This is a genomic window from Staphylococcus sp. HMSC068G11 (assembly GCF_001815825.1).
Classification (GTDB): Bacteria; Bacillota; Bacilli; order Staphylococcales; family Staphylococcaceae; genus Staphylococcus; species Staphylococcus epidermidis.
Map to the genome: position 1 here is coordinate 1 of NZ_KV822075.1, position 107,935 is coordinate 107,935.

Annotated in this window: 96 protein-coding genes, 3 pseudogenes and 1 riboswitch; of the genes and pseudogenes, 36 read left to right on the forward strand and 63 right to left on the reverse strand. The window is 31.6% G+C overall.

The window, feature by feature from the left end; translation table 11 throughout:
• Window positions 1–479: 479 nt before the first annotated feature.
• Both nhaC and HMPREF3058_RS05010 read right to left on the reverse strand, forming a co-directional pair.
• Window positions 480–1,877, reverse strand: a complete 1,398-nt coding sequence (gene nhaC / locus HMPREF3058_RS05005) for a Na+/H+ antiporter NhaC (protein ID WP_002447286.1) — start codon at window positions 1,875–1,877, stop codon at window positions 480–482.
• A gap of 64 nt (window positions 1,878–1,941) precedes the next feature.
• The gene (locus HMPREF3058_RS05010; protein WP_002476249.1) at window positions 1,942–3,012 is read right to left on the reverse strand and encodes an NAD/NADP-dependent octopine/nopaline dehydrogenase family protein; all 1,071 of its coding nucleotides are present in this window, start codon (window positions 3,010–3,012) and stop codon (window positions 1,942–1,944) included.
• A gap of 380 nt (window positions 3,013–3,392) precedes the next feature.
• Between HMPREF3058_RS05010 and HMPREF3058_RS05015 the strand changes: the two are divergent.
• The 5 genes and pseudogenes from HMPREF3058_RS05015 (at window position 3,393) to HMPREF3058_RS05035 (ending at window position 6,504) form a co-directional block, all read left to right on the forward strand.
• Window positions 3,393–3,874: pseudogene (locus HMPREF3058_RS05015) on the forward strand (DUF4870 domain-containing protein).
• A 323-nt stretch (window positions 3,875–4,197) separates the two neighbouring features.
• Window positions 4,198–4,671 carry a CHAP domain-containing protein gene (locus HMPREF3058_RS05020; protein ID WP_002447283.1) on the forward strand — a complete coding sequence of 158 codons (474 nt, stop codon included), beginning with the start codon at window positions 4,198–4,200 and terminating at the stop codon, window positions 4,669–4,671.
• 152 nt (window positions 4,672–4,823) lie between these two features.
• Window positions 4,824–5,150 (forward strand): DMT family transporter, encoded by a 327-nt coding sequence (locus tag HMPREF3058_RS05025; RefSeq protein ID WP_001830041.1) that lies wholly within the window; start codon window positions 4,824–4,826, stop codon window positions 5,148–5,150.
• Between the two features lie 5 nt (window positions 5,151–5,155).
• Window positions 5,156–5,473 (forward strand): DMT family transporter, encoded by a 318-nt coding sequence (locus HMPREF3058_RS05030; RefSeq protein WP_002447282.1) that lies wholly within the window; start codon window positions 5,156–5,158, stop codon window positions 5,471–5,473.
• Between the two features lie 77 nt (window positions 5,474–5,550).
• Window positions 5,551–6,504 carry a 2-hydroxyacid dehydrogenase family protein gene (locus HMPREF3058_RS05035; protein ID WP_002491012.1) on the forward strand — a complete coding sequence of 318 codons (954 nt, stop codon included), beginning with the start codon at window positions 5,551–5,553 and terminating at the stop codon, window positions 6,502–6,504.
• 140 nt (window positions 6,505–6,644) lie between these two features.
• On the opposite strand, the gene HMPREF3058_RS05040 is transcribed toward HMPREF3058_RS05035, so the two are convergent.
• The 7 genes from HMPREF3058_RS05040 to HMPREF3058_RS05070 all read right to left on the reverse strand — a co-directional run bounded on the left by HMPREF3058_RS05040 (window position 6,645) and on the right by HMPREF3058_RS05070 (window position 15,206).
• Window positions 6,645–7,769, reverse strand: coding sequence for an FAD-dependent monooxygenase (locus HMPREF3058_RS05040; RefSeq protein ID WP_002491110.1), 1,125 nt, complete (start codon window positions 7,767–7,769; stop codon window positions 6,645–6,647).
• A 379-nt stretch (window positions 7,770–8,148) separates the two neighbouring features.
• Entirely contained in the window at window positions 8,149–8,925 is a 777-nt protein-coding gene (locus HMPREF3058_RS05045; protein ID WP_002457979.1) for an N-acetylglucosaminidase, read from the reverse strand.
• A 21-nt stretch (window positions 8,926–8,946) separates the two neighbouring features.
• The gene (locus HMPREF3058_RS05050) at window positions 8,947–9,222 is read right to left on the reverse strand and encodes a hypothetical protein (protein WP_002447277.1); all 276 of its coding nucleotides are present in this window, start codon (window positions 9,220–9,222) and stop codon (window positions 8,947–8,949) included.
• A gap of 125 nt (window positions 9,223–9,347) precedes the next feature.
• The gene (locus HMPREF3058_RS05055) at window positions 9,348–9,818 is read right to left on the reverse strand and encodes a helical membrane plugin domain-containing protein (RefSeq protein ID WP_002491020.1); all 471 of its coding nucleotides are present in this window, start codon (window positions 9,816–9,818) and stop codon (window positions 9,348–9,350) included.
• A gap of 2 nt (window positions 9,819–9,820) precedes the next feature.
• The gene (gene fdhF / locus HMPREF3058_RS05060; protein WP_002491040.1) at window positions 9,821–12,772 is read right to left on the reverse strand and encodes a formate dehydrogenase subunit alpha; all 2,952 of its coding nucleotides are present in this window, start codon (window positions 12,770–12,772) and stop codon (window positions 9,821–9,823) included.
• Between the two features lie 479 nt (window positions 12,773–13,251).
• On the reverse strand, window positions 13,252–14,202 hold the full coding sequence (locus HMPREF3058_RS05065; protein WP_070731183.1) for an LCP family glycopolymer transferase: 951 nt from the start codon (window positions 14,200–14,202) through the stop codon (window positions 13,252–13,254).
• 188 nt (window positions 14,203–14,390) lie between these two features.
• Window positions 14,391–15,206, reverse strand: coding sequence for an inositol monophosphatase family protein (locus tag HMPREF3058_RS05070; protein WP_002491052.1), 816 nt, complete (start codon window positions 15,204–15,206; stop codon window positions 14,391–14,393).
• 426 nt (window positions 15,207–15,632) lie between these two features.
• Between HMPREF3058_RS05070 and HMPREF3058_RS05075 the strand changes: the two genes are divergently transcribed.
• A complete protein-coding gene (locus HMPREF3058_RS05075; protein WP_002491121.1) occupies window positions 15,633–16,322 on the forward strand; it encodes a helix-turn-helix transcriptional regulator in 690 nt (229 codons plus the stop codon).
• 181 nt (window positions 16,323–16,503) lie between these two features.
• Here the strand turns inward: HMPREF3058_RS05075 and HMPREF3058_RS05080 are convergent, their stop codons facing one another.
• Entirely contained in the window at window positions 16,504–17,250 is a 747-nt protein-coding gene (locus tag HMPREF3058_RS05080) for a CPBP family intramembrane glutamic endopeptidase (protein ID WP_002457985.1), read from the reverse strand.
• 51 nt (window positions 17,251–17,301) lie between these two features.
• Here HMPREF3058_RS05080 and HMPREF3058_RS05085 point away from each other — a divergent pair, with 51 nt between their 5' ends.
• From HMPREF3058_RS05085 to HMPREF3058_RS05105, 5 genes are all read left to right on the forward strand, one after another.
• Window positions 17,302–17,637 (forward strand): hypothetical protein, encoded by a 336-nt coding sequence (locus tag HMPREF3058_RS05085; protein ID WP_002457986.1) that lies wholly within the window; start codon window positions 17,302–17,304, stop codon window positions 17,635–17,637.
• A gap of 179 nt (window positions 17,638–17,816) precedes the next feature.
• On the forward strand, window positions 17,817–18,869 hold the full coding sequence (locus tag HMPREF3058_RS05090) for a MupG family TIM beta-alpha barrel fold protein (RefSeq protein WP_002491078.1): 1,053 nt from the start codon (window positions 17,817–17,819) through the stop codon (window positions 18,867–18,869).
• Complete coding sequence (gene murQ / locus HMPREF3058_RS05095; RefSeq protein WP_002447268.1) at window positions 18,866–19,753, forward strand: N-acetylmuramic acid 6-phosphate etherase; 888 nt, start codon at window positions 18,866–18,868, stop codon at window positions 19,751–19,753. The genes HMPREF3058_RS05090 and murQ overlap by 4 nt, the downstream gene beginning before the upstream one ends.
• Before the next feature lie 12 nt (window positions 19,754–19,765).
• On the forward strand, window positions 19,766–21,190 hold the full coding sequence (locus HMPREF3058_RS05100; protein WP_002487139.1) for a PTS transporter subunit EIIC: 1,425 nt from the start codon (window positions 19,766–19,768) through the stop codon (window positions 21,188–21,190).
• Between the two features lie 13 nt (window positions 21,191–21,203).
• Complete coding sequence (locus HMPREF3058_RS05105; protein ID WP_002447266.1) at window positions 21,204–22,076, forward strand: MurR/RpiR family transcriptional regulator; 873 nt, start codon at window positions 21,204–21,206, stop codon at window positions 22,074–22,076.
• 122 nt (window positions 22,077–22,198) lie between these two features.
• On the opposite strand, the gene HMPREF3058_RS05110 is transcribed toward HMPREF3058_RS05105, so the two are convergent.
• Entirely contained in the window at window positions 22,199–23,575 is a 1,377-nt protein-coding gene (locus HMPREF3058_RS05110) for an amino acid permease (protein WP_002491017.1), read from the reverse strand.
• A gap of 398 nt (window positions 23,576–23,973) precedes the next feature.
• Here HMPREF3058_RS05110 and HMPREF3058_RS05115 point away from each other — a divergent pair, with 398 nt between their 5' ends.
• Window positions 23,974–24,330 carry a hypothetical protein gene (locus HMPREF3058_RS05115; protein WP_002447264.1) on the forward strand — a complete coding sequence of 119 codons (357 nt, stop codon included), beginning with the start codon at window positions 23,974–23,976 and terminating at the stop codon, window positions 24,328–24,330.
• Window positions 24,327–24,512: a hypothetical protein gene (locus tag HMPREF3058_RS05120; RefSeq protein ID WP_002447263.1), complete on the forward strand. Its 186-nt coding sequence runs from the start codon at window positions 24,327–24,329 to the stop codon at window positions 24,510–24,512. Before HMPREF3058_RS05115 ends, HMPREF3058_RS05120 begins: the two co-directional genes overlap by 4 nt.
• 315 nt (window positions 24,513–24,827) lie before the next feature.
• Here HMPREF3058_RS05120 and HMPREF3058_RS05125 read toward each other — a convergent pair whose 3' ends face one another.
• Both HMPREF3058_RS05125 and HMPREF3058_RS05130 read right to left on the reverse strand, forming a co-directional pair.
• On the reverse strand, window positions 24,828–25,016 hold the full coding sequence (locus HMPREF3058_RS05125) for a hypothetical protein (protein WP_002447262.1): 189 nt from the start codon (window positions 25,014–25,016) through the stop codon (window positions 24,828–24,830).
• A 17-nt stretch (window positions 25,017–25,033) separates the two neighbouring features.
• Window positions 25,034–25,669 (reverse strand): HAD-IA family hydrolase, encoded by a 636-nt coding sequence (locus HMPREF3058_RS05130; RefSeq protein WP_002491093.1) that lies wholly within the window; start codon window positions 25,667–25,669, stop codon window positions 25,034–25,036.
• A gap of 301 nt (window positions 25,670–25,970) precedes the next feature.
• Here HMPREF3058_RS05130 and HMPREF3058_RS05135 point away from each other — a divergent pair, with 301 nt between their 5' ends.
• Entirely contained in the window at window positions 25,971–26,501 is a 531-nt protein-coding gene (locus HMPREF3058_RS05135) for a hypothetical protein (RefSeq protein WP_002457258.1), read from the forward strand.
• Window positions 26,502–26,605: 104 nt separating this feature from the next.
• On the opposite strand, the gene HMPREF3058_RS05140 is transcribed toward HMPREF3058_RS05135, so the two are convergent.
• Window positions 26,606–28,195, reverse strand: coding sequence for an alpha-glucoside-specific PTS transporter subunit IIBC (locus tag HMPREF3058_RS05140; protein WP_002487152.1), 1,590 nt, complete (start codon window positions 28,193–28,195; stop codon window positions 26,606–26,608).
• 197 nt (window positions 28,196–28,392) lie between these two features.
• Between HMPREF3058_RS05140 and HMPREF3058_RS05145 the strand changes: the two genes are divergently transcribed.
• On the forward strand, window positions 28,393–29,154 hold the full coding sequence (locus tag HMPREF3058_RS05145) for a MurR/RpiR family transcriptional regulator (RefSeq protein ID WP_002438434.1): 762 nt from the start codon (window positions 28,393–28,395) through the stop codon (window positions 29,152–29,154).
• A gap of 144 nt (window positions 29,155–29,298) precedes the next feature.
• Here HMPREF3058_RS05145 and HMPREF3058_RS05150 read toward each other — a convergent pair whose 3' ends face one another.
• The 7 genes from HMPREF3058_RS05150 to hutG all read right to left on the reverse strand — a co-directional run bounded on the left by HMPREF3058_RS05150 (window position 29,299) and on the right by hutG (window position 36,731).
• Window positions 29,299–29,811, reverse strand: a complete 513-nt coding sequence (locus HMPREF3058_RS05150) for an SRPBCC family protein (RefSeq protein WP_002457260.1) — start codon at window positions 29,809–29,811, stop codon at window positions 29,299–29,301.
• A gap of 296 nt (window positions 29,812–30,107) precedes the next feature.
• Window positions 30,108–31,409: a Na+/H+ antiporter NhaC family protein gene (locus HMPREF3058_RS05155; RefSeq protein ID WP_001831611.1), complete on the reverse strand. Its 1,302-nt coding sequence runs from the start codon at window positions 31,407–31,409 to the stop codon at window positions 30,108–30,110.
• A 133-nt stretch (window positions 31,410–31,542) separates the two neighbouring features.
• A riboswitch (SAM riboswitch) is annotated at window positions 31,543–31,639 on the reverse strand.
• A 75-nt stretch (window positions 31,640–31,714) separates the two neighbouring features.
• Complete coding sequence (locus HMPREF3058_RS05160) at window positions 31,715–32,302, reverse strand: hypothetical protein (protein WP_002491096.1); 588 nt, start codon at window positions 32,300–32,302, stop codon at window positions 31,715–31,717.
• A 43-nt stretch (window positions 32,303–32,345) separates the two neighbouring features.
• The gene (locus tag HMPREF3058_RS05165) at window positions 32,346–32,957 is read right to left on the reverse strand and encodes a flavin reductase family protein (protein ID WP_002491023.1); all 612 of its coding nucleotides are present in this window, start codon (window positions 32,955–32,957) and stop codon (window positions 32,346–32,348) included.
• Between the two features lie 281 nt (window positions 32,958–33,238).
• Complete coding sequence (locus HMPREF3058_RS05170; RefSeq protein WP_002447253.1) at window positions 33,239–34,120, reverse strand: SDR family oxidoreductase; 882 nt, start codon at window positions 34,118–34,120, stop codon at window positions 33,239–33,241.
• 85 nt (window positions 34,121–34,205) lie between these two features.
• Window positions 34,206–35,324 carry an amidohydrolase gene (locus HMPREF3058_RS05175; protein WP_002490809.1) on the reverse strand — a complete coding sequence of 373 codons (1,119 nt, stop codon included), beginning with the start codon at window positions 35,322–35,324 and terminating at the stop codon, window positions 34,206–34,208.
• A gap of 471 nt (window positions 35,325–35,795) precedes the next feature.
• Complete coding sequence (gene hutG, locus HMPREF3058_RS05180) at window positions 35,796–36,731, reverse strand: formimidoylglutamase (protein ID WP_002490789.1); 936 nt, start codon at window positions 36,729–36,731, stop codon at window positions 35,796–35,798.
• 247 nt (window positions 36,732–36,978) lie between these two features.
• Here hutG and HMPREF3058_RS05185 point away from each other — a divergent pair, with 247 nt between their 5' ends.
• A complete protein-coding gene (locus HMPREF3058_RS05185; RefSeq protein ID WP_002502161.1) occupies window positions 36,979–38,127 on the forward strand; it encodes a peptidoglycan release complex CPBP-like subunit SdpC in 1,149 nt (382 codons plus the stop codon).
• A 385-nt stretch (window positions 38,128–38,512) separates the two neighbouring features.
• On the opposite strand, the gene HMPREF3058_RS12285 is transcribed toward HMPREF3058_RS05185, so the two are convergent.
• Window positions 38,513–38,692 (reverse strand): hypothetical protein, encoded by a 180-nt coding sequence (locus HMPREF3058_RS12285; RefSeq protein ID WP_002457268.1) that lies wholly within the window; start codon window positions 38,690–38,692, stop codon window positions 38,513–38,515.
• A 397-nt stretch (window positions 38,693–39,089) separates the two neighbouring features.
• Entirely contained in the window at window positions 39,090–39,782 is a 693-nt protein-coding gene (locus tag HMPREF3058_RS05195; protein ID WP_002487148.1) for a ribose 5-phosphate isomerase A, read from the reverse strand.
• Window positions 39,783–39,947: 165 nt separating this feature from the next.
• On the opposite strand from HMPREF3058_RS05195, the gene HMPREF3058_RS05200 reads away from it, so the two are divergent.
• Window positions 39,948–40,628, forward strand: coding sequence for an MOSC domain-containing protein (locus HMPREF3058_RS05200; protein WP_002491114.1), 681 nt, complete (start codon window positions 39,948–39,950; stop codon window positions 40,626–40,628).
• Window positions 40,629–40,705: 77 nt separating this feature from the next.
• Here HMPREF3058_RS05200 and HMPREF3058_RS05205 read toward each other — a convergent pair whose 3' ends face one another.
• Entirely contained in the window at window positions 40,706–41,716 is a 1,011-nt protein-coding gene (locus HMPREF3058_RS05205; protein WP_002491047.1) for an aldose epimerase family protein, read from the reverse strand.
• Window positions 41,717–42,306: 590 nt separating this feature from the next.
• Here HMPREF3058_RS05205 and HMPREF3058_RS05210 point away from each other — a divergent pair.
• The gene (locus HMPREF3058_RS05210) at window positions 42,307–43,917 is read left to right on the forward strand and encodes a ribulokinase (RefSeq protein ID WP_002491043.1); all 1,611 of its coding nucleotides are present in this window, start codon (window positions 42,307–42,309) and stop codon (window positions 43,915–43,917) included.
• Window positions 43,918–44,407: 490 nt separating this feature from the next.
• On the opposite strand, the pseudogene HMPREF3058_RS05215 reads toward HMPREF3058_RS05210, so the two are convergent.
• Window positions 44,408–44,979: pseudogene (locus tag HMPREF3058_RS05215) on the reverse strand (DUF805 domain-containing protein).
• A 206-nt stretch (window positions 44,980–45,185) separates the two neighbouring features.
• Here HMPREF3058_RS05215 and HMPREF3058_RS05220 point away from each other — a divergent pair.
• On the forward strand, window positions 45,186–45,794 hold the full coding sequence (locus HMPREF3058_RS05220; protein ID WP_002457274.1) for a DNA-3-methyladenine glycosylase: 609 nt from the start codon (window positions 45,186–45,188) through the stop codon (window positions 45,792–45,794).
• Window positions 45,795–45,948: 154 nt separating this feature from the next.
• On the opposite strand, the gene HMPREF3058_RS05225 is transcribed toward HMPREF3058_RS05220, so the two are convergent.
• Genes HMPREF3058_RS05225 through HMPREF3058_RS05235 form a run of 3 tightly spaced genes read right to left on the reverse strand, consistent with a single transcriptional unit; the run spans window position 45,949 to window position 47,626 of the window.
• On the reverse strand, window positions 45,949–46,752 hold the full coding sequence (locus HMPREF3058_RS05225) for a DUF4097 family beta strand repeat-containing protein (RefSeq protein ID WP_002491101.1): 804 nt from the start codon (window positions 46,750–46,752) through the stop codon (window positions 45,949–45,951).
• Entirely contained in the window at window positions 46,749–47,309 is a 561-nt protein-coding gene (locus tag HMPREF3058_RS05230; RefSeq protein ID WP_002491130.1) for a DUF1700 domain-containing protein, read from the reverse strand. The genes HMPREF3058_RS05225 and HMPREF3058_RS05230 overlap by 4 nt, the downstream gene beginning before the upstream one ends.
• Window positions 47,306–47,626: a PadR family transcriptional regulator gene (locus HMPREF3058_RS05235; protein ID WP_002447239.1), complete on the reverse strand. Its 321-nt coding sequence runs from the start codon at window positions 47,624–47,626 to the stop codon at window positions 47,306–47,308. Before HMPREF3058_RS05235 ends, HMPREF3058_RS05230 begins: the two co-directional genes overlap by 4 nt.
• Before the next feature lie 318 nt (window positions 47,627–47,944).
• Here HMPREF3058_RS05235 and gltS point away from each other — a divergent pair, with 318 nt between their 5' ends.
• Window positions 47,945–49,153, forward strand: a complete 1,209-nt coding sequence (gene gltS, locus HMPREF3058_RS05240; RefSeq protein WP_002447238.1) for a sodium/glutamate symporter — start codon at window positions 47,945–47,947, stop codon at window positions 49,151–49,153.
• Window positions 49,154–49,308: 155 nt separating this feature from the next.
• On the opposite strand, the gene fni is transcribed toward gltS, so the two are convergent.
• Together fni and corA are read right to left on the reverse strand one after the other, a co-directional pair.
• Window positions 49,309–50,358: a type 2 isopentenyl-diphosphate Delta-isomerase gene (fni, locus tag HMPREF3058_RS05245; RefSeq protein ID WP_002499312.1), complete on the reverse strand. Its 1,050-nt coding sequence runs from the start codon at window positions 50,356–50,358 to the stop codon at window positions 49,309–49,311.
• 43 nt (window positions 50,359–50,401) lie between these two features.
• Complete coding sequence (corA, locus tag HMPREF3058_RS05250) at window positions 50,402–51,349, reverse strand: magnesium/cobalt transporter CorA (protein WP_002491097.1); 948 nt, start codon at window positions 51,347–51,349, stop codon at window positions 50,402–50,404.
• Window positions 51,350–51,455: 106 nt separating this feature from the next.
• Here corA and HMPREF3058_RS05255 point away from each other — a divergent pair, with 106 nt between their 5' ends.
• Both HMPREF3058_RS05255 and HMPREF3058_RS05260 read left to right on the forward strand, forming a co-directional pair.
• A complete protein-coding gene (locus HMPREF3058_RS05255; protein WP_002487582.1) occupies window positions 51,456–51,932 on the forward strand; it encodes a thioesterase family protein in 477 nt (158 codons plus the stop codon).
• A 2-nt stretch (window positions 51,933–51,934) separates the two neighbouring features.
• A complete protein-coding gene (locus HMPREF3058_RS05260; RefSeq protein WP_002491122.1) occupies window positions 51,935–52,321 on the forward strand; it encodes a hypothetical protein in 387 nt (128 codons plus the stop codon).
• 138 nt (window positions 52,322–52,459) lie between these two features.
• Here HMPREF3058_RS05260 and HMPREF3058_RS05265 read toward each other — a convergent pair whose 3' ends face one another.
• Window positions 52,460–53,359 (reverse strand): alpha/beta hydrolase, encoded by a 900-nt coding sequence (locus HMPREF3058_RS05265; RefSeq protein WP_002487584.1) that lies wholly within the window; start codon window positions 53,357–53,359, stop codon window positions 52,460–52,462.
• A 216-nt stretch (window positions 53,360–53,575) separates the two neighbouring features.
• Between HMPREF3058_RS05265 and HMPREF3058_RS05270 the strand changes: the two genes are divergently transcribed.
• Complete coding sequence (locus HMPREF3058_RS05270; protein ID WP_002491021.1) at window positions 53,576–54,208, forward strand: hypothetical protein; 633 nt, start codon at window positions 53,576–53,578, stop codon at window positions 54,206–54,208.
• Window positions 54,209–54,387: 179 nt separating this feature from the next.
• Here the strand turns inward: HMPREF3058_RS05270 and HMPREF3058_RS05275 are convergent, their stop codons facing one another.
• Together HMPREF3058_RS05275 and HMPREF3058_RS05280 are read right to left on the reverse strand one after the other, a co-directional pair.
• Entirely contained in the window at window positions 54,388–56,364 is a 1,977-nt protein-coding gene (locus HMPREF3058_RS05275) for a DHA2 family efflux MFS transporter permease subunit (protein WP_002491048.1), read from the reverse strand.
• Between the two features lie 12 nt (window positions 56,365–56,376).
• The gene (locus HMPREF3058_RS05280; RefSeq protein WP_002491062.1) at window positions 56,377–57,024 is read right to left on the reverse strand and encodes an HlyD family secretion protein; all 648 of its coding nucleotides are present in this window, start codon (window positions 57,022–57,024) and stop codon (window positions 56,377–56,379) included.
• A gap of 140 nt (window positions 57,025–57,164) precedes the next feature.
• Between HMPREF3058_RS05280 and HMPREF3058_RS05285 the strand changes: the two genes are divergently transcribed.
• Window positions 57,165–57,716 (forward strand): TetR/AcrR family transcriptional regulator, encoded by a 552-nt coding sequence (locus HMPREF3058_RS05285; RefSeq protein WP_002491090.1) that lies wholly within the window; start codon window positions 57,165–57,167, stop codon window positions 57,714–57,716.
• Between the two features lie 36 nt (window positions 57,717–57,752).
• Here HMPREF3058_RS05285 and HMPREF3058_RS05290 read toward each other — a convergent pair whose 3' ends face one another.
• The 3 genes from HMPREF3058_RS05290 to HMPREF3058_RS05300 form a co-directional block, all read right to left on the reverse strand.
• Complete coding sequence (locus HMPREF3058_RS05290) at window positions 57,753–58,964, reverse strand: putative multidrug effflux MFS transporter TcaB (RefSeq protein WP_032604292.1); 1,212 nt, start codon at window positions 58,962–58,964, stop codon at window positions 57,753–57,755.
• A gap of 56 nt (window positions 58,965–59,020) precedes the next feature.
• A complete protein-coding gene (locus HMPREF3058_RS05295) occupies window positions 59,021–60,409 on the reverse strand; it encodes a glycopeptide resistance protein TcaA (protein ID WP_002491081.1) in 1,389 nt (462 codons plus the stop codon).
• 279 nt (window positions 60,410–60,688) lie between these two features.
• The gene (locus HMPREF3058_RS05300) at window positions 60,689–61,144 is read right to left on the reverse strand and encodes a MarR family transcriptional regulator TcaR (protein ID WP_070731186.1); all 456 of its coding nucleotides are present in this window, start codon (window positions 61,142–61,144) and stop codon (window positions 60,689–60,691) included.
• 187 nt (window positions 61,145–61,331) lie between these two features.
• Here HMPREF3058_RS05300 and HMPREF3058_RS05305 point away from each other — a divergent pair, with 187 nt between their 5' ends.
• Window positions 61,332–62,288, forward strand: a complete 957-nt coding sequence (locus HMPREF3058_RS05305) for a YdcF family protein (protein ID WP_002502164.1) — start codon at window positions 61,332–61,334, stop codon at window positions 62,286–62,288.
• A 212-nt stretch (window positions 62,289–62,500) separates the two neighbouring features.
• Here HMPREF3058_RS05305 and HMPREF3058_RS05310 read toward each other — a convergent pair whose 3' ends face one another.
• Window positions 62,501–63,169 (reverse strand): ABC transporter ATP-binding protein, encoded by a 669-nt coding sequence (locus HMPREF3058_RS05310; RefSeq protein WP_002491013.1) that lies wholly within the window; start codon window positions 63,167–63,169, stop codon window positions 62,501–62,503.
• Window positions 63,169–64,221 carry an ABC transporter permease gene (locus tag HMPREF3058_RS05315; protein ID WP_002491094.1) on the reverse strand — a complete coding sequence of 351 codons (1,053 nt, stop codon included), beginning with the start codon at window positions 64,219–64,221 and terminating at the stop codon, window positions 63,169–63,171. Before HMPREF3058_RS05315 ends, HMPREF3058_RS05310 begins: the two co-directional genes overlap by 1 nt.
• 131 nt (window positions 64,222–64,352) lie before the next feature.
• On the opposite strand from HMPREF3058_RS05315, the gene HMPREF3058_RS05320 reads away from it, so the two are divergent.
• Window positions 64,353–65,027: a response regulator transcription factor gene (locus HMPREF3058_RS05320; protein WP_002447223.1), complete on the forward strand. Its 675-nt coding sequence runs from the start codon at window positions 64,353–64,355 to the stop codon at window positions 65,025–65,027.
• Window positions 65,020–66,375 (forward strand): HAMP domain-containing sensor histidine kinase, encoded by a 1,356-nt coding sequence (locus tag HMPREF3058_RS05325; RefSeq protein ID WP_002502165.1) that lies wholly within the window; start codon window positions 65,020–65,022, stop codon window positions 66,373–66,375. Before HMPREF3058_RS05320 ends, HMPREF3058_RS05325 begins: the two co-directional genes overlap by 8 nt.
• Before the next feature lie 88 nt (window positions 66,376–66,463).
• On the opposite strand, the gene mqo is transcribed toward HMPREF3058_RS05325, so the two are convergent.
• Window positions 66,464–67,942 (reverse strand): malate dehydrogenase (quinone), encoded by a 1,479-nt coding sequence (gene mqo / locus HMPREF3058_RS05330; RefSeq protein WP_002491123.1) that lies wholly within the window; start codon window positions 67,940–67,942, stop codon window positions 66,464–66,466.
• 331 nt (window positions 67,943–68,273) lie between these two features.
• On the opposite strand from mqo, the gene HMPREF3058_RS05335 reads away from it, so the two are divergent.
• Window positions 68,274–69,419: a glycosyltransferase family 4 protein gene (locus HMPREF3058_RS05335; protein ID WP_002499314.1), complete on the forward strand. Its 1,146-nt coding sequence runs from the start codon at window positions 68,274–68,276 to the stop codon at window positions 69,417–69,419.
• A 204-nt stretch (window positions 69,420–69,623) separates the two neighbouring features.
• On the opposite strand, the gene HMPREF3058_RS05340 is transcribed toward HMPREF3058_RS05335, so the two are convergent.
• On the reverse strand, window positions 69,624–71,225 hold the full coding sequence (locus tag HMPREF3058_RS05340; protein ID WP_002491044.1) for an L-lactate permease: 1,602 nt from the start codon (window positions 71,223–71,225) through the stop codon (window positions 69,624–69,626).
• 349 nt (window positions 71,226–71,574) lie between these two features.
• On the opposite strand from HMPREF3058_RS05340, the gene HMPREF3058_RS05345 reads away from it, so the two are divergent.
• Window positions 71,575–73,254 (forward strand): CDP-glycerol glycerophosphotransferase family protein, encoded by a 1,680-nt coding sequence (locus tag HMPREF3058_RS05345; protein WP_002499315.1) that lies wholly within the window; start codon window positions 71,575–71,577, stop codon window positions 73,252–73,254.
• A 131-nt stretch (window positions 73,255–73,385) separates the two neighbouring features.
• Here HMPREF3058_RS05345 and HMPREF3058_RS05350 read toward each other — a convergent pair whose 3' ends face one another.
• The 3 genes from HMPREF3058_RS05350 to HMPREF3058_RS05360 all read right to left on the reverse strand — a co-directional run bounded on the left by HMPREF3058_RS05350 (window position 73,386) and on the right by HMPREF3058_RS05360 (window position 77,138).
• Window positions 73,386–74,033 (reverse strand): hypothetical protein, encoded by a 648-nt coding sequence (locus HMPREF3058_RS05350; RefSeq protein ID WP_002491067.1) that lies wholly within the window; start codon window positions 74,031–74,033, stop codon window positions 73,386–73,388.
• 128 nt (window positions 74,034–74,161) lie between these two features.
• Window positions 74,162–76,327 (reverse strand): bifunctional glycosyltransferase/CDP-glycerol:glycerophosphate glycerophosphotransferase, encoded by a 2,166-nt coding sequence (locus HMPREF3058_RS11755; protein WP_002491024.1) that lies wholly within the window; start codon window positions 76,325–76,327, stop codon window positions 74,162–74,164.
• 280 nt (window positions 76,328–76,607) lie between these two features.
• On the reverse strand, window positions 76,608–77,138 hold the full coding sequence (locus tag HMPREF3058_RS05360; protein ID WP_002491108.1) for a GNAT family N-acetyltransferase: 531 nt from the start codon (window positions 77,136–77,138) through the stop codon (window positions 76,608–76,610).
• A gap of 242 nt (window positions 77,139–77,380) precedes the next feature.
• Here HMPREF3058_RS05360 and HMPREF3058_RS05365 point away from each other — a divergent pair, with 242 nt between their 5' ends.
• A complete protein-coding gene (locus HMPREF3058_RS05365) occupies window positions 77,381–78,373 on the forward strand; it encodes an NADPH:quinone oxidoreductase family protein (RefSeq protein ID WP_002491051.1) in 993 nt (330 codons plus the stop codon).
• Between the two features lie 63 nt (window positions 78,374–78,436).
• On the opposite strand, the gene HMPREF3058_RS05370 is transcribed toward HMPREF3058_RS05365, so the two are convergent.
• The 4 genes from HMPREF3058_RS05370 to HMPREF3058_RS05385 all read right to left on the reverse strand — a co-directional run bounded on the left by HMPREF3058_RS05370 (window position 78,437) and on the right by HMPREF3058_RS05385 (window position 81,391).
• A complete protein-coding gene (locus tag HMPREF3058_RS05370; RefSeq protein ID WP_002457295.1) occupies window positions 78,437–78,838 on the reverse strand; it encodes a GNAT family N-acetyltransferase in 402 nt (133 codons plus the stop codon).
• 68 nt (window positions 78,839–78,906) lie between these two features.
• Window positions 78,907–79,323 carry a DUF2871 domain-containing protein gene (locus tag HMPREF3058_RS05375; RefSeq protein WP_002457296.1) on the reverse strand — a complete coding sequence of 139 codons (417 nt, stop codon included), beginning with the start codon at window positions 79,321–79,323 and terminating at the stop codon, window positions 78,907–78,909.
• A gap of 224 nt (window positions 79,324–79,547) precedes the next feature.
• A complete protein-coding gene (locus HMPREF3058_RS05380; protein ID WP_002491120.1) occupies window positions 79,548–80,135 on the reverse strand; it encodes a YcnI family protein in 588 nt (195 codons plus the stop codon).
• Window positions 80,136–80,146: 11 nt separating this feature from the next.
• Window positions 80,147–81,391 carry a copper resistance CopC/CopD family protein gene (locus tag HMPREF3058_RS05385; RefSeq protein WP_002491084.1) on the reverse strand — a complete coding sequence of 415 codons (1,245 nt, stop codon included), beginning with the start codon at window positions 81,389–81,391 and terminating at the stop codon, window positions 80,147–80,149.
• A gap of 612 nt (window positions 81,392–82,003) precedes the next feature.
• On the opposite strand from HMPREF3058_RS05385, the gene HMPREF3058_RS05390 reads away from it, so the two are divergent.
• Window positions 82,004–82,951 carry a magnesium transporter CorA family protein gene (locus HMPREF3058_RS05390; protein ID WP_002438349.1) on the forward strand — a complete coding sequence of 316 codons (948 nt, stop codon included), beginning with the start codon at window positions 82,004–82,006 and terminating at the stop codon, window positions 82,949–82,951.
• Between the two features lie 89 nt (window positions 82,952–83,040).
• On the opposite strand, the gene HMPREF3058_RS05395 is transcribed toward HMPREF3058_RS05390, so the two are convergent.
• A complete protein-coding gene (locus HMPREF3058_RS05395; RefSeq protein ID WP_002491071.1) occupies window positions 83,041–84,486 on the reverse strand; it encodes a sucrose-specific PTS transporter subunit IIBC in 1,446 nt (481 codons plus the stop codon).
• Between the two features lie 153 nt (window positions 84,487–84,639).
• On the opposite strand from HMPREF3058_RS05395, the gene HMPREF3058_RS05400 reads away from it, so the two are divergent.
• From HMPREF3058_RS05400 to HMPREF3058_RS05415, 4 genes are all read left to right on the forward strand, one after another.
• Window positions 84,640–85,017, forward strand: coding sequence for a YbgA family protein (locus HMPREF3058_RS05400; protein ID WP_002491116.1), 378 nt, complete (start codon window positions 84,640–84,642; stop codon window positions 85,015–85,017).
• Between the two features lie 1,187 nt (window positions 85,018–86,204).
• The gene (gene rsp / locus HMPREF3058_RS05405; protein ID WP_002499317.1) at window positions 86,205–88,310 is read left to right on the forward strand and encodes an AraC family transcriptional regulator Rsp; all 2,106 of its coding nucleotides are present in this window, start codon (window positions 86,205–86,207) and stop codon (window positions 88,308–88,310) included.
• Between the two features lie 72 nt (window positions 88,311–88,382).
• Complete coding sequence (locus HMPREF3058_RS05410) at window positions 88,383–88,805, forward strand: pyridoxamine 5'-phosphate oxidase family protein (RefSeq protein WP_002487036.1); 423 nt, start codon at window positions 88,383–88,385, stop codon at window positions 88,803–88,805.
• A gap of 190 nt (window positions 88,806–88,995) precedes the next feature.
• The gene (locus HMPREF3058_RS05415; protein WP_002491056.1) at window positions 88,996–89,346 is read left to right on the forward strand and encodes a DUF4889 domain-containing protein; all 351 of its coding nucleotides are present in this window, start codon (window positions 88,996–88,998) and stop codon (window positions 89,344–89,346) included.
• Window positions 89,347–89,624: 278 nt separating this feature from the next.
• On the opposite strand, the gene HMPREF3058_RS05420 is transcribed toward HMPREF3058_RS05415, so the two are convergent.
• From HMPREF3058_RS05420 to HMPREF3058_RS05430, 3 genes are all read right to left on the reverse strand, one after another.
• Window positions 89,625–90,905 (reverse strand): dicarboxylate/amino acid:cation symporter, encoded by a 1,281-nt coding sequence (locus HMPREF3058_RS05420; protein WP_002457303.1) that lies wholly within the window; start codon window positions 90,903–90,905, stop codon window positions 89,625–89,627.
• Between the two features lie 166 nt (window positions 90,906–91,071).
• Complete coding sequence (locus HMPREF3058_RS05425; RefSeq protein WP_001831482.1) at window positions 91,072–91,437, reverse strand: DUF3139 domain-containing protein; 366 nt, start codon at window positions 91,435–91,437, stop codon at window positions 91,072–91,074.
• A gap of 123 nt (window positions 91,438–91,560) precedes the next feature.
• Window positions 91,561–92,190 (reverse strand): nitroreductase family protein, encoded by a 630-nt coding sequence (locus HMPREF3058_RS05430; RefSeq protein WP_002491039.1) that lies wholly within the window; start codon window positions 92,188–92,190, stop codon window positions 91,561–91,563.
• Between the two features lie 164 nt (window positions 92,191–92,354).
• Between HMPREF3058_RS05430 and HMPREF3058_RS05435 the strand changes: the two genes are divergently transcribed.
• Window positions 92,355–92,801 (forward strand): MarR family winged helix-turn-helix transcriptional regulator, encoded by a 447-nt coding sequence (locus tag HMPREF3058_RS05435; protein WP_002438330.1) that lies wholly within the window; start codon window positions 92,355–92,357, stop codon window positions 92,799–92,801.
• Between the two features lie 700 nt (window positions 92,802–93,501).
• On the opposite strand, the gene HMPREF3058_RS05440 is transcribed toward HMPREF3058_RS05435, so the two are convergent.
• The 12 genes and pseudogenes from HMPREF3058_RS05440 to HMPREF3058_RS05495 all read right to left on the reverse strand — a co-directional run.
• On the reverse strand, window positions 93,502–94,665 hold the full coding sequence (locus HMPREF3058_RS05440) for a nitrate/nitrite transporter (RefSeq protein ID WP_001831433.1): 1,164 nt from the start codon (window positions 94,663–94,665) through the stop codon (window positions 93,502–93,504).
• 256 nt (window positions 94,666–94,921) lie between these two features.
• Complete coding sequence (gene nreC / locus HMPREF3058_RS05445) at window positions 94,922–95,578, reverse strand: nitrate respiration regulation response regulator NreC (RefSeq protein WP_002457306.1); 657 nt, start codon at window positions 95,576–95,578, stop codon at window positions 94,922–94,924.
• Between the two features lie 28 nt (window positions 95,579–95,606).
• Window positions 95,607–96,641 carry a sensor histidine kinase gene (locus HMPREF3058_RS05450; RefSeq protein ID WP_002491038.1) on the reverse strand — a complete coding sequence of 345 codons (1,035 nt, stop codon included), beginning with the start codon at window positions 96,639–96,641 and terminating at the stop codon, window positions 95,607–95,609.
• A gap of 9 nt (window positions 96,642–96,650) precedes the next feature.
• On the reverse strand, window positions 96,651–97,103 hold the full coding sequence (gene nreA, locus HMPREF3058_RS05455; protein ID WP_002491066.1) for a nitrate respiration regulation accessory nitrate sensor NreA: 453 nt from the start codon (window positions 97,101–97,103) through the stop codon (window positions 96,651–96,653).
• A gap of 19 nt (window positions 97,104–97,122) precedes the next feature.
• Window positions 97,123–97,800, reverse strand: a complete 678-nt coding sequence (narI, locus tag HMPREF3058_RS05460) for a respiratory nitrate reductase subunit gamma (protein ID WP_002447199.1) — start codon at window positions 97,798–97,800, stop codon at window positions 97,123–97,125.
• The gene (narJ, locus tag HMPREF3058_RS05465) at window positions 97,793–98,368 is read right to left on the reverse strand and encodes a nitrate reductase molybdenum cofactor assembly chaperone (protein ID WP_002475314.1); all 576 of its coding nucleotides are present in this window, start codon (window positions 98,366–98,368) and stop codon (window positions 97,793–97,795) included. Before narJ ends, narI begins: the two co-directional genes overlap by 8 nt.
• The gene (gene narH / locus HMPREF3058_RS05470) at window positions 98,361–99,914 is read right to left on the reverse strand and encodes a nitrate reductase subunit beta (protein ID WP_001831534.1); all 1,554 of its coding nucleotides are present in this window, start codon (window positions 99,912–99,914) and stop codon (window positions 98,361–98,363) included. The genes narJ and narH overlap by 8 nt, the downstream gene beginning before the upstream one ends.
• On the reverse strand, window positions 99,904–103,587 hold the full coding sequence (locus tag HMPREF3058_RS05475; RefSeq protein ID WP_002490690.1) for a nitrate reductase subunit alpha: 3,684 nt from the start codon (window positions 103,585–103,587) through the stop codon (window positions 99,904–99,906). The genes narH and HMPREF3058_RS05475 overlap by 11 nt, the downstream gene beginning before the upstream one ends.
• Window positions 103,588–103,766: 179 nt before the next feature.
• On the reverse strand, window positions 103,767–104,702 hold the full coding sequence (gene cobA, locus HMPREF3058_RS05480) for a uroporphyrinogen-III C-methyltransferase (protein WP_002491087.1): 936 nt from the start codon (window positions 104,700–104,702) through the stop codon (window positions 103,767–103,769).
• Window positions 104,693–105,007 (reverse strand): nitrite reductase small subunit NirD, encoded by a 315-nt coding sequence (gene nirD / locus HMPREF3058_RS05485; RefSeq protein ID WP_002447195.1) that lies wholly within the window; start codon window positions 105,005–105,007, stop codon window positions 104,693–104,695. Before nirD ends, cobA begins: the two co-directional genes overlap by 10 nt.
• Before the next feature lie 2 nt (window positions 105,008–105,009).
• Complete coding sequence (nirB, locus tag HMPREF3058_RS05490; protein WP_070731189.1) at window positions 105,010–107,415, reverse strand: nitrite reductase large subunit NirB; 2,406 nt, start codon at window positions 107,413–107,415, stop codon at window positions 105,010–105,012.
• Window positions 107,416–107,758: 343 nt separating this feature from the next.
• Window positions 107,759–107,935: pseudogene (locus tag HMPREF3058_RS05495) on the reverse strand (IS5/IS1182 family transposase); the annotation flags it as partial.

Genomic DNA, 107,935 nt, shown 5'->3' on the forward strand with positions numbered 1-107,935 from the left:
AGCCAAGCTGCTTCATATAATTATATTCACTAATCATATATAAAACTTGTATAACATAGTCAAATACCTGAGACAATGATAATCAATGTCTCAGGTATTTTTTAGCAGTATTTTACCAACTTATACAGTGTAGAGCCTTTTTCTTTATATAAGTTTAAAGTAATACATCAACGCTCTATGATTTTAGATATTAAAAAATTGAGATTAAAACGTATTAATAAACGCTTTAACCTCAATTACAACTTTAAACAAATTCAATTGTTGTGGTAGTTTTCTCAATAATTATGCCATTTCAAAAATAGTGTCAAAAGAATTCGTCGTGTACTGTCATGAATTTATTTCGCTACAAGACAAATACATGATATGTACATAAAGGATATTAACAAACTTGAAACGCCTTATGATACTATAGCTACAATTCATATCGTAAGTTAATGTTTCAACTATTATTTACATTCCACTTACAATAATATTTAAACTTATTTTCTACTTATTTTTTTAATTCCTATACCTGTAAAGCCATAAATTATTGCAATGAATGCACATAAGTAACATGGGATTGCCCATATAAAGAACTGATCAACTGAAACATTAAGTTGCTGTGCATAATATATACCAGATGTGCCCCATGGAATGAGCGGCAATACCATTGTACTTGAATCTTCAAGTGTGCGCGATAACACTGCCTTTGAGACATTCATCTTTTCGAACATATCTTTCATAAGTACGCCTACCATAATAATAACTATTGAAGCAACTCCTGCTGCAAATACAAGCATAATACTACAAACTACAGTTATTAATATTAGTGTTCCAACTGACTTTACTCCTTTAGCTATTGTCTCTAAAATTACGTCTAAACAACCTGCCTTTTCAACAATACCAGCAAAAGCATAACCACAAAATATAGTTACAATGATTTGAGTCATGCTCATCATTCCACCCTGCTCTATCAACGTCTTGGCATTATCCGAAATATGAGACTGGTGTAGCATCGTATGATTAAATCCATCAAAAGAAGCTTTAAAACCATCTTTCATATTAAATTGATGGTTGAATGTTCCAATAACTAAAGCACTAATACTAGAGATAAGCATTGACGGTACTGTAGAGATTCTAAATATTAAACATAAAATGATGATAATAAGTGGGATCCATACCCAAAAATTCAAGTTATAAATTGTTGATAATTCTTTTAATAGCTTTTGAATTTGTTGTGTATTTGCGTCTCCCTTAAATTGTAATCCAACAATAAACCATATAGCCAACCCTATTATAGATGCAGGGATTGTTGTCCACATCATCGATTTAATATGAGCAAAAATATTAACTTTAGTTACGAGAGCTGCCAAATTTGTAGTATCAGATAATGGAGACATTTTATCACCAAAAACCGCCCCTGCAATAATGGCACCAGCAGCCATACCTGCTGGTACACCTAATTGATTAGCGATTGATATGAGTGCAATGCCTGCTGTTGATGCTGATCCCCAAGCTGTTCCTGTAGCAATTGAAGTCATTGCACTGATTATAAATGCAGATACTAATAAATAACTTGGGTTTAAAAATTTAAGTCCATAGTAAATTAACGCTGGAACTGTTCCAGAATACATCCAACTTCCTACAATGATTCCAACAGCTAAAATAATAAAGAGGGCTGGCATCGCCGTGCTCAATCGATGAGTAATCCCTTCTTCTAAATCCTTCCATTTTAACCCCACTCTATGTGCAATCAATGCTGCATAAGCTGAAGAAATTAATAATAGTACTTGTATCGGAACATCAAAGAAAACAAAACCGATTACCACAACGACAACCATAACTAAAATAGTTGAAATAGATTCTAAAAATGTAGGATATCTATACTTTTGAGTCATACTTTTGCTCCCTTCAGTATGATTTGAAACAAAACCTCTTTTCTTAAATTTTAATTGCTAAACATTACTCTAATCCTAATTTATCTAAGCCTAATTCCTCGATAGTGAGGCCCTCTTCAAAGAAATCGCGTTCAAGAATTGTTGAAGCTATCATAATAACAGCATCAATATTAGGTGTTGGGACATCAATGACACGTCCTAAACTAGACCATAATACTAATCCATATGCAATATCTTCAGTTAAATAACGATTTTCAACATGATTCGGTCCTGGAATTTGAGAAAACACAGGGCTAGTATTAAAAAGACGATTTAACGGTTCATCCTCATCTTTACGTTCCAAATAACCTCTTTGAATCCTTGATTCTTTGGCAGTCGATAATTCAAAACCTAATTTTCTCCCTAAATTTAAACGTTCTATCTCAATAGCATGTAATAATCTCACAGTATGCTTTGTTATGCCTTCTTTATATAAAGAAAACTCATCTGAGTAATCAATACGTCCAACGTTCAATAATGTTGGTCCAGGATGTACTTCTGGGTTACCATTTTCAAGATTCGTTTTAAGTAAACTTTCTTCTTTCACAAGATAATCGTAAATTTTAGATACCTTTTCATAACTTTCATTTAACTCACTACGATCAAATGTTGAAAAGAACACACGGCGAACATTTAAAGATAAATCTACTTTAGCATTGTTAAAATCAACACGTGTACCATATGTTAATGTATTTGCTTCTGCAAAATGTGGATGTACATCAATATGACGATCTTCTAATACATTCATAAATCGTATTGAGCCCATTGAAGCAGCAATGTTAAAGAAAATGAGATGGTCGTTCGTCACAAATTTTGACATCACTTTAGCATAATATTCAATAAATGATGAAGGAATAATAACTTGGACGATGTCTGCACCATCTAAAACGTACTCCATATCATCACTAATATCAGTAAACTCTATAAACTTCTCTTCTCCCTCATTATTAAAATCAAAACCACCTTTTTCTAGGGCCGCATCAAATTTACTAATAGATTCATTACGACAATATAATCGTACATCATGCCCTTTATCTACCATATCCACTGCAGCAGTTACTGCACCATTACCTGAACCTACAATAGCTATTTTCATTTTTTTACCTCATTTCACTAAATTTTTAGGATTATACTACAATAAGTCACTATAATATTTTGTATTCTTACCATAAAAAAGGAGTGGTTCTCAATTCAAACATAATCTGATTGAACGATGTGCCTCTCCACATGTATGTAATAATTAAAATATGTACTAGAACTGCATTATAATTTGAAATTTTATCGTTTACTTTACTATTATATATAACGCTTAAAATTTTATTAATAACAACAGTACTATATAACCAAATTATCTATATTTCAAACTACTTCGTCAATCGATATAAAGATCAAATTTAACATTTAATAAATAATTAATTATTGATACAATTATAGTTATATTAAGTAAATTTTTTACAAATGGAGGCAAAACCTATTATGGACAAAGAAACGAATTACAATGAATTAGAATCTAAGAATGTGTCTAATCAAGCTTCAACAGACAATTTATCGAATGACAATACAATTCACCACCAATCAACTATTCAAAATGAGGAAAGTCAAGATAATCGTTTAATGGCAATGTTAATTTATTTACTGGTATCATTGGTCCTTTGATTATTTGGTTACTCAAACGTAAAGAGTCTCGACTTGTTGATGTATCTGGGAAAACGTATCTGAACTATTTTATTTCTTATACTATCTATTCAACAGTAGGCGTGATATGTATGTTTATGATTGTTCCTTTAATGAATATAAGTGAAAGTTTAGCCATCTTATTATTAATTTTGCTACTGGTGGTAGTCTTCATCTTATTGGCATTGTTAATAATGTCATTTGTGTGTACAATTATTGCTTGCGTAAAATATATGTCTGGCAAAACTTACACTATCCCACTCACGATACCGTTTATAAAATAAGTTACATTATTACAGAATCATTGTAATAAAACACTTAAAATTATTTACATTATGACCCTTCAAATCTTGATTTGAAGCACATTAACAATATAAATTGAGTTCGTAATCTTGGTTATCTTTTATTACATAGATAATCAAGGTTTTTTTATTTTGTTTACGAATAAGTAACAATCCCCATATTTTCAATTAAATCTGTTAAAGTATTCAGTGTTGTTAAGAACAACTACATGCACACACATGAATGAGTAAACATGTTAATAATTTTTTAAATCAATTTGCAGTACATCTAATAAATATTACAATTTTTGGAGGCGTTAAATATTATGAAAAAAATCAAAACAATCTCGACATTGGTAGCTGGACTTGGTATAGCATTTCTAGGTCACACAACACATGCTGATGCGGCTGAAAATAATAATCAACAACAAAGTACGTATAACTATAGTACAACTGATGTATCATTTTCTAAATCAGGAAATTTATATACTTCTGGCCAATGTACTTGGTATGTTTACGATAAAACTGGTGGAAAAATCGGATCAACATGGGGGAATGCAAATAGCTGGGCATCTGCAGCTCAAGCAGCAGGATTCACTGTAAATAATACACCTGAAGAAGGTGCAATTATGCAATCATCTGAAGGTGCTTTCGGACATGTTGCTTTCGTTGAAAGTGTCAATAATGATGGTTCAATTACTGTATCAGAAATGAACTATGATGGTGGTCCATTCTCTATAAGTACACGAACAATCTCTGCCAGTGAAGCAAGTTCATATAATTACATCCACCTAAACTAATCAGTATTTAAACTAATAAAATTGCTCCAATCTATTCTTGTGTAAGAATAGATTGGATTTTTTATTTAATGGGAATGTTTGTGAGAAGCCATTGCCTCGAAGTTACTAATTTGAGAAAATGGTTCTATTACTTTAATAGGAGGAATAAAAGAATGCAATGGCTTAAAGTTATATTAGCCGGTTTTATTGAAATCATCTGGGTCACCGGACTTGATCAAGCGCATTCATTGTTTACATGGATATTCACCCTCTTTTTTATTGCTTTAAGCTTTTTTCTAGTCATTGATGCTTCGAAGCACTTACCAGTTGGTACAGTATATGCATTTTTTGTTGGAATCGGTGCTGTTGGTACAGTGTTAGTTGATATGATTTTCTTCAACCAACCATTTACTTTCACTAAAATATTTTTAATAATGACCCTTATTTTAGGAATAATAGGATTAAAACTTACAACTGATGCAACGAAAGAAGGGAGATAAAAAGTATGGCTTGGTTATTTCTAATGATAGCCGGAAGTTTTGAAATTTTGGGTGTTGTTCTTTTAAACGAGCTATCACGTACAAAGAATAAAATTTATGTCATTTTTTTAGGATTAGCATTTATATTAAGCTTTAGTACGTTAAAATTTGCAATGGTATCTATTCCTATGGGGACTGCCTACGCTATATGGACAGGAATTGGTACAGCTGGTGGTACATTGATTGGAATGATTTTTTATGGAGAGTCTACACGTATAAGTAGAATTTTATGTATTTTATTAATCATCATTTCAGTTGTTGGATTACGTTTAATAAGTTATTAATATCAATCATTAAGGTTTAATGATTGTTTGCGCTTTCTTATTTTACTATACTATTCATAAAAGAAGGAGTGATGGTTATGACAAAAGTTTATATTGCAGGCGCAATACCTGAAGTGGGACTTAACTTATTGAAAGAACATTTTGAGGTAGACATGTATGATGGCGAGGGGCTTATTGATAAAGAAACCTTAAAAAAAGGGGTAGAACATGCAGATGCATTAGTAAGTTTACTATCAACTTCTGTTGATAAAGATATTATTGATAGTGCTAATAACCTTAAAATTATAGCGAATTATGGTGCAGGTTTTAATAATATTGATGTCGAATATGCAAGACAACAAAATATAGATGTTACAAATACACCACACGCTTCGACAAATGCTACTGCTGATTTAACAATCGGCTTAATTTTATCAGTAGCGCGTAGAATTGTAGAAGGAGATCATTTATCCAGAACAACAGGCTTTGATGGTTGGGCACCCTTATTCTTCCGAGGTAGAGAGGTATCAGGAAAAACTATTGGTATTATAGGTTTAGGTGAAATTGGAGGTGCAGTGGCTAAACGCGCACGTGCATTTGATATGGATGTACTTTACACTGGTCCTCATCGTAAAGAGGAAAAAGAGCGAGATATCGGTGTGAAATATGTAGATTTAGATACTTTACTTAAAAATGCAGATTTTATTACAATCAATGCGGCATATAATCCTTCACTGCATCATATGATTGATACTGAACAATTTAATAAAATGAAATCTACTGCCTATTTAATTAATGCAGGACGTGGTCCAATAGTAAATGAACAAGCTTTAGTTGAAGCACTTGATAATAAAGCTATTGAAGGTGCTGCATTGGATGTATATGAATTTGAGCCAGAAATCACCGATGCATTAAAATCATTTAAAAACATTGTGCTTACACCTCACATTGGTAATGCAACATTTGAAGCTAGAGATATGATGGCTAAAATTGTTGCGAATGATACAATAAAAAAATTAAATGGTGACGAACCTCAGTTTATTGTCAATTAACTGATGCATTCAACAACATAAACACAAAAAGAGCTATGAAGATATTGAGTTGAGTCTCTATCTTCATAGCTCTTTATTTATTAAAATTACTGCATTTTTAATATTTAACTTTATCATTTAACAATATATGTCATCATATATTACTTTTCTTTGGATTTGTATAAAAATTTTGTTTGAGCTGATGCCAAAGCATTTGGTATCAATTTCATCGCGGTATTTCTAAGTTTAACAGTTAATTTATGATGCTTTTGAGCCATTTTACCTATCTTTTTCGAACGTCTAATCACTTTTGCGGTATGTTTAACTCTAAGTTTATCGTAACGCTCAATCGCTTTATTAAAATCATATTTTTCTAAACAATTAACTAATACAATTGCATCTTCCATAGCTTGACTAGCACCTTGTCCCATATTAGGCGTAGTGGCATGCGCAGCATCGCCCATTAAAATAGTACGTCCATAAACGAATGTCTTCAGCGGTTTTAAATCATATATGTCATGAAGTAATATACCTGTTTCACTTTGCTTTTCTAACACTTTTCTCACTTCATCTGGAAAGTGATTAAAATATGCTTGAAGATGGGGTTTTCCAAAAGATTGATATTTTGGATCTCCTTCTTTAGCATGAACAGTAATAAACCAATAAGCACGTTGATTAATTAATGGGACTATACCTACTCGCCCTTTAACACCCCAATATTCATTCGCAACATGTTGGTCATTAAATTGTACATCTTCAACCATTCCTCTAAAACATGTGTAACCATTGTAACGAATTTTAGTTCGCGCACCTACAGACTCTCTTACTACAGAATGTATCCCATCAGCACCAATACACAAATCAAATGATTCACTTTCCTGTTTGATAAAATGTAGGGTAACCTTACAACTCGTTTGTTCAATTTTAGTAACTTTAAAGCCTGTGTGAATAGATGATTCTTTGACATATGACTGTATGATTTCAATTAAAGTTTGTCTAGATAATGCGACATTTAGGGAATGAGTCTTAAACTTAGCGCTCATTAATGGGGTGCCTTGCTCATCATAAATATTCATTGCAGTAAGATTTTGACCAGCATTTTTAATGCCTTTAGCAAGGTCATGATGCCCTAATTTTTTTAAAACATTATCTCCTATCCCAATACCAGCGCTCAATTCGTTTATAGAATTATTTTTTTCAAACACTTTAACTTGATGACCTTGTTCTTCTAATAACGCAGCAGCAGTTAAACCACCTATACCTGCGCCTACTATTGCTATTTTCATGTTTTACACCTCAAATTTATCATTCTTTATTATTTTAGCACACACACACATGTTGAAAAGCAAACCCTTCTATTTTAATTGTCAATTAATACAATTCTCTTGTTAAAAATAATGAATATATCTATTCGTTCTATCGTTAATGCTCAATTTAAATTTTCACTCTATTGTAAAAAAATATTTAAATATTCTACATGGATATATGCTTCCGAATATTCTTTTAAAGCTAAAAAACCTGAGACATCTTTTATTGTCCCAAGTTTTTTATCATATAGCTAATCATTGGCAAAGTTAAAACTATTCTGTTTGAAGCTTTTCATATATAAATTGCCCAAATAGAATGAAACACTTAGTTGATTGCTCAATCATTCTCTAATTTTATTTATTTGTAATATTTTTTTCTTATATGATCTTTTTTTATTCCATATTTATCATAGTATTTCTCCATTAAATCAGCTATATTATTAGCCCACTGAATATCACTAGCATATTGATGTTGGCCTGGATTTTGTGGATTCCACCGCATTTGATATAAGTTCAATTGATTATTTTTAAAGTAATGGAATCTCACAAACCACGCGCCGCCCATTATCGCTTTTTCAGGAGTGGTCCACTTCTTCTGTTTAGCAAAACTTTTACCAGTCTTTACAGCATCTTCGTCAAAAGCACCAATACCAAAAAAGTTATAATAGTGATGGTCACCTTCTTTAATTCCATTTGATAAATCTGATTGACCATTTCCTGTCTCAACTAGTGCATGACTAATGAGATATATGATATTCACTTCATATTTATCTTGGGCTTTAATAAACGTTGATCCCTTATTTTCTAAAATACCTTTTCCTTTTAAAATATGGTTAACTTCCTTCTCTGACATAGGTACTTTTTCTGATATATCCATGTACTTCAAATTGTTATCACTATGTTTTATTTGCATAGCTTTCTCTATATCTTGTTTGGAAGCATATATAAACTTACCATTAACTTCTTTAGTATGGATATTTCCTTCACTTGTTTGAAGTGACACCGCTTCTTTAAATGTATGTTTAACATCATTTTTAAAAAGGTTTGTATCAAATATAAGAAAAAGTATTGCTAAAATAGCGAGTATGCTAATTATGAACAATGTTGTCATACGAAGCCGAGTATTCTTTAACATTTCAACAAACTCCTAAAAATTTTAAGATAATACAAAATAGGCTACTACGATAGCAATCATCACTATAAAGAAAGAGACATTAATTGCAATTTTCATACCTGTACGGTGTCTGAACATAACATTAAAAATAACGAGACTAATTGTTAATGATACAACAAAAAATGCAATAGCTAACATGAGTTTTAGCATAATTAGACAAATGATTCCAATAACTAATAGTACATTAGATGTGATTGCTAGAGCTTTTAATACTTTAGGATTGATATGCGTCACTCCTTCTATGATTTTTAATAACATTATTCATCATACATGATTAGAAGAATAAATGTCGACTCATAATACGTTAAAAAGTTTTTATATCAAATGTACTAGAAATTTAAGGTATAGATGTTAGTTTAAAAGTGTATTAAACCGTAATAGATTTAGTTATTACTAGACATTCCTCTAAGCAGATTTAACATATAAGTCATACTACGATTGAGATCATCATCACGTAAAAATCCAACAAGATTTTTAATTGTTGTTTTGTCACCAGGTTTTGTTAGATTCGCAGCATGTATCCCTCTGTTTAAACGAGATAATAATTCACTTAAATCTTTAACATCTAATTCTCCTAGCAAAAAGACAAGTTGTGCCATATTTGTTAAAACGCCTGAATATATATCTTTATTCAATTCAACGGCAAATTTATTAATGATGACTTGTCTTGCTTTTAAACCACCATTTAATGCATCCAGAATTTTAGCTTCATCTAGTATACCAATTAAACGTATTGCTTTTAAAATACTATCTTTATTTTCTACAATTGCATCGATAACATCATTCAAACTTTCTTGTTTAATTTGCTCATATGATTTTTTTAAACGTTTAATTTCAGTAATTCTCTCTGCCATTATCAATCACTCATCTTTCCTGGGAATACATAATCTGAGCGCTCCCATTTTTTTTGAACTTGAACACTATATTGTGGTTGCCGCTGTTTATTAACTCGGAAATTCATTGGATTCAATGGAGATTTGCCTCTTTTCGTCACAACTTCCATTCGTGCATGTGTTCGTTTGTAGGAAGGCGTATCTGTATAAGGATCTACGTCACTATTCGTAAGAGCATTAATAGCACCTAAATCTCCATTTTCTAATGCATCATTATTTAATGGAATATATATTTCTTTTCCTTTTACTCTATCAGTAATGTGTGCTAGTAAAGAAGCCTCTCCAGTCTCAGAAATCAATTTAATTTCAGCTCCTTCATGAATGTCACGACTTTGTGCAAGCTCGGGTGAAATTTCAACAAATGCTCGAGGTACTTTATATTTAATCATTTCTGTTTGATACGTCATATTACCTTCATGGAAATGCTCAAGTAATCGACCGTTATTGACATGTAAATCATATACTTCATCTTCTTTAAAATAGTTATCAAAGGTTAATGGATATAATTTAGCTTTCTTGTTTTCAAAATTAAACCCATCGATATAAAGTATTGGAGTGTCTTTACCATCTTTATTTACGGGCCATTGTAAACTATTAAAACCTTCTAAACGATCATAACTTACACCTGCATACGATGGTGTTACTCGTGCAATTTCATCCATAATTTCACTTGGATGCTGATACTCCCAATTCGCCCCTAGTCGATTTGCAATAAGTTGGAAAATTTCCCAATCCGGCTTTGAATCTCCAAGCGAATCTAATGCTTTATACAATCTTTGTATGCGTCGCTCCGTATTAGTAAAAGTTCCATCTTTTTCTAGTGAAGGACTTGCTGGTAGAACTACATCTGCAAACGTAGCTGTAAATGTTAAAAACTCATCTTGAACTACCATAAAGTCTAACTTTTCAAAAGCAGCTTGAACAAAATTAATATTAGAATCTACGATACCTGTATCTTCTCCATACAAATACAACGAATGAATATCACCATTATGTATTCCTTCAATCATTTGATGATTATCTCTACCAGGTTTATCATTTAGCTTTACTCCATACTCTTTTTCAAATTTAGCACGTATTTTATCATCACTGATAAGTTGGTACCCTGGAAATTGATCTGGCATACTTCCCATGTCACTACATCCTTGAACGTTATTATGACCTCTTAAAGGATATGCTCCAGCACCAGGTTTTCTATAATTACCAGTAATCAGTAATAAATTAGAAATAGCCGTACTTGAATCACTTCCAATATCTTGTTGTGTTATACCCATCGCCCAACATATCGCTACTGAATCAGCTTTTGCTACTTCATGCGCAAATTGTATTAATCGTTCTTGCGGAATTCCTGTTACTTCCTCTGCAAATACCATTGAAAATGGTTCTAGTGATTGGTAATATGTATCAAAGTGATCAACCCACTTTTCTATAAACGATTTATCATGTAAGTTGTTATCAATAATATATTTAGTGACAGCACTTAACCAAGCTAAATCGGTGCCAGGTTTGGGTTGATAAAAAGCATCTGCACGTTCTGCCATTTCATGTTTTCTTATATCAAAAACATGTGACTTTTGACCAAATAACTTTTGTGCACGTTTCATTCGTGAAGCAATTACAGGGTGCGCTTCTGCCGTGTTAGTACCTATTAATACAGTCATAGATGCTTTTTCTAAATCAACAATCCCGCCTGCATCTCCACCGATACCTACTGTTCTTACCAATCCTTTGGTCGCTGGTGCTTGACAATAGCGCGAACAATTATCTACATTATTTGTACCAATAACTTGACGAGATAATTTTTGCATTAAATAAGATTCTTCATTAGTAGCTTTGGATGAAGAAATAAATGACAAGCTATCCGCGCCATATTGCTCTTTAATTCTTTCAAAATTGTTAGCAATAACTTGTAAGGCTTCTTCCCATTCAACTTCATGAAACATACCTTCTTTTCTCACTAAAGGTTTCGTTAATCGTTGATCTGAGTTAATGTGTCCCCATGAAAACTTACCTTTTACACATGTTGCTATTTTATTTGCTGGAGAATCATGGGAAGGTTGAACTTTTAAAATTTCTCTATCTTTCGTCCATACTTCAAACGAACAACCTACGCCACAATATGTACAAACAGTTTTAGTTTTATTGACACGTTCTTTACGCATTTCTGCTTCAGAATCAGATACAGCTAATAAAGTACCGTAGCCAGGTTCTGATTTTTTAATAATATCAATCATAGATGCTAGTGAACCAGGTTCTGTATCTGTGAGATATCCCACATTACCTTCCATATTAACTTCCATCATTGCATTACATGGGCATACAGTCGCACATTGACCACATGAAACACATGATGATTCATTAATTGGGACATCATTATCCCAAATTACTCTTGGATGATCTCTTTCCCAATCTATTCGTATTGTTTCATTAACTTCAACATCTTGACATGCTTCAACACAACGTCCGCATAAAATACATTGATTTGGATCATATCTATAAAAAGGGCCATAATCTTTTTCATATGGTTTTCTCTTATACTTATAAGTTTGATGTTGTATTCCCCACTTATCCATCGTATTATGTATTTCACAATCGCCATTATTATAATCACAAACTGTACAATACAACATATGTTTTTCTAAAATACGATCTAATGCTTCTTTTTGGCTAGTTTTCACGTGGTGATTAAATGTATTTACCGTCATTGAGGATTCAATCGATGTTCCACATGCTCGGGCAATATCTCCATTGATTTCAACCATGCATGTATCACATGTTTGAATTGGTCCCATCGATTCGTTATAGCAAATGGCTGGTACAAATGTATTTCTGGAACGAATAAATTCGAGTAAATTCGTCCCTGCTTCAACAAGATAATCTTTACCATCTAGATTAATTTTTATCTCATTAGACATATATTTTTCTCCCCCATTAAATTATTCACTGTTAAACACTTTAGAGACTTTATAACTTAATTGATAAAATCTACAATTAAACTTTTAGTAGAATTACTTAAATTGTATTACTTTACTCTATAAAAGTTAAGCTTTTACATAATAAATATAATAAAATCAATTTAATTGAAAATGAATATCAATTAAAGAGTGAAATGAATAAATTAATTTCTTTATTTCAAGCCATTTAACATTGAATATCATAACTTTTTGCTTATAAGACATTGAATTACATAGTGCCTCATTTTATTTAAATATTAGTTAGAAGAAAATGGTATACAATGCAATATAATCCTTAAAAATAAAGCAAAAATGTTTAAAAACTAAAATAAGAATATTTAACTCAGCCATCCTTAATTTGTCAAAAAAACCTAGAACATTTCGTTCTAGGTTTTAAACTCAAGCATTACACTATATGTGATTTTAAAGCTTTTTCTTTTTTATAAATTTAAATTGTCTCTTAGTAATTGTGTATTTTCATTTTTAGATGCATCACTTGGTATGAAATAGTACAAACCGTCATTTTGTATACCACCTTCACCCTCTAACTGATGTCGATTAACTTGGTCATTAGCATCTTTATACTTAGTTCTAATTGTATTGAGATCACCTAATTTTAAATCTGTTTTAACATTTTTCTGGATTTGATTCATTAATGTATTAAAATGAGTGATTGAAGATGCGCTTGTCATCTTATCTGCCATTGCTTCTAAGATAAGTTGCTGACGCTCTTGTCTACCAAAATCGCCTCCTGCACCATCTTCTTTACGACTTCTAATAAAGTCCATGGCAGCATCACCATCTACATGTGTTTTTTCACCTTTAACAAAATGATTAGCACCCATTGTAAATGTACTATTACTTACGACATCTACGCCACCTAATGTATCAATCATGTCATGTAGTCCATCCATGTCAATTGTAGCGTAATGATCGATTGGAACATTCATTAATTTTTCAATTGTTTTAACAGCCATGTTAGGACCGCCATAAGCATAGGCATGGTTAATTTTTTCTTCAGTACCTTGACCTGCAATTTCTGCTTTGGTATCACGTGGAATACTTACTAGCTCAGTTTTCTTTTCTTTCGGATTAATGGAAAGTACCATGATTGTATCACTACGTTCCCCACCGCCTTGTTGTTTTCGCTTTTCATCAGAATCTACGCCAAAGAGTGCAATAGTAAATGGATCACCATTTTTTAAATTTACTTTTCCAGAACGTAGTTCAGAATGATTTCGATTTAAGGGGTTATGTATCTTGTCTCCTGTAATAAATATTTTTGCACTTACATAAATAACTGCAATGATTGCTAATAGAAATAAAATTCCCACTACCCATAGTAGTATTTTCATCGGCAGGCTCATTTTTCTTTTATCTGATCTTTGCATCCCTACCACTCCTATTCAATAATTTTGTTGTTTTATGATACATAGGTCATTATATTATAAATAAATTTATTTGGTATACATCTACAGACCTATTCATTAATTATTTTAAATTTTCTTTAAGAAATCGTATAGCTTAAATGTATAAAATCTCTATAGAGCTAATTTGATATAATTTATAAAAATATACATTAACCATGCTCTATATGATGATTACTCTTTGAATAGGCTTCTCCTTCATTTAAGATACGTATCATATCATCGTAACAACCAGGATTGCTAATGATAAATGGGCCTGCCGTACTAAAATCAAGAGGTTCACCATTTATTTGTGTCATAATCAAACCTAGTTCTCTTGCAAAAAGAAATTGTGCTGAAATATCCCATGGCTTAGGATTCGTGTTAATGTGTGCCCCGAACTGACCTTTTATCACTCGAATAGAATCAAGACCACAAGACCCAATAATTCTAAAATCAAAGGCTGATTGAAATAAAGATTGAATCGTCTCTTCTTTTAACACTTGTGGTTTAAATGAAATAATTGCATCTCTTAAACCTATTCTTTTTGGCAATGTCATTAATTGATTGTTCTCGTAAGCTCCCACACCAGCAATTGCTCTATATAATCTTTGATGTGGATAATCATAAATATATGAAAGTTTAGGTTCCCCATCAATAAAATATCCTATAATGATACAGTAATCTTCTTGTTGTTTCACTAAATTACTTGTTCCATCTATAGGATCCATAATCCAAAGGTGACCCTCGTAAGGTGTTATATCTGAGTTATCTTTCTCTTCAGCTAATAATTGATGTGTGGGATAATATTCCTGAAGAAAGTTTTGAAAATGATTCTGAATTTGTTTATCAACATTGGTAACTAAATCAAACCTATCTTTTTTTGTTGATGTTTCCATCTTCTCAACCAAACGCGGAATGATATTGTCTAAACCGCGTATCCATTGACATATATATTCATCTAATTTTTTTAAATAAAGTTCTGTCATATTTTCACCTTCATTTCATTATTTCAAAGACTATAGTGTTATCATTTAAATCATTATAGTTATATGTAAAATCTATTGTAAATCATAGAGTCATAAAATCAGAATTTGTATTAATAAATATTAAAAAATCGGCTAGTCAATAACTAGCCGACAAATAGAAAGGAAAGTAAGTAATAAATATTGAAGATGTTTTGATGTAACTTGAACGATTATACAGCTATCTAATATGTAGCTCTACCCCTTTGTCTAATCGCTCCCCCTGTTACAAATATTATAGTATCATATTGTTTTTGTTTTTGTAAGCGTTTTCTAAAAGTTTTTTGTATAATTTTACACTATTATAGAGTTAAAACAGACAAAATGTCATCATTGTCGCTTATATGTTATAATAATTGTAATATGTAATGTTTATGGAGGTGACTTTCATTGAATAAATTAGAACGTCAAAATCGAATAATTCAAACTATTCAAAGTTCTGACAAAATTACTGCTTCGCAACTTGCAAAACAATTTAAAGTATCTAAGCGAACTATTTTACGTGATATTGATGAATTAGAAGATCAAGGGGTAAAAGTATATGCTCGTCATGGCAAATTAGGCGGTTATCAAATCAAAGATGCACATGCTAAAATCACCTTATCGTTAACTGAACAGCAACTTTCGGCATTATTTTTAACACTAAATGAAAGTCAGTCCTATTCCACTTTACCTTATCAAAATGAAATTCGAGCAATAATCAAGCAATGTTTAAATTTACCTCAAACACGATTACGTAAATTGCTTAAAAAAATAGATTATTATATAAAATTTGAAGATTCTAATCATGTCACATTACCTCATTTATTTTCTGATATTTTAATTTATTGCACGGAGCGCAATGTGATGTTAGTAGATTTAAATGAAGATGGTCAAACTCAAGCTGAAAATGTTATTTTTATAGGTTTAATATGCAAAAATGCCGTTTGGCATGCTGTTGTATTTGAAATCGGTAGAGGTTACACTCGTGAATTATCTATCATGAATATTCAAGATATCTCATATTCTTTTGAAAAAACAATACAAACTCAAGATATCTCAATTGAAAATTATAGACAGTTTTTAGCGCCTTCTGAATGATAAAAATAAAGCCTGGGATAGCCAAAAGGCCCCCAGGCAATTTAGTACACTAGTAGTTGTCTATAGAGTTAAAAATGTACATTTATCCATTTTTAAACTTTCATTTTCTTCCCAGTGACAAAACTATACCTCTCTTTAGTCATTTCCCGTTATAACTACTGCTCGGAAATATATTTTCAAATCATTTACTGAATACAACTATAATTGTCCAAATGAATGATATGAAATTATTTAACATATGTAAGCTAATTGATGAAGCTAAGTTTCTATTCGATTTTAAGTAAACATATACTAATGCTATTGCCAGTATTAAATATGCTCCAAATTCAAATGGGGACTTAGCATCACTCACATGTATATATGTAAAAGACAATGCTGATATAACCCCCATCACAATAAAGTTAAACTTTTTACCTAGTTCACCTATTAACAAATGTCTAAATACCAATTCTTCAACAATAGGTCCTACAATTACAATAAGTACAAATGCAAAAGGGATAAATATACCACTTTTAAATAATTCATTAAGTTCAAGTTCATTTTGCGTTTCACTATATTGCAAATATTTAGGTAATAGTTCAATTAATTTGTCATAAACATTAGAAATAATAAAAGATGCACACATGACGATAATTATAAACAACCAATGCTTTTTCAAATAGTCAAAACCACTCTTAACTCTATCTACAAATGAATTGATATGTAAAAAATAAAAAGCTAATATCACTAAAATATATGACATAAATTGTCCTAAAGTTCCAATCATAGTAAGTTGTAATTCATTAATATTTTGAAAAGCTATAGCAGCAATTGTTAAACCTATAAAGCTAAATATAAATATACATAGAAAGCCTATCGCAATTAAACTGAAATCACGCCATACTATATCTTTAAACCTATAACTTTGCCTTTTTTTATCTTTTTTCATCATTGTATCCTTTCCACTCACCAACAATTATTCAATCATATGGGAGGCTTTATGAATTATTTAGAAATTTCACTACATATTGAACAACAACTTGTTAAATTACTCTCTCTGAGTGAAAGTGCGAAATACTATGCACTCATACATCATAACAAATTTGAATCTTTTATAGATGATTTCAACCTTACTGTAAATCAAGAGATGAAATGGGCAATGTCTCATCAATTGTTGTTGAATTCTAATGATACGCTTGTGTCATACTGTCAATTGATTCGAAGGTTAAACGATTCCCCACTTTTAACTTTAAACCAAGGACATATAATTTATTACATTAATACACAACAAACACTCATTCACCGACAGTTACTTAAACATAAACAAGCCCTTTAGTATATTCAAATGTTACTATACTATTATACTATTAATTATATATTAACGTTAAAAATAATTATAAATATCAATCTCTTATAATTAAAACATTAAATTATTTATTCTATTTACTAAATTGTAAACTTGTTGCAATAAGGTTATAATTAGCCATGATTAGGTATCAAGAAGGAGTGTATAAAATGCTTGGTTTCTCAGTCTATCTAGGACAGAATTTAGATCGAGATTATATTTTAAATATGGCTGACTTAGGCTATGATGTAGTTTTTACTTCACTACAGATACCTGAGGAAGACAAGAAAAATCAAATGGCTTATTTGGGAGACTTATGCCAACTATTATCAGCCTATCAAATCACTTATATTATCGATGTAACCCCTTCATTACTTAATCAAACTATTTACAGTTATTTGAACCAATTACCTCATGGGGATTTTTATATTCGTATAGATAATCAATTAAATATTGACCTTATCAAAGACATTATCAGTCAAGGCTTCAAATGCTGCCTTAATGCTAGTACGTTAACTGATAGCATGTTAGCGCACATATATCGTACTGATTTTAATAATCAACTTTTATACTGTCATAATTATTATCCTAGACCTGATACTGGTTTATCTATCTCATTTATTGAAGAAAAAAATCAACTCATTAGAAAATACGATGCGCATGCAAAAATTTGTGCTTTTATACCTGGCACGCAGAAAAGAGGTCCCCTATTCAAAGGTCTTCCTACAGTTGAAAAACATCGTTTTGAACATCCTCTTATTGCTGCACAAGACCTTCAATTAACGGGTATATCTGAGATTATAATTAGTGACACGCTATTATCACACATTTATGCGGAACAATTATCTAATATGTGGCTATATCGACACTTTATTTTACACTTAGATCAACTAGACTCCTCATTTACATCACAAGTTTTAAAGATACACACATCAAGATTAGATTCACCTGAACATTTAATTCGGTCCCAATATTCTCGCACAGATAATCAACAGACTGTCCCAATGATAGGATCGGCACATAGAGATCAAGGAGATATCACAATTGATAATCACCTGAATGGTCGTTATGAAGGAGAAATTCAAGTTATAAAAGCTCCTATGCCAGGTCATTCCCACATCAATTGTATTGGTCATGTTTGTGATAAAGATGTTCCATTGTTATCACTGATTCAACCAGGAGATACTTTTAAATTTGTATATACGAAGGAGAATAACAAATGAATCATTTAACTACTGAAACGAGAAATATACAAACAATGCATTTGGATGAAATGAATCTAAAAGATGCATTAAAGACTATGAATCAAGAAGATCAATTTGTACCTAAAGCGATAGAACCTGTTATTCCTAATTTAACAAAAGTGATAGAGAGTGCAATTCAACGCTTTAATAATGGAGGGCGAATTATTTATATTGGTGCTGGTACAAGTGGAAGACTTGGCGTACTAGATGCGGCAGAATGTGTCCCAACTTTTAACGTTTCACCAAATGACATTATTGGGATTATCGCTGGTGGACAAAAAGCTATGACGGTAGCTATTGAAGGTGCAGAAGATGATGCTGAACAAGGTGCACAGGATTTAAAGAACATTCATCTTCAATCCAAAGATATTGTAGTGGGTATTTCTGCTAGTGGACGTACACCATATGTAAAAGGTGCACTAGATTATGCAAATAAATTGAATGCAGAAACAGTCGCACTCTCTTGTAACGTTCACAGTGATATAAGTAAAAATTCAAATCACGTATTAGAAATCAATGTGGGGCCTGAAGTATTAACAGGCTCTACGAGATTAAAATCAGGTACTGCTCAAAAACTAGTTTTAAATATGATTTCTACAATGACAATGATTGGCGTGGGTAAAGTTTATGATAATTTAATGGTTGATTTACGGCCTACAAATCAAAAGTTAATCCATCGTTCTATTCGCATCATTCAAGATGTGTGTGATTTAAATCATCAAGAGGCTATAGAATTATATGAAAAATCAGACCACAATATCAAAATAGCTATCGTAATGCACTTATGTTCCACAACACAACAAGATGCAAGACTTCGTTTAAAACAAAATAATGGAGTGATTAAGCAAGCTATCAACACTTAAGGAGGAGATTCCATGAGTAAAGAAGAACGTCTTGCCAAAGACATTACCCACGCATTAGGCGGTTCTCAAAACATAAGTAATATCATCCATTGTATGACTCGAGTTCGTATTAAAGTACACAATGATGCAAAAGTTAATTATGATGAATTAAAATCTATCAATGGCGTATTAGGCGTTGTTGAAGATGAAAGAATTCAAGTTGTTGTTGGGCCGGGTATTGTTAATAAAGTTGCTAAACATATGGCTGACCAGTCAGGAGCAACTCTAGCTGAAGAGACGACTGAAAATCAAAGTTATAAATCACAAGCAGAAAAACGTGCGTATGAACATAAACAACAATTCCAAAGTCAACGTAAACAAAGTAAATGGAATAAAGTGTTAAAATCTATTGCTAATATCTTTATACCTTTAATACCAGCATTTATAGGTGCAGGATTAATCGGTGGGATTGCAGCAATACTCAGTAACTTGCTTACAGCCGGTTCCATTTCAGGTCAATGGATTGAACAAATTGTGACAGTCTTAAATGTTATTAAAGATGGCATGCTATTTTACTTAGCTATTTTTACTGGTATAAACTCTGCAAAAGTATTTGGTGCTACACCAGGTTTAGGTGGTGTCATCGGGGGTACTACACTACTAACCGGTATCACGGATGACAATCCAATTAAAAATATTTTCACTGGAGAACATCTAGCTGCAGGACAAGGCGGTATTATTGGTGTTATCTTTGCAGTTTGGTTATTAAGCATGGTTGAGAAACGTCTACATAAAATAATACCTAACTCTATTGATATCATCGTAACGCCCACAATAACCTTACTACTTATTGGTTTGTTAACTATATTTATAATCATGCCACTAGCTGGCTTTGTTTCCGATGGACTTGTTTATGTCATTAACTGGATTATTGGAGTAGGAGGTATTTTCAGTGGATTCATTATAGGAGCATTCTTTTTACCTTTAGTCATGCTGGGATTACATCATATCTTCACCCCAATCCATATCGAGTTAATCAATCAAACTGGCTCCACTTACTTGTTACCTATTGCCGCAATGGCTGGTGCTGGACAAGTCGGTGCGGCGATTGCATTGTGGGTGAGATGCGGTAAAAATAAAGAATTACGTAATACGCTCAAAGGTGCCCTTCCTGTAGGGTTCTTAGGTATAGGTGAACCTTTAATTTATGGTGTAACACTGCCGTTAGGTCGCCCTTTCTTCACTGCGTGCATAGGTGGCGGTGTTGGTGGTGCTGTCATTGGTGGTATCGGTCATATTGGTGCGACAGCTGTAGGACCAAGTGGTATTTCATTATTACCATTGATTGCCAATAATATGTATCTCGGTTACATCGTAGGTTTACTAGCTGCTTATGCGGGTGGCTTTATCTTTACTTATTTCTTCGGCACAACTAAAGAAATGAGAAATCCTGAATAAATGGGTGATTTAATTGCCAAACATTTTGTATAAGATTGACAACCAGTATCCCTATTTCACTAAAAACGAGAAAAAAATTGCGCAATTTATTCTCAACTATCCTCATAAAGTTGTTAATATGACTTCTCAAGAAATTGCAAATCAATTGGAAACTAGTTCTACTTCTATCATACGTCTAAGTAAAAAGGTGACACCAGGTGGTTTTAATGAACTTAAAACACGTTTGTCTAAATTTTTACCTAAAGAAGTCACACAATATAATGTTGAGTTAGTTGATAACGAAAGTACAATTTCACTTAAAAACAAATTGCATTCTCGCTCTAAGGCAGCGTTAAGTAATGCTAATGAAACCATTAACGCTGCTATCATCGATGAAATTTGTGATCTAATTAAAAAATCTGAAACTATATTTATTTACGGCTATGGTGCCTCTTTTGTTGTAGCAACAGATTTATATCAAAAATTATCTCGCATCGGTCTAAATATTCAACTAGTGCATGAAACTCATATTTTTACCACTATGTTAGCAACACGTAACTCTAATGATTGTGTTATATTTATATCTAACAATGGTACTCAAAGTGAAATGCAATCTATTGCCAAAGTCATTGCAGATTATCACATTCCCATTGCGACTATTTCAAGCACTTCTGATAATCCAGTTGCAAAGCAATCTAATATTGTTTTAACCTATGGACAAACCGATGAAAATGAGATGCGCATGGGAGCCACAACTTCATTATTTGCACAAATGTTTACTATTGATATATTGTACTATCGATATATTGCGCTAAATTATCAATCATCTTTAGATTTTATTACTCAATCAAAAATCGCGTTAGATAATTACCGTAAACATCTCTCGAATATAGATTTCAAACATTAAAATAATAAAAAGCGATTCTTTATACTTATCCTAGAAAAGATAATGTATGAAAGAATCGCTTTAATTTATACTAACTCTTAAAAATTACTGATTTTAACAATCAATTGTCATTTCATCTTTTATTATATTTGTCGTTCCTTTTTGTGATATCTAATAAAATAATAAAGTGTCACAGCTGTTAAAAACACGATACCAATGACAACCGATACCGCAGTCTCTTTGTTAAGTAACATACCAACTAATACTAGGAGTAAAAACATGATAGTTAAATAATTGGCAATTGCTCCTCCCGGCATTTTAAAAGGATGATTGTGAACCTTTTCAGGATGTAACCTTCTAAATCTTAGATGACTAAATAAAATCATAAACCAAGGTATCATTCCCGGTAGAATAGAGGCGCTATATACATATACAAAGATACTATCAGCTCCATCAATAATTAATGGAAGTATGACATTTAATAAAGCACCAATTAATATTCCCATAGATACTGCAAATACAGTATAGAAAGGTACGCCATTTTTCATTACTTTAGTAAATACTTTAGGCATTTGTCCTTTTTTTGCCAAAGTATAAATCATTCGACTTGCACTAAAAATACCTGAATTACAACCAGACAATGCTGCCGTTAAGACTACAAAGTTAATTAAACCAGCAGCAAACGTAATTCCCACTTTAGCAAAGGTTGCAACAAAAGGACTACCAATATTACCTAATTGGTTCCAAGGATATACTGATACAATGACAAAAATTGCACCAATATAGAAAATTAAAATTCTCCATATTACTCCGTTGACTGCCTTTACAATATTTTTTTGAGGATTTTTGGTTTCACCTGCTGAAATCCCAATCAATTCAACACCTTGGTATGATCCAATCACAATAGATAAAGCAAAGAAAAATCCAATGAATCCATTTGGCATAAATCCACCATGTGACCATAAGTTAGAAATCCCTATTGGATTCCCTCCATTACCCATACCAAATAAAATTAATCCTAATCCTGCAATAATCATTAATACAATAGTTACAACTTTAATTAAGGCAAACCAAAATTCAAACTCTCCAAACGCTTTTACTGAAACTAGGTTAGCCGCCATCAAAAAGAGAACTGCTATCACTCCTGGTATCCAATTAGGAAGGCTTGGGAACCAGTAGTTCATATATTCTCCTACTGCAATCACTTCACTCATGCCGACGACAACCCATTGAAATACATTGCTCCAAGCAGTCATGTAGCCAGCTGCTGGATGAATATAGTCACTAGCAAAAGTCGCAAAAGAACCAGTGGTTGGATTAATATATATCATTTCACCCATGGCTCTCATGATTAAAAATAAAAAAATACCAGCAATTAAATATGCGAGAATAACAGATGGACCTGTCCACTTAATTGTACTTGTTGCTCCCATAAAAAGACCAACACCAATTGTTCCACCAAGAGCAATCATCTGCATTTGACGTGCATTCAATCCCCTTTGCAACTCATTATTTTCCATAACTTGACCCCATCTCTAAATCTAGATTGAATTTTTGATAATCTTATTTCCGTAATTATACTACAAATTGACAAAATTGAAACAATATTTTCACAATTCTGTAAAAGCGCTTACCTATCCTGCTAAGATGTTTTCTTGCTTTTTGCTAACACTCATATTAAAATCTTTTTGATAATAGAGATTATAGAGCAAACGAAATAGTTCAGAACACACTCTTATAGTTGATTTAAAATATTAACTGCTTACCACCTAGCTATATAACATAAAATGATTGTTAAAACTATATACAATGTCATTTCAAATTTAACTTAAATCACTTTACCATTTTACCTATGTCTTTGCTCTTAATAATTATTTAAATATGATATACTTTTTTTAAATAGTAAAGGAGTGCTCATATGAATAAAGCGCTTGTTATACGTGCAATCAAATTTTCTTTAATATTTATGACTGCATTTTTAATTCTTAATTTATTGACTATGAAAGAGGCTTCAATATCGTCTATTATTGTACGAACTGTCATTGCAGCTATTGTTTTCTTTGTCATTTATATCATTGTATTTACAATTTTAAGTTCGTCAGAACGTAAAATTATTTATGGTACAACTTTACCTATTGCGCTTTTTATATGCCTTATATTCGGATCAATTTTCTTCACTCCGCGTATAGGTATCATTGTCGGACTAATTTTGGGTGTGATTGCTGGTGTCATATGGGAGTTCTTAAATAGAAAAAATGGAGGTCACACATCTTGACTATTATTATCGGACTCATTGTAATTATTTTGTTAATCATTAGTTTACTTCCAAATTATAAAGCAATGGTATTAGCTAAGCAGCAAGGCCAAAAACCTACACGATATACTATTATGGTAGGCATTGACTTATTATTAATTATACTTATATTAGTAACATTAGTATTAAAATTGATTATGTAGGTTCAACAAATTTACTGTTGAATAGACGATAAAAAAGTCTGGGACATTATGATTTATGTCCCAGACTTTTTTAGTAAAGACACTCGATGATGGATTTAAACATATTCCACAATCTATCATGGTTTTCAAATCTCATTATTGGTGAACAACTAAGATATTCATACGAATTTTGAGCCCCTCATTTAATATTTTTATTCAAACTAGTAAAAATCACTAATGTAGATTTTAGATTTTTTTCTATAATATAAATAACAAGTTGATTTTAGTTAAGTTAGCTTAAACATTGTTCTATATCAACTCATACTGTAAGTAGTATTATAATTTGCCTTGAAGTAACAAAAAATAGCAAACCGTAGCGAGAATAAGGTATACAAGAGAGCCAATAATAAACGATCGAAATTGAACATGTAAAGGTGTGCGTTTATTAAATATCGGTCCCAATATGAGATTACCCACTCCTATAATAACTGGACCTGCTATGAAAAATAGGATAATATAGCCCATTTTTGAATACCTCCAATTTATTCTTTAAATAAAAAATTCTTTATATCTTCAAATTCCATATCTTGTCCAACATATTGAACTGTCGAAAAATCTTGATCCTTCGTTATTATATTCGTATTAACGACAACATCTAATCCTGCTAGCATCGCTGCAGTAGCACCATTGACAGAATCTTCAATTGCTAAGCAGGTTGTAGGATTATAATTAAGCTCTTGTACAGCTTTTAAATAAATTTCGGGATTAGGTTGAACACTCTCAACATTTTCACGACCAACAACAACATCAATGTATGTATCTAGTCCTAATTGTTTAAATATAGGATATATATTCTTTTTATAACTACTTGTGGCAATCGCCATTGGGATATGACGTTTTTTTAAATATTGCATCAATTGAATGATTGTGGGATTTACCGGCAATTCAATAATTGTTTGATAATATTGATCATAAATTTTTTCTTTATTTTTGAAACCAATAGCATCTACTAAATATGTATGTAATCCAGTAGTTTCACCGCCAATAAATTGTTTATAAAATTCTAAAGAAATCGGCGCTTCTTGATGGATTTTTAAATGTGTATTTATTAAATCGAACAAATGTTTTTCGGTATCAATGACAGTACCATCAAAATCAAACACTACTGCTTTATACATGTTGTCATCTCCTTTCAATATTTATTATTTTTCATACTAACATAATTTGATATAAACTTGCCTCTAAATAACTAAGCATCAAATAATATAAAATCTAATTCATAACTATGCTATGAATAAAGCTTTTCCTTCAATGATTACTCATTCGAAATAAGATAACTATAATTCTTTCAACTTCAATCAAAAGTCTTAGTGATTCTAAAAAAAAAGAGTGGTACAATTTATTTAAACGAACAGCGTATAAAATATAAGCATTCATATCATTTCCACACATATATTGTTAACGATTGGAGGTCCCCATATGTTGATTGATAAATTTGAAACCTACATCATTAATGTTGCAGGTTTGAAATCTCGCTCAACGCGAAAAAAATTAATACATTTATGTAAAGAAATTACTTTTTGTGAATCCTTTCAGTATTCTATCATTAAGCAAAACGATGTGTTCGCATTGGAAGTTAGCCTCCCCAAGCAACAACTACCTTATCTGATAAGTTTCTTAAGTTTCCACAATTATGCTATTTATCAAATACTTTTACCCAGCCGTGTAAATGAACTTCTTGATTCAGAACAACTTTACCAATCTATTAAGCGCTTTGATTTAGCAATCGATGGTTTACAAGATGCCTTCATTAAAGATAAAGTCATTGATATTATGAATATGTTTGTGAATCATCACAATGTAAATTATACATTAAATAATAATTGCGCAAGCGTCACATGTCCTCCTGAGATTTTCACAAAGCTGCTTCAAACTATTGCAACGCGTAATATTGATATCCTATCAGCAAGTTATAGAGCAAAGATGCTACATAAAGCACGCATTTCATAAATAGAAAGATAGAATATATAAGCAAGAATAACTTATTTACAAATATAAATTCAAAAACTCCCAAAATAATCTCTATTTGAATTATTTTGGGAGTTACTTTATTTCTAAGATAGATCATCATTTACAATATTTTCAAACGCTTCTCTTACCTGAGGTACAGACATTCCAACGACAACTTGAACACTCTTGCCGCTTTTTACTAAACCATGAGACATTTGATTATGTGTAAAATAGGCACTTTCTTGAACTTTACTTTCGTCTTTAACAGTTAAACGTAGGCGAGTCGTACAATTTGTAACGTCTTTAATATTTTCTTTTCCTCCAAGACCTTCTAGGTAGTACATCGCCTTTTCTTCATATTCACTATTAGGTGAATGATTGCGAGTTGAATCTCCTTTTTTATCATTATAATCTTGTTTAGAAAATAATTTGACTTCTTCTTCACCTTTCTTACGTCCTGGTAATGGAATATCAAATTTTAAAATTAAATATTTAAATAAGAAGTAGTAAATCGCAACAAAGATTAGACCAATTACTACTTGAAAGACATATGTCATCCAATGTGCTTTTCCTAAAGGTATCCAGTTAGTTGCTATAAAATCTAGTACACCGCCACCCATATTACCTACGACACCAAATCCATACATCAGTGTATCCATAGTTGCTGCTAGTAGTGCATGTAATACGAATAAAAATGGCGCAATAAATAAGAAAGTAAATTCAAGTGGTTCTGTAATACCAGCTACTACTGCCGTAAGTGTTGCTGGTATTAATAATGCAGCAACTTTTTTACGATTTTCTTTTGGTGTAGTTGCATACATTGCCAATGCTATACCTAGGCAACCAAAAACTTTGCCATTTCCTTGCAACATAAAACCATATGGAAATTGTTCTTTAAGTGGTTTGTTACTTTCGGCAAACTGATTTAAGTGTTGCAACCATTCTGCTTTCAAACCATGATTAACAACTACTGGACCTACTTCGATTGGTGCATAGATAAAATGATGCAATCCTGTAGGTATTAGTACACGTTCTAAGAAATGATATAACCAAACACCTATATATCCTGATGCAACAATAAAATATTGAATTGAAGCAATACCGTGTTGAATCGTTGGCCAAACAACACATGTGATTGCTGCCACTGGTAGCATGACAAAGAAAGAGATTGTTACAACAAATGTTAATCCTTGAAATACACCTAACATTTCAGGTAAACGCTTACTGTAATATCTATTATGTATCCACGTTATTATTCCTGATATAATGATTGCACCTAAAATATTGGTATCTAACGTTTCAATACCTGCAATCGATTTTAATCCTGTTGTGTTTTCTACACCTTTTTTTAAATTAGCGCCAAAAGTATGTGGCCATTGAGTTAAAATTGCATTGATAAAAGTGTTAAACATTAAATATCCCATTAGAGCTGCTAAAGCTGCATGTCCTGGAGCTTTTTTAGCAAGAGATAACGGTAAACCAACTACAAAGACAATTTCCATATGTGTAAATATTACCCAACCACCTGATTCAATAACAGACCAAAATTTAAACCAAAATGTATGCTGTTCAGCTAAGCCTCCCATGATGGTTGGATTTTTAAATAATGTAGCGAATCCCAAAACAATACCGAAGAAAGCAAACATCAAAACAGGTACTATCATTGCACTACCAAATCGTTTAATTGCATTCATTTTTGAATACCTCCCTCTTCCCTTAACTATGATAACTAATATATGTTTACCTTTATTGCTCTTTATTTAATAAGTTATTACCAATATATAGTAAACGCTTACATAATGACAATGACGTTGACGCACTTTGAAACATTTTTGTATAATTAGATTATATTTTCATATAAAGAAAATATTTTCAATGATGAGGTGTTAAGATGATTTTAGATGAACGAGTAAACTCTAATTTCGATCAATTAAATGATAATGATATACAAATTGCACATTATGTTAATACACATATAGATGTTTGTAAAAATATGAAAATACAAGATTTAGCCTCACAGACACATGCTTCAAATGCTACGATTCATCGCTTCACTCGTAAACTAGGTTTTGATGGTTATAGTGATTTTAAATCCTTTTTAAAATTTGAAGATAGTAAGAATCATCAACTTCCTTCTGATTCTATGGAGCAATTTAAACAAGAAATTGAAAATACATTCAACTATTTAGAACGTATTGATTATCGTTTATTAACTCACAAAATGCATCATGCTACAACAATATACTTATATGGTACTGGACGTGCACAGATGAATGTCGCTGAAGAAGCACAACGTATACTGTTGACTATGCATAAAAATATTATATTGTTACATGATGTTCATGAACTAAAGATGGTGTTAAACAAGACAATTCCTGAAGATTTGTTTTTCATTATTTCACTTTCTGGCGAAACACATCAACTTAAAGAAGTCACACAATTGCTTCAACTGAGACAAAAATATTTTATTTCCGTAACAACAATGAAGGACAATACATTGGCACAACAAGCTGATTACAATGTCTATGTTTCAAGCAATACCTTCTATTTAAACGATGGTACCGATTATTCCAGTTTTATTAGTTATCACATTTTCTTTGAAACACTACTAAGAAAATATAACGAATATAAAGAGAATCATGAATTAACATAGGAAAGTGAGTCATCATTATCATTGAATGCAATTCTCACTTTACATATAAATATTATTTGGCATTTCCATTTTCAACTTAGACAATGACTATTAAAACGTTAAAAAGCCTGGAACAACAACTTTTGTTGTCCCAGGCTTTTTAGTTTAGTTATGACGCTGTTCCTCAATTTCATCTATCACATTTTGCATTTGATCAATCATCAATTCAAATCCATGTGCTGTTGAATCATGATATTCTTTTTTCTTTTGCTTATATTCTAATGTTGTTAAACGTCTTTCCTTTTCAATAAAAGAGCGATAGTAAAAGAACATTTGAGTCCCGCCATTCTCTCTTTCAAAGAACTCTACTTCAATGACATCCTCTTCCTCACTTAGTCCTGGCATTCCAATCGTCATCTTGATATATTCATCTAAAACTAACTCTTCATATGTACCTTCTATGATGTTTTGTTTACCATTTCTACTATCAATGATGCGATACTTTCCTCCCTCTTGAATATCTGCATCAAACGATTTATTCGTGCGTTGTGTGGTCATAAACCATTTTTTTAAGATATCTGTTTTTGTCCATGCCTCATAAACGACCTCTGGTGTATATTTAAGTAATCTCTCAATGTCGATTTCAACATATTCATTTTCCACATTATATTTTGCCATTTCATTTCACCTACTTTCACTCTTAATACTATTTTAACGTATTTGAGCTAGGTCACAAACTTTGAGCTCTATAAAATTAAATTATATTAAATAAAACTTATAATTTTAGTGATTTTTAACTTTTTAAATTCAAGATTGAGTGTATAGTCTTGTCCTTATCAACATTTTACTACTATTCTAAATTGCTTGATACTCAACTTAAAAATAAGATACAGATGGTGAGTATCAAAGAATCATTATAAAACTGTCAACAATCATAAGATTGTTGACAGCCAATATATACTATGGGTCGTATTTTATTTCTTTGACGATTGATTTAAACGAGGTACTCTTAAAATAATTGCTACTAATCCACAAACACCTAATAATATTGGATAAATACTATATTGTAACATTAGGAATGGGGAAATTCCGGCTACACCTGCTGCTGAAATCACTTGCGGGCTGTATGGTAATAATCCTTGAAAACACCCACCAAAGATATCTAATATACTTGCTGATTTCCTTGGATCGACATCATATTCATCAGCAATATTTTTAGCTAATGGTCCAGCCATAATAATAGAAATTGTATTATTTGCTGTTGAAATGTCAGCTGCACTCACTAAACTCGCTATACCTAGTTCTGCACCACGCTTTGATTTTACTTTTGACCTTACAAAATTAAGCAACCAATCAATACCACCATTATGTTGAATAATTCCTACTAGACCGCCTATAAGCAATGCAATCATAGCAATATCTTCCATTCCGATAATCCCTTTAGAAATAGCATTTAAAAGGCCATTCCAACCAAAAGAACCATCAATCAGTCCAATTATACCGGCTAATACAGTACCTCCTATTAATACAATAATTACATTAATACCAACTAACGCAAGAATCAAAACTAACAAGTATGGTATAACTTTAATTAAATTATAATCATAGTTTTTAGTATGATCTATGGAAATACCATTTGTTAAAAAGAATAAAATAATGATTGTAATAATCGCACCTGGTAATACAATTTTAAAATTGACTTTAAATTTATCACTCATTTTTGTTTTTTGTGTTCTTACTGCTGCAATAGTGGTATCAGAAATCATAGATAGATTATCACCAAACATCGCTCCCCCAACAACTGTTGCCATGGCTAATGCAGCTGGTACATCTGTTGCTTGTGCAAATCCAAAACCTACTGGTGCAATAGCTGCAACTGTGCCGACAGAAGTTCCCATTGAAATTGATACAAACATACAAATAATAAATAGTCCAACAATTATTAAATTTTGAGGAATAAGTGATAAGCCTAAATTAACTGTAGATGACACGCCACCCATTTTTTCAGCAGTCGTCGAAAAAGCTCCAGCAAGGATAAAAATAAGCATCATCAAAATGATATTAGAGTGACCTGCACCTTTTGTAAATACCTCTACTTTTTTCGCAAAAGTTTCCTTGCGATTCATCAGTAAGGCAACAATAACAGTAATTGTAATAGCAACATTTAATGGCATAGTGGTAAAATCACCAGAAATAATACCAACACCTAGAAATAGTAAGACAAATAACAATAAAGGAATTAATGCCCAAGCATTGCCATTCTTCATCTCTTTCATAATCTAACCTACTTTCCCGTATAATGGATTGATAGATTTTATACTAAAAAATTCCTATCTATTTAATCAATAACTCAAAAATAAAAAACCAGGACACGTAATCATGCCCCAGTCTCAGTTAACATCGTGTTTAACCTTATCTTCTAACCTTCTCGGTTACTGGAATTGGCACATGATACAATGTTGCCGAAGCTTCTTTGGGCCAGTCCCTCCACTTCTCTTGATAAGTTATTGAATTGTGTTTAACGTTACAAGATATTTGCAATAACGTCAACACTTATTATTTTAAATATTTTAATAATAGTTTACATATTTTCAATAATAGTAAAGTATTTTTCAAAAATAGCCACACTTATTGATGCAAAGATGAATATCGCTAATGCAAGTCCAAAAATAACCATTAACTTTAAATATAATGATATGAGCATTGAAATGATTACTACAACAATCACAGTAAAAAATATATTCTTAAGACGTTGTGCCTTATGTCTTGATATTACTTTACGTTTTATCCGTTCAGATGATAACCTCTCCTCTAATTGAGATGATGTAATATGTAATTTCGTTTCTAATAAAACTGCAGTACCCACTGTTAATACCAGAATAAGTATCACTATCCATAAAGGCTGTTGCTCTATAAAGCTAACCACGTAAATACCAGAATATAGTATGCCCGAAAGCATACCAAGGATACGATCGAGTTTAGGGCTCATCCATATAATATGATTTCTAATATTATTATTAACAAAATATACATTTTTCAATCCACTCGTTATAAAAGCAATAATCACTATGACATGTAACAATATGGGATAATCATTAATAACGTATAAGACAATCAGTCCTATAACTAAAATGAGCAACGGCATGAATTTATATAGATATGCTTTCATCAATGACACCCTTAAAATGATATTTGTAAATATCTTTTTATCTTTATGAAGTAGGACGATTAACTGTAAATGTTTGACCTAACAAAGAGTAATCATTTCCAGCTAACCTAGCTACCGGATTTAATTGATTTGCATCAATTTTACTATCTTCAAAATAAACTTCTTCATCAATATGGTACATGACAATTTCACCAATTATCAAATCACTCCCGTTATCTTTGTTGCCCAATTGTACTATTTGATGAAGCTTACACTCAAACCTTACTTTTGCTTCTTTGATTGCTGGAACATTAATTAAATCAGAATCAATCATACTTAGAGAAGTTCTCTTAAGTTCATTAACACCATATTCTAACGGGGCAGCAGTTTCATTCATATCATTAACAATAGCCTCATCAGTAATATGCACAACAAACTCACCTGATTGTTCTATATTTATTGAGGTGTCTTTTCTATTTCCATTTGTACGTTGAACAGCAATTGCGATCATAGGTGGTGTATGATTAACTACATTAAAAAAACTAAACGGGGCTGCGTTGATATTCCCTTTTAAATTTTGAGTAGTTACAAATGCTATCGGCCTAGGTATGATACTTCCACTAAGTAATTTGTAATTTTGCTTATCTGAAAGTGTTTCAGCTTTTATTTTTTTCACTATCAATCAATCCAATCAATTTTTATTTAAAGCATAAAATTTACTATTTAACTATTGTTGTCCCTTTGTAGACAAGATTAAAAAGAGTTAAAGAAAATCGTATATTCAATTGAATCACTGTTTGCCTTTAAGATAAGAAAACCTAGGACATTGATATTTGTCCTAGGCGCTTATTATCATAAACAAATCTTATATTAAACTGTAGAGTTTTGTAAGATGTTTAGCACCTTCGTCGTGCTTTCACTTTGAAAAATATATACTAATTAATATGCTATAGTTAGTTAATCTATTTGAGTTCCACCAGTCACACCATATACTTGACCGGTAATATAACTTGCATCATCAGACGCTAATAACACATATGTCCCAGCACATTCAACAGGCTGACCAGCACGTCCTAACGGTGTGTTTTGCCCAAAAGTAGGTATAGCACTTTGTGGTTGTCCACCGACAATTTGAAGTGGTGACCAAAACGGTCCAGGCGCAACACAGTTAACACGAATACCTTTAGGTCCCAGTTCGGCTGAAAAACTCTTTGTTAAAGATATAATTGCAGCTTTCGTTGCAGCATAATCATGAAGAATTGGACTAGGATTATAACCTTGAACTGAAGATGTTGTTGTAATTGACCCTCCTGGTTGTAAATACTCAAGCGCTTTTTGGACTGTCCAAAATACCGGATAGACATTCGTTTCAAATGTTTCAGTAAAATCTTGAGTTTTAAACTCCGATAATTCATCTTGATAAAGTTGATGACCAGCAACCAACGTTACATTGTCTAAACCACCTAATTGCTGATAAGCCTCTTCAACCATGTCATAGTTGAATTGTTCATCTCTAATATCACCAGGAATTAAGATAGCTTTTTGCCCAACATTTTCAATGATTTGTTTTACATCATCGGCATCTTGTTGTTCACTTGGTAAATAATTAATCGCTACATCTGCACCTTCTTTAGCATAAGCAATTGCTGCCGCACGTCCAATTGCTGAATCGCCACCAGTCACTAGTATTTTAAAGCCATCTAATCGATGGTGGCCATGATAAGAATCTTCCCCACAATCTGGTTGTGGTGACATTTTAGCTTGTATACCTGGAACTTCTTGTTCCTGTTTTTCATAATTATCAGTTTTAAATTTATTGCGCGGATCTTGAGCTGACATTTCAAATCATCTCCTAATTCATTTAATGCTTTCTGTATACCCAGTTATCATGTACGTTTAATCATAGAAAATATGAAATCACAAATTATGTCAATAAACGTTGAACGAGCTGTACGAAATATTGAGGAACTTTTTCCAAAATACGCTCATCCGGATGATAATTAGGATGATGTAAATCAAATTTACTGTCGGAGCCAATAAATGCGAAAACACCGGGGTATTCTTCTGTATAACCTGAGAAATCCTCTCCAATAGTAACCGGTTCATCGAGCATTGATACATGATAGCCAACATTTTTAGCGACCTCTATTGCTTCTTGTGTTAGATGTGCATCATTTACTACTGCACCAGGTAGTCTTGAATAAGTTAAATCAATATCCACATTAAAAACACGACTTAAACCATCAGCAATATTTTTCATCCTATTTTCAATATAATGACGTTTATCCTCATCGAATGAACGAACAGTGCCCTGTATATAAGCTTTGTCAGCTATAACATTCCATGTGTTACCACAAGAAATTTCACCGATTGTTACAACTGCACTATCAAAAGCTGATAAATTTCGACTCACAATAGTTTGTAAACTATTGATAAGTTGTCCTACAACGATGACTGGATCGTTTCCTTGCTCAGGTTTTGCAGCATGCGCACCTTTACCTTTAACATTAAACTCAAAACGATCTACAGCAGAGGTAATTGCACCCGATTTAATAGCAAATTCACCAACTTTTAAAGTGGGATAATTATGAAAACCAAGTACTGCTTTAGCTCCTTTAAGTACTCCAGTATTTATAATTTCAAATGCACCATGTCCTAATTCTTCAGCAGGTTGAAATATTAATCGAACGCGTCCATTTAATTCATCTTCAATCTCTTTTAGTTGAGTACCAGTAGCTAATATACTTGCCATATGAATATCATGACCACATGCATGCATTGCACCATGATGCTTTGATGTAAATTCATGCTTCACTTGTTCTTCTATGGGCAGAGCATCAATATCTGTTCTTACCGCTATCATTTCCTCTCCTTGCCCAATTTCTGCTACTAAACCTGTTTTTAAAGGGACATCCAGTATACGTATACCATAACTTTTGAGTATTTTCCGTAACGTTTCTGTAGTTTCATATTCTTCATCTGAAAGTTCAGGATATTGATGAAACGTTCTTCTCCAATTTACATAAGTAGAATAATTTGTCATATATCGCTCAGCCCTTTCTCACACTTCTAATTTATTCATATGCTTTACTTGTGATTTAGCATTCTTTTAATTAACTTAATTGTCAATTTTAGTAAAGTTATCTTAACATTTTATCGGAAAATTCTAAATATTCAACGTTTTTAAGAGCTAGTTTATTAAAATAATTTAAAAAAGCGCAAACATTTTGAAACAGTTACATGTCTCATTAGTTACTGCTTAGATTACTGGAATATATGATAAACATGCATTAAAAATTCTCTTTCATAGTGAAATGAACGATTTTCACAATAAATGGTTATTCCTATTACGATAACAAGTATGACATTTTAATTTGTGACTAACACACCATTTCTTATTCAGTCATAAACTGTCAAAAAACGTCAAAATGCCCGAGACATCAACGAATATCACAGGCATTTTGAAACTAAGTATATCTAAATTTATTAAATTTTTACATGACGAGTTCTAACTTTAAATTAAACAATGATGTACTAAATTAGCAACTAATTTAGCAGTTCTTTGATCTGAATCATACGTTGGATTCATTTCAGCTATACTTATAGATTTTACTTTTTCACTTGGAATGACACGTTTAGCAAGTTCGAAAACTGTATGTGGATATATACCTAGGACAGCTGGTGCACTTACTCCTGGTGCAAATGCACTATCTACTACATCCATGCAAATTGTGAACATAACCGTATCATGATTATGGATAAAACGTTCTATCATATCTTTAATAGGGGGAGACACCTGATGTAGTAATTCATCTGCATATACAAATTGAATATCTTTTTCTTTAGCATAATTAAATAAAGCTTGTGTATTACCACCTTGAGATATACCTAACACTAAATAATCTGCATTATCATCTTCTTCTAGAATTTGTCTAAAACTAGTACCAGAGGTTGAATAATCCTCATCACGTGTGTCAAAGTGCGCATCTATATTAATCACACCTATTGACGACTCAGGAAAAACTTTACGAGTAGCTAAATATTGTGCATATGCTATATCATGACCACCACCAAGTAAAAATGTTTGTTTATGTCGTTTCATAGACTTAGCAGCAAGGTCTGCGAATTCGCGCTGTGTATCTATTAGCAACTCATGATTGTGTTCTACATTACCATAGTCTATAATCTCTTCACATTGATTCAAATCTGGCAATCCAGCAAAAGCTCGCTTAATGGCATTGGGGCCTTCTTTTGCACCTACACGTCCTTTGTTTAATTCTACTCCTTTATCAATTGCATATCCTAATAAGCCCACGCCTTTGTGTTTCTCCGAAAAATCTAATTGACTTAAATCACCGAATTTAACAGTTTGGAAATGCCTAAATTGTGTAGGATCAGTTTCACTATCTAAACGACCTGTCCATAGATTAGATTGCGCAAGTTGATACATGATATATCCCCCTTGAATTTTTATCAGTTAAGTTAATTAAAGTATAACTATTGAATTTTTCTTTATCAATGCTTGCTCTTTTAACATACCCATATAATGATAAAATTATTTACGATTAGCTAACAAAATGATTCAAGACTATTACATTTTGATTATAATTAAAATAGACAATTTAAACATATGCTTGTAAGATGTATAATTGTAAATAAATCAATTTAAGCTTGTTACCTAATGGAGGTTACATACAATGAAAAACTCTAGATTTTCTGGGTTCCAATGGGCTATGATGGTCTTTGTATTTTTCGTTATTACAATGACATTGTCCGTGATACTCAGAGATTTTCAAGCGACTATCGGAGTGAAACGTTTTGTCTTTAGCATTAAAGATTTAGCTCCTTTCATAGCTGCAATTGTGTGCATATTAATATTTAAACACAGAAAAGAACAATTAGCAGGATTGAAATTTTCTATCAGTTTAAAGGTGATTGAGCGTCTACTTTTAGCACTCATTCTACCACTTATCATTTTAATGATCGGCTTGTTTAGCTTTAATACTTATGCTGATAGTTTCATCCTATTACAAACTTCAGATTTATCAGTATCATTACTAACTATACTAATTGGTCATATTTTAATGGCTTTTGTAGTGGAGTTTGGTTTCCGTTCTTACTTACAAAATATTCTTGAAACAAGAATGAATACATTTTTTGCGAGTATTGTTGTTGGTCTTATTTATTCAGTATTTACAGCTAATACGACATATGGTGTAGAATACGCCGGATACCATTTCTTATATACATTCATGTTTTCAATGATTATTGGTGAATTAATTAGAGCTACTAATGGTCGTACAATTTATATTGCAACTGCCTTTCACGCATCCATGACTTTTGCTCTCGTCTTTTTATTTAGTGAAGAAACAGGCGACCTTTTCTCAATGAAAGTCATTGCACTTTCTACAACAATTGTGGGTGTTTCATTTATTATTCTTAGTCTCATCATTCGTGCTATTGTTTATAAAACGACGAAACAAAGTTTAGACGAAGTTGATCCTAATAATTATTTATCTCATATTCAAGATGAAGAACCAAGTCAAGAAGACGCCTCTTCAACTTCAGATCATGATGTATCATCTAAAGATGAAACAAAGCAACAAGAAATTGATAATGACAAATATCAATCAAAGAAACCTAATAAGAGTGACGATGCGATTGCTACTTCTGATTATAAAGAAGACGCCTCTTCAGTTAATAAAGAAACGGATACAAATCACAATGATAAGCTTAGAGATCATTCAACTTATACCGAAGATAGACACTCATCAGTTGTCAACGATGTTAAAGATGAAATTCACGAAGTTGAAGATCATAAAGCCGACACAGATAAATCACAGTAATAATTGATACTTTAAAATAGATTTTGTATTAATGATTCGCACTCTAAAAGTTTGATTTTAGTATTAAAATGCATAAATAAGCCAGTCTAATGATTACGGTCGACACCTTAATCATTGGACTGGCTTTTTCATATCTATCAATCTAAATAACAATCAATATACATTCGCTATATTGATTAAAGATAATTTATTGTGTTTCATTAGAACTATTAAGATGATAACTGCTTTTGCATTTAGAATCTTAATCTACTTACTAGGGTTTGCATTAGCAGGATATTAAATTCATCCATATTACTTTATTAATCGTAATATTTAAACACCATAACATTTTTACGCTTAATATTCTTCTCAGTATCTGTCAATTGTTCCACTATATATGTTTATTTTATTTTTTGTTTTTGTCTTGTTTTAATACAAAAAATAATGGTGTCATAAAAACTGCAAAAAAGAATGCAGTAATTAAATTTGTATACACATCAAATTCAATTGGAAATGCCAAACTAATTAGAGAATCCACAACAAAAAACGCAACGAAAAAGTAAATGAAATATAAAAAAACTTTCAAAATAAAACCTCCTTTTACCCCAGCTAAAGACCAAACTATTTTTTCAAAAATTATTACTAAAACACCAATAAACTTTTTCTTAAAAAATTAGTTGATGTCTTACATCAATTAGATAAATTGATATTAACGTTTATAACAAATTGAGTTTAAACAAAATAGAAATGTTTACCTCACTCAATAATATAGAAAACATAAATCAGCATACAATTTTCATTTTCGGAGTTCAGTACAAATCATTTATTGAACTAACTTTATTACAAATTGGAGAACTCAATGACTATGATAAGATTGTATGTCATTCATGTCTTTACAACTCTAATATGTATTGTTTATGTAAGAAAATCACTTTAACACAAATGCTCTATCTCAGATTAATTTTTTCAGCTTAATATAATGGCTAAGTCTCTTTATTTAATATTTTTACGCCTTCTTGTGTTCCTACTATTACTTGATCGACAATATTGAGGAAATATCCTGTTTCAAGAACACCAGTTAAATGAATTAAAAATTCGTGTAGCTCATAAGCAGAAATTCGATTTTGCAATGAACAATCTAATATGTAATTACCATTGTCGGTAATAAAAGGTACATCTTCATTAATTCTTCTGTTTACATGAATATCATAAGTACACTCAATTTTTTTGGCAACTTGGTACCAATTAAATTTATCGACTTCAACTGGTAATGCAAATGTTTCTCCTAAATAGTTGACGAGTTTACTTTCATCTACAACAACGACAAATCGGTCAGCCATTTCATCTATGACCTTTTCCCTAAATAAGGCTCCACCACCGCCTTTAATAAGGTTAAGCGCACTGTCTACTTCATCAGCGCCATCTATTGCTAAGTCGATTTTCTCAACATCATTTACATCAACTATATTCATAGCTAATTCTTTAGCTAAAAATGCTGTTTTATTAGAAGTGCAGACGCCGGTAATTGTATAATTCTTTTGCTGAATTAATTCAGCAATTTGGGGAATTAATAATTCAATTGTGCTCCCTGTTCCTATTCCTAGTGTCATACCATTTTCAATTTGACCAAGTACATCTTCTAAGGTCATCAATTTTAGCTCTTTTGCATCTTTCATGGGTCGTTGCTCTCCTCTTCATAAAAGTATCTAATTATATTCTACATGAGATTCAATTTTTTAACATACCTCATTTTTGATTTCATATTAATCATTTCATTTTATTGTTAAACTATTTGTATCAACACTTGATAATAGCTTATAAATTAAAAGGTCGTGATATACATGATTAAAGTGAATGCCATATCTATTGGCAAAATAGAAACATTGTCTTATGGTAACTATAAACCAATGCAATCAGCGTTAAACAAAATTCCTTTTAAAGGTCAAATGTGGCTCAATCGACTTGGGTTCGTGGACGATGAACAAGCCTATCATAAACATGGTGGTATACATAAAGCGATATGTTGTTTTAGTAAATCTAATTATCAATTATTTAAAGATGACTTACATCAATTACCTGAATATGCAATGTTTGGTGAGAATTTGACAGTTGAACATCTAGATGAAACCGATGTTTATTTTGGTAATCAGTATCAACTAGGCGATACAATCATAGAAGTATCAGATATACGAGAACCTTGTTGGAAAATTCAAGCTAAATATGCAATACCTAATTTAGTTCAAAAAATGTCGCAATCTGGTAAAACTGGATTTTATTTTAGAGTTATAAAAGAAGGATATGTACATCAGAGTGATAATTTAAAACTCATTAAAAAGGCAGAATCAAACACACGTCTATCTGTGAAAGACTTAAATCATCTATTCTATAATGAGCGTGATAATTTAAGATTAATTTATCATGCTCTTCGAAATCCTTATCTTTCACCTGATCGAAAGGAAAAACTACAAAAAATGAAAACGCGTGCCGAAAATAGAAAATTCATTAATTCTGACGATAAGTAGTTTAAAAAGAGTCTGAAACTTTTAAGCTCAGACTCTCATATGTATTGCAATGAATGATGATAATCATCATAAAAATACTACTTTTCATGAATTTGAAAACTTGTTTTAGATGTAAATAATGTATCTGCCTCTAAAATAGACTGAGCTTTGGCGCCGTACATATTTATATCATTAGGCATATATTGAGTTTCGATGGAAAATCCAGAATGCGCCTTATAAATATTAAAATCATTGTTCCAAACTTGTGGATCATTAAACGTAAACATTACAAAGTGAGGCATATCAGTCTTAATATTAAGTTCAAATTCAGAATTATCAATGGTAAGCTCATTTCCACCAAATTCGAAAGGATGATCAATGCCATTATAATGATTAATTTGTTGTTGCAAAGTTTCATTGTCACTTTCAAAAATATCTTTTAAATAGACTTTATTTGTATCCAATAATCGATGTAAATCAAGAGATTGCTCCTCTTTAACAATATGTTTATCATTTAACATATACATTTTTAATTCTGAACTATTAATACAGTGGTTATACACAACATTGTTATCACGATTCAAATTAAAATAAACATGATTTGAAGGATTAAATACTGTTTTTTTTGTTGATTTTGCCTCATATTGTACGGACCATCGATGATTGGCATCATAAGTGTGAATAACCTTTACCATCATATTTCCAGGATAATTGTCCTCTTCTTCTTTAATCGTTGTTGTGAATATAATCTTTACTTGTCCAATATCATCAACTATTTCATAATCAAAAATACGTCTATTTAATCCATGACTGCCCCCATGCAAATGATGTTGACCATCATTTGATTCTAATTGAAAAGTATCATCATCTAATTTAAATGATGCATTTTCAATTCTACCTGCATAGCGACCTATCGTAGCACCAAAATTAAAAGGTTCTTCAAAATAAAATTCATCTGCTTCTACTACATTCCCCAAAACGATATTGTTATCATGGTATTTCCAAGAAACAATTCTTGCACCATAGTTTGTAAATACAATTTTCGTATCGTCATTATCAATTTTAATTAAATCTAAACCGTGTCTTTGATGTTCAACTTTAGATATCATTACATAATCTCCCTTTCAACCTTGTAAAATTAACGCCCTTCTAACTATATTTCAATGACTAAAGGCCTCTATCTCACCTGTCCTAATTCCCCTCATCACCTTAGTTAACAGTGTTTATAATTACTTACTTATATCAATTTGATTTGTATTTATAATCGCCAGCCTAGCGATTGATTTAAAAGTTAATAATGATATAAGAACATCTGCTTTTAATTGGACAAATTTTTACATAGAAGAACGTTCAAAGTCTTACATTACTTTCAATTCCCTGATTTTTTAAGACGTTCGCCATAAAAGGGGTAGCTTTTTGGCTAAACAAATCAAACACTTTATACTTTAAAATAGCAATATAAGACTTTTTAAATTCAACTTTTATCAACAGTGTTTCACTTACATATTGTTACACTTTTTCTTGTAATATTCCATAGATTTCGGCAATTAACGTAAATAAATTGTATGTCAGATGATTCGAAAATATAATTATTATTTTTGTAAACACTTACATTCATGTAAACTATACTTGAACATCAAATCGTCGACTCAGAACAATATGATTTATTACAATTACGCTATATATAGGAGGCATACACATGAGTTATAGTATAGGAATTGATTTTGGAACCGCTTCTGGAAGGGTGATATTAGCTGACACATCCAACGGACATATCATATCAAGATATGAGGAAGACTATGCGAACGGAACTTATATGAACTCATTATATGATAAACCGTTACCTGAAAACTACTTCTTACAAAATGCTGACGACTATTTACAAATTCTTGAACAAGGTGTTCAATATGTATTAGAGGATAGTAAAGTTAATAAAAACGATGTGGTTGGTATTGGAGTCGACTTTACAAGCAGTACAATTATCTTTCTCGATGAACAATTTGAACCGCTTCATCGTCATGAAGATTTAAAGACAAATCCACACGCGTACGTAAAATTATGGAAACATCATGGAGCTCAAGATGAGGCAAACCATATGATTCAGATGAGTAAGAATAAAAATTGGTTAGATTATTATGGCTCAAGCGTAAATAGCGAATGGATGATACCGAAAATCATGGAAGTTAAACATGAAGCACCAGAAATTCTTAGAAGAGCACGGTATATAATGGAAGCTGGAGATTACATTACTAGTATACTAACAAATTCAAATGTACGATCAAATTGTGGTATTGGCTTTAAAGGTTTTTGGGACAATGATGCAGGATTTAATTACGAGTTCTTCCATAGCGTGGATTCTGATTTACCTAAAATCGTCAAAGAAAAATGTGAAGCGCCAATCATATCAATTGGAGAAAGTGCAGGTCGTTTATGTAAAGACTATCAACAGATATGGGGTCTTTCTCAAGATATCCAGGTTTCACCTTTTATCATAGATGCACATTCTGGCGTCTTAGGTGTTGGGGCAATAGAAGCTGGAGAATTCACTGCAGTCATTGGTACAAGTACTTGTCATCTCATGTTAGATTCAAAGCAAGTACCCATTTCTTCTATAACTGGCTCAGTTAAAAATGCTATTATACCTGGATTATATGCCTATGAAGCTGGTCAACCAGCTGTCGGTGATTTGTTCGAATACTCAAAGAACCAAGCACCTAAACATATTGTGGATCAAGCAAATGAACATCATATGCCTGTACTTAACTATTTAGAGGAATTAGCAAGTCATATTAAAATAGAAGAACAACATGTTGTTGTTTTAGATTGGTTGAATGGAAATCGTAGTATACTTAGTAATAGTCATCTAACTGGAAGTATCTTTGGTCTTACACTTCAAACACCATATGAAATGATTCATCGAGCATATATTGAAGCTACAGCATTTGGAACAAAATTAATTATGAAACAATTTGAAGATAATCATATTCCTGTTCATACAGTATATGCATCTGGCGGTATCCCACAAAAGAGTAAATTACTCGTTGAAATTTATACAAATGTCTTAAATAAAAAGGTTGTCGTCTTAGATTCATCTAATGCTTCAGCTCTTGGTGCAGCGATGTTAGGTGCAACTGTTGGTAACGCATATAGTACATTAAAAGAGGCGGCATTATCTATGAAGCAACCTATAGCTTATATACAAGAACCTGAATTCCAAAAAGTTCAAGCATATGAACCACTTTACCATAAATATTGTGAACTACATGATTTATTAGGTCGTCAATATCCTGAATTATCATATTTGATTTAAGTTGTTATCCTTTTTAAGAGGTTTAATTTTAATCAACGATACCATGATTAAAGTTGTAGTGAATAAACATATCAGCATTGATGCAATAGGACGTCGATGCATAAGAAGTTCCACAGTGATATGAATCAGCAAATATATATAGCGAAATTAATCTTAAGCTAAACTCGTTGTTTTTTTATTGACTTAATGACGTTTAATAAATTCTGGTTTGCTGTAAACATGTATTTTTCTATCATCATATAGCATGAAGAACAAAATAGGTATCACAAAAATAACTAAACTTGATAATTAAAGCTTAACTTGAGCTTTTGTTATCAGAGGAACGACAACAAAAGCGCTAAAATACATATAAAGGCATACAAGGATTAATAACTACTTGATAATGCTTACGCTGAATACATGAACATTTTCAATTCAATCAAAAACTATCAATACAATTAAAGTACCCGAGACAATCATGATTGTCTCGGGCTATATTATTGTTTAAATTTTATTTATCAACTGGATTAGCATTATCACCATGGAAATTTGTCTCGTTACGATTGTACTTTGGACTTGGTCCATATTTATTAGACTCTGTTTTACTATCTAAGCAAGTCAATACTAATATTAATATCGACCCAATCCAGTAGATTAAGCAGATAATTCCCATAAATATTAATACCGGTGAATTATCTATATCTGGTATATAATTAAAACCAGATAAAATGACAGTGTAAACATAAAAAATAATCGGGAGAGTTATTGTCATTGAGCGATCATGGAATCTTCTTGATAATATCGCAACATTAGGTATTAATGTAACTAAACTATAAATCAAAATATAAATCACAGAAAAGATTAAAATTCCTACCCCCAACAAGATAAATCCATAACTTTTAAAAGTTTCACTTAATATTAAAGAGATAATTCCAAAAGCGTAACCAATAATTGTAGGAATCATAAAATTTAATGCCATAACATAGCAAACCAATACTCACTTCTACGAGAGCGCCCTTTAAAATTAAAATAGTTAGTCCAAAATAATTTAAAAGCTTGTGTAAATCTAACTTTTTCTCTCATTAGATATACTCCTTTTCATTTTGTCATTAAAACAAGTGTTTTAAATCAACACATTATTTGTTACATTAAAAAGAGTTTATTTCTATTAAAACTCATATTGAAAGTATAACAAAAAGTATTTTAAATAAAAATAGTAATATAAAATATAATATTTTAATTTACATTTTTTAAGTAAATTCTTTTAATAAAAAAGAGAGATGATATATTTGGACTTTATAAATCAGCAGACAACCCAAACTGCAAAAGCTTTATTAGGTGTTAAAATTATATACCAAGATGACTATCAAACATATACTGGATATATTGTAGAAACTGAAGCTTATTTAGGTATACAAGATAAAGCGGCACATGGTTTTGGTGGCAAAATAACGCCAAAAGTGACATCTTTATATAAAAAAGGTGGCACAATATATGCACATGTGATGCATACGCATTTATTAATCAATTTTGTTACACGGACTGAGGGCATTCCAGAAGGTGTACTTATTCGTGCTATTGAACCAGATGAAGGTATCGGCGCTATGAACGTCAATCGTGGAAAATCTGGATACGAGCTCACTAATGGTCCAGGAAAGTGGACTAAAGCTTTCAATATTCCACGGTCAATTGATGGCTCAACCTTAAATGACTGTAAATTATCTATAGATACCAATCATCGCAAATATCCAAAAACTATTGTAGAAAGTGGTCGTATCGGTATTCCTAATAAAGGAGAATGGACAAATAAACCACTACGTTTCACTGTTAAAGGCAATCCATATGTCTCTAGAATGCGCAAATCAGATTTTCAAAATCCCGACGATACATGGAAATAAAAAAGGGAGCAGGATATTATTATTTGTCCTACTTCCTTTTTCTAAATTTATTCAAATTAAAATCTGCAGAAAAGTGCATTTTAAAATACACCATTCATTGTTTATTGAAAATACCTCTTTCCTCAATTTTTGAGCTAATGTTAGAAAAATGCCTTTATTTCACTGTAATATCTCCATTTTCATTAATTAATTTCACTTTATTATTCCCATTGTTAACTTTACTATTATTTAACACACGATGATCGATGTCTGTTTGCCCTTCTTCATTACGAGTGATGATTTGGGTGTGATGAAGTTCTTTTTTATAATTCAAGTTTATATCCCCTTCTTCATTTTTAATACGTAAAGGAATATCAGGGGGCAATTGTTTCATTTGAATATCCCCATTGTCATTTTGAATATCAGCATGATTAAAATGAATATCTTTCGTATGAATATCTCCATCCTCATTATGAAGCGTCACCTTTTTATATCGTCCGTTTTGAACTTTAATGTCTCCAGATTCAGTATCAAATCTTCCTGTGTCACTATTTACTCCAACAACATTTAAATCCCCATCATTAGTTTTAATATCTATGTTTTTAATATATTTAGGTACTGTAATCGTAATATGATTACTAACATGACCTTGTATTCTAAAATTAATATGCGGCCTTGTTTGACGCTCTGTAATTACCCAATGTTGATTGTTCACCTTGCTAGTGACGTTTAAATTTTTGTCATTCCCTTTGGACTTAACCGAAAAATGTTCACCTTTTTTCACAGTTATATCGCTTACTTTTCCATCAACATAAATACTTTTCACAGTATTATCATCATAGTTTTTCATTAAATTTGTTGTTTGATCATTATATTGCTTGTCTTTACTCAATTTTTTATTTTGTGCATATACTCCCACGCTACAAATAATAATTAGTGACAAGCCTATTAATAATATTATCGCTGCAATTTTTTTCATGATTGTACACTTCCTTTGACAATAGAGATATTCCATTTTAAATATTTCATAGTTAAGTAAAATAGCCACTTAATGAGGTAGTAAGTCACTACTGCAAGTACAAGTCCAACACCAAACATTAAACCAGTCATAAATATGTCATATAGGATAATGGAATGAAAACCATCCATAATTCCTTTAATGAGCAACATCAATGGTGCAACTAGTGAAGCTAGAGTAAAAATGATGAAGGTTAATACGAGCAGAATGCTTAAAAAAGCTGGTATTATAACAATAAAAAAGTTAAGCAAACTTAGCCCCATTACTGCTACAATTGCGGATGAAATATTCATTAAGGACACTTTTTGATGTGCATTTTCTACACTAAAAGTAGCTGTAAGTTCCTTACCTATTACTTTTGGATTACCTAACTCTTCACATACTTCTGATTCAGACTTTCCCTCTTGCTGTCCGCTATAAAAGTGCGTATCGTACTCATTCAAAATATCTTCTTTTTCTTCTTTATTCATATGTTTCAAATGCCTTTTAAGTTCTTTTAAATAATCATTTTTATTCATTCATTCTCACTCTCCTCAATGAAATGTTCTACAGCTTCCGTAAACAATTTCCATTCCTCTTCCAATTGATCAACCCTCGCAGCCCCCTGTTGAGTTAATTGATAGTACTTTCTAGACGGTCCTTCAGTTGAAGGTTGATAATACGTACTCAGTTCCCCACTTTTAACCAAACGCCTTAGTAGAGGATAAACTGTACCTTCAGCTATGGTCATGTATCTCGAGATATTTTGTACAAGTGAATAACCATACTGATCTTCTTTTTTAATAATAAGCAGAACGATTAATTCTAAAGCACCTTTCTTAAACTGTGCATTCATATACCTACCTCCTCAATCGTATAAACAGTATTAAACTATACACAGTAGTGATTCAAAATAACTATAGCATCTACTACTATACATTGCAAGGTACTGTGTCTAATTTATTAATACACACGTCTTTATACAAATTTCTTCATCTTTTATTGATAAATTATAAAAATTAATAATTATAATTTACTTATATCATTATTTGACAAACTGGATTTATTTCATTTGTGTATGTATAATGTGTATTATGGGACTTTATAAGGTTTACATTGAATTACTCTAATATATAACTAGTTATATAGGGTTTCATACAAAGGGGGCTTTTAAATGATAGAATTTGATGCAATTACCACATTATGTTTGGCATGTGTTTTATATTTAATTGGTCAAACAATAATCAACCATGTTTCTATTTTAAGGCGAATCTGTATTCCGGCACCTGTCATTGGTGGTCTTTTATTTGCAATATTAGTGGCTATATTAGATTCATTTAATATCGTTAAAATAAAACTTGACTCGGCGTTCATTCAGAATTTCTTTATGCTCGCTTTCTTTACTACAATTGGACTGGGCGCATCATTAAAACTATTCAAAATTGGTGGAAAAGTCATGTTGATTTATTTCACTTTTTGTGGAATTATGGCTATTTGTCAGAATATTATTGGTGTATCACTCGCTAAACTCTTAAACATTAAACCTTTATTAGGTCTTACAGCAGGTTCAATGTCAATGGAGGGTGGTCACGGTAATGCTGCAGCTTATGGTAAAACCTTACAAGATATGGGTGTAGATTCAGCAGTTGCAGCTGCTTTAGCTGCCGCTACACTAGGCCTTGTATTCGGTGGACTCATTGGTGGTCCCATCGTTAAATATTTAATAAAACGCTATGATCTTAAGCCAGAGCATCGTGACGATTCATTTAAAAATTATGGTATCGTTGAATACAATCAATCATTACATACAAAATATAAACCTATTCAAGTCTTTTTTATACAATTTTCTATACTCGTATTTTGCATGGCATTAGGAACATATATTGGCAATACTTTTACCGATTTAACCGGAGTTAATATTCCAATGTATGTTGGTTCAATGTTTGTAGCAGTAATTATTAGAAATGCTACAGACTTTATTGGTTGGGATATCGTTGATTTAAAAATGAGCGAACAAATAGGTGATATTTCATTAGGCATCTTTTTATCATTAGCTTTAATGAGTATCCAACTAACTCAAATATATTCTTTAGCTATCCCACTAATCATAATTGTTCTTGTACAAGTCGTATTTATGGTACTGTTCTCGATTTTCATATTATTTAAAGGACTCGGCAAAGATTACGACGCTGCTGTTATGGTAGGAGGATTTATTGGTCATGGTTTGGGCGCAACACCAAATGCGATGGCTAATTTAGATGTTATCACTAAAAAGTTTGGCAACTCTCCTAAAGCATATCTAGTAGTTCCTATTGTTGGTGCTTTCCTCATCGACTTAATCGGTGTAATTATTGTTATGAGTTTTATTCAACTTTTCAGTTAAACCATTCACCTTTTTTATTATAAGTACACGCTTTATAATAAAAACCCATTACATTTCGGCATAACTATATAAAAAACGATAATTCCTATAAATCTCACTTGGGAATTATCGTTTTATTTGTATGTTGAAATTATTACAATATACTATTTCATTTTTTATTTTCTATTTAAATGAAGACCACGTTGATTGATCCATGATATCAACTCCGGACTCATTACGATATCTGCTTGTCGTAAACACTCAATGTTCGGCGCATCTAACATCGTCATAATTTTTTTCATATGTTGAATAAAAGACTCTACATAGTCGATGGTATTTGTAATACCTGATTGTTCTACTTGATTTAAGAACGGGCGAGACATCCCTATTGCTTTTGCACCTAATGCTAAACATTTCACAGCATCGAGTGGCGTTCGTAAGCCACCGCTAGCAAAAATATTTAATCGATCTTGAAATTCAGTACTCTCAAGTAAGGATTCTACGGTAGATTGTCCCCACTGAGATAAATAATTCATATCTTTCTTCGAACGTCTTTCATTTTCAATATCAACAAAATTAGTCCCACCGCGTCCACTGACATCAACATAGTTAACACCAATATCATGCAACGCTTGTAACGTTTCTTTACTCATTCCGAAACCAACTTCTTTAATAATAACTGGAATATCAACGCGTTTAACAATAGATTCAATATTTGACATCCATGAAGCAAATTCACGGTTCCCTTCTGGCATGACTAATTCTTGAGGAGAGTTCACATGAATTTGTAGCGCTTGAGCGTCTAATAATTCAACCGCTTGTAGAGCTTTATCCACTGGTACATCGGCACCCACATTGCTGAAAATGGTTCCTTTGGGATTTGTTTTACGCACAATGCTAAATGTTTCAATCATATTAGGATTTCGCAAAGCTGCATGTGTTGATCCCACCGCCATTGCAATTCCAGTTTCTCTAGCAACAATTGCTAATTTTTCATTAATTTGTTTTGTCCAATCACTTCCACCAGTCATTGCATTTATATAGATTGGGTATGCCAAATCGAATTTCGTTGTATGACTTGTCATATCGACCTGACTAACATCAATACTGGGGATGGAATGATGAACAAATCTCACTTTATCAAAATCTGAAACCAGCGCATCTTTCTGTGACATTGCGATTTCTACATGTTCATTTTTCCTCTGTTCTCTTTGTGAGTCACTCATTAAAACACCCTACCTTTGTTAAATTATTTATATATATATAGTTTTAAAACCATTTTTTCTTTTTAAAGAATATGATTAATATTATTGTTATAATTAGCATTAGAGTTAAGCACACGAAATAAGCATAATGCCATTTCAACTCAGGCATAAATTCAAAGTTCATTCCATATACACCAGCAATAAAAGTGAGTGGTGAGAATATAACAGATACAAGCGTAAGTATCTGCATTATACTGTTCATCCTAAATGACGTGAATGATTCATAATTTTCACGAATCTCATTCGTCATTTCTTGAGAAGTCCGAATAACACTTCTTTGTTTAATAAGATGATCATCAATATGTTGAATATACATTCTATGTTTGGCATCTTTAATTATATTTCCTTCTTGTTTCATTGTATCTACAACTTCTTGCATCGGAAATAATACGCGTTTAATTTTAATTAAATCCGAACGTAATTGAAAAACATTTTCCATAACGCTCTTACTATAGCGGTCATCGACATGCTTAGCTTCAAAATTATACACTTTATCTTCAATACCATAAACAAAGTTAAAATATTTATCCACCATACAATCCAGAATATGAATGACGATATCTGCACAATCTAATTCACTATCATGATTTTCTGTATTGTATTGAGCTACACGCTTTAATGATGGGAAATGTTTGTGATGGTATGTCACTAAAACATTACCTTCTAAAAATACACTTAGTGAGATTGGTGAGTAATCATCATTAATAATACTATGAAATATCATATATTGATACGCGTTATATTCTTTATATTTAACTCGTGGGTCACCATTGATAGCATCATCTATTTCTAAGTAATTGAAATCAAAATGATTTTTTAAATATTCATTTTCTTCATCAGTGGCATTTTCAAAATCATACCATATAATCGTTGCATCTTTAGGAATCTCTTTCACATTTGAAACTAATGTAAGAGGTTGCGATAAAGATTGAAATCTAACGGTCACCGTCATCTTTCTTACCCCCTCATACTTTATAAATTACATTTTATCATGAATTATGTTACATGTATGTGCTCTTTTCGGTTAGTATAGTGTTATAACTAAGGAGGTTAAATAAATGAACAAGACATTTACCGTAACCCGAACTGTGACAGAAGATGCTATAGATGATAATAATCATATGCATGACGCATATTATAATATTATTTTTAGCGAAGTCATTAATAAATTCAATGAGGTTCATGGTTTATCATTACCAGAGAGAGACCGTCTACAGTATACAGTTTTTACTGTTGAAACACATACTACTTTTTTACATGAATTAACACTTGGTCAAGAATTCAATATAGAGTTATTCCTTTATAATTACGATGACAAACGAACTCATTTCTTTCTGAGAATGTTAATTGATAATCAAGAAGTTGTTGCAACCAATGAGGTTATGATGTTAGGAATAGATAGGACACAACGTCGTGTTGCACCATTTCCAAAACATTATCTGAATGCTATACAAGATTATGCTCATAAGCAAGAAAAAATTGAATGGCCACCACAATTAGGCCACTCAATTGGAATACCATATAAAGGAGAATAATAATGTCTATAAGAGAAAAATTAGTAATAGAGCTCATGAATTTAAAAGACACTGTAAAATACGAATTGTCAGAATTAAATGAACAACAATATTTGTTTATGAACGGCCCAGCACCTCAATTGATGAAGCGTGCTATGAAAATGAGCTATATTCTAGGCCAAAAAGAAGCAATTGATTACCTTTTATTACTCATCGACACTAGCCATGAGAATGTCTTACTAGATCACTGTCATGACTATCAAAAACAAATTCAAAGTAAACAATTCTCTTTACAAGAAGATATTATTCACCAAATAAATCAGTCAAAGGACTTCGAATCATTTCTATCAACTTACTATGTAAATAAAGGCAAATATGATATCATCAGCAAAATACAAACTTTCCTTTAATAAATACTATTGTTTAAACAAAATGATTATCTCATTCATCACTAGTTGATAAGCATAGCATTGGTAATTGACTTCATCCTTCCTTTTAGAACAACATTCATATCACTTTTAAAATTCAGTTAGCAATCTATTCAATTCCTACTCTAAAATTGATTTAGTGATGTGTTTTAACACCTTGTGGGATTGGCGTATGGGATAGATAGGAAAATCATGCACCATTTTAGGATACTCTTTAAACTCAACATCGTTCCCACATTCCTCTAGAGCATGAGTAAATGCATGCATGTCTGGGCTTAATATTTCTCTGCCACCTCCATACATATATATAGGTGGCAACCCTTTTAGAGTACCATACAATGGTGATATACGCGCGTCTGATAAAGGTAAATCATTTGCCCAAGATTTCATGAGTTGATGAACACCAAATCGACTAACTAAGATATCATTTTCTTCCAACGTTTGCGTAATATTAGGATTAGTTAAAGTGGCATCTAAAAGTGGTGAAAGTAAAAATAACTTTCTAGGCACTTCTTGATTATCATTGATAAGTGATTGAACAAAACTTAATGCTAGTCCCCCACCAGAACCATCCCCCATCATAACAATGTTGTCCGCACCAACTTCTTCAACTAATTGATTATAAACGTCACGAATCGCTTTGAACGTTTCTAAGTAGTGATAATCCGGTGACTTGGGATAGATAGGTAAAACGACCTCATGCAATGTATTTAAAGTTAGTTTATCCAAAAGTCTCCAATGAAATGGAGAAGGTTGCAAAGTATTATATCCACCATGCAGATAGAGTATCTTTTGATTCTTCTCATGTCTAAAATTAAATCTAAACACTTGCATATCATTAAGAGTAAGTTTATCTAAATTTGACTTTACATTAAGTGTCGCAGGTTGCTGATGTTTTTTACTATTTTCGATACTTCTCTTTTCTAAAAATTTTTTAACTTCATCATGACTACTAAAAAGTATCGATCTATTGTGAAGAATGTATTTATTAACCACGCGATTCATCATTCTATTTTTCATTAATCAATCTACCTACCTCTATTAAAATTTTAAATTTAAGAAATAATTTGTTTAAATATCTATATACCTTTGCAAAAAAAAGATATAATGATAAGTATGTCATTTTAAAGAAACATTTTTTAATCAATACTAAGGATACTAGATTAAACCCAATTATAACAGACATAAAATCAAAAAGATAAACTTAGTAAATTTGCATATAAAGGAGGCATTTAAATGTCTAAAACATTACAAAACCAAAGACAATTCAACTCTCAATTTGAACATCAAGAGATCCATCGTGGAAAAAGATATGGTAAAAAGAAACGTTCATGGGTAAGTCTCATTATTCAAGTTTTCGTTTTAGTATTAACTGCTATTACTGGCTATAGCATGCTTAAACAACCTATATTTAAAATTTCATTTGTAAATGAAACTATAAATTTTCATCAATTAAGAAATTTTCAAGATACCGTTACGCAAATCGGCAATTTAAATTTAGGTAATATTGATCAATTACAACAGTCTGTCGATAATCTCATCATTATATTTAATATTTTCTTTGTCCTATGTCTTATTAGTTTGTTTGTAACCGTAATTACAATTATTTTTAATCGCACAGCACTTAAAGTAGTCAATATATTACTTTTAGCTATTATGCTAGTCATTACATTGTATTTCAGTTATATCATACATACAATTGCTCAGAAAATTTCCGAATCTCTAAAACAATATTATTTAACAGTATCACCAGAACAAGTATTAACTGAAGCAGATGCGATTCACAATGCACTGATACTCATTGGATGTAGTATTGCGTTATTGATTGTAAGTTTGTTTTTCCGTAATCGTTTACCACGTATTAAATAAAGATGATTTTAATGTTCTTTTAATACGAGAATCATCTCTTTTGTTTATGATTCCGGGACATAAAGTTTCTGGATAAGTGAAAAAGACAAATTCTATTGAAATAATATAGAATTTGTTTTTTTATAAAAATAACCACCTAGACGCTCTTAACGTCGTAGGTGGTTATTTACATCTCTTAATTATTTATCTTGTTGCGAAGGATAATCTTCAGCATTTGCTTTTTCAGCTGATAATTGAGCCTTTTTCTTGCCCTGTAAGAACAAGCTTAATATCAGTGCAATCGCACTAATAATTGTAGCAACAATAAATGCATCATTTACACCTTCTACAGATGCAAGTTTATTGACATGTTCGAGTAATACTTTCATTGCTGCTGACTCACCACCATACTGTTGGGCAAGTTCACGCATATGGTCTTGAATGACGGGATTCGTTTTATCTAACTCTTCACTAAAAGCAGAAAGATGATTTGTTTGTTGTGTCGTCATAACCGTAACCAAAATAGCTGTACCAATTGAACCAGCTAATTGTCTCATTGTATTAACAAACGCATTACCATGAGAAATTAAGCGTGGTGGTAAAGCATTCATACCTGCTGTCATAATAGGCATCATTATAAACGCCATACCAAATGAACGCACAATATATATCCACATAATATGAAGATATGTTGTATCCATGTTTAATTTACTTAATTCCCATGTCGCATACGTCATAATGCCAATACCAAATATTGCTAATGGTTTAATACCGATTGTATCTAACAATTTACCTGCCACCGGACCTAATGCTCCCATGACTAATGCACCTGGCAATAGTAATAATCCAGAGTCTAATGCTGAAAAACCTCTAAGATTTTGTAAATATAATGGAAGTAAAATCATTCCTCCGTATAAACTCATCATCACAATCATATTGATAATAGTTGTAAGTGTATAAGTTGGATATTTTAATACTTCCAAGTTCAACATTGGCGCTTTCATTCTTAGTTCTCTTAAAATAAAGAAGATAATGAAAACCGTACCAACAATAAACATTGTTACAATCTCGGTTGATCCCCATCCTTTATTACCGGCTTCTGAGAAACCATATAATAAAGAACCAAATCCAATCGTACTATAAATAATTCCAGGGATATCTGCTTTCGGATTTGTCGTACTTTGATACAACTTAAACCAAAATAGACCAATTACGATAGCAATAATACCTATAAAGAACATGCCGTAAAACATCACATTCCAATGATAATTTTGCACAATATAACCTGAAAGTGTTGGACCGATTGCAGGTGCTAATATCATTGCAATGCCCATTGTCCCCATTGCCACACCGCGTTTTTCAGGTGGGAAAATGGTAACAATAACGTTAGAACCTAACGGCATCAATATACCTGCGCCTATGGCTTGTAATATACGTCCACTCATCATAATTGGGAAATTAAATGAGATTGCACAAACTAAGGAACCTAACGTAAATAGTGCTAAACCTATAATAAACAATTTTCTATAAGAATATTTATTAAATAAAAAGGCACTAATAGGTATTAATATACCGTTCACTAACATAAAACCAGTCATTAACCATTGACCAGTTGAGGCAGAAATATTAAACTCTGTATTTATTTTAGGCAATGCCACATTTAATAGAGTTTGGTTTAGAATCGCGATAAACATACCAAATAACATTGCCGCTAAAATTTTACCTCTTGTTATACCTTTACCAAAAATAAAGTTAGACTCTTGATTTTTAATTCTCTCATTCACTCTACCTTCAGTAGAATTTGGATCGATAGGGTTCAACACATCGTTTGATGCGTCATCTTCCTCTTGGTTCTTATGACTTAATGCGTTTCTATCCTCTTTACTTTCTGTATTGATAGATTGAGATGCATTATCTATTTCTGAGTCAAAGTGATTTTTTCGTTTTTCATCTTCAATATCATTTGATTGCGTTGAATCAGTATTTGACTTAGTTGTTTGTTCTAAATCGCTTGCTTTAAATTTAGATTGATTGCTTTCTCTCTTAGAATCTATTGTCGAACGTTGTTCCACTCTTCTGTCTTTATTTTTTCTTTTACGCTTAATTAAAAAGAAATTAATAAGACCAATGAGTATGAGCGCTACTACAATATATATAATAATGAAGGTCGCTGTCATAAAATGACCCCCTTAATTTTTATGAATTTTAACTTCAGCGTTCATACCTGGGACAACATTTTTAGATGGATTAGAATCTAAAGAGATTTTTACGGGTACTACCTGAGAAACTTTCGTATAGTTACCGTCGCTATTTGATGAAGGCATCAATGAAAAGCTAGCTGCAGTCGCTTGGCCTACTTCTTCAACCTTACCTTTGATTGATGCTTTTTGACCGTCGATATCTACATCAACATCGTTGCCTTTTTCCACGTCAGAAATATCTTTTTCATCTACATTAGCTGTTATATATAGATCATCTAAATTATATGCATATGCAATTGGGTTCCCTGCTTGAGTCATAGAACCTTCGATACCATCTGTTTTAACAATCGTACCTTTTTGTGGCATTTTGATGTTCATATCTTTTGATTGCCCATCTTGGCCTTGTGCTAAAACTTCTGCTACTTTATCATCTTTATCAAGTTTGTCTCCTTGCTTAACATTAAGAGATTTAATTTGTCCAGATGCAGGACTTGAGATTTTTATTTGATCTCCATCAACTTTTGCATTGTCAGTTGTCACATAACTTGTTGTGTTATGCCAGAACCAAAAGCCTAACACACCAATAACAACTAGGACAATGATAGTAATCACATTGATTAATATCATTTTTTTCATGAATATACCCTCCTATTTGCTTTTAAAATTCACTTTATCTATTATAGAGATGTGTAAATAAAAAATACACCAACATTTTTAATAATTGTGTTGGTTTAGAGTTTATTTATTTAAATTTTCTTTTTGATTTAGGTGAATATATGAAACAACGTGCGAAATATAAAATAATAAAAAGTTTAATCGAACTTTTAGAATACTATCCTTTTGATGAAATAACCATTAAAATGATATGTGCTTATAGTGGCGTGAATCGCTCTACTTTTTATGATCATTTTCAAGATAAATATCAATTACTAGATAAGATTCAAAATTATCATTTAAACAAATATATGTCATTACTACAATCCTTCTATAACGATTTTCATCATATCAAAACAGATCAAAAAAAATTATATAAATTTTTCTTATTGATAGCCAAATATATTAAACGTAAAGAAGCGTTCTACAGAGCAACGCTTGTAACATATCCTAATAAAGATATTGCATTAGATTACATTAACGCCACTAAAACATGTTATGAAAAAGTCATGGATAGATATGAAACCTCAATAAATAATAAACGTATGTTTATCATTTATTCAGTTGGTGGTCAAGCAGGTGTATTTATCGATTGGTTACGTAATGGATGCCTCGAATCTCCTCAAGAGGTTGCTCAAGTTCTTTTCGCAAATACAATTAAATTACAACGATAAAAAAGCTAAAACTCATTGAAAAATCACTCAATTTTATCAATGAATTTTAGCTTTTTTAAATATCTTCACATTAATCAACTGTAAAATCATAAGAATTATTGCTGTAATAACGATAACGATTATATAAGGTATCGCATTACTCTCTCCCTTAATACCAACAAGTGGAGAGATGATGCCACCAAGTAAAGTTTGGAACAATCCCAACAAACTTGAAGAACTACCTTTGGCCCCTTTACTCTCATCCATTGCTATCGAAAATCCTAACGTTGCAATCCCTGTAACTGGTGCCACTAAAACCACAAAGCCACAAGAAAGTATCCAAAAAGTCCAATGGTTGAGTAACGTTAGTGATACGATTATAACACCAATAACTTGTATAGTAGACATGATTCTTAGCAACAGTAATCTATCTATATAGTCAACAAGTTTTCCGGTTAATTGGCTTGAAATAATGAGTGTAACGCCTATAAAAGCAAACATAATACTGAAGTTTAATGGCGTTAAACCATAAATTGTTTGAACTATAAAAGGCGATGCAGAAATATAAGTAAATAGCAATACAAATGACACCCCTTGTATCAACATGGGTAATACAAAGCGGGGTGTTTTAAAAAGTTCTTTGAAATTGATTAGCATTGTACCTATGTTACTATTTACTCTTAGGCTCTTTTCAAGCGACTCAGGAACTTTAAATAAAGTCCCTATTAACATGACAATCCCAAACATTGTTAGTATTACAAATACAATTCGCCATGGCCCATAATTTAAAATGATACCGCCAAGCGCAGGTGCGATAATTGGTGCAATACCATTGACGAGCATTAATAATGATAAAAATTTAGTTAGCGCATTCCCTGAGTACATATCACTAGCAATGGCTCTTGAGATGACTGCACCTGCACCACCAGTTAATCCTTGAATAAATCGTAAAATAATCATAATCCATATATTTGTGACGAATATAATACCTAAACTTGCAATAGTAAAAATAATCAGTGAGAAAATTAATGGTTTTTTTCTGCCAGTAATATCAGATATGGGTCCAGCCAAAAAATTTCCTAACGCCAATCCAATCATGAAAAAGGAGATAGTAAGCTGAGTTGTAGATGCAGAAATATCAAAATCATGACTAATATTAGGTAGTCCAGGTAAAAACATATCAATAGCCAATGGTCCAAATGCTGTTAATGAACCTAATATAACAATAAAAAGAAATGATTGATTTTCTGACTGATACACCCTTTTCAAGCTTCCTCCCCCTTTAACAAAAATATTTTGAATGTTTGATAAAATCCATTTTGTTTTTATAATTCTTTAACCAACTGCATATTACTATCATCATTATCTATTTCTAATTCATAGTCTTTATTTATATAATTCCCAATATAATCAATATGTTGAATAGTTGTTCTTACTGTATGTCCGCTTCGATGAACACTTAACACTTGTGGAGATATCATAGTCACGTTCGTTCGATTTTGGAAATTACTTTTCATTGATGTGTATATAGACGAATTCTTTTTAAAATAACTCGATATAAAGTTAAAATCATTCATATTAAATGCTGAATTCATAGCCGTTGCATAACCAGTAAAAAATTCAGTTAATTTATTTTTCAAACTATTTTCTTCTTTTTCTTTCTTCTCAACATAGCTATTTATTTTATCACTATCAAATTCCAATGTAACTTTCGTATTATCTTTCAAATCGTCTGCACTAATTGTTTTCGTCTCAGAACTAAACGTCTTACCTTTTGCCTTACCAGTTGCAGAAATCGTTATATCTTTTGTTTTTGGATAAGGACCAAATTCTTTAGAATGAGAGTAAGTGAATGTACGATCATTGATTTGAACTTTTTCTGATTTATCACTTAATTTACTCGCACCCTTAAATTTGATATTGATAAATGCTTGATCGTAATCTTCAGCTACATCTACGGTTTCAGAATGGCTTTCTCTAAAGTCAAAATTTAAATGCCCATTAAATGTACCGTTTTCTGTAATTTTCTTAGCTGGTAAATGATATGTACCAGGAATAAATTCACCCAAAGGTGTATTTTTATTTGCTTCAGCAATGACAGTTTTCTTTTTACTACTTGTTCTAAATTCATATTTAGTTTCTACTTTAGGTTTAATAATTGGCTTTTTAGTCGGAGCTGTGAAACTCATATTATCAAAAATTAAATACTTTGTACCATTTTTACTTATCTTAAGTACATCTTGTCCACTTTTCGTTTGTATATAAGATGCCACGCTTGAATTACTTTTATTCAATTTATCTACAGTATTATTGATATCTCGAATATACTTCTTGATACCTACTTCTTTTTTTACATAATTAATATATTGTTGCGCTTCAACATCGTCTACTTTTTTATTTTTAGTACTCAATAATGTAGCAACTTTTTGTGCATCATTATTATCTACTGCATTAACTAATATCTTAGCTTGTGCATTAGGCGAATTATAATTTCTTAAAAGGAAAAATAACACGATAATAAGTATTAAGATAAATACACTAATACCTATCGGAACAATTTTACGAAGACGTATATTGGTAGAATTCTCATTACTCGATTGAGATGATTGGTCTTTAATCTTTCTTTTTTTCTTCTTAGTTAATAGTTGCCCACAGTTTGGACATTGCGATGTATCATCTTTCACTTGATGACCACAATTTGGGCATTGACTCATTTTATCACCTCTACTCATCTCACTACATTATGATTATATTTACATTTCATAAGCACATTACCTACTCGATATATTTTACATTTAGCAATGATAAAATACAATTTCCATTACATGTAGTTTTCATTGTAATTCCATTAAAAGAAAGTTACAGACTTATCTAAATTATATAAATAAACGCTAGTCAAAAACATACAGATTTAGTCTCATTTTCTTATTTCCCCACTCATATTATTATATTCCTATTCGTCTCTAACTGTATAGGCTCTTTCACTGATTCTATCAAAGTTTAGAAGTATAAGATTGTATACGATAGTCGATAATTTCTAAAACCTGTCTAACTTTTTCAATTTCCTTACTGTCAAAGTCACTCGTCATATCACTAGCAATATGGCTCATAATCGCTTTTCTCTCTTTAATATATTTCTTTCCTTTATTAGATAATTTAATTATTTTAAGACGTTGGTCAGTATTGGAATGTGGTTTTTCTAATTTAACTAATTCAGCATTGAGCAATTTTTTGACTCTTCGACTAACAGCAGCTTTATTAACACTTTGTTTCTCTGTAATTTGCCCCACAGTTAACGCCTCTATACTTAGCATATTTAACACATGAGATTGCTCAGCTGATATGCCATACTCAGTTTGCAAGTCTTTAAGTAACTTTGCTGTTAATGTATTAACATCATTAATAAATTTTTCTAAAAATGAGATGTGATCTTCTATTCTTCTTACCATTTTTATCTCCTAATTAATCTAAACGATTTATATAAAAAAATTATGTTTAATCCTTTTAAATCATAGCAATAATACCTTAAAATTTAAACTATAAATATGTATTAAAGTTGCCATATTCATAAACATTGCTAATTATAATTTCATAAGCTAAATTTATAAGTAATATAACTACTGAGGTATCAAAACAATGTTACTTTTTTTATGTTTTCTAATCAAATTATTACTTATTGTTTCATTATATACGAAACAATCGTTTACTCTTAATTTATTTAGTTTTATCTTATATACCATCATTGGTTTTGTTATGATGACTTATCATATGGTAACTGTATCAATACCATATGAAATGTTTATCATTGTAATTGTAGCAATGATACTGTTATTGATTAAATATCGTTATATTTTCAAGTTGCAAACAGGTCGTTTTTTTATTTTACAACTTAGTCACCATTTTTATACTATGGGGCTATTTGCTGTGAGTTGTTTATATATAAGTACTATTCCCCTAATTATCATTAATAGCTTAGCTTTATGGGCCGTTACCATTGCATTTAGTACAATTTATTCATTTATTGGATACCTATCTTGGTCTACAGCTTTTGAAAATCATCAATATTATAAACACGTAAAGTTAATTATGGTGCTTGGAGCTGGAATTTTCTCTGAAGAAGTGACTACGCTTCTTGCTGCAAGACTTGATAAAGCTTTATCCGTTTATCATTCACAACGGACTAAACCTATCATCATTGTAAGTGGTGGCCAAGGTCCTGACGAACCAATTTCAGAAGCACTTGCGATGAAAAGATACCTTATAGCTCACAACGTTCCGGAAAATCATATATTTATGGAGAATCAATCCACGAATACACGAACCAATTTCTTATACTCTAAATCTATCATTCATTCGATGATGCCTACTTCAAGTCAGATGTTGTGTGTAACAAGTCAATTTCATGTTTTAAGAGCGCTTAAATTTGCTAAAAAAGCTCATCTTTCTTTCGATGGCATTGGAAGTCGTACACCATACCACTTTTTGGCACAATCTATGATTATAGACTTTTTGGGTTTAATGTATCAATATAAAACAATACTTACTATTTATTTCGCTATGTTGTTTTGGCTTGCAATACTACAAGCCATATAAATCCCTCTTAGCAAAATTGAATATATTTAAAGAAGCTTGCGACACAAACATGTCGCAAGCTTCTTTAATTTATAGTAAGATATACAACAATTCCACAGTTGGGGGTGGGGACCCAACACAAAGAATTTCAGTACGAAATTCCTCGGACAAGGCAAGTTGGGGTTCTAGAGTGAAGTATTATTTATTCTATCTATTCTATCCTACTTCCCCTTTTAACTGTTTTTTATCTTACCATCGTACAATTCTATAATACGATCAGCGTATTTGAACAAGCTTTCATCATGAGTAATCATGATACCTATCATTTGATTATCTTTTATTTGTTTTCTGATCATTTCAACAACCTCTTGAGCACGACTAGCATCAAGACTTGCTGTTGGTTCATCTGCTAAAACAATTTTCGGATGATTCATAAGTGCTCTCATAATCGCTACACGTTGTTGTTGTCCACCTGAAAGCATATGTGGGTAGCTATTTAGTTGCTCTTCTAATCCAATTTTTGTTAATAATTCTTTAGCTCTTGCTTGGGCTTCTTTGCTAGACATTCCAGCTTCTTTACCTACTAATGTAAGTTGGTCTAAAACTTTTAAGTATGGAACTAAATGAGAGTCTTGGAAGATAAAACCAATATCATTTAGTCTTAAATGCGCTTTATTAGTGTGTCGTTCAAATAAGGATTTCCCTTCGTATACTACATCACCTGATGTTTGAGATAGCAAACCACCTAAAATAGTCAATAACGTTGTTTTTCCTGAACCTGAAGCGCCATTTAAAATGATGAATTCTCCATCTTTCACTTCAAAATTAATATCTTTTAACACTTCTGTTTTTGAGCTTTTTTCACCAAATGTTTTACTTATGTCTTTAACAACTAGACCCATTATTGGCCACCTCCAATAGCTTCAATAGGATCAATTTTAATTAACTTAATAAATGATAATGATGTACCGATTAATCCAACTATCATAAATACGACAAGAACAATGATAATATTGTGCATGTCAATATGGAATGGCATTGAAACTGGCAATATTTTACTTATTAGCAAAATAACTACTTCTGCTATAGCTACACCTATAAACGTAATCATTGAAATTTGTAAAATCAATGATGTCAATAAATGCTTTGTAGTTATACCAATTGCTTTTAAAATACCAATTTCAGATGTTTTTTGTATTGTCATTACATAAAAGAATGCGCTTAACACAATTGCCGTAATAACGTATAAACTGATAATCATCATATTCAATGGTGTTTGCTCTGCTTTATAACTTGCGATATTACTTGTTATATCGTCTGTAGTAGCTGTTTGAACGCCTTTGATGTGATTTATTTTATTTTTATCCGATTTAGATAATTGGTTCGTAACATAAAATGTTGCGACATTACTACTTTGTTCTATTTTAGATTGGTCCATCATAACAATGTTACTATGAGAATACATCGTGTTTTTTAATATACCTACAACTTTATAAGTTGTATCGTCACCTTTGACTTTAACTTTATCGTCTAAATAAAGACCTTCTGCAGTTAGTTTTTCATTTATTGCTATCTGATTTTCATTTTTAGGATAATGACCAGATTTCAAATTTGGCTGATGATTTTTCACGCTATTTATAGCCATCACGTTTTCTTCGTTTCCATTGATTTTGAAAGTTTTATCTGCCATTTTAAAAGGTTTTTCATCAATAATTTTTGAAATATTGTCTTGTTTACTTTGTGATAGAATAGATTTTTCTAATTGTGGTTCTTTCATTTTTTGAACAACAAATTGATTACCTTTAATTTGATCAAATATTGATATATTTTCTCGTGCTAGGCCTTGAGCAAGTCCACTGATAAATAAAACCATAATCGCCATTAGAAAAATAATGAACATGATTAATATAAATCTGAACTTATAAAATTTAATCTCTTTCCAAGCTAGATTCATTGATATCCTCTCCCGTTTCTTTATATGTTAAGTTTAAGAAGAAAATATGAACTCAATATGAACAAGTATGATTTTGTTCATAATTTTCTTTATCGTAGTATAATTATTAAAAAGTATAGGAGCGTAAACATATGATTAATTGCTTAATCGTAGACGATGATGAAAAGTTATTGCAATATGTTTCAAGTCATTTAGAAAGAGAAAGTATTCAAACACATACTTTCACAAGTGGAGAAGCATCACTAGATTTTCTTGAAAATAAAAATGTTGATATTGCGATAGTAGATATTATGATGAGTGGAATGGATGGTTTTGAGCTTTGTCAGACTTTGAAAGATGATTATCATATTCCTGTCATAATGTTGACAGCTAGAGATGCATTAAGTGATAAAGAACGTGCATTTCTAAGTGGCACTGACGATTATGTCACTAAACCTTTTGAGGTTAAAGAATTATTATTTAGAATTAAAGCTGTCTTAAGACGATATCAAATTAATGCTGATAACGAGTTACAACTTGGCAACTTAATATTAAATCAGTCTTATATGGAAATTACCGTGGGTTCAAAAACGATGAATCTTCCAAACAAAGAATTTCAGTTGTTATTTTTATTAGCCTCTAATCCTAAACATATTTTCACTCGAGATGATATTATTGAAAAAATTTGGGGCTTCGATTATGAAGGAGATGATCGTACTGTTGATGTTCATATTAAAAGATTACGTCAACGTTTATCTAAATTGAAATCATCAGTATCTATTCAAACTGTAAGAGGTCAAGGATATAGGGTGGACCAAAATGTTTAAAACATTATATTCGAGAATTGCTATATATGCAATTACAGTCATTTTGTTTAGTGCATTAATGAGTTTTCTTTTTACGAATATTTATTATCACTTTCATTTGAAAGCTTCTAATGATGCAAAAATTATGCGCACACTTAAAGAAGCTCGTGAATATGAAAGAACACAAAAACCTAAACCTTTAGATACGTATTTGAAACATTTAGGTCAAATGAATTATCAAATTATGACTGTCAACGAACATGGAACCAAACATTTTTATGGGGAAACTTTTCGTAAAAATACTATAAGTCAGTCTGCAATCAAAAAAGTGCTCAACGGTGAAGATTATCACGGTATTAAAAATAAACCTTATGCATTTTTTGTAACAGGGTTCTTCGATAATGAAACGGATAATACAGTAGGTATTCAATTTAAAACAGATGATGGGGCATTAGCAGTTTTTATGCGTCCAGATATCGGGGAAACTTTTAGCGAATTTAGAATTTTCTTAGCTGTATTGATAACACTTTTACTTATTATTTCAATTTCACTAGTCATTGCATCAACATATTCTATTATTAAACCAGTGACCGCATTAAAAAATGCAACAACTCGAATTATGAAAGGTGATTTCAGTACGCCTATCAAACAAACACGTCATGATGAAATTGGAACGCTGCAATCACGTTTCAATACAATGCGTCAAAATTTAGGACAAGTAGATCAAATGAGACAACATTTTGTCCAAAATGTATCTCATGAAATTAAAACACCGCTTACACATTTACAACGATTGCTTACACAACTTGAATTGACGCAAAATGAAGAAGAGAAACAACTATATATCAATGAAATGTTTGAAATCACTATTCAAGTAAGTGAACTAACTAAGGAATTGCTACTTTTATCTGAATTAGATAATGCTTCCCACCTTACTTTTAACGATAATGTCCATTTAAATACTTTAATAAAGGATATTATTAGACATGAACAATTTCGAACTGATGAAAAAGATTTAGTTTTGTTTACTGAATTAGAAGATTTGTATTTCCGAGGAAATGAAAGACTATTACATCAAGCTTTCAATAACCTCATCATTAATGCAATGAAATATGCTCCTCAAAATAGCATGATTAATATCACTCTAACTAGTACAAATCACTTGATTATATTTAATATTGAAAATGATGGATCGATTGCAGAAGAAGATGCGAAACATATCTTCGATCGTTTTTATAAATTGAGTGACGAATCTAGTAGTAATGGTCTAGGTCTTGCCATTACCCAATCAATTATTCATCTTCATCATGGTAACATTACGCTCACTTCAGATGATAAAACACAATTTATTGTAAAACTATTTATTTAGTATGTATTCTTTAAACTATACGCCATATATAAAACCACCATTAAATGATAACTTATTTTTAATCATTTAATGGTGTTTTTTTTAAATACTACTTTACATTCAAGTATTTTTTTACTTCTTCGTTTATTGAATGATATATATCTTCATGATCTGACAATTTTAAACCAAATGATGGGACCATTTCTTTAATTTTTGGTTCCCATGACTTAAACTCTGATTTGTAACAACGTTGCAAGACATCAAACATGATATCAACAGCAGTCGAAGCACCAGGTGAAGCACCTAATAATGCTGCAAGTGAACCATCTTCTGATGTTATCACTTCCGTACCAAATTGTAATTGACCTTTAGACTTATCTGTATCTTTAATTACTTGAACACGTTGACCTGCAGTAATTACTTCCCAATCTTCATCTTTCGCTTCTGGTAAGAATACACGCAAATCATTGATCCGTTCTTCATTTGAAAGCATTAATTGAGAAACTAAATACTTCGTCAAATTAAATTCTTTTACGCCAGCACTTAACATTGTGATCATATTATTGGGTTTTACAGATTTAACTAGATCTAAATATGAACCGTTTTTCAAAAATTTCGGCGAAAACCCTGCAAAAGGTCCAAATAGTAATGATTTTTCACCGTTAACAAATCGTGTATCTAAATGTGGAACTGACATTGGAGGTGCACCTACCTCGGCTTTACCGTAGACTTTTGCATGATGTCTATGTATGACATCTGGATTTTTACATCGTAAGAATAAGCCACTTACCGGGAAACCACCAATGTGTTTAGATTCCTTAATCTTTGTTTTTTGTAATAAAGGTAAACTTGCACCACCAGCTCCGATAAAGACGAACTTAGATTCATAATTCATTACATTTGATGTATTTAAATCTTTAACCACAACTTGCCAGTTACCATTATTTAATTTTTTTATATCTAAAACTTCATGTTTATAATTAATGCCAACATTTTTTTGTTGTAAATTAGCTATTAACTTTTTAGTCAAAGCACCAAAGTTAACATCTGTACCTGTCTCGTCATACGTGATGGCAATTGCTTCATCTGATTTGCGTCCTTCCATCATTAAAGGAACCCATGAATTAATTTTTTCTGGATCTTGAGATATTTTCATTTTTTCAAATAATACATTTTTCTGCAAACTCGCCACTCGACTTTTTAAAAATTTAACATTTTCTTCCCCTTTGACAAAGCTCATATGTGGCACTGATTGAATAAATTTATCTGGACTTTCAATATGACCTTCACGTATTAAATATGCCCAAAACTGTTTAGATAATTGAAATTGCTCATTGATGTGAATTGCTTTAGTAATATCTACTGAACCATCTTGACCTTCTTTCGTATAGTTCAATTCACACAATGCAGAATGACCTGTTCCAGCATTATTCCAAACATTTGAACTTTCTTCTCCAGGTTGACTCAATCTTTCGAACAATAGTATATCTTTTTCTGGTGTTAATTCTTTTAGTAAAGTTCCTAATGTTGCGCTCATAATTCCGCCACCTATTAAGATGACATCTGTTTTGCTATGTTGAGTATTCATAACAAACACAGTCCCCCTTTTTTAATAAATAAATGGAACGATTGACACTCATAGATGTCGATGTCTTTAATAAAATTAAAGCGCTTTCTCTTTATTGCAAAAAAATCTAAGCGTCTTTTAAGGAAGTGCTCATTTCTTCCTTATCATAACCATTAATTAAACTAATTTAATTATATATATAAATTGTGTTACACAAAAGAATAAAAGTCAACATTATGAGAATAGCTTCATTACATAATTCAAATTACAATTGTTTACATGTTACCCCATATATACGAACTAATGTTATAATAACTTAAATATCATAGAAAACAATGAGGTGTTTAACGCAATGAAGTCGTTCACATTTTTTATGCATAATATTTATGCAATGGGCGGAACGGTAAAGTCGGTGACACAACTTGCAAATACACTGGCAGAAAAAGGACATCCTGTAACAATTATTTCAGTTTTTAGAGGCGCAGACTCTCCATATTTTGAATTACATTCCGCAATAAAAGTTAAAGTCTTAGTGGATTATCGCTTAAAGCTTAAAAATACTAGAGCTATTACGGCAAATCGTATCAAAAAATATACCCCCTTTTTAAATACAAAAGTGATTTCTCAATTTGAGCCAGGTAAAAGTCAGTTTTCGAGTTATGTAGAGAAAAAAATGATTAAAGCAATCAAGCATATTAAAACTGATGTACTCGTTGGAACAAGAGCTAGCTTTAATATTCTCATTTCTAAATATGCTAAAGCTGAAATAGTGACCATCGCAATGGAACATATGAATTTTGATGCTCACCCTGATCAGTATCAAAAGGAAATTATTGCTGCGTACCGTAATATCAATAAGATTACAACGTTAACAGTCTCAGATCAGCAAAAATATCAATCACAACTTAAAACTCCTGTATATGTTATACCTAATATGGTTACTGAAAAAAGAATTGCTGCTCCAAAGAAAAATCGTATTATTAGCGCCGGACGTTTAGAATATGAAAAAGGGTATGATTTATTATTAGAGAGTATTCGTTTAATACAAGAAGACTTGCGTCAATTGAATTATGACGTTCACATCTATGGTTCTGGTAGTAAGAAAACATTACTTGTTGACTTTATTAATCAATATCATTTAAATGATTTGATTAAAATCTATGAGCCAACGCAAGAATTAAATAATAAACTTGCACAAAGTAAAATCGTTGTTGTACCTTCACGCAATGAAGGTTTCGGAATGATTATTTTAGAGGCAATGGTGCAAGATAATATAGTAATAAGTTTTGAAGGCAATGTAGGGCCAGATTCAATCATTAACAACGGAAATAATGGTTATTTAGTAAATTATGAAAATGTGTCTGAACTTGCAAAACGTATAGATTTAACAACCCAACATTATAATGAGTTAGATCACATCATTGAAAATAGTAAAGATACTTTGAAACAATTTAGTCAGGAACATATATATCAATTATTTATGTCTATGTTTAAATAAAAATAGGAGTGAGACTTAGTTCATTTAAAACGAACTGTCTCACTCCTATTTTTCAAATGAGAATTTATATAACAATTGTACCATTTTAAAAGGTTACCTAAAATCTCGACATCCAAAAGCAAGATATTGAAAGCCCGAAATGAATGACTTTATAGCTTCATTTCAGGCTTAATATATGAAAAATACATTTCAATAAATTTTGATTTACAGAATGAATGACAAGATAAATGTCCAGATACAGATAAATACAAGTAATCCAATACTATAACGTAATGTCATTTTAAGTAGTTCAGATTCTTTACCTACTTCTTTAACAGCTGCTGTTGCAATGGCAATAGATTGTGGAGAAATAAGTTTCGCCGCAACCCCACCTGCTGTATTTGAAGCTACAAGTAGTGAACCACTTGTACCAATTTGTTGTGCTACAGAAGCTTGAATTGGCGCGAATAAAGAGTTGTTATTAACAACCGAACCAGTCATAAATACGCCGATCCAACCAAGGATTGGTGATAATATTGGGAATACGCTTCCTGCTTTTGAGATGCCTTGTCCCATAGCATTACTTAAACCACCATATGTTGTGATTTTTGAAATTGCTAAGATGAAACAAATTGTTATGATTGGTAACCATAATTCTTTAAATGCTTCAACAAATAAACGACCAGCATCACCAAAGTTAACTTTTTTAGCCATTAAAACAGTAATAATAATTGTAATTAAGATTGCTGTACCTGTTTGACCAATTAAGTTTAATGATAAAGTAATTGGTTTGTGTGAAATATTACTGAATGTACCAGGTAAGTCAAAGTTTGCAACTAAAGCAGATAATTTACCTTTTGGTGCAAATAATGCTTTAAATGAAGGTGCACTCCAAATCATAACAATGACAGTTAAGATAATGAATGGACTCCAAGCAAATAAGACTTCTTTACCTTTAAGTTTTTTCGGTGCTTCTGGTTTAACATCTTTTTGAATTCTAAAGATATTCTTAGGTTGGAATTTCTTAGAGAATAAAGCTAATGCTAACATAGAAGCAAGTGATGGAATGATATCAGCTAATTCTGGACCATTAAACACTGTAAGTAATCCTTGTAAAACTGTATAAGTGACAGAAACAACAAGAATTGAAGGTAAAGTTTCTTTAATTCCTTTGAAACCATCTACGATAAAGATAAGTAAGAAAGGAATAAAGAAGTTAATAATTGCTAAAGTTAATGTTGATGTTTGTGAAACTCCCATCGCTTCTACATGACCAGGTAAGTTAAGTGTATCTACAACACCTACTGGAATACCAATTGCACCGAATGCACCAGATGCAGCGTTAGCTACTAAACATAACATAGCAGCTTGTAATGGTCTGAAGCCAAGTTGCGCTAATAATAGTGCACAAATTGCAATTGGAACACCAAATCCTGCAGCGCCTTCTAAGAATGCATTAAATGAAAAACCAATTAAAAGTAGCTGAATTCGTTGGTCTTGTGAAATACTTGTAATACTATCTTGAATAGTTGCGAATTGCCCCGATTTCAAAGTAATCTTATATAATAATACTGCCATAATAACAATATATCCGATTGGGAAGATACCTTGGAAGAAACCTTCAACAACTGCTCCAGAGGCAATTCCTACTGGTAATTTAAAGAATGGAATTGCAATTAATAATGTAACCACAAGGGTTGTGATAGCAGCATAAATTCCTTTCATTTTAAATACTGTAAGACACAGTAAAAATAAAATGATAGGGATTGCCGCAATTAAAGATGATAATAATAAATTACCAAATGGATTAAAAGATTCTACTAACATATTGAACTCTCCTCATTAAATCTTTAGTCATGAAGACTAGGTAGACGCATACTGTCCCCTTATTAATATGTGATAAATACCTATTAAATCAGTACGATCCCCACAAGCATATCGTGACCATTTTCACAAGAAAAATATAACATTTTCTTATATAATTTACAATGGTGTGACATGAATGTAAAGGGGTGTTAACAATTACTAAACCTTAATATTTATAGTAGTTAAGCGCTTTAATTTCACAGGTTAAAAACATATATATTTATTTTTATGTTATGTTTACATGAATTATATTATGCGCCATGATAAAATAAAAGCTAACAAATATCGTTAAGAGATTGAAGGAAGATTTATGATAAAGCAAATAAATATTTCAAATATGGACAAATTAAAAGAGCAAATGGAACGTGCACTTAGCGACGGCTATACGCATGTCATCCCCTATTCAAATGAAATTCATATTCATCAGTCCATGATCAAAGCCATCACTTTACCTAAGACTTCATTTATAGTTGACTATACAATTAACAATTATTATTTAAACGATTGTAAATACTTCGGGCTGGACTTTGTTGATTTTGAGGACTGGGTTAAAAATATTAATTTATATCCAAATGTTATTTATGAAATTAATTCAACATTAGAACTTATTGATAAATTTGAAGTTGAAAATATCTTTGATTTAGCATTATTAACAATTCTAAAAGGGAATATCGCAGTTGAAGGTCATGTCGTATTAGACTTTAAAGGACCATTAAAAACGAGCAAGGGATTTTGGCGCTCATTTGATCGTAATGATTTAACTTATAGAGATAAATTCTTCTTAAACACCATCGCTTATGCACATAAACAAAGAATCCCATTTACGCGTGTACCATTTAATGATCACGATAGTATTAGATATTATGATTCAGTACTACTTAGTACTAAATTTAAAGCTCCAAGATGGTTAGTAACTCCTATTAAGAATTATTCAGTTAGAAAACACAAAGAGATTAGCTATATTTATAAAAAGGATTCATCAAAACTTAAGAACCACGTCGTTTTTCTAGGATTTGATTTTGGGTATCGAGGAAACTCTAAGTATTTATTTAATTACTTTGTTAAACACAATCCTATGATAGAGTCTTACTTTATAACAGATGAGAGAACAGGACCACATTTTATTTCAACTAACGATGAAAATGTGAAGAATTTAATTGAAACAGCTACTTTTGTCATTACGGAAAGCTATATTCCTGACGATATTCACCCTAATGGTAAAATCATTCAATTATGGCATGGGACACCTATTAAAAAACTATTTTTAGATAGTAAAGAGCCACATCAAAATTTAAATATATATAACTACCGAGCTCGAAAATATAATAAATGGACACAACAAGATTATTTAATTGTAGATTCAGAAAAATCACAAACATACTTTGAATCAGCGTTTCCTAGTCAAAAAATTGATATATTACCTGTAGGATATCCTAGAAATAATTATTTATTAAATCGTATCAATGATGTAGGTTTACATAAACGTATATTTAGCGAGATAAATATAGATCCTACTAAGCGAGTATTATTATATGCTCCAACATGGAAAACAAATTCATCTGATGACGATATGTTTCCTATTAATGAACAGTTATTAAAACATTATAATGTGATCTATAAAGGACACGTCGAGAGTCAAAATGACTTGGTTCCTGAAGGCGTAATTATTCCGCCTAATAATATTGAAACACAAGACTTAATTATTATTTCAGATGTTGTTTTAACAGACTACTCATCAATTATTTTTGATGCTTTAACCGTAGATAAAAAAGGTTGCTTATACACACCCAATCACTCTCAATATGTTGAAGAACGTGGCGTCTATCAAGACGTAATAGACACCTTAAAACCTGTTTGGTATACCGATGCTGAACTATTAATGAATGATTTAATTACTGATAGCATTCCACAATTAAACAATAAATATACAAATAAAAATAATCAGTCTTTTGAATATATTAGTAAACTTATTTCAAATCAATTGAAATAAGTGCTTCATCTTATTGATGATTTTCAATATAGAAGCGAGCAAAGTCTTTATGCAATACAGAAATGATTTTGCTCGCTTTTTATTGTTATCTTACTGTGACTCATTCGTGTTGAAATTCACTATACTTACAACTACGGTTGGAAGTTAGGATCTACAACAGTAGGTTGACCTTGTCGATTAAGCGTTACAATTGAGTAAGTATTACTTTTTGATGGATCTTTAAAGCTAAACACATATCTAAATCCATCTTCTGTTTGTTCTATTGAATAATCATTATATGATTTATTTTCGCTTCCATACATATTAGCTTCATTTTTGGCAATGGAAAGTGCAGTTTCAAAATTTGGTAAATGCTGTAAAGCTTGACTGCGGTCGCCCTCAAATGGAGAAAGATATCGAGCAACACGTGTCGCATTTTCACTTTGGTATGGTGCTACATATTTATTCTGATTATCTTGTACTGATTGCTGTTGTTTATTTTGATTATCCGATGAATTTCCGTTTGAATTTGTTGTTGGTCTTTCGCTTGTTCGTTGCTCTCCAACATTTGGATTTTGATTACTTGTTCGTTCTTTATTATTGTTATTTTCCTGATTGTCTTGCTTATTATTTGTATCATTACGTTTCGAATCTTTTTTTGCGTCATATTGAGATGATGATTTATCCTTTTGTTCTGTTTTAGAACTATCGTCTTTATGACTTGATTCATCATTTCCTCCATTGGAACAACCTACTAACATTAATGATAAAATCGTTGCACTTGCTAATACTTTTTTCATTTGAAACCGCCTCCTACTTTGTCTCTTTATCATGTTGAATTGAATTTCAATTAAAATATTAAAAAGGGCATAATATTAATTGCTCATTAATATTATACCCTATAATTATTAATTAAGTATGAAATTTATCATTGTTCCTTGATATCCTTATGAATTAAATCCCCAATATATTGAGACGCCTTACCATTATCTACAGAGCAAAATCTATCATAAAATGCATCTATTTTTTCTTGGTATTGCTGTTGCACTTTATCTAAATTCTTTAGTTCTTTAGCTAGGCCATATGGTTCTGTATAAATTGGTCCTGGTAAATCTTCCATATAATTCATATAGAATCCTCGTAATCCCTTATCATATTTGTCTATATCATATGCAAAGAAAAATTGAGGGCGTTTTAAAATACCATAATCAAACATTACTGATGAATAGTCTGTAATTAAACAATCACTTATTAAGAATAATTCAGAGACGTCATTATAGTTTGAAACATCAATTGCAAAGTTTTCATAACCAGATAAATCAAGTGCGTTAGATATGAGATAATGCATGCGTAATAAAATTACATAATCATCTCCGAGTTCTTTATAAAGGTTGTCTAAATCAATTTTTAATTCAAACAAATATTTTCCTTTACTCACAAATTCATCGTCTCTCCAAGTCGGAGCATACATAATAACCTTTTTATCACTAGGTAAATTTAAGTGAGTTCTAATTTCATTTAGATACTCTTGATCATTGGCTCTATTCACTAATACATCATTTCTAGGATAACCTATCTCTAATATTCTCTCTTCATCCATCCAAAAAGCACTTCTAAATATTTCAGTTGAATATCTATTTGGCGAAATTAAATAATCCCAACGTGATGTTTCACGATTAAAATTACGCTTATACTTTGGAGTCGTAGTGCCCGGCATACGAACCACTTTCATATCATTCGCTAACCGTTTTAATGGTGTACCGTGCCAAGTTTGAATGTACGTTTGATTTTCTTTTTTATTTAAATAAAGTGGTGTGCGGGCATTTGATACCCAATGACTTGCTTCCGAGTAAGCTTGATAATACTCTGCTGAATTACGCTTAACCTTTTCAGCACTACCCGGTACGACATTTTTATCAGGATTCTTAAATGACCATATATAGCGATAATTAGGATAATACTTTTGCATATATTCATAAATATACTTTGGACTATCACTGTAATTCTTACCACCGAACGATTCAAAGACAATCGTTTTCGGTTTAACATTATCTTCTTTATCTGTTAAGTCATACAATGAACGTTCTTTATTTTTTCTTCTTAAAACAATATTTTTAACATGTCGCAACGTTTTTCTAAATTGATTAACTTTAAAAGCTTTATCAGTTTCATTATTCATTAACAAAATTGTTTCAATTTTATTTATTAGCTTTTGATTTTTAACTAAATGGACATGTAAAAATTTCGATAATTCAACAAGCGTATCCTTATGTGTTTGATAGCGTTCATTAATATCATATCGAGTTGGTTCAAATTCATTAGCGATTTTATTTCCCATTTTAGTGACAATAAATTCTCGAACTTTTGGGTTTGTTGCTCGTTTAATGGCATCATAAAAGCTGTTGACGTAATCTTTAAATAAAATATCAAAATTTTGTTCACTTAAAGTAAGTGTTTCAAATGGATCATAGACTTCCCCACGGAAATAAAATGGGAAGTTAAAAATACGAACAAACTTATTTACATACTTCATATATTCAAGAACAAATGACCAATCCACATATGTATTTAAATTTTCATTAAATCGAATATGGTGCGCTTTGACAATAGCTGTTCTAAAAATAATATTACAAGCTGACTGTTTTCTTAAAAATGAATTAATATTCCCTTTGGCATTAAAATATTCAACCCTTACTCGATCTAAATCGACAAATTGCGGACGTTGTGTAGTAAAAGAATGTATTGGAGCAATTAAACCATCAGTATCATTAAACTTTTCTAAGTAAAACGTGATTGCATAAGAAGCTAATTCATCATCTGCATCTAAAAACATAAAGTAAGGTGTTTCCACTTCTTCTAATGCAATATTACGCGCATGTGCATGACCACTATTTTCATCTAAATCGATAAATCGAATGTTTTTATCATTGTCTTTAATAGCTTCATCCATTAATTTTTTACTTTGGTCTGTCGACCCATCATTCACAATAATCAAATTAAAATCTTGTGTACGTTGTTGCTTAATACTCTCTAAGCAACCTGTGATGTATTCCTCCGCATTATAATACGTGACAATAATTGTCAGTTTATTCATACTATACGTCCTTTCTCTCTATATTAAATCGACAACATCTTATAAAATTTTGGTTGTATGTTTAAATGTCACTATAATAACTATCATTACCTATTAAAAATATAAACCTTATATGTATATATTGATTGCATTTTTAATTTCGATGACTTCACTTTGAATACAATTACATAGATATTGTACTAAAATTCAACGCTACAATTATATCTAATATTAATGCTAAATGCGAACAATATTAAACATAACCCTAGCTCATTTATATTTTGTGATTGAACTATAAACTTTATTTATAGTTTGTTGGAACATCCAATTCCATAATCAAATCATTGTCTACTACACTTCCGGTATAAAACTGATGCGACCCTGTAACTCTAAATCCCCTATTTTTATAAAAACTAAGCGCTTTAGGATTATGCTCCCAAACACCAAGCCATATTTTCGATTTCCCAAATTTGATAGCTTGATCAATAGCTAAATTGATAAATAATTGTCCTCTACCACTCCCTTGAAATGCTTCATCAAAGTAAATGCGTTGTATTTCCAAATATGCTTGTCCTTTATTTTCAGTCTGAGCATCATTAATGTTCAATTTCAAGAAACCTACTATATTTTGATCAACTTCATAAAAATAATGAAAAGAATTACTTTGTTCCAATTCTTTTCTCAACATATCTATATCATATGCATCATTGAAAAATTGATTGAAGTCCTCATCACTATAAGATTCTCTAAACGTTGTAAAAAATGTTCTTTTAGCAATTAGTTGTAGTTGCTCTACCTCAGTTATTTGAACACTTCTTATCCTTTCCCCCATTTAAATCCCCCTCTTTAAAATCTTAAAAAAATTATTTAGTGAATTAGATGTGTACATTGATATTTTTGCTATTAATAAGTTTTAAATTTTCAAATTAAATTATACAATGAATGATGTAAAGTTTGTTAGAAAAGAAGTTTCCTTATATTAAAAATAAAAACAGGGTAATATTAAGGGAACCATGAAAGAATATCTTTAAAATTTAATATTGATTCAATTCATCATTAGAGGAGTGTAGAAATATGGTAGAAAAATTCAAAGCTTTTGTAGTCGATCAAGATGACAACGGTACTGTTTCAAATAGTTATAAAGAACTTACTAAAGATGACTTACCTGAGGGTGACGTTTTAATAAAAGTACATTATTCTGGCATAAATTATAAAGACGCACTAGCTACTCAGGACCATAACAAAATAGTAAAACAATATCCGATGGTGCCCGGTATAGATTTAGCAGGTACCATTGAAGAAACAAATGCTCCAGGCTTTGAAGTTGGAGATAAAGTCATCGTAACAAGTTATGATTTAGGTGTAAGTCATTATGGAGGGTTCAGTGAATATGCACGTGTTAAATCAGAATGGGTGATTGAATTACCTGAAGATTTAACATTGGAAGAAGCTATGATTTACGGTACTGCTGGCTATACAGCAGGTTTAGCTATAGAACAACTTGAAAAATCAGGTATGTCTATTGAAGGTAAAGAAGTGCTTGTACGAGGTGCCACTGGAGGCGTCGGTACGATTTCATTACTCATGTTAAATAACTTAGGGTATGATGTTATTGCAAGTACAGGCAGAGATGATGCTGAAGAAAAACTTAAAAAGCTTGGTGCTAAAGAGGTAATTGGCCGTTTACCAGAAGATAATAGTAAACCATTAGAAAAGAGAACATGGCAAGCAGCTATTGATCCAGTTGGTGGTGAAAACTTACCGTACATCGTCAAACGATTGGATAACAATGGAAGTGTTGCATTAATTGGCATGACTGGTGGTAACAATTTTGAAACAACCGTCTTTCCTTTCATTTTAAGAGGAGCAAGTATAATTGGTATTGATTCAGTATTTACTCCAATTAAACTAAGAAAACGTGTTTGGAGAAGACTTGCAAAAGACTTAAAACCACAACAATTACATGACATCAAACATGTTATTTCATTCGATGAAATCCCAAAAGCTATCGATCAAGTCATCAATCATCATAATACTGGACGTATTGTCATTGATTTCAATGTTTAAATAACTAAAAAACGTCACAAGATGCAAAAGCAAATGCATTTTATGACGTTTTTTCTTTAATATTTAATATTTGATATACATACCTTTTGAATAGGGCTCAGTACTTTTAAATCCAAACTTCTCGTATAATTGATCTGCCGGATAATCTGCTATCAAGCTCACATATGTACCTTCTTCAGCAACACTCTCAATATACTTCATTATTTCATGCATAATTGTCATTCCATGACCCAACCCTTGATATGTATCTTTCACAGCAATATCGACGATTTGGAAAACTGTGCCACCGTCTCCAATCACTCGCCCCATACCAATCAACATATCATTCTCATAAAGGGTCACATTAAAACATGCATGAGGAAGCCCCTTTATTGCCGCTTCAATCGATTTACTACTCATTCCAGCATTAGCTCTTAAATTACAGTAATCCTCGGGACTGGGTGCTTCAAAGTGAATCTTAGTCATTACCTATCACCTATCTGGTTATTTAAAATCTAAATCCACTCTACCAAACATTTTTTAGTATTTCGACTTTATTTTTTAGGTTCTGTAAGAATAGCCTGTCTTAATAAGAAAAACAGTAACAGTAAACCAGCAAGCATACCTGTATGACCTATGCCTGCAAATCCCGCAAACATTTCAGGTGAAAATTTTTTACCAATAACTTGGAATGTACCTTTAACTGTCATCATTGAAATCGTGATTAACACACCTAAATGATACACGAAAAAGAACCAATTAAATAAGTAGTAACTACTTAATTTAAATACTTTTTCAAGTGGTAATAAGAGTAAAAACATAAACATGCCTAAGATAAGTGTATGTGTATGCACTAAAGACAATTGCGTGTCACCCACAAAGTCATGCGCTTTAGTTAATTCTCTGTAGTAAAAGCCACTTAATAAGCCTATGATCATATAAAATAAAAAAGAGTATAATAATCTACGCATAAAGAATCCTCCTTAAGATTATATTATAAAACATATTTGTGTTAGTTAAAGTGACAAAATAGCGACCATAGAATAAACGCAATCAAGTGAGAAAGATATTTGAATTAAATAACTCACATCCTAATCAATCTTGATAAATGATGAATGCAATTTTTAAAATATAGATCTAAGTGGATTGCTTTAAATTAGAAAAATGTATATATATATTTCTAACCCGTTAATGATTACTTTTTAGAACGCGCTTGTTTAAAAAGTGCAATCAACGAAATCACAATTGCCACGATAGCAACTATCCATAAAGCGATAGAATCACCTTGACTTGGGTCAGAATGCGTGTCATTTGGATTTGCTCCTTTTTTTACAGTTGTAGTTGGTGCTGGGTGTTCGCTATCTTCTTTACCAGTCCATCTAACTACATCTCCATTATCATAAGTTTGAATAGCATTCCATTTGAACTTTCCTTCTTCTTTAGGATTTGCCACTACAATAGGGAACTCAATAAATTCGTGTGGACCAATACCTTTACCAGTAGCTGTCCAAGTAACTTTGGTAATATTTCCCTTTTTATCTTTCGAAAAATGATGTTCAAAACCTTGGACAGGTTTAACAGTCTCAACGTTTAATCCCTTCGGCACATCTAATTCTACCTTCACTGTATGATCATTTTGCTCAACTGGTACGCGTACATCGTACTTATCATACGACTCAGGTTCGCTTTCGTTTGGATTCAGTGTGACATGTGCATCTGCAAACTTAAAAAATCCTAAACCAAAAAACACTATTAATGTCAGTGGTAGTAACTTGCGTAACATCGTTTTCCTCCTTAACTAGGTATATTCATTTGACTCATCATAATACCTGCAAAAATTAAAATAATACCGATTAACAACTCAAATATAAGCGCATAACGATTGACCTGTTGGCGCTGTTTCAAAGCTCGCATCGTCTGATACAAACCTAGCAGCATCATTGTCATTGTTCCCACAATTTTTATAATAAGATATATGGACCACGCTTTGATGTTATTCCAAAGTGTTAAAATATTCGTTTCATCAATAGCCATTAAAATCCCTGTAAAAACGAGCATAATCACAGCAATGATATTAACTTTTAAAAGCATGCGTCTTACATTCGTCAACTGATCAGTTTTCACTTTAATAGCATAACAAATGAGATATACGAGTGAACCTAACCATAACGTTAGCCCTATAAGATGAATTGTTCTTATGATGATTGACCATAATGGCACTTGTTGTGACCACACGTGTCCAGACATACTTATCACAGCAATCATAATTATTGAAATGAGCCAGTACCATATTTTTTCCATATCCTTTAATATGAAAAGTATAAACAAAATGATTAGTGAAATAGAGCTTAATATATATGGAAATTGCATTATCACTTCTAATTTAAATGATAAAATATCTTCTAATATATCAGATGTGAGTGTCATCATGTAAACAACGAGACTCACGAGTACTGACATAGCCATAATCCATGCAATTCCTGATTGCTTTGGTAACACATTAAATTGTCTTAACCCTCGTTTCTTAGCAATACCATTTAACCAAAACAATCCAATAAGTAGAAAGGTTGCACCTTCTGTAACATATCTTAATAATCCAAACCAAAATTTAGACTGTTCATAAAAAGGAGAAGATGTATCTACATCTTTAGCCGTCACTTTTCCAACTGAAAATTCAAACGTATCTCCAACTTCATGTCCATCCGCAGATACCGTATGCCATTCAATTGTATTCGTCCCATTAACAATTTGATCAGATGAAAATACGACTGTCTGTGACCATCCAGTTGTGATTGGTTTAAGGTCTTTAATCTTTTTACCTTTATCATCAAATAAGGTCACACTTGAGTATTTGGTATTCACAGGTTCATTAAACTCTAACTTGATAACTTCTGGTTTGTGTTTAATAATCCCTTGCTGTTGTGGTGTTGATTTTTCTAAAGTCGCATGTGCAGAAGCTTGATATTGAAAAATAGGCGATAAAGTTATTAAAAACATAATAACTAACGTAGCACTAAATTTAGACATTATTTTTAACACCGAACCCTCCTCCTTTCACACAAAAATTTTGCTCCGTTTTTCATATTAGACATAATCACTTGTTTTAACAATAACTATTCTAATTTTTTCGAATTAGACACAAATATAAAAATAGAAATTTTAACTAGTAAACTAAATACAAGTATAGATAAATCATAAAGTTAATAAATCAATTAAGAATGTAGCAAAATGGCAATTTGTAATATAAAATAAAGTTTACTCATTTTAGAATCACCTTACTAAGTGATCAACAAAAATTCGAAGATTGAATAAGTTGTATAAAGTTTATTATAATTAACCATACTATTAAATCTTAAGCAATCTGCATATGCCTTAAAGATAAATTATATATTTAATGATTAATGTACAATCTAAAGTTATTAGTAGCTAGATTGATAATATAGCAAAATTCATCTGCTTTTCTTATAACTAACTATACAATATGAATGTGATTCAACTTTATATATCATATTTAGGCCAAGAGAGTATGATATTTAAAAATTATGTCCGAAGTTTAAGAAGTTTGATGCCACAAATTTAAAAGTTTAAAATTTATTTAACTAACTTTAGTATCATCCTTATTCTAGTGGACTTTGAAAGGAACTATTAATTATGATTACAGCTTATAAACACGCACTTCATCATCCTTCACAAATTATTGAAACTGAAATCAATCATAGCGCTTCATGGATAAATGTAGTAGAACCAGATAGAGAAGAAATTGAAGGTTTGATGGAATTTTACAATATACCTGAGGATTTTATTCGAGATCCGTTAGACTCTGAAGAGAGCGCACGTATTGAATATGACGAAGATACGGGATACTCGCTAATTATTATTGACTTACCTATCGTCAATTCTACCAATCGACGTGTCTTGTCCTTTGTGACCATCCCATTAGGCATTATTATTGGAAATGGTATCGTTATGACTGTTTGCGATGCTGAAAATGAATTTTTAGAAAACTTTGCTAAACAAGAAGATATTAACTTAAAATTTCACAGTCGATTTGCACTTGAAATACTAACAACAATAGCTAATCACTACAATAGAAATTTAAGATTGCTTAATAAATCTAGGATTCGTATTGAAAGAGAACTCAAAAATAACATTACAAACAAACAGCTTTTTAAACTAATGGAAGTAGAAAAAAGTTTAGTATACTTCTTAGCTGCACTAAAAGGTAACGATACAATTATTAAAAAACTCTTTCGTCTTCCTGCAATCAAACGTTTTGAAGAGGATGAAGAGCTACTTGAAGACTTGGTGATAGAAAACAACCAAGCTATTGAAACAACTGAATTACATCAACGAATACTTGAAAGTATCACTTCTTCGTATGCTTCATTATTATCTAATGATATGAATAACATCATGAAAACATTAACGTTGTTTACGGTTCTTTTGACCCTTCCTACACTTGTCTTTAGTTTCTTTGGTATGAATGTACCCTTACCAATTGATGATCATAGTTACGTGTCTTGGATTATTGTTGTAGGAATTTCACTTATTCTAGTAGCTATCGTTAGTATCTTTTTATGGAAAAAACAAAAATTATAAAAACAAATACCCTTAGTTATAGATTGGCACTCAATCTAACTAAGGGTATTATTATATATTTAAAATTGTGTCAAAATTTTAAGTCTCTATTATGATTCAACAGCTGTCTTATTTGCTTTTCTTCGAGATAGTACTAAAGTGACGACAACTGAAACAACAAATGCAATTAGCATTCCTATTAAGTAATGTAACCAACCAGCGTGTGTAGGATTTATAGATATAAATCCAGGTAATCCAGCTGTACCAAGCGCTATCGCTTTTACTTTGAAGAATGAAATATAAGCAGCACCTATACCTGATCCTGCAACAGCACCTATAAATGGATATCTCAATTTAAGATTGACACCAAACATTGCTGGTTCTGTAATTCCTAGTAAAGCTGAAATACCTGCTGCGGAAGCAACACCTTTTAATTTTTTATTTTGCTTAATGATAAAGAATGCAGCTAAAGCTGCGCCACCTTGGGCAATATTTGACATAGTTGCGATTGGGAAGATAAATGAGCCGCCTGTTTTAGTCGCATCAGCAATTAATGTCGTTTCAACTGCAATAAAGCTATGGTGCATTCCTGTAATGACGATTGGCGCATATAATAAACCAAATATAAGTCCACCAATAGCTCCACCAAATTCATATAACCAAGTCAATCCATCAGATAACCAATAACCTAATTGACGAGTGACAGGCCCTACAAATAGAAATGTTATAAATGCTGTAATAAAAATTGATAATAATGGCGTCAATAAATTATCTAACACAGTTGGAATAACCTTACGTAACCATTTTTCAATCGTAGCTAAAATATATGTTGCTACGAGCATAGGTAATACTTGTCCCTGATAACCAACTTCATTAATATGTAGCCCAAAGACATCCCAATGTGGAATAGTTTTTCCTGCTTCTAAAGCTTTTGGAAAATCATATGCACTCATTAATCCAGGGTGAACAAGTATCATACCTAGAGCTGCACCTAAATAAGGATTACCACCAAATCGCTTAGCTGCACTAAAACCAATAAGTATTGGCAATAACGTAAAAGGTGCATTTGCAAATATATTAATCATATCAGCCAAGCCAGAAAATTGACTATGTACATCTATGATAGATTTACCATCATAGAACAAATCTTTAGCTGTGAAAATATTATTTAATCCCATTAACAAACCACCAGCTACAATAGCCGGAATAATAGGAACAAAGATATCAGATAACATTTTCACAAATTTTTGGAAAGGATTCATATGCTTAGATGATTTATCTTTAACTTCTGAAGTCGTAGATGCTTCTTTTCCAGTTATTTTTTCTAATTCATTAAATACTTTATTTACTGTCCCTGAACCTATAATAATTTGGTATTGACCACCTGTAGAGAATGTTCCTTTGACGACGTCCATATTAGACAAGGTATCTTCATCTACTTTACTCTCATCGTTCAGTACTAAACGTAATCGAGTTGCACAATGTGCCATTGCATCTAAATTTTCTTCACCGCCAATTGCTTTAAGTATTTCTTCAGCAGATTTTTTATAACTCATATTCATCCTCCTTTTAGAACCGGTTCCAATCACTTAATTATATTGTAACCGGTTCCAATCATTTACACAATACCCCTATTCATTTTTCTTGAAAAATATTAAACTAGCTTTAATATCTGCAGTTAAATCAATATCACTATGGAGGGTCTTTAGTTGAAAGAACGCGGAAAAATAGAAAAATTGTGGCGTGAGGAAAAATATCGTGTGTTATTTCATGATCAAAATTCATATCATTCGATAAGAACGTTACTAAAATCACCTACCACATTGGATGAAGTGGAAGAACATATTGCGCACACTTTAACCATCACACCGACCAAAGGATCAGTCATCAATGCTTTTGAACATATGTGGGGATACTTCAAAAAACAATGTACACAATATGAAAAACAACATAGTCGAGAATTAAAGAAGTTGTATATTGAAAATCAAATCGACTATTTTGAGCTGTTGTCTTTTTTAAAAAATTTAGCAGATAAATATGCTGTCGAGTACTTACAACAAAGTACTATACTCAATATTACAAAATGAATTGACAAAATCATTTAACAATTATGTTACGTCATACAAGCACGAATACGTAAAAAACAGATCTTTATTTATATGTCATATTTGGTTTGAACATAAAAAAACTGCCGGCACAGTGGTTTGAAACTTTGCAGGCAGTTTAAAATCTGTACATATCGTTTATACAGAAAATCTTGCGAAAATGTACGTCTATAGATAGTGACATCTATATGAGAACTCTACTCATCAAATCACTCACATTTATAGTTTATAAGACAATGGAGTTTATAAGTATGTTTGAGACTATGTCCTTAAACTATTTGTTGAAAAGAATTAAAAGCGATATGAATACTTACTGAAATCTAAAACTTTACGGCGAACACCATGACAATGCTTAAAATTTAAATTAAATGTTACTTTGGGGGAGAGTCATTTTAATTTAAAATTCTAATTGTTGCTACTTCAATAATGAACATAAACTTATGGTACATTTAAAACGTGCATCGATGTTGATTCTTGATGTTGAAATAAAATGTTTAACTTTCATCAAAACTACCCATATACTAATGTTTATTCATCTTAATTTAAAAAATTAATAATCAAGAAATAGAATTTTAATGGAGTTGTTTTCAGATCATGGTGCTTGTGTTTTCTAGTTGTTAAATTCATTGATGTAATTGGAAAAGTTTTAAAAGATTACATAAGCATGAAACATTTTTACTCAATTAGTAATAAGTGCTAAATAATGACACATCTAACATGTTGAGTCTTGTTATGGTCGATATCCCTTTTATTGTTCTTTCGATTAACGTTGAAATGAGCAGCGTACATTTAATTACAGTGACTTCGTTTTATAATTCATTCGAACTTCCCCTAAACCTCTAAATTACTCTTTTAGATTTTTAAAAGGAAACGAAATCTAACATTAATTATGTAGTAAAAATCTCTTTTTTACTCTATCTAAATTTTCCAAAATAATGACCCTATATTCCTAAATCAACTTTTATATTGTGCGAAACTTATAATTTCTAACAATTTTCTATATTTAGCCAAGAAAAATTTTATTTTTTACTATTACTATTTCTTTATCAATCGCTTATAATTACATTTATTATTCTATCAAAACAACTAAATAATTGAGCGAAATAGATATACACGGTCACATTTAAATTTAGTTATTCAATTCATTCAAGGAGCTAATGTAATATACAATGACATGTTTTTTAAATATATATAAAGAATATCATTCTCCCCCTGAACGCAATATTAATAGAATTATTCTAATGTTTTCACTTACAAATGACTTAAAAATCACTATTAATGGTGAAACAAAAGATTTAGGTAATCATATAGCTATCATTAATCAATCTGACATCTATTTTATTAATAGTGCTTCGAATCTCGTATTACTTTCTATTCCAGTTATTTATTTTTATAGTAAAGACAATAAATTTTTTAAATGTTGTTTTGACAGGCATTTATTACAATCAAGCAGTTTTGTTAAAACAATTATTTTACAAGCTATTCAACATTTAATAAAAGGAGAAAATCAAGATGAGCAATCCATCTCTAAAATAATACAGACGCTTCTAAAAGAAGCAGTCATTCGATATAAGAAAAAATATATTCCTCAAATTGCAGTTAATCATTCAGTGTTTACTGAAGGATTAACATTTATTCATTCAAAAGTATCACAGTCACTCTCACTACGAGAAGTAGCTCAACATTGTAATATATCTGAATCATATTGTTCTAACCTATTTGCAAGATATCTTAATATGAATTTTAAAGATTATTTTACAAGCTTAAAAGTGATTGACTCTATAAAAAGGCTACTTTCATCTGAGGACTCGATTAACGCTATTTCAGAACAATCTGGATTTAGTAGTCATACCAATTTTACAAATCAATTTAAAAATTATTTAGGTTGTAGCCCAAAACAATTTCGAACGCTTAACTCTAAGTTAGACCCCTTACCTTCGATAAGTTTTAGTGATACTGACTTTTCACAATATATTGAATTAATTAATCAATTTGAGTTTAGTGATCATTTGGCTACTGAAACAACTGAAAGAGATATCAATGAATTTTATCCTCAAGATCAGACTAAAAACTCTAAAGCGTTTATACGTTTTCAAAATTTCAACGAATTATTTCAATTTGTTTTTAATGAATATTACAACATTGATCTTACCTCCATGCCACAAGCTGTAATTTTTATCAATGATATTACTGATATTTCGACGCGAGAGGTGAACTTTAATTTATTAAATCGATGCTTTGAAAAATTATTCGAAAAAAATATAGGTTTAGCCATGAGATTAACATCTACAAATGAATTTGAATCTATCAAAGAAATAATTTTATTATTTCTTAATAGCCACCAAGATTATAAAATGAACAAAAAAATGGTTAAATTTATGTTAGTCTTTGATACTGAGAGTTTGTCAGTGAACGATATACATTTATGCCATTTAAAAATTAAAAATAAAAATAAGGCTATTCGTTATAGTATAACTGTTGAAGGATTACTACACCAAAATTCTTCTATTGATCGAACTTATGATATGATGAAGCGATTGAATTTCGATTACTATTTTATAGACATTGAAAATCTAGAAACCAAAAACTCATTAATTACCAAACGTAAATCGTACTTACATTCGTCCACACACTTTGAAAATTATAAACAATTTATATTAGATTCTGGTATACCTTCAACTAAATTTGTTTACAATAATTTATCTTTAAAGTGTTTTAAATATACAAACAATGGTACTTATCCACTTCAATTATCTGACCTTGTTTGTCATTTAGTCGCATTAATGCGTTACGGGGGTGGTGTAAGTTATCAACTGATAGAAGATGAGAGCCCTTTTATTGCCTTATTTAATCGTTATGGTAGTCCTCTACCTCTCATGCACCTCTATAAATTAATTGAATCATTTCTAAATGAACCTTTAGAGATAGCCAACAATTTTTTAATGAGTCGCAAAGATGGTAACTATCACTTTTTATTATTTAATAAAATAAATGATCGTTATCTATCTGATAGTCAACAGCGCTACGTATTTAAAAATACATTATCGACCAACTCATTAATTATTATTAAAACGTTAAATCATGAGCATGGTGCAATTCAAAACCTTCTACCACAAACTAAACAACAATTTTATATTGAACGTAGTATTCTTGATGAACTTGATAAATCAAATCAACCAAAAACAGAATTAGCTATACAACATGACCATCATCTTCCTTTCCAAGTCACCTTAAAACACGATGAAGTCAAATATATTTGTTTTAAACCTTCTTAAAAATCATCATAAGGTTGTATCGTTTAAATTATGTGTGATAAGGATATACACAATAATAAGGAGATGATAATTTTGAATAAACAACAAGTGACAAGAGCAATAGAAAAGGTATTAAGTTCTTCAAAAATTGGTGTCCTATCAACTGCACATCATAATAAACCTAATAGCAGATATATGGTCTTTTACAATGATGACTTAAACTTATATACAAAAACGAATATCAATTCACTAAAAGTCGAAGAAATAGAAAATAATCCTGATGCTCACATTTTATTAGGCTATAACGAAACAACAAATAATAGCTTTGTTGAAATAGATGCCACTATAGAAGTTGTCAAAGATCAAAAAGTTATTGATTGGTTATGGGAAACTCAAGACAAAACATTTTTCAATTCAAAAGAAGATCCAGAATTATGTGTACTCAAAGTTATACCGCGTTCAATTAAATTAATGAATGATGATGAACTAGATACGCCAGCTACAATTGAATTATAAAGTCATATCAAAATTTACCGTATTATAATCATTTTAGATTATGATGCGGTTATTTATTGTCCATTTTTTGTCAATCATATCATCAAGCTCCATTTTATAAACTTTATTTTCTTTATACTACAATATATAATTGCAAAATGACTTAAAATTATGTATAAATGAATTAATATAGATAAAGGAGTTTTCAATAATGAAAAATAAAAAAGGATTAGGTATAGGCCTTATCGCAGTTATGGTTATTGTATGTATTGTACTAGTAATCATGATGTTCGTGGATGGTAAGAAAGATTCATACTACGGTATTATGAAAGATAGCACGACTATCGATAAAATGATTAATACGAAAAATGAAAAAATTGAAAAAAACGTAGAATTACCAAAAGATGCTAATGTGTCAGTTAATAAAGAAGATTTTGTTATGCTCTTTAAAGATGAAAAAACTGGAAAAATTACTAAAGTTAAGAAAGTTGATCACGATGACGTACCTCATGGTTTAATGTCAAAAATCCATGATATGGGTAATATGAAACACGGAATGTAGAAGTATTAAAACTTGCATTTAAATTAGAACAATTTAGCACAAAGATGATTTTAAACTAAAAAGTCATTTTTGTGCTTTTTAAATTTACATTTTAAAAATGCATAAGAACCACTATCAATCATAAATTGTTTTGCTTTTGTTTACATTTTTTAAAAAATGCATAAGAGCCACTATTAATCATAGATTGTTTTGCTTTTGTTTACATTTTTTAAAATGCATAAGAGCCACTATCAATCATAGATTGTAAGTGGCTCTAAAATGTCAGATATATAAATTTTTTAAATTGAATTTAAGTAGTTTTGACCTTTCTCTTTATCATAGACGTTTTCCCATTTAGCAATAACAACTGTTGAGAGTGCATTACCAATAACATTAACACATGTACGCACCATATCTAATAAACGATCAACGCCAATAATTAAAGCAAGACCTTGTGCTGGTATATTCATAGAACTTAATGTTGTTAATAAAACTACAATAGATACGCCCGGCACCCCAGCCATACCTTTTGAAGCAATCATAAGTGTGGCCATTAATACAAGTTGTTCAGTTAATGATAAATGTATATTATACATTTGAGCAACAAATAGAGCAGCTATAGATTGATATAAAGCTGAGCCATCTAAATTAAATGAATAACCGATAGGGATAACAAATGAAGTAACATCTTTTGGCGAACCAAAACGTTCCATTTTCTTCATCATAATCGGCAATACTGCTTCTGAACTTGAAGTAGAAAAGGCAAGTAACAATTCACTTTTAAGTATCTTCATGATTGAAAAAATACTTATTCCAACCATTCTTGCAACAATTCCTAACACTACGATAACAAAGAAAACCATAGCAAATACTACAACAACTAGTAATTTAAATAATGGAATTAATGCTGAAGCACCAAAAGTCATTACTGTCGTACAAATAAATGCAAATACTCCAATTGGAGCTAATTTTAAAATTTTATTGATCATCCAAAATACAGCTTCTAAAGTACCATTTAAGAATCCTTTAACGGGTTCTGCTTTTTCTCCTATCGCAGCTAATCCTAATCCAAAAAATACTGCGAAAAAGATAATCGGTAATAACTCACCTTTTGCCATAGATTCAAATAAATTCGTTGGCACAATATGAACTAATGTATCTATAAGATGATTACCATAAGTAGTCGCTTGTTCTGCTGAATGTGCAGATGATTGATATTTAGTAATATCGCCTTTAGGTAATTTATCTGGATCTAGACCTGAACCTGGTTTGAATAGATTACCAATGATAAGACCTAAACCTATGGCGATAGTTGTAATAATCTCGAAATAAAGGATTGCTTTCCATCCATAGCTTCCTACCTTTTTAGAATCCCCTAAATTTGAAATAGATAAGGCTAATGAACAAAATACAATCGGAATGATGATCATCTTAATTAAATTTAAGAATACATCACCAAATGGCTTAATATAATTTGCAACATCATCTTGTCCATATAGTAATAGACCAGCGATGACACCGAGTACCAAAGCAATAATTACTTGCGTTGGTAGACTTATTTTTTTCTTGAATAGAGCCATTATGCAAACTCCCCTTCATCTGACATCACTTAATTATATCAGATAACATCAAAATAGCTATATAATTTTTTCCACTAGAAATATATGCATGTTGCATTTCTTCCTATTAAAAACGCCAATAAAAAACACACAGCTCTATGTTTAAATAAAACTGTGTGTTAATCCTTTATTTAGAAGGTTTGTATTTTTGATCAAAATCACTATGTTTTGCTTTTTTAATACTTTTCTTCGTTTCGCTATCAAAACCTTCAATGAATATTCCTTTTGAAGTACTGATAGGTTGAATCACATATGTCACGTTAGGTTCATCTTTGAAAACGACTTCTTTATAGTATAGTCCCTTTTTAGTGCTATATGATGTTTTGTCTTTTTTCACTTTATCATTAAGATGATGGTCGCTCATATAGCTATCAATCAGTTCAAGATTTTTATGACCTTGATAAGCTTTGAGTCCGAAGAAAAATGCAATTGCTAATATTAGAGAGATAATCAAAATAATGATTACCCTAAAAATAACTTGTTTCTTACTCATTATTATAGAAACTCCTTTTATCTTATCACACACAATTATAGACGATTAATTCGTATAGAAAAGAAAGATTTAGTTAAATTGTAACAAAATGTTCGTTTGTAAATGTGAAAATTTTAAGAAGTTTTATAAAAATTCCCTTACATCATCAATCGGAAGTCTCACTGAATCGTGTGCATCTTGTGCTTTTTTACCTATAGCAATCGCTAAAACTGGCACATATCTGTCAGAATCATAACCGATAATATCTGCAATATTTTCTTTATCGAAACCACCAATAGGGTTTGTATCGTAACCGTGAGCTTTTGCTGTAAGCATTAATTGCATTGCCATTAAACTACTATCTATATTCACAATATCTTTCATGCCTTCTCTAGATAAGTTTTTATAATAAGGTAATATCCAATCTAACAGTTGTACTTTGATATCTTCCGTCATCAATTGTTGTTCTACAGCATCGCCATAAATCTGTTCAGCTTTTTCGTAGTTTTGTAAATCTCCAAAAATAATTAACATAGCTGAGGATGTAGTTAACTGTCTGGAATTAAATCCAAATGATTCTTTAACTTTTTCTTTCATTTCATCGCTTTCTACAACAGCAATTCTCCATGGTTGCATATTAACCGATGAAGGTGCTTGTGTTGCTTTAGTAATGATTTCATCCATCTCTTCTCGAGAAATTTTATAATTCTCGTCAAATACCTTTACTGATTTTCTACTGTTAAGCACTTCGTTAAAGTCATTGATACGTGTCAATTTTGGCACTCCTCCAATTTTTTAAAAAATTGCTTTATTATCAAATTAAACTCATTCAAATATTTGATAAATTTAATTTAAAACAATTCGAATTATAGTGATGAAATCAGTACTTGACAAGTGATACGCTTCATAATATTGTTACCTTAACAAGGAGTGATTAAATGTATGTAGAGAATAGTTATTTGAGCAAACAATTATGTTTTTTATTTTATGTTTCCTCTAAAGAAATCATCAAAAAATATACAGATTACCTAAAAGAGTATGGTCTTACATACACAGGTTATATTGTATTAATGGCGATAGAAGATGATGAGAAACTTAACATTAAAAAACTGGGCGAAAGAGTCTTCTTGGATTCTGGCACGCTAACACCATTATTAAAAAAATTAGAGAAAAAGAATTATGTCATTCGAACTCGTGAAGAACAAGATGAACGTAACCTTCAAATTTCTTTGACAGAACGTGGCAAGGATATTCAAAATGTTCTTTCTGATATTTCACAAAGTGTTTTTAATGAATTTAATATTACTCAAGAAGAAACCCAAAATTTAGTTGAAGACTTGCAAAATTTTGTAACGAAAAATTTTGATAAAACAGTGGAAAAGTGATACTTATAGAGACTAGAGACAAAAGTAAGCTTTTTAAATACAACAAAACTTTCAACTTTAGCAATAGCGACACAATTTAATAGTAATAGTATGTCTAAAGTAAGCTTTTGTCTTATTCTCTCGTACAGTCAGTATATTTTTTTACACCTAATTCCTACTAAACTTATCTAAATACCTCTTTTTTACAAGTTACATCACTTTATTTATACGTTATCAATTACAAACATTGTAAAGATCACTAGTGAATGATTATAGATAATTTAATAATCATCCATTTTAACATCTGAAAATGTAAATTAAGTTGGTATTTAAATAGACTATCAAGATATAGTGTTGTTTGTTTCGCTTCATATAAAGGAGGTTGAAAGAAGCAATTGTATAGCTATTTTGATGGAAGTAGAGTGTGTGATTGTAAAAGCAGTTATTCACATATATAACAACGTGGAATTATGTTAAAATATTAAGATATACGTATATTTTTTTAAATAATCTTTCAACTGCCAATGTCTTAAAAAGATGATTGTTTCATAATTCATTGACAGTCTTTGATTTAGTATGTGTATGAAAACTGACTGCTAGTTATTTCATTCTAATGAAACGAAAAATAGCAAAATTTTTTGAATCATTTATTTTGATATTAAACAAAAATGTGCCCTAATTTGAACACACTTTGATGCTCACCTTAGGACACAATTTTTATTTATATACGAACAGCTTTTTCTTTTTTATTTAAATGAATCATTGTAATAAGAGCAATTACACCAAATATAGCTAAGAAGAAGAAAGCGAGATGACTTGAACCAGTGATACTCGTCACAAAAGTAATCACTAGTGGTGGGAAGAAACCACCTAGTCCCCCCATCATGGATACAATACCATTCGCTGAACCTGCTTCTTTAGAAAAGTATGAAGGTACTAATTTAAATATTAAACCATTACCTATACCCGCACAGATACTAATTGCTAAACAGCCTATTGTAAACAGAACAATATGACTAGATAAGCTTAAAATAAGTGCACCAATAATCATTATCACGAAGTCGATGATAAGCGCTTGTACTGCATTAAATTTATCACCTATAACTCCGCCAACGGGTCTCAGGAACGTCGCTAGTGCTATAAATATACCTGAACGAATACCCGCATCAACTTTATCAATACTAAAATGATCAACTAGGAAGTTCGGTAAAAAAATCCCAAAAGCCACAAAAGCTCCAAAAGTAATAAAATACCACAAACTTAAATAATACAACTTATAATTCTTAGATAGGTCTTTGACTTGAGCCATCAAAGGAATCTTCACTTTGGGCTCATTTTTATCTCCTAAAAGAAACATTAAAATTGCAAATATACTAAGAATAATTAAATAACTACGAACTGTATTTTGCCACCCAATTGCACCTGCTAACACTGGGGCACAAAATGAGGATACTGCAGTACCAATATTACCTACACCATATATACCATTTGCTAGACCAACTTTGTCTTTTGAAAAGTATTTGGGTACAGAAGTAACACCCACTGAAAAAATTGCGCCACCAATTCCTAGAAAGAATCCTGATAGCATTAGCATACCGGGTGATTGAGCTTGACCTAAAAGAAAAATTGGAAGTAATAATACAATAAAACTCCAGAAAAACACCCATTTAGCTCCTACAATATTAGTTAAGTACCCAAATGGCACACGTAGTACAGAACCTAAAATAACAGGAATAGCTAAAATGACAGATATTTGTCCCGGAGAAATATCAACATCTTGTGAAATAAATGGCATTAATGGAGAAATAATACTCCAAGCCATAAAGCCAGCGACCAAACTCAATGTCTGTAACGTAAGCTGAGAAACACCCTTTTTCATGTTCATTTTGATTCACCTTCATCTGATTTAATTATAAGGTGTATTGGTACTTTGTGAGGGCTTAATAAGAGGTCAAAATTAATTATATAAAACAAAATTATAAACAAAGTACCAATCACACATTCATTTTAATACGTTTGTGAAAATATGAACATAAGGACATACCCTGATTTTACTTTTATTTTTCCCTATATAAAGCCACAAAAAAAGGACTACTTAGCCATAGACTAAGTAAGCCCTAATAATCAGTCATGATATACATTTAAAATTCTAATAATTTTTTCTTTAAGGCATATTCAACTAATTCAGGTTTACTCTTTAAATTTAGTTTCGTCATAATATGCGTTTTATGTGCTTCTACCGTTTTCACTGATACAAACAACTTTTCTGCAATATCTTTATTGCCATAGCCTTTAGCTATAAGAGGTAATATTTCTAACTCTCGTTTCGATAAAATTTTAAATGGATCTGAAGAGGATGACACTTCATCCGTTTGAGATTGATTGACAAACTCATTGACTAAAGACGTCGTCAATTTCATATCAACATAAGTTTCACCTTGATATACTGTACGTACGGCCAATATTAATTGCTCATCAGGTGAATTCTTTAAAATATATCCTTTAGCACCACTTTTTAACACATGAAATAAATATTCTTCGTCATCAAACATCGTAAGTATTAAAATTTTAGTTTCAGGAAAACTTTCAGAAATTTTACTGGTTGCGATTAAGCCAGACTCTCCTGGTGGCATGCTCAAATCTAATATTAAAACATCTGGTTGATGTTCTAACACTTTTTGGTAAGCTTCAACCCCGTCAGCTGCAGTTGCAACAACTTCCATATCTTCTTGATAATTTAATATCATTGAAAATCCTGTCCTAACAACTGCATGGTCATCCGCTATAACTATTTTCACTTCAATTCCCCCAACTTACATCATCAACTTAAATCGGTATATCTAATGTAATTATAGTACCTCTATTAATATGTGTCTCTATATTAACGTGACCGTTAACTAAATCTGCACGTTCTCTCATCCCGTACAATCCAAGTCCAGAGCCTTTAGGGTGATGATCTAAACTAAACCCTTTACCTCGATCCACAACTTCTGCTACAAGCTGCTTACCATCACTATGCGTACTTACCTCAATTTCATTAACCCCAGCATATTTTAGAGCATTAAATACCCCCTCTTGAACTACACGATACACAACTGTTTCAATTTCACTATCAAAACGCATGCCTTTAATATTCGAATCATATTTAATATGCATACCATAATTTTCTTCAAACTGTTTAAAATATGATTTAAAAGCTGCTTCAATACCTAAGTCATCGAGAGAAGAAGGTCGTAATTCAACAGACATATTTCTAATATCATCAATAAGCTGTGATAATAGTCCTTCTATACGTTGAGATGTTTCAGCTAACACTTTATCCTTATGCTTATACTTCAAAAGCCTTAGTTCAACATCTATATTGAGCATATCCTGTATTACACTATCATGTAATTCTCTAGAAATACGCTTCCGTTCATTTTCTTGTGCTTGAATTGAACGATGTAACATTTTTTGTTGATACATCTTTTCTTGCCTTTCAATCTGGGGCGCCACATTCTGTAATGTAAATGCACTAATACCTCTTTGTTCATCAATATTTTGATACATAGCTGTAAAAGGCTTAATTTCGTTATCTTTTGTCTTCATAAATACTTGGAAATTTGAATGTTGTAATTGCGTTGTTTCTAAAAAACAATCTTTACACGATTGTACATCATATTCATTAGAGTATCCTTCACATCGATGACAAATCGCATTTGTCATAGCATTATAATTATCTTCTTCAGTTAAAATATCTTTTGCTGCGTCATTCATAGCAATAATTTTCCCATGTCTATTAACAAATACAATTTTCTCGTTCGTGGTTTCATAATAATTCTTAAGTAATTGCTCTAAACTTAAATCAGTTTGCTCCAACATAATTACCACCTAGTTTATTTCTGTAAAAATACCGATTTGTTTTTCAATATTAAGTTGGTCCAATGACTGAGGTAATGGCTGATGATTTCTTTGACCTAATAGTAAAACGCCATACATTGAATTTTTTAACCATAAAGGTACTGCAACTACAGCTGTCAATGACTCACTAAGAATGATTGGAAATTTAACTTTCTCTTCTGGAGATAAAGCTGTATCTACATCAGCAATAACCATACGTTTACCGGTTTTCATCACCATTCCAGCAAGCCCTCTACCCTTTCTCAAAATAATAAGTTTATATCTATCATTTGTATTACCTGAAACATATTGCCATTTAATTGGTGATGAAGTGTGATGATAATCATATAAAGCGATACCACCAAAATCATAACCCTCTTGCGCTCTCAACTTATCTAAATTCATTTGTAAATGTTGATTATGTTTTAAAGATTCTGGTTCCACACTTTCACCTCATAATAAATTAAATTTTGTTTTTGCGATAAACAATGTATCTTCTATTCATATAAGACAGTGGTACACTCCAAACATGTACTAAACGAGTAAATGGCCAACACGCAAATACTGTAAACCCTAATAATATGTGCAGTTTAAACGACCAAGGCACGTTTAACATTAAGTCAGCATTTGGAGAAAACATGAATAAATGTCTAAACCATATCGCAATGGTTTGACGATAATCAAATTCAGGTTGAATCGCATTGGTTACAAGCGTAGAATAACAACCCATTATTAAAATAATCAACAAAACGAGATTCACGAATATATCTGAAAATGAACTTAATCGTCTAACATTTTTGATGGATAGTCGTCTTAAAGTTAGCAACAACATTCCTATTAATGTTATTATACCAAAAACACTACCTATATAAACTGCACCTATATGATAGATATGATTATTTACACCTATCGCCTCTAACCAATTAGCGGGAATCAATAATCCCACAACATGACCAAAGAACACCGGAATAATACCTAAATGAAAAAGTAAACTTCCCCATTTTAATTGTTTCTTTTCAATCATTTCACTCGACTTTGCTGTCCATGAAAATTGATCGTATTTATATCTTGCGATATGTCCAATAACAAATATTGCTAAACATAAATATGGATAAATAACCCATACAAATTGATTAAGCATGATTTTCCACCTCTTTCAAAGGCATGATACACGCTTTTAACGTTTTTCTTAATGCACTGACAACATATGCATAGGGATTATTGTTTTCAGCAAGGGTATTTGCCATTTCATATGTGCCATCTTCAATAATCATAATGACTAGTTGAAGGTTTTCCTGTGCTCGACTATCATTTTTAAAATCAGCAACTTGCAAAAACTGTAGCATCAATGGAAGAAAATCAGATAATTCATTATCAACCATTTTTAGTCCAAACATTTCGTATAAAACCTTCAATTTAGCTAGCATTTGTCCACGTTCCTTTTGCGTGTCAAATTTATTAAATGTCATATAGAGTGGGTGTTTTTTACTAAAATCAAATGTATCTGTATAGATAGCTTTAATTTCTGACAAAGTATAATTCATCATGATTTCTCTATATGCAAGCAATTCTTCATAGCCAGGATGAGACTTAGAAATGGTTTCTTCAAATATTTTTGGGTGAAATGTCATTTTTTCTGGAAAATTCATTTGTTGACCAAGATAGCCTAAGCTATCTTGGTATTGACTTAATTGTTCAAGGTTAATCACGGAAGATCCCTCCATAGAAATTTTCATTATAAATTTCTTGTCCAGTTTTACCTGATTGAACTGCAACACCACAACCTTCACAATTAGAGCCAAAGTACTCTCCACCATAACCTTGACTTCCTTGCGCTTTATAAGTATCTAAATATGTTTCTTTATGAGAAGAAGGCACAACAAAACGATCTTCATATTTAGCAATACCTAGTAAGCGATACATTTCAGTCATCTGTCTTTCAGTAAGTCCTAATCGTTCTAATTTAGATGTATCGAAAGGTTGGTTTGTTATTTGAGAACGCATATAACTTCGCATCATCGCCATTTTTTGTAAGCCCTCTTTAACAGGTTCTGTGTCGCCAGCAGTTAATAAATTTGCTAAGTATTGAATAGGTAAACGCATTTCTTCAATAGCTGGGAAAATCATGTCTGGATTTTGACCTGCATTTTCACCTTCGAAATAACTCATAATAGGACTTAAAGGTGGACAATACCATACCATTGGCATAGTTCTAAATTCAGGATGCAATGGAAAGGCCATTTTATATTCTATTGCCAATTTATACACTGGTGAGTTTTGAGCTGCTGTGATCCATTCTTGATTTATTCCATCTTTTTCAGCTTGAGCAATGACTTCCTCATCAAATGGATCAAGGAATAGGTCTAATTGTTTTTCGTATAAGTCTTTTTCATCTTTAGCTGAAGCCGCTTCTTGAACACGATCTGCGTCATATAATAAAACACCTAAATATCTCATACGTCCTGTACAAGTTTCTGAACATACGGTTGGCATACCAGCTTCGATTCGTGGGAAACAAAATGTACATTTTTCAGCTTTATTCGTTTTCCAGTTAAAATATACTTTTTTATACGGACATCCAGTCATACAGTATCTCCAACCTCGACAGGCTTCTTGATCGACGAGAACGATACCATCCTCATCTCGTTTATACATAGCTCCTGATGGACAAGATGCTACGCAACTTGGATTTAAACAGTGTTCACATAGTCTTGGTAAATACATCATAAATGTCTCATCGAATTGGAATTTAATATCTTCTTCTATTTTCTGAATATTTGGATCCTCTGGTCCTGTAATGTGGCCTCCAGCTAAATCATCTTCCCAGTTTGGTCCCCATTTAAGATTCAATCTATCACCTGAAATTAAAGAGTGTGCTGTCGCCACGGGAGAGTGTTGTCCTTGTTTGGCATTGGTTAAATGTTCATAGTTATATGTCCACGGTTCATAATAATCTTGAATGAGTGGCATGTCAGGATTATAGAAGATTTTACCTAAAGCAATCTTTGACCATCTATTACCAGATTTTAATTCAAGCTTTCCTTTTTTATTTAGCACCCAACCACCTTTATATTGTCCTTGGTCTTCCCATCTTTTTGGATATCCTACGCCCGGTTTCGTTTCTACGTTATTAAACCACATATACTCTGCACCAGGTCGATTTGTCCATGTGTTTTTACATGTCACACTGCAAGTATGACAACCAATACATTTGTCTAGATTCAATACCATTGCAACTTGCGCTTTAATCTTCAAGCCAATTGACCTCCTTCATTTTTCTAACAGCTACATACTCATCTCTTTGATTTCCAATTGGTCCATAATAGTTAAAGTGATAACTAATTTGTGCATATCCTCCTACTAATTGAGTAGGTTTCAAGTGAATACGAGTAGGTGCATTATGAGAACCTCCACGAGTATCAGTAATTTCAGAACCAGGTGTCTCTATGTGTTTATCTTGTGCATGATACATAAACATTGTGCCTCTAGGCATACGATGAGATGTTACAGCTCTGGCAGTAACAACTCCGTTTCTGTTGTATACTTCTAACCAGTCGTTATCATTAATGCCATGGTCAGCTGCGTCTTCATTTGAAATCCATACAACCGGCCCACCTCTAAACAATGTCAACATGCGTTCATTATCTTGATAAGTTGAATGAATGTTCCATTTTCCATGAGGTGTAAGGTATCGAAGCACTAATGTATCTTGTCCACCTTTAACTTTTTTATCACGAGCACCAAATACCATTGGAGGTAAAGTAGGTTTATATACCGGTAAACTTTCTCCAAATTGTTGGAATACCTCATGATCTATATAATAACTTTGACGTCCAGTTAGCGTTCTAAATGGCACTAAACGTTCCACATTAGTTGTAAACGGTGAGTAGCGTCTTCCATCTTTATTAGAGCCAGGGAATACTGCAGTTGGAATCACTTCTCTTGGCTGAGAAGTAATGTTTAAAAATGATATCTTTTCAGAAGCACGTTCTTTAGAAATATCTTTAAGTTCCATACCTGTTTGATTTTCTAAATCTTCATATGACTTTTGTGATAATTTGCCGTTTGTAGCAGAGGATATATTCAAAATGACATCTGCTACTTTTCTCGCTGTATCTATTCTCGGTCTATCATTTTTAACTGAAGTAGTATTATCATCATTCCAAGTTCCAACCATACTTTTAAGTTCTTCGTACTCTTCACTAACGCTATAACTCACCCCATGGGCACCTATTTTTCCTTTTTCTAGTTTTGGACCAACAGTAACGAATTTATCGTAAATTTGTGTATAGTCTCGCTCTACTATAGAAAAATTAGGCATTGTTTTACCTGGCACACCTTCAATTTCTCCTTTAGACCAATCTTTTACAATACCATATTCAGTTGAAATTTCTTGTTTAGAATCATGTCCTAATGGCGTAGTTACAACATCTTTAAATTTACCTGGAAGATAATCTTTGGCCATTTCTGAAACAGCTTTACTTAGAGTTTTATAAATATCCCAGTCCGAACGCGATTCCCATAATGGGTCGATTGCTGGATTAAATGGATGAATAAATGGATGCATGTCTGTAGAAGATAAATCATGTTTTTCATACCAAGTTGCAGCAGGTAAAACGATATCTGAATATAATGGCGTTGCAGTCATTCTGAAATCAAGTGATACTAATAAATCAAGTTTCCCTTCTGTATCCTCGCGCCATTTAATTTCCTCTGGTTTATCATCTTCATTTGGCTCTGCCATTAAACCAGAGCGCGCACCTAACAAGTGCTTCATAAAGTATTCTTGTCCTTTAGCTGAACTAGAAATTAAATTAGATCTCCATACAAATAATGTTTTAGGATGGTTTTTTCTTAAATCTGGATCTTCTATCGCAAATTGTGTATCTTTATTTTTAACTGATTCAATCGCTTTTTGTAGGATAGCTTCATTTGAATCATCACCTTCATCTTTAGCTTCTTCTCCAAACAATAGACTGTTTTTATTAAACTGTGGATATGAAGGCAACCAACCCATACGAGCAGCCGTTACATTGTAATCAGCTGGATGTTGATGCTTAATATTTTCAGCTAATGGTGATTTCAATTTATCTACATTTGATTCTTCATACTTCCATTGATCTGTAGCGAAATAAAACCAACTTGTACCATTTTGTAAACGTGGAGGACCTTGCCAATCTTTAGCAAATGCAATAGTATTCCATCCTTCAATTGGTCGACATTTTTCTTGTCCAACATAGTGTGCCCAACCACCACCGTTAACACCTTGACATCCACACAATAGTACTAAGTTAAGTATTGAACGATAAATAGTATCCGAGTTAAACCAATGGTTGATACCAGCCCCCATAATAATCATTGAACGTCCACCAGTATCAATAGCATTTTGTGCAAATTCTTTTGCCACTTTCGTCACTAACTCTTTTTTGATACCTGTAATTTGTTCTTGCCAAGCGGGCGTATATTTAGAAGATGCGTCATCATATGATGTAGCTTCTAGTTCGTGTTCAAAACGTTGGACACCATATTGACTCGTCATTAAATCATAAACCGTAGCGATTTTAACTTTCTCTCCGTTAGCTAATTGAATAGTTCTCGTTGCAATAGGTCTCTCAAAGATGCCATCACCACTGCTATCAAAGTATGGAAATTGAATCGTTTCAACATGATAGTCACTTTCAGCCATTGATAACATTGGATCAATCGGTGTACCGTCCTCTGTTTCAAGTTTCAAATTCCATTTTTTACCTTCTTCCCAGCGTTGGCCCATTGTGCCATTAGGAACAAGTAATTGTTGACTCAATTTGTCTTGAATAACTGGCTTCCATTCATTATTTTCACCTGACATCCCTAAATCAGAAGCACGCAAGAATCTACCTGCTTTATAGCCATTCTCATCTTCATCTAACATAATGACAAACGGCATATCAGAATATTGCTTAGCATAGTTAATAAACATATCATTCGGATGATTTTCATAATATTCCTGTAAAATAACATGTGTCATTGCTTGTGCAATCGCTGCATCTGTACCCGGATGTGGTGCAAGCCAATGATCGGCGAACTTAACATTCTCAGCATAATCAGGTGCTACTGAAATAACTTTCGCCCCTTTATATCTAACTTCAGTCATAAAATGTGCGTCAGGTGTACGTGTTAATGGAACGTTTGATCCCCACATCATAATGTATGAAGCATTGTACCAATCACTGGATTCTGGCACGTCTGTTTGCTCACCCCAAATTTGTGGAGAAGCAGGTGGTAAATCGGCATACCAATCGTAAAAGCTTAACATTTCTCCACCTAACAAATTAATAAATCTTGCACCTGAAGCATAACTAATCATCGACATAGCAGGAATAGGAGTAAATCCAGCAATACGATCCGGTCCATCTTTTTTTATGGTATATAAAATTTGAGCTGCAATAATATCTGTGACATCTTTCCAATTTGCTCTGACGTGTCCACCTTTACCTCTTGCTTCTTTATATTGTTTGGCTTTTTCTTCATTTTCTACGATGGATGCCCATGCCGCAATTCGGTTTCCATTTTGTTCTTCAAGCGCTTCGGTCCATAAATCTAATAATTTACCTCTAATATAAGGATATTTAACTCTTAACGGACTATATTCATACCAAGAAAACGATGCACCTCTCGGACAACCTCTTGGCTCAAATTCTGGCATATCAGGTCCACAACTTGGATAATCAATTTGTTGATTTTCCCATGTAATTACGCCATTTTTGACAAATACTTTCCATGAACATGATCCAGTACAGTTAACACCATGCGTCGTTCTCACAACTTTGTCGTGGCTCCATCTTTCTCTATACATCTTTTCCCATTCTCGACTTTTATGCTCTAATACCGACCAATTTCCATTAAACTTTTCTGTCGGCTTAAAGAAATTCAATCCAAATTTTCCCATTTTATTAATCCTCCCACCATACAAGTTTATATCCTTTATAAATGCATAGGTATTGTGTCTTATCTTTATTGTACATTTTTTCACAAAGCCATTATATTAGGGAATGTCCTAATTGATATTAGAGATTCCCTAAAAAATAAGGTCTACAAATTCATAATGAACTTGTAGACCCAAATGTTTTATACATATATTGTTTTAATACTTTTGTGTTTAATCATTTCGTTATACATGTTTTGTTGAGAAATGTGGTAGCTATGGTCAAAATCAATCAGACATTGGATTCCTTCATCATATAAAGTTTCAGCCTTTGAAATTGCACGCTCTTTATCTCCCTTGATTAAATATAGATTACCTTTGTCAATCTCATTATTATTCAACAAAGTACGATTAGTGTCATCAAGTATATTACCTAAAATGCATATGCCTGGATGACCTTCTAGTTTTTGGGAAGCCAATTGTTCTTCAATTGTACTTAAATGACCTATAACAATCTTTTCATTGTAGCAGGATGCATTAAACACTATTGCAATGGAATAGTCTTCATTTGTATATGATTCAATTTGTTTAATAATTTGACCTAATCTTTTTACGCCCATATAAATAGCCAAAGTGCCACCATTAATCAAGTTCCTAATATCCGTATCGTGATTAACCGAATCTTTAAAATGACCAGTTGAGAAGGTCACACTCGGTGCGATAGAACGCATCGTTAATCCCATATTCATAGTTGCTACAGCAGCACTTGCTGATGTCACACCAGGGATAATCTCATAATGAATATGATGATTTTCTAATGTTTGTACTTCTTCTGTAATTCTACCAAAAATCGCAGGATCGCCCCCCTTTAGTCTCACCACACATCGATATTGTTTGGCTGCTTCAACAATTTTTTGATTAATCTCATCTTGTTGAATGTGTTTACAATAAGGTTTCTTTCCTACATTAATCACTTTTGTTTGAGAAGAAGCATACTGTAAGATGAAAGGATTCACGAGACGATCAAATAAAATCACGTCAGCTGCTCTAATTAACCGTTCAGCTTTTTTAGTTAGTAAGTTTGGATTACCTGGTCCTGCACCGATTAGATAAACTGTGCCAGGATAAGTTATAGACATAAGTAAATATCTCCATTAATAACTTCTACTTCATATGTTTCTACGCATCCTGTATCAGGTTGTTGTACTTCTCCAGTCTTTAAAGCTATTTTTTGATCGTGTAACGGACAGTAAACATAATCACCACTTACAGTCCCTTCAGACAACGGTCCTTCTTTATGCGGGCATATATTTCCAATGGCATATAAATCACCATTATCTGTGAGAAAAATACCTATTTCTTTTTCGTTTACAACGACTTTTTTGCCTATTTGAGGAATCATTTCATTCATTGTTGTAACCTTAACCTTTTCTTTAGCTTTCATTCTTACACCTTCTCAACTTCAAAGATTTTTTGTGCTTCTTTATTTTCAACAATAGCTTCCCATGGTTCATTCTCAACAGCTTTTTTGGCTTCCATAATTCTTAAATACAGTTCTTTTTGCTTTTCTTGATTTAATAAGACATTCTTGACATTTTCAAAGCCCATACGTTCTAACCATGGTGCTGTTCTTTCAGCGTAAATACCTGTTTCTCTGTAATATTGCATGAGGGCACCACATAATTGAATCACTTCATCTTCGGTTTCAACTGTCGTTAACAATTTACCTACAGTAACATCAGTGCCACCATTACCTCCGATAAATATTTGGTAGCCGTTTTCAACAGATATGACACCAAAATCTTTAACACCAGACTCTACACAACTTCTCGGACAACCTGATACTCCCATTTTAAATTTATGAGGGGTATCAATATATTCAAATGTTTTTTCAAGTCTTATTCCTAGTCGAGTTGTGTATTGTGTACCAAAACGACAAAACTCTTTACCAACACAACTTTTAACAGAACGCGTCTTTTTACCATAAGCAGAAGCAGAACGCATTCCTAAATCTTTCCAAACTTGTGGTAATTCTTCTTTCTTCAATCCATATAAGCCTACACGTTGCGAACCTGTTACTTTAACAAGTGGTACGTTATACTTTTTAGCAACTTCCCCTAATCGAATAAGTTGATCAGCATCTGTAACGCCACCGCGCATTTGAGGGATCACTGAGAAAGTACCATCATTTTGTATATTTGCATGATATCTTTCATTAGCGAAGCGAGAGTCTTTTTCATCTCGATGTTCAAAAGGATAAACCATATTTAAATAATAATTAATTGCTGGTCGACATTTAGGACAACCATCTTTATCTTTGAAATCAAGAACGTGTCGTACTTCTTTTGATGTTTTGAGATTTTTAGCTCTGATTTGAGTTACAATTTGGTCTCTTGTTAAATCAGTACATGGACAAATACCTGTTGGTTTTGCTGCAATAAAGTCGTCACCTAATGTATATTGTAATAACTCACCAATTTGACCTTTACACTTACCACATGAATTACCTGCTTTTGTTGCTTTAGTTACTTCATCTACAGACGTTAAGCCTTTAGTTGTTATAGCATTGACAATTGTTCCTTTATCAACACCATTACATCCACAAATCGTTTCATCATCAGACATATCAGCGATAGATGTCCCCGCATCTTCATCACCTTTATGCAATAAAGAAACAAGTGTATAATCTTCAAGCGTTTCATGTTTTTTCATCATATTATAAAATCGTGATCCATCATCAGTATCACCATACAAGACAGCACCAACGACTTGACCTTGACTTAAATACACTTTTTTGTAAATATTGTCGACACTATTAAAGATTTCTACACCATGGATATCTTCATCTTCAACAATTTGCCCTGCGCTATATAAATCGCAACCAGATACTTTAAGTGAAGTGAAAGTAGTAGATCCTTTATAACCTTTTGTTTCTTTACCAGTTAAATAATCTGCTAGCACTTTACCTTGTTCATAGAGTGGCGCCACCAAACCATAAACTTTCCCATCATGTTCGGCACATTCACCGACTGCATAAATATGAGAATCAGATGTTTGCATATAATCATTTACAACAATACCTCTATTGACATCTAATCCACTATCTTTAGCAACTTCAGTATAAGGTCTGATACCAACAGCCATGACTACTAAATCTGTTTCAATCACCCGACCGTCAGCTAATTTAATGGCTTCAACATCTTTATCACCAATGATTTCTTTAGAATTTGCTTGAAGTTCAATCTTCATACCTTGCTTTTCTAAATCTGCTTTAAGCATGTCTCCAGCTTTACGATCCAATTGCATTTCCATGAGCCAATCAGCTAAATGAAGAACTGTCACTTCCATTCCTTGATCTAGAAGTCCTCTAGCACATTCTAAGCCTAGAAGACCTCCACCAATGACAACTGCACGTTTTTTCGTTTGGGCAATTTCAATCATTTTATTTGTATCATCAATTGTTCGCCATCCAATGACACTGGGAAGATTTGAACCCGGTATAGGTAATACAAAAGCTTTTGATCCAGTAGCGAAAATACAAATGTCATACTCTACTTCAATACCTTTAGAAGTAGTAACTATTTTGTTTTCTTTATCAACTTTTTCCACTGTATCATTATTTATAAGTTCAATATTATTCTCTTGATACCAATCATAAGAATTCATAATCGTATCTTCGACGGTCATTTTCTTCTGTAAAATATTGGATAACATAATTCTGTTATAGTTCGGATAAGGTTCTTTTCCAATAATAGTAATATCAAATTGTGATGGTGAACGTTCTAAAATCTCTTCTATCGTTCTTAACCCTGCCATGCCGTTACCAATCATTACAAGTTTTTGTTTTGCCATACTTTAAATGCCCCTTTTATCAATATAAATTTTTAATACAAAACACAATGTAACTTTATAAAAGGTCAGAAATTTAATCATTTTGTATTTCTCTCTTCATGTTCATCTTATAACAAAACTTCAGTTTTTTGTGATGTAATTCACATTTAAATTTAAAATCGGGGATTTCCCTAATGGCATGGATATGGTTTTCTAGGATGGCATTGAGATCAAAATTAAAACATATATTATTAACTAATTTATAATATATGTTGCAATTGAAACGACACTTTACTCTGTCATTTTAAACCACAAACTATTTTATAATGAGCTGCATTCACTATCTAAATAATATCATCGAGCATTAAGTAGGCTGGGACATAAAGTTCCAAGATAAGTAAATAAGGACAATTTCTATTGAAAAATATCGAAATTGTCTTTTTTATAAATTTTTGATTATTTTCTGCTCGTTGAGCTGTTACTTTTCTTATATCAAGTGCCATTAGTACAAATCCTAGTTCTCTTTTGGCTTTATTTATCC

Coding starts and splice junctions, on each gene's coding strand:
- HMPREF3058_RS05160 (WP_002491096.1), bottom strand. CDS start 32,302: ATGAAAGCATATCTATATAAATTCATGCCGTTGCTCATTTTAGTTATA.
- rsp (WP_002499317.1), top strand. CDS start 86,205: ATGACATGTTTTTTAAATATATATAAAGAATATCATTCTCCCCCTGAA.
- nhaC (WP_002447286.1), bottom strand. CDS start 1,877: ATGACTCAAAAGTATAGATATCCTACATTTTTAGAATCTATTTCAACT.
- HMPREF3058_RS05010 (WP_002476249.1), bottom strand. CDS start 3,012: ATGAAAATAGCTATTGTAGGTTCAGGTAATGGTGCAGTAACTGCTGCA.
- HMPREF3058_RS05345 (WP_002499315.1), top strand. CDS start 71,575: ATGATAAAGCAAATAAATATTTCAAATATGGACAAATTAAAAGAGCAA.
- HMPREF3058_RS05185 (WP_002502161.1), top strand. CDS start 36,979: ATGAAAAACTCTAGATTTTCTGGGTTCCAATGGGCTATGATGGTCTTT.
- HMPREF3058_RS05380 (WP_002491120.1), bottom strand. CDS start 80,135: ATGTTACGCAAGTTACTACCACTGACATTAATAGTGTTTTTTGGTTTA.
- HMPREF3058_RS11755 (WP_002491024.1), bottom strand. CDS start 76,327: ATGAATAAACTGACAATTATTGTCACGTATTATAATGCGGAGGAATAC.
- HMPREF3058_RS05270 (WP_002491021.1), top strand. CDS start 53,576: ATGTCTAAAACATTACAAAACCAAAGACAATTCAACTCTCAATTTGAA.
- HMPREF3058_RS05135 (WP_002457258.1), top strand. CDS start 25,971: ATGTTGATTGATAAATTTGAAACCTACATCATTAATGTTGCAGGTTTG.
- HMPREF3058_RS05320 (WP_002447223.1), top strand. CDS start 64,353: ATGATTAATTGCTTAATCGTAGACGATGATGAAAAGTTATTGCAATAT.
- HMPREF3058_RS05420 (WP_002457303.1), bottom strand. CDS start 90,905: ATGGCTCTATTCAAGAAAAAAATAAGTCTACCAACGCAAGTAATTATT.
- corA (WP_002491097.1), bottom strand. CDS start 51,349: ATGACGGTGACCGTTAGATTTCAATCTTTATCGCAACCTCTTACATTA.
- HMPREF3058_RS05340 (WP_002491044.1), bottom strand. CDS start 71,225: ATGTTAGTAGAATCTTTTAATCCATTTGGTAATTTATTATTATCATCT.
- HMPREF3058_RS05415 (WP_002491056.1), top strand. CDS start 88,996: ATGAAAAATAAAAAAGGATTAGGTATAGGCCTTATCGCAGTTATGGTT.
- HMPREF3058_RS05205 (WP_002491047.1), bottom strand. CDS start 41,716: ATGATATCTAAAGTTGAACATCAAAGACACGGTTTAGATTTAATTAAA.
- HMPREF3058_RS05305 (WP_002502164.1), top strand. CDS start 61,332: ATGTTACTTTTTTTATGTTTTCTAATCAAATTATTACTTATTGTTTCA.
- hutG (WP_002490789.1), bottom strand. CDS start 36,731: ATGTATCAACTTGCGCAATCTAATCTATGGACAGGTCGTTTAGATAGT.
- HMPREF3058_RS05370 (WP_002457295.1), bottom strand. CDS start 78,838: ATGACTAAGATTCACTTTGAAGCACCCAGTCCCGAGGATTACTGTAAT.
- HMPREF3058_RS05045 (WP_002457979.1), bottom strand. CDS start 8,925: ATGTTAAAGAATACTCGGCTTCGTATGACAACATTGTTCATAATTAGC.
- fni (WP_002499312.1), bottom strand. CDS start 50,358: ATGAGTGACTCACAAAGAGAACAGAGGAAAAATGAACATGTAGAAATC.
- HMPREF3058_RS05450 (WP_002491038.1), bottom strand. CDS start 96,641: ATGTTGGAGCAAACTGATTTAAGTTTAGAGCAATTACTTAAGAATTAT.
- HMPREF3058_RS05440 (WP_001831433.1), bottom strand. CDS start 94,665: ATGAACATGAAAAAGGGTGTTTCTCAGCTTACGTTACAGACATTGAGT.
- HMPREF3058_RS05300 (WP_070731186.1), bottom strand. CDS start 61,144: ATGGTAAGAAGAATAGAAGATCACATCTCATTTTTAGAAAAATTTATT.
- HMPREF3058_RS05115 (WP_002447264.1), top strand. CDS start 23,974: ATGAATAAAGCGCTTGTTATACGTGCAATCAAATTTTCTTTAATATTT.
- HMPREF3058_RS05090 (WP_002491078.1), top strand. CDS start 17,817: ATGCTTGGTTTCTCAGTCTATCTAGGACAGAATTTAGATCGAGATTAT.
- HMPREF3058_RS05130 (WP_002491093.1), bottom strand. CDS start 25,669: ATGTATAAAGCAGTAGTGTTTGATTTTGATGGTACTGTCATTGATACC.
- HMPREF3058_RS05230 (WP_002491130.1), bottom strand. CDS start 47,309: ATGAATAAAAATGATTATTTAAAAGAACTTAAAAGGCATTTGAAACAT.
- HMPREF3058_RS05425 (WP_001831482.1), bottom strand. CDS start 91,437: ATGAGTAAGAAACAAGTTATTTTTAGGGTAATCATTATTTTGATTATC.
- HMPREF3058_RS05170 (WP_002447253.1), bottom strand. CDS start 34,120: ATGTCAGCTCAAGATCCGCGCAATAAATTTAAAACTGATAATTATGAA.
- HMPREF3058_RS05295 (WP_002491081.1), bottom strand. CDS start 60,409: ATGAGTCAATGCCCAAATTGTGGTCATCAAGTGAAAGATGATACATCG.
- HMPREF3058_RS05140 (WP_002487152.1), bottom strand. CDS start 28,195: ATGAATGCAATTAAACGATTTGGTAGTGCAATGATAGTACCTGTTTTG.
- HMPREF3058_RS05040 (WP_002491110.1), bottom strand. CDS start 7,769: ATGAAAATAGCAATAGTAGGCGCAGGTATAGGTGGTTTAACTGCTGCT.
- gltS (WP_002447238.1), top strand. CDS start 47,945: ATGATAGAATTTGATGCAATTACCACATTATGTTTGGCATGTGTTTTA.
- HMPREF3058_RS05350 (WP_002491067.1), bottom strand. CDS start 74,033: ATGAAAAAAGTATTAGCAAGTGCAACGATTTTATCATTAATGTTAGTA.
- HMPREF3058_RS05310 (WP_002491013.1), bottom strand. CDS start 63,169: ATGGGTCTAGTTGTTAAAGACATAAGTAAAACATTTGGTGAAAAAAGC.
- HMPREF3058_RS05275 (WP_002491048.1), bottom strand. CDS start 56,364: ATGACAGCGACCTTCATTATTATATATATTGTAGTAGCGCTCATACTC.
- HMPREF3058_RS05055 (WP_002491020.1), bottom strand. CDS start 9,818: ATGGCAGAGAGAATTACTGAAATTAAACGTTTAAAAAAATCATATGAG.
- HMPREF3058_RS05395 (WP_002491071.1), bottom strand. CDS start 84,486: ATGAGTTATAAAAAATCTGCTGAAGAAATACTTAAAGCAATTGGCGGT.
- HMPREF3058_RS05150 (WP_002457260.1), bottom strand. CDS start 29,811: ATGGCAAAATATAATGTGGAAAATGAATATGTTGAAATCGACATTGAG.
- HMPREF3058_RS05050 (WP_002447277.1), bottom strand. CDS start 9,222: ATGTTATTAAAAATCATAGAAGGAGTGACGCATATCAATCCTAAAGTA.
- HMPREF3058_RS05475 (WP_002490690.1), bottom strand. CDS start 103,587: ATGGGAAAATTTGGATTGAATTTCTTTAAGCCGACAGAAAAGTTTAAT.
- cobA (WP_002491087.1), bottom strand. CDS start 104,702: ATGTCTATAACTTATCCTGGCACAGTTTATCTAATCGGTGCAGGACCA.
- HMPREF3058_RS05335 (WP_002499314.1), top strand. CDS start 68,274: ATGAAGTCGTTCACATTTTTTATGCATAATATTTATGCAATGGGCGGA.
- HMPREF3058_RS05195 (WP_002487148.1), bottom strand. CDS start 39,782: ATGAAAGATGCAAAAGAGCTAAAATTGATGACCTTAGAAGATGTACTT.
- murQ (WP_002447268.1), top strand. CDS start 18,866: ATGAATCATTTAACTACTGAAACGAGAAATATACAAACAATGCATTTG.
- HMPREF3058_RS05020 (WP_002447283.1), top strand. CDS start 4,198: ATGAAAAAAATCAAAACAATCTCGACATTGGTAGCTGGACTTGGTATA.
- HMPREF3058_RS05030 (WP_002447282.1), top strand. CDS start 5,156: ATGGCTTGGTTATTTCTAATGATAGCCGGAAGTTTTGAAATTTTGGGT.
- HMPREF3058_RS05375 (WP_002457296.1), bottom strand. CDS start 79,323: ATGCGTAGATTATTATACTCTTTTTTATTTTATATGATCATAGGCTTA.
- HMPREF3058_RS05200 (WP_002491114.1), top strand. CDS start 39,948: ATGATTAAAGTGAATGCCATATCTATTGGCAAAATAGAAACATTGTCT.
- HMPREF3058_RS05110 (WP_002491017.1), bottom strand. CDS start 23,575: ATGGAAAATAATGAGTTGCAAAGGGGATTGAATGCACGTCAAATGCAG.
- HMPREF3058_RS05325 (WP_002502165.1), top strand. CDS start 65,020: ATGTTTAAAACATTATATTCGAGAATTGCTATATATGCAATTACAGTC.
- HMPREF3058_RS05255 (WP_002487582.1), top strand. CDS start 51,456: ATGAACAAGACATTTACCGTAACCCGAACTGTGACAGAAGATGCTATA.
- HMPREF3058_RS05175 (WP_002490809.1), bottom strand. CDS start 35,324: ATGACAAATTATTCTACTTATGTAAATTGGAGAAGAACGTTTCATCAA.
- HMPREF3058_RS05080 (WP_002457985.1), bottom strand. CDS start 17,250: ATGAAAAAAGATAAAAAAAGGCAAAGTTATAGGTTTAAAGATATAGTA.
- HMPREF3058_RS05280 (WP_002491062.1), bottom strand. CDS start 57,024: ATGAAAAAAATGATATTAATCAATGTGATTACTATCATTGTCCTAGTT.
- HMPREF3058_RS05070 (WP_002491052.1), bottom strand. CDS start 15,206: ATGACAGAACTTTATTTAAAAAAATTAGATGAATATATATGTCAATGG.
- HMPREF3058_RS05235 (WP_002447239.1), bottom strand. CDS start 47,626: ATGAATGCACAGTTTAAGAAAGGTGCTTTAGAATTAATCGTTCTGCTT.
- HMPREF3058_RS05365 (WP_002491051.1), top strand. CDS start 77,381: ATGGTAGAAAAATTCAAAGCTTTTGTAGTCGATCAAGATGACAACGGT.
- fdhF (WP_002491040.1), bottom strand. CDS start 12,772: ATGTCTAATGAGATAAAAATTAATCTAGATGGTAAAGATTATCTTGTT.
- HMPREF3058_RS05035 (WP_002491012.1), top strand. CDS start 5,551: ATGACAAAAGTTTATATTGCAGGCGCAATACCTGAAGTGGGACTTAAC.
- HMPREF3058_RS05265 (WP_002487584.1), bottom strand. CDS start 53,359: ATGAAAAATAGAATGATGAATCGCGTGGTTAATAAATACATTCTTCAC.
- narI (WP_002447199.1), bottom strand. CDS start 97,800: ATGCTTAATCAATTTGTATGGGTTATTTATCCATATTTATGTTTAGCA.
- HMPREF3058_RS05260 (WP_002491122.1), top strand. CDS start 51,935: ATGTCTATAAGAGAAAAATTAGTAATAGAGCTCATGAATTTAAAAGAC.
- mqo (WP_002491123.1), bottom strand. CDS start 67,942: ATGAATACTCAACATAGCAAAACAGATGTCATCTTAATAGGTGGCGGA.
- HMPREF3058_RS05125 (WP_002447262.1), bottom strand. CDS start 25,016: ATGGGCTATATTATCCTATTTTTCATAGCAGGTCCAGTTATTATAGGA.
- HMPREF3058_RS05390 (WP_002438349.1), top strand. CDS start 82,004: ATGATTACAGCTTATAAACACGCACTTCATCATCCTTCACAAATTATT.
- nirB (WP_070731189.1), bottom strand. CDS start 107,415: ATGGCAAAACAAAAACTTGTAATGATTGGTAACGGCATGGCAGGGTTA.
- HMPREF3058_RS05025 (WP_001830041.1), top strand. CDS start 4,824: ATGCAATGGCTTAAAGTTATATTAGCCGGTTTTATTGAAATCATCTGG.
- HMPREF3058_RS05435 (WP_002438330.1), top strand. CDS start 92,355: ATGTATGTAGAGAATAGTTATTTGAGCAAACAATTATGTTTTTTATTT.
- HMPREF3058_RS05210 (WP_002491043.1), top strand. CDS start 42,307: ATGAGTTATAGTATAGGAATTGATTTTGGAACCGCTTCTGGAAGGGTG.
- HMPREF3058_RS05285 (WP_002491090.1), top strand. CDS start 57,165: ATGAAACAACGTGCGAAATATAAAATAATAAAAAGTTTAATCGAACTT.
- nirD (WP_002447195.1), bottom strand. CDS start 105,007: ATGAAAGCTAAAGAAAAGGTTAAGGTTACAACAATGAATGAAATGATT.
- HMPREF3058_RS05100 (WP_002487139.1), top strand. CDS start 19,766: ATGAGTAAAGAAGAACGTCTTGCCAAAGACATTACCCACGCATTAGGC.
- HMPREF3058_RS05145 (WP_002438434.1), top strand. CDS start 28,393: ATGATTTTAGATGAACGAGTAAACTCTAATTTCGATCAATTAAATGAT.
- HMPREF3058_RS05065 (WP_070731183.1), bottom strand. CDS start 14,202: ATGCAAAGATCAGATAAAAGAAAAATGAGCCTGCCGATGAAAATACTA.
- HMPREF3058_RS05085 (WP_002457986.1), top strand. CDS start 17,302: ATGAATTATTTAGAAATTTCACTACATATTGAACAACAACTTGTTAAA.
- HMPREF3058_RS05225 (WP_002491101.1), bottom strand. CDS start 46,752: ATGAAAAAAATTGCAGCGATAATATTATTAATAGGCTTGTCACTAATT.
- HMPREF3058_RS05360 (WP_002491108.1), bottom strand. CDS start 77,138: ATGGGGGAAAGGATAAGAAGTGTTCAAATAACTGAGGTAGAGCAACTA.
- HMPREF3058_RS05315 (WP_002491094.1), bottom strand. CDS start 64,221: ATGAATCTAGCTTGGAAAGAGATTAAATTTTATAAGTTCAGATTTATA.
- HMPREF3058_RS05155 (WP_001831611.1), bottom strand. CDS start 31,409: ATGAAAGAGATGAAGAATGGCAATGCTTGGGCATTAATTCCTTTATTG.